Origin of the sequence: Streptomyces sp. NPDC012888 (assembly GCF_042900645.1) — a bacterium.
Classification (GTDB): Bacteria; Actinomycetota; Actinomycetes; order Streptomycetales; family Streptomycetaceae; genus Streptomyces.
Genome location: NZ_JBIBBM010000003.1, coordinates 485,522 through 567,119, shown reverse-complemented (window position 1 = coordinate 567,119; position 81,598 = coordinate 485,522). Strand labels below are relative to the sequence as shown.

The following is an 81,598-nucleotide window of genomic DNA, read 5'->3' as shown; positions in this document are numbered from 1 at the left end:
TGGGGCCTGAACTACATGAACGAGCGCTACGGCTCCCCGGTCGAGGCCTGGAACTTCTGGCAGGCCAACCACTGGTACTAAACCAGCGGACCCAGCGCAGCACGCGGACAGCACCACGCGCACGCGCACGCGGACACACGAAGGCCCCGGCGGCCGGCCTCCCCAGGTCCGGCCACCGGGGCCTCTCGCATCCCATCCCACAGGGCTTGCGACCAGCGGCGCGACGGCTACAGCCGCTGGATGATCGTGGCTGTCGCCAGCGCCCCGCCCGCGCACATGGTGATCAGCGCGAACTCCCGGTCCCGGCGTTCCAGCTCGTGCAGCGCGGTGGTGATCAGCCGGGCGCCGGTGGCGCCGACCGGGTGGCCCAGCGCGATGGCGCCACCGTTGACGTTGACCTTCTCCAGGTCCTGGTCGAACACCTTGGCCCAGCTCAGCACCACCGAGGCGAAGGCCTCGTTGATCTCCACCAGGTCGATGTCCTTGAGCGACATCCCGGACTTCCCCAGCACCGCCCGCGTCGCGTCGATCGGCCCGTCCAGGTGGTAGTGCGGATCGGCGCCGACCAGGGCCTGGGCGACGATGCGGGCCCGCGGCCTGAGCTTCAGCGCGCGGGCCATCTTGCGCGAGGCCCACATCACCGCCGCCGCGCCGTCGGATATCTGGGAGGAGTTCCCGGCGGTGTGCACGGCGGTCGGCATGACCGGCTTGATCCGGGCCAGGCCCTCCATGGTGGTGTCGCGCAGGCCCTCGTCCCGGTCGACCAGCCGCCACATGCCCTGCCCGGCACGCTGCTCCTCCTCGGTGGTGGGCACCTGCACGGCGAAGGTCTCGCGCTTGAAGCGCTCCTCCGACCAGGCCGCGGCGGCCCGCTGCTGTGAGAGGAGCCCCAGCCGGTCGACGTCCTCGCGGGTCAGGCCCCGGTTCCGGGCGATCCGCTCGGCGGCCTCGAACTGGTTGGGCAGGTCGACGTTCCACTCGTCCGGGAACGGCTTGCCCGGACCGTGCTTGGAACCGGAACCGAGCGGGACGCGGCTCATGGCCTCCACCCCGCAGGCGATCCCGATGTCGATGACCCCGCCAGAGACCATGTTGGCGACCATGTGGTTGGCCTGCTGGCTGGAGCCGCACTGGCAGTCCACCGTGGTCGCGGCCGTCTCGTAGGGCAGCCCCATGGCGAGCCAGGCGTTCCGGGCGGGGTTCATGGACTGCTCGCCGGCGTGGGTGACGGTGCCGCCGACGATCTGCTCCACGCAGTCGGGCTGGATTCCCGTACGGGCGAGCAGCTCGCGGTAGGTCTCGCCCAGCAGGTAGGCGGGGTGGAGGTTGGCGAGCGCGCCGCCGCGCTTGCCGATGGGCGTGCGTACGGCTTCGACGATGACGGGTTCCGCGGCCATGAGCTCGTCCTCTCCAGCACATCTGCGTAAGCCACAGCGGCGGGCCGTCCCGGCGCCCCGCCCCGAACCGAACCAGCACGCATTACTAGTACGCGTTCTAGTTCTTACCGAAGTCTTAGTCGCCCGCGGGCCCGGCACGCAAGGGGCGTGCACGCGACTTGCACGGATTCCACACGCCCCGTCACGGAACAGGTCCCGCACCGACCCTTGTCACCTGTAGAACTCGTTACTACCTTTCAGGTCAACTTCTGATGGACCGTCAGACCTGGAGTCGCCCGATGACCTGTCCCGCGCTGCCCGACGGTTTCGACGCCACGGATCCCGATCTGCTCCAGGACCGCGTCCCCTTCCCCGAGTTCGCCGCGCTGCGGCAGACCGCCCCGGTGTGGTGGTGCGCGCAGCCCCGCGGGATCACCGGTTTCGACGACGAGGGCTACTGGGCCGTCACCCGGCACGCGGACGTCAAGTACGTGTCCACGCATCCGGAGTTGTTCTCCTCCACCCTCAACACCGCCATCATCCGCTTCAACCAGCACATCCAGCGCGAGCAGATAGATGCCCAGCGCCTGATCATGCTGAACATGGATCCGCCGGAACACACCCGCGTCCGCCAGATCGTGCAGCGCGGCTTCACGCCGCGGGCCATCCGGGGCCTGGAGGGCGCGCTGCGCGACCGGGCCCGCAGGATCGTCGAGGAGGCCAGGGAGGCGGCCGCGGGCGACGGCTCGTTCGACTTCGTCACGCAGATCGCCTGCGAATTGCCCCTCCAGGCCATCGCCGAACTGATCGGCGTACCGCAGAAGGACCGCGCGAAGATCTTCGACTGGTCGAACAAGATGATCGCGTACGACGACCCGGAGTACGCGATCACCGAGGAGGTCGGCTCCGAGGCCGCCATGGAGCTCATCGGCTATGCCATGAACATGTCGGCGGACCGCAAGCAGTGCCCCGCCAAGGACATCGTCACCCAGTTGGTGGCCGCCGAGGGCCAGGGCAACCTCAGCTCCGACGAGTTCGGCTTCTTCGTGCTGCTGCTCGCGGTGGCGGGCAACGAGACCACCCGCAACGCGATCAGCCACGGCATGCACGCCTTCCTCACCCACCCCGAGCAGTGGGAGCTCTACAAGGCGACCCGGCCGGCCACGGCCGCCGACGAGATCGTGCGCTGGGCCACCCCCGTGGTGTCCTTCCAGCGGACCGCCACCCAGGACACCGAACTCGGCGGCCAGAAGATCAAGAAGGGTGACCGGGTGGGGATGTTCTACTCCTCCGCCAACCACGACCCGGAGGTCTTCACCGACCCCGGCGCCTTCGACGTCACCCGCGACCCCAACCCGCACCTGGGCTTCGGCGGCGGCGGGCCGCACTTCTGCCTCGGCAAGTCCCTGGCCGTCCTGGAGATCGACCTGATCTTCAACGCCCTGGCGGACACGCTCCCGGACCTCCGCCTGACCGGGGACGCGCCGCGGCGGCTGCGCGCGGCCTGGCTCAACGGCATCAAGGAACTCCGGGTCAGCCACGGCAGCCCGGCCGGGCCGGCCTGACCACCGAGGGCCGGGTGGTCGCCGAGGGCCGGTTGGTCGCGCCGGGCGCCCGCATGGTGCTCACGGCCGTGCTGGTCGCCGGGACGCCGGAGGAGGAGCGGCTCGCCGAGACCGAGGTGATCGCGACGGAGTGAGCCGGGCCGCTCACCCGAGTGGCGGAGCGGCCGCGCCCGGCGGATCATGCAAGCAGCGGCGATCCAGCCGAAGGGGCGCCGGGGCCATCGTGCCCCGGCGCCCCTTCGGCCCCTCCCCCCCTCCCCCTCCCGCCCGGCGGCGAGCCGAAAGCGTTACGCACCCTCGTCGTCCCCGTGTCCTGGGCCGGTTAGGTTTCCCCGAGCAACCAAGCCCACCCTGACCAAGGGGACACCACATGCGCCGCACCCGCGCGCTCGCCCTCGGGGCGCTGGCCGCCGCCGTCACCGCGCTGGCCGCCTGCGCACCCCAGTCCGCCACGCCCGGCGCGGCCCCGGCCGCAGGGACCACCCCGGCCGGTTCCGGCGGGCCGGCCGCGTCCGCGCCGCCGGCGCCCTCGCAGTCCGCCGCGTCCGGCCCGTCCGGCACCGCCGCGGCCGGCGCGACCGCCGCCACGCCCGCCGCGAGTCCCGCCGCTGCCCGTACCGGCGGAGCCCCGGCGGCACCGTCGAAGGCCGCGAGCAGGCCGCCCGTACCGACCCGGCTGTCGATGTCCGTCAGCACCCGGGACGGTCGGCTCGCCCTGCGACCCGGCGGTCCGGCCCAGGAGTTCTCCGTCACCGTGCGCAACGGCAACAGCCGCGACTACCGGCACCTGTTGCTCGCCTTCCAGATGGAGGCCATGCCCGGCGGCTCCCTCCCCGGCTACGTGCTGGAGCGCCGCGACCAGGCGACCGGCTCGTGGCGGCCCGCCGCCCTGCGCATCGCCAACGACGTGATGCCGCACGCGGTCCTCACCGGCGGCAGCCCCCTGGCCCGCGACACGACCGTCACCCACCGCTACCGCCTGCGCGCCCTCGCCGACGCCCCGGCCGGCTACAACCCGCTGATGGTGGCGCTGGTCGACACGGACGCCGACACCGGTCCCGCCGCCACCTCACTGCCGCAGACCACGCTCGCCCGGTAGCCCGCGGCCACGGCTGCCGGACGGGGCCCGACCCCCGGTGGCAGACTGGAACCATGCCCATGCCGATGGCCAGGGCCGTGACCGGCCCCTCGCCGTTCCGGGGGCCACTGGTCCGCCCCGGGGACGATGCTTACGAGGCGTCCCGGCGGGTGTGGAACGGGTCGGTCGACCGCTCCCCCGAGCTGATCGCCTACTGCACCGGCACCGCCGACGTCATGGCGGCGGTACGCTACGCCACGACCGGGCCGGGCGCCGGCCGGCCGCTCGCAGTCCGTTCCGGCGGCCACAGCTTCCCCGGGCTGTCCGTCTGCGACGGCGGCACCGTCATCGACCTGTCCCTGATGAAGGGCGTACGCGTCGACCCGCTGGCCCGGACGGTGCGCGCCCAGGCGGGCGTCCTGCTCGGCGCGCTGGACCACGAGACGCAGGCCTTCGGACTGGCCGTGCCCGCCGGGATCGTCACGCACACCGGGCTGGCCGGTCTGACACTGGGCGGCGGCATCGGGTGGCTGATGCGCAAGTACGGGCTCACCGTGGACCAACTGCTGTCGGCGGACGTGGTGACCGCCGACGGGAGCCTGGTCACCGCGAGCGCGGACGGGAACCCGGACCTGTTCTGGGCGCTGCGGGGCGGCGGCGGGAACTTCGGCGTGGTCACCGGGTTCGAGTTCCGGCTCAACCCGGTCGGGCCGGTCGTCCTCGCCGGTCCGGTGGTGTGGCGGACGGCCGACTCGGCGCGGCTGCTGCGCTTCTACCGGGAGTGGATCACCGACGTCCCGGACGGGCTGACCACCGCCGTGGTGCACCGGCGGGCGCCGGCCCTGCCGTACGTGCCGGAGGAGTTGCGGGGCGAGCACGTGGTGATGGTGGTGTGCTGCTACGCCGGGCCGGTGGAGGAGGGCGAGCGGGTGGTACGGCCGCTGCGGGAGTGGGGGCCGCCGCCGGTGCTGGACCTGTGCGCGCCGAAGCCGTTCACCGAGCACCAGTCGATGTTCGACCCGTCCTTCCCGCACGGCCGCTGGTACTACTTCAGGTCCCTGGACGTGGAGCGGCTCACGGACGAGGTCATCGACACCACGGCGGAGCACGCGGCGCGGATCGTCTCGCCGTACACCGCGTTCCCGGTCTTCCAGCTGGGCGGGGCGGTGAGCCGGGTCGGCGCGGAGGAGACGGCGTTCGGCGGGCGTTCCGCCGGCCACACCTTCAACATCAACGCCACCTGCGCGGACGCGGCCGGCTTCGCGGAGGAGCGGGCCTGGGCGCGCGGCCTGTGGTCGGCGCTGACCCCGCACCAGACCGGGGTGTACGCCAACTTCCTGATGGAGGAGGGGCAGGAGCGGGTCCGGCAGGCGTACGGGCCCCGGACGTACGCGCGGCTTCGTGAGGTCAAGCGGCACTACGACCCGGCCAACGTCTTCCGCCTCAACCAGAACGTCCCGCCGGGGTAGGGGCCGGGCGGGTGAGACGGGGCCGGGCGGGGTCAGGCAGGGCCGGGCGGGTCAGGCAGGGCCGGGCGGGTCAGGCAGGGTCGGGCGGGGGTCAGGCGGGTCCGAGGTGCTCGACGACGAGGTCGGCGAGGACCCGGCCGGGGGCGACCAGCCGGGCGTTGGCCTCGTCCGACCGGGCCACCCAGGCGGTGGCGTGCGCGGGCTCCTTGCCGTGGGCGATGTGCCGGTCGACCAGGCGGCGGACGCGGAGGGCGTCGTCGGGCGCCAGGAACCAGACCTCGTCCAGCAGCGGGCGGACGGCCGCCCACTCCCCCGCCCCGTGCAGCAGGTAGTTGCCCTCGGTGATCACCAGCGGAACGCCGGGTTCCACCGGGATGCTGCCCGCCACCGGCTCCTCCAGCGTCCGGTCGAACGCCGGCGCGTAGACGGGGCCGGCGGGGCCGTCGGGGGCGGGATCGCGCAGCCGCCGCAACAGCGCGGCGTACCCGGCGGCGTCGAAGGTGTCGGGGGCGCCCTTGCGGTCGGCCCGGCCGAGCCGCCGGAGTTCGGCCTGGGCGAGGTGGAAGCCGTCCATGGGCACCACGGCGGCCGTTTCCGGCCCCAGCGCGGAGGCGAGGCGGGCGGCCAGGGTGGACTTGCCGGCCCCCGGCGGGCCGGCGATGCCGAGCACACGGCGGCGGGCCGGCCCGGCGGCGCCCCGGCCCCGGGCGGCGGCCGCGAGGGCGCGGGCCCGCCGCTCCAGTTCGGTGAACTCCATGCCCGTATGGTGCCGGACAGGGCGGATGCCGGCCTAGGACCGGACCCGCGCCGACGCAGGAGCGGGTACGCCGGGCGTTTCACCGGGGCCGGCGGCCGCTTCACCGGGGCCGGCGGTGCGCTGGCCGGGGACCTGCGCGTGCAGCCGGCGCGGCCCGGACAGCACGTGGACCAGGGCGAACCCCGCCCCGACGACGACCGCGCCGCCCGCCGCGTCCAGCACCCAGTGGTTGGCGGTGGCCACGATCGCGCAGACCGTGATCAGCGGGTGGAGCGCGCCGAGCAGCTTCTGCCAGCCCTTCGGCGCCAGCAGCACGACCACCACCCCGCACCACAGCGACCAGCCGAAGTGCAGCGAGGGCATCGCCGCGTACTGGTTGGAGATCGCGGTCATCGCCCCGTACTGCGGGTTGGCGAGGTCCTGCGGGCCGTGGACGGTGTCGATGAAACCGAGGCCGGGCATCAGCCGCGGCGGCGCCAGCGGGTACAGCCAGAACCCTGTGAGGGCGAGGACCGTGGCCAGGCCGAGCGAGGCCCTGGCCCAGCGGTAGTCGGCGGGCCGGCGCCAGTACAGGACCCCGAGGATGCCCAGCGGGACGACGAAGTGGAAGGAGGTGTAGTAGAAGTCGAAGAATCCCTCCACCCAAGGGGTGCCGGCCACCGCCTGGTTGACGGCGTGTTCGATGTCGATGCCGAGGACCCGCTCGATGGCGAGGATCTGGCTGCCGTGCTCCTCGGCGAGGGAGCGGGTGCCCGTCGCGGCGGCCCGGATGTGCGAGTAGAGCGAGTAGCCGACGCGGATCAGCAGCAGTTCCAGCAGCAGGTTGGGGCGGCTGAGGACGCGCCGCCAGAACGGCAGCAGCGGGATCCACTGCCGGCGGGACGCGGCGGGCCGGCCGTACGAGGTCGGCACCGGCTCGCGCCAGTACGGGGAACTGCGCGGCAGGAACGGGACGGCGCAGGCCGCGGCGAGGGCGGCCAGCAGCAGCACGTTGTCCCGGACGGGCTCCAGCAGGGCCAGGTTGGGCAGCAGCACGGTGCTCGGCAGGGTCGTCACCAGCACCACGGCCACCGGCCAGACGGGCCGGTCGGCGGCCCGGCGGCCGACCCGGCCGGCGACGGCGAGCACCACCCACAGCAGCTGGTGCCGCCAGCCGGACGGTGACACGGCGACGGCGACGCAGCCCGTGACGGCCACGGCGAGGAGCAACTGCCCGTCCCGGGCGTAGCGGACGGCGCGCCGCATGCCCAGGCAGCCGAGGACGGCGGCCAGCAGGAGGTACGGCACGACCTCGGCGGGGCCGGACAGGCCGAGGCGCAACAGGGCCCCGTGCACGGACTGGTTGGCGGGGGCGGCAGGGTCGCCGCCGAGGCCGGTGCCGGCCGGCTGCTCGACCCAGTACGTCCACGAGTCGCGCGGCAGCGCGGCGAAGGCGAGGACGGTGGCGGCGCCGAAGGTGACGGCGGCCGAACGGGCGGCGGTGCGGCGGCCGGTGGACCACAGCAGCGGGGCGAACAGCAGGAGCGCGGGCTGCAGCGCGGCGGCGAGACCGGCCAGGAACCCGGCGGGTCTGTCCCCGGGCACGCGGAACACGGCGAGCAGCACCAGCAGGACGGGCAGTACGGCGGTCTGGCCGGGGAAGGCGGCTTCCCCGACCGGCAGCGACACCGTCATCAGGGCGACCAGGCCGGGCGCGGCCAGCAGGGCGGCGCGGCGCGGGACGGGGTCCGGCAGGCCGCGCGCGGCGACGAGCCCGACGGCCGCCACCAGCAGCAGCGTCACCAGGGTCCAGGCGACCTCCAGCGACTGGTCGGCGAGGCCGGCCAGCGGACGCAGGACCGTGCCGGCGAAGGGCGTGCCGGTGAACTGGCCGGAGTCGTACAGCGATCCGGCCGGGGCGGGCACGACGACGTCGCCGAGCCACTCACCTGCGGGGAACCGCAGCGCGGTGGCCGCCTGGCGGGCGGCGAGGACGGCGGCGAGCCCCCAGAGCAGCAGCCGGGCCGCGCCGAGCTTCCCACCTATGACTCCGGCATGTCCGGTCGCGCTCGCGCCCCTGTGCTCCGCCGCATCCGCCACGCCCCGCCGGCCTCCCGCCCGTTGTCCGCAACCCCGACTTCGCCTGGCTGCCGCGCTGAATTACCGGGGACGACGATATCCCCCGTGGGATCCCGGCCCCTCCCTCCCTAGGATGACGACATGAGCATCGTGAAGATCAACGCACTGACCGTCCCCGCGGAGCAGCGTGAGGTGCTGGAGCAGCGCTTCGCCTCGCGGGCGGGCGCGGTGGAGAACTCGGACGGGTTCGAGTGGTTCGAGCTGCTGCGGCCGCTGGAGGGCACGGACCAGTACCTCGTGTACACGCGGTGGCGGGACGAGGCGGCGTTCCAGGCGTGGATGGAGGGCCCGATGAAGGCGGCCCACCAGGGCGGCACCGAGTCCGACCGCCCCAAGCCGGCCGCCTCCGGCTCCACCCTCTGGTCCTTCGAGGTGATCCAGCAGGCCAAGCCGAAAACCCCCTGACCGCCTCCCCCGCCCGCAACCCCAGCCGCCGGCGCTGACACACGGGAGCGAGGCCACCCCCCACAAGCCCACCCCCACCCGCCCTCACGCGCCCCCACCTCCCCGCCGACGCCAAAGGCACGGGGGCGGGGGCGGGGCGCTGGGCGCGGGCGTGGGCGCTAGTGCGGGGCACGGGCACGGGCGCGGGGCGCCGGCACGGGCGTGGGTGCTAAGCGCGGGGCACGGGCATTGACGCGGGCACGGGGCGCTGGTGTGGCGCTAAGCCCGGGGCCCCGCCCGCGCTGGCCGCGGGCTTCCTCGCCGGGAGCCGGCCGGGCCGCGCCCGCGGGGCACGGGGCCTGGGGGCGGGGCGGGCGCGGGCGCTAAGCGCGGGGGGCGCTGGCGTGGGCGCTAAGCGCGGGGCCCGGGCGCGGGCGTGTGGGGCGCCGGCACGGGGAGCTGGCGCTGGGCACGGGGCGGGCGCTGGCGCTGGCATAGAGCGCGGGCGCTGGGCACGGGGTGCTGACGCTGGGCCCGCGACGCGGACGTGGCGCGGGGCATGGGCGCGGGCGCTGGGCACGGGGCACGGGGCGGTGACGCTGGGCCCGGGCACGGAGCGGGCGCTGAGCGCGGGGCGGAGCACACCCGCACATCCCAGTTCCGACCGCCCAATCCAGCCTCGCCGGCGATTGAGGCGCGGGGTGTGGGGCAGCGCCCCACGAGCCCAGCGGAAGCCGCCAAGCACAACCCAGCCCCGCCCGCCCCTCAAACCCCGCCGCCGACCGAGGCGCAGGGCGGGGCACAGGGGCGGGGCACGCCCGCCCGCACAAGTTCTCTCCCGCCCGACTTTTACAGCCTCGCTGGCGATTGGCGCGGGGCAGCGCCCCACAAGCCCGGCGGAAGCCGCCCCGCACCCCCCCCCGTTACCTTCTTCGTGGCTCCGCAATGGGGCCTCCGGCCTTCGGGTCCGGCATGACTTCCCCCCCTTGTTGTTCATGATCCGGGGGGTGGTGTCACCGGGCCCGGAGGCATCGACGGACCGCTGATGAGGGGCTTGAGCACCGGCTTCACCCAAGGCCGGAAGAGCTCTCCGTAACGTGGATGTGGCAGCTCGGTGCCGAGGCAAGGCCGGACGAAAGCGTGATGGAGGGGCCTGCACGTGATCGACACCGGCGACATCGACGTCTTCCTCGGCCTGGACGTCGGCAAGGGCGAACACCACGCCACCGCCGTCACTCCGGCCGGCAAGAAGGCGTTCGACAAACGCTTGCCCAACACCGAACCCAAGCTCCGTGAGCTGTTCGCGAAACTCCAGGCCAAGCACGGAACGGTGCTGGTCGTGGTCGACCAGCCGGCCTCGATCGGCGCCCTGCCACTGGCCGTTGCGCAAGACATGGGCTGCCCGGTCGCCTACCTTCCCGGGCTGACGATGCGGAGGATCGCCGACCTCTACCCGGGCGAGGCCAAGACGGACGCGAAGGACGCGTTCATCATCGCGGACGCGGCCCGCGCGATGCCGCACACGCTGCGCGCGATCGACGGCGAGGACGAGACCATCGCCGAGCTGGAGATGATCGTCGGCTTCGACGACGACCTGGCCAGCGAGGCCACCAGGGTCGCCAACCGGATCCACGGCCTGCTGACCCAGATCCATCCGTCGCTGGAGCGAGTGCTGGGGCCACGGTTACAGCACCCGGCCGTCCTCACGCTGCTGGAACGGTTCGGATCCCCGGCCCAGATACGCAAGGCCGGACGGCGGCGGCTGGTCACCTTGTTACGGCCGAAGGCACCGCGGATGGCCGAGCGACTGGTCGAGGAAATCTTTACCGCCCTGGACGAGCAGACCGTCATCGTCCCTGGCACGGATGCGGCCACGCTGATCGTCCCGAGCCTGGCCGGATCTCTGGCCGCCGTCCTTGACCAGCGGAAACTGCTGGCCACAAGGATCGAGGAACTCCTGGAGGCCCACCCTCTTTCGAAAGTCCTGACGTCCATGCCGGGAATCGGCGTCAGGACCGGAGCCAGGATCCTGATCGAGGTCGGCGACGGCAGCACGTTCCCGACCGCCGGCCACCTCGCCGCCTACGCAGGACTCGCCCCCGCGACCCGCAGCTCAGGGTCCTCGATCCGCGGCGAACAGCCCTCCAGGAGAGGAAACAAGCAGCTCAAACGGGCCTTCTTCCTCTCCGCGTTCGTAGCCCTGGGCGACCCAGCATCCCGCACCTACTACGACAAGAAGATCGCCCAGGGCAAACACCACACCCAGGCCCTGCTCTGCCTCGCCAGACGACGAGCCGACGTCCTCTTCGCGATGCTCCGCGACGGCACCTTCTACGAACCGCAGCCCGCCAAGTCAGGCTGAATCGCCGAGAGCCCGCCGTGCTTCAGCCCACAGCCGCTCGAACTCCTCCGCGGAGATCTCGGCCGCCTGCCGCTGGTCCTTCCAGCCGTCCATGGGACCTTCGGCGAGAACGCCGTACTGCCGTTCATAGCGGAACATCGCCGCGGGATCTGCATGATCACGCAAGTGCAGCACCTCTTCCAAGGAGGCCGCCGTCACCGGACGCGAGTCCTGCCCCCGGACCTCAACCTGTCGCGCTGCCCAGCCCTCGTCATCGGCCTCGAAATACAGCCACAGATCTTCGTCCTCGTAGTAGGTGCGGAACCAGGTCGTCATGCCGCCATCCTGACCCACGACCTTGACCAAAGAGATAGGGGCACCCCCCCGCCCGGCCATGCCGCCCGGGGGTCGAAGCGTGGGGCGTGGGGCGTGGTGCACGGACGGGGGCAGGCGGCAGGGCCCGGGCCCTAGGCACAGCCCACCCACCCGCGCATGCCCGTCGCGCCCGCCCTATCAGCCTCGCCGGCGATTGAGGCGCGGGGCGTGGGGCAACGCCCTACGAGCCCAGCGGGAGCCCCCCGCACAGCCCGCCCCCGCCCGCCCCTCAAACCCCGCCGGCGATTGAGGCGCGGGCCGGGCAGAGCCCGCAAAGCCCCCGCTCACCCCCAGAACGCGTCCTCCTCCTCGATGTCCTCCGTGCACTCGTCGATGTCCGTGATCTTCCCGCCCACGATCGTGAAGAACAGCCCCTGCCGGATCTCGATCCCCCTGTCCCCCCGATCCGCCCGCAGCGTGTGGAACGACATCACGTGCCCGCGCCCGTCCGCGAGCACCGCGTGCAGGTCCAGCTGCATCGTGCCGCCGGTCTCCGTCCCGAGCCTGCGGTACAGGTCGAGCACGGCCTCCCGCCCCTTGTGGTGCCCGGAGAGCGGGCTCGTGCCGGGCACATGGTGGATGACGTCGGCCGTCATCAGCGCCCCCAGCCCGTCCATGTCGCCCTTGGTGAAGGCCTCGTACCCACGACGGACAAGCGCACAGTCCGGATGCTTCGACATGTCGGTTCAGACCCTTCCCGCTCGCAGATTGTCTGCCTTTCCCATCATCCGACCGCCCCTGTGGATATTCCACGCGGCGAATTCCACCGCACCCCAAAATGACGACATGACCAGCAACAACCCCACGACGACAACCCAGCCCACCACCCCCACCCCCACCTGGACGGTCACCCCGGAGCCCTTCACCACCCCGGAGGCCACCATCCTCCTCCGCGCGTACTACGCCGAGGTGGCAGGCCGCTACTGGAAACGCCAGGTCACCGAAGCGGAGATCGACCAGGGCATGCTCGACTTCCCAGCCGACGACCTGGCCCCGCCGACCGGCGAGTTCGTCGTCGGCCGCCTCGACGGCCACCCCTGCGCCTGTGGAGGCATACGGCTGATCGACCCCGAGACCGCGGAGCTCACCCGTATATACGTGGACCCGTCCGCCCGCGGCACCGGCGGCGGCGCTGCCCTGCTCTCCGCTCTGGAGGACGCCGGCCGGGCGCTGGGCGCGCTCCGCGTCCGGCTGGACACGCGCTCCGACCTGGTGGAGGCACGCAACCTCTACGCCCGACACGGCTACGCCGAGATACCCGCGTACAACTCGGGCCCGTACGCCGAGCACTGGTTCGAAAAGCCGCTCACCTAAACCGCACCGGCCCGCCGCCAGATCAAACCAGGCCGCCGCACCCGAACCAGACCACACAAGCCAGCCCATGCGGGGCCGGCCCAAGGCCGGGGCCGGACCAAGGCCGGGACCGGATCAGGCCGGGGCCAGGACCGGACCAGGCCGGGACCCACCGGGACCGGACCAAGGCCGGGGCCGGGCCGGGCCGGACCAGCCCGGGCCTCGCCGAGCCGGGGCCAGCCTGGCCGGGCCCGGCCAGGCCAAGCGGCCCGGCCAGGGCCGAGCCCACCACCCCAGCCGCCCCACTCACCGCGCGGCATGATCCCGCCGCGCCACCGTGTCGTACGGCTCCTCCGCATCCGACCCGCACAACTCCGCGTTGATCTCCTCGACAAGCCGGCTCAGGTCCGTCGGCCGGTCGGGGCTCCACCAGTCCCCCAGCAGCTCGGCGAGCGACTCCCGGCGGGCGGCGGCCAGCCGCTCCGCGGCCTGGCGTCCCTTGTCGGTCAGGACCAGCGGCAGCCCGTCCCTGGTCGCCAGCCCCCGTTCCTCCACCTGCCGGGCGGCCTCCGTGATGACCCGCAGCGGCACCACGGTGCGCTCGGCGAGCAGGGCCGGCTCCGCGGAGCCGTACTTGTTGATCCGCAGCAGCAGCCAGCTGGCCGCGGGCAGCAGGTCGTACCCCGCCTTCTGCGTGATCTTCTCGTACACGTGCTTCTTGCCCTGGAGCGTGCCCAGCACCGACAGCGCCCGCGCCACCTCCTCCCGCGAGGTGCGCTCCACGGGGTTGGAGGCGAGCGTCTCGCTCACGTCCGGGGCCGTCACCGAACCCCGGAGCTTGTCCTCCCTGAGGAACCACGCGACCACGAACGCGAGGAGCACCACGGGCACCGCGTACAGGAAGACGTCCGTGATCGAGCTGGCGTAGGCGTCCAGAACGGTGGGCCGCAGCGCGGCGGGGAGTTCGGCGACGGCCCGCGGGTCCGCTTCCAGCCGGGCGACGTCCACGCCGGGCGGAAGCGGTGTCCTGGCCAGCGAGGCGGCGAGCAGGTCGTCCAGGCGGTTGGTGAAGACGGTGCCGAAGACGGCCACGCCGAACGACGCCCCGATGGAACGGAAGAACGTGGCGCCGGAGGTCGCCACCCCCAGGTCGGCGTAGCTGACCGCGTTCTGCACCACCAGCACCAGCACCTGCATGACCAGGCCCAGCCCCGTGCCGAAGACGAAGAAGTAGAAGCTCATCTCCCAGGTGCCGCTCGTCCGGTGGAGCTGGTGCAGGAGCAGCAGTCCGAGCGCGGTGATGGCCGTCCCGGCGATGGGGAAGACCTTCCACCGGCCGGTACGGCTCACGATCTGCCCGGACGCGGTGGAGGCGATCAGCATGCCGAGGACCATCGGCAGCATGTGGACACCGGACATGGTCGGCGAGACGCCCTGCACCACCTGGAGGAAGGTCGGCAGGTAGACCATCGCGCCGAACATGGCGAAGCCGATGATGAAGCTGATCAGCGAGGAGAGGGTGAAGGTGCGGATCCGGAACAGCTTGAGCGGCAGCACCGGTTCCGCGGCCTTCCGCTCCACGAACAGGAAGGCGACCAGCAGCACGGCGCCGAGGACGGCGAGACCGACGATGCGTGCCGAGCCCCAGCCCCAGGTGCCGCCGAGGGAGGCGACCAGCACCAGGCAGGTGGCGACCGAGGCGATCAGGAAGGTGCCGAGGTAGTCGATGGTGTGCTTCTCGGACCGCACCGGGATGTGCAGGGCGGCAGCGATGACCGCCAGGGCGACGACGCCGATGGGGAGGTTGATGTAGAAGACCCAGCGCCACGACAGGTGGTCGACGAACAGGCCTCCCAGCAGCGGCCCGAGGACGCTGGTCGCGCCGAAGACCGCGCCGAAGAGGCCCTGGTACTTGCCCCGCTCGCGCGGCGGGACGATGTCGCCGACGATCGCCATCGACAGCACCATGAGCCCGCCGCCGCCCAGGCCCTGGAGGGCGCGGAAGCCGATGAGCTGCGGCATGTTCTGGGCGAGGCCGCACAGGGCCGAGCCGATGAGGAAGATGACGATCGCGGCCTGGAACAGCTTCTTGCGGCCGTACTGGTCACCGAGCTTGCCCCACAGGGGAGTGGCGGCCGTGGAGGCGAGCATGTAGGCGGTGACCACCCATGAGAGGTGGTCCATGCCGCCGAGGTCACTGACGATCGTGGGCAGCGCGGTCGAGACGATGGTCTGGTCGAGAGCGGCGATGAGCAAGCCCAGCAACAGGGCCCCGATCGACGCCAGGACCCCGCGCGAGGCGTGCTCGGCAGCGGGGCCGGACTTCGGGCCGGGGCCGGGGCCGACGCCCGGCGTGGTCGTTTCCTGAGCCATGGACGTTCCTCCTGACCGGGTCCATGCCTCCATCCTGAGCGGTGTGTCCTGTTATGGCCTGTCGGATGGCCGGAACAGAGGACCGGGCCGTGCCGGCGGGATGCGCGGGGTCTGCATAATCGCTGGCATCTTCCTGGGAGGGGTTCACGTGAGCGCAGAGCGCTGTCCTGATTGCGGTGCCGCCCGCGCGGCGAACGGCACCGCGGGCACGGCCTGCGCGTGCGCGCGGGGCACCGGCTACGACCCGCTGCGCATACGCCCGTACGTCACCCGCCCGGCGGCCGCTCCGCCGCCCCCGGCGGGCATGCCGTGGCAGGACCCCGCCACCGAGCCCCTGCCCCCGACCCCACCCGGCCAGGTTCCACCCGCGCCCTTCCCGGCCGACCCCTTCCCGGCCGACCCCTTCGCACCCGGCCCCTTCGCCCCCGGCCCGGTCGCGGACGGACAGGTCACGCCCGCCCCCTACTCCCGCCCCTCCGGCCCGGGTCCCGACGCGCCGGGCGCGCACGGCGGGGCGGACACCCCCGCGTACGGCATGCCGATGGCGGTTCGGCTGGGCGCGGCGCCGGACGGCGGGAACCGGAAGTCACGGCGGGCCCGCCCGGCCGGCGGCAACCGGCTGCCGCTGCTCGCCGGTGCGGCCGCCGTGGTCGTCATCGGCGCCACGGCGGCCCTCGTCATCGGCCTGCCGGACGGCGACGGGCGCTCGGACACCGCCCTTCCCGACCCCACCCTCTCCGCCCCCGCGGTGAGCGTCGCACCCGTCGGACCCACCGCGTCCTCGGACGGGACGGACGGCGGGCGGCCTTCGCCCGCGGTCTCCCCGAAAGCTGCCGCTTCCGGGTCCGGGTCCGTTTCCGCCTCCGCTTCCGCGGCGGCGACCCGCGGCGTGTCCGGTCCGGCGGATCCTTCGCCGAGCCGGCCCGGGCGGGACGGCTCGCCCCCGGCGGGCTCCGGCCCGTCGGGCCGGCCCCCGTCCAGCTCCCAGACAGGGGTACTGCGGCGCGGTGACACCGGCCCGGACGTCGAGCAGCTCCAGCGCGACCTCCAGTACCTCGGCCTGCTCTGGAACGGGCGGGTCGACGGGCGGTACGGCAAGCACACCGAGGACGCGGTGGCCAGGTTCCAGGCCGAGGAGGGGATCACCTCCGACGCCCGCGGCGTCTTCGGCCCGGAGACCCGTCGCGCCCTGACGGAGGCCGTTGCGGACGGCGGCTGAGACCGCTCCGGGGACGGCTGGAGACGGCCGCGGGCAGGCGCCGGTGGCGCAGACCGCCCATGTTTTGTATCGTGGAGAAACAAAGTGGTTCCGTCCACACCCCCTGACCGGTGGACGGAACCGCTCTTGTTCTTTCCCCGCCCGTCTGGAGTCCCGCCGATGCCGGCCAGCACCACCCCCGAGCCCGTCGTCCTCACCGCCAGGGCCCTGCTCCTGGACATGGACGGGACGATCGTCAACTCGGACGCCGTGGTGGAGCGCTGCTGGCGGGACTGGGCCGTGGCGCACGGGCTGGATCCGCACGAGGCCATGAAGGTGGTCCACGGCCGCCAGGGCTACGCGACGATGGCGATCCTGCTGCCGGAGCGTCCGATGGAGCTCAACCACGCCGACAACGCCGAGATGCTCGCCCGCGAGACCGCGGACACCGAGGGCGTGGTCCCCGTGGAGGGCGCGCCCGAGTTCATGGCGGCGCTCGACGGCCTGCCGCACGCACTGGTCACCTCGGCCGACGCGGCCCTGGCCGCGGCCCGGATGGCGGCCTCCGCGCTGCCGATGCCCGAGGTGCGGGTGACGGCCGAATGCGTCGGCGCGAGCAAGCCGCACCCCGAGGGCTTCCTGAAGGGCGCCGCCGAGCTGGGCGTGGACCCCGCCGAGTGCATCGTGTTCGAGGACTCGGGCGCGGGCATAGCCGCGGGCCGCGCCGCCGGCATGCGGGTGGTCGGGGTCGGGCCCCGCGCCGGGGCGTACGGACCGACCGTTCACGTGCCGGACCTGCGCTCGGTCCGGGTCGAGCCCGCCGCGGACGGCTCGATCCGACTCACGGTGCACGCGACCCCCGCGACCCCCGCGACCCCCGTGGCCTCCGCGACCGCCTGACCGGCAGGGGCAACGACGGGACTTGTCGGCGGGCCCGTCCGGGTGCTGTGCGAACCCGGACGGGCCCCGCGCCGTTGCCGGACCGGGCCGGGAGCCGCGGCCGCGCCGCTGCCGGACCACGGCCGGGGGGGGCAGGCCGCCGCCCCACCGCGGCGGGGGCTAGCCGGCGATCGCCTCGTACAGCGAGAACACCGCGAGCGCGGCCATGACCGCGGCGGCGATGCGGGTGATCAGCCGCAGCGGCACGTACTTCATCAGGGTCCGGCCGCCCAGGATGCCGATGCCGGCGACCGCCCAGAGGGCGAGCACCGCGCCGAGACCCACCGAGACGGGGTCGTCGTAGCGGGCGGCGAGGTTGGCGGTCATGATCTGCGTGAGGTCACCGAACTCGGCGACCAGGATGAGCATGAAGCCGGCCCCCGAGACCTTCCAGAAGGACTGGTCGGCGGGCGCCTTGATCTCCTCCTCCCCGTCGTCCTTCTTCAGCAGCAGCATCGCGGCTCCGGCGAGGAAGAGGACGCCCACGACCGCCTGGACGAGACGGTGCGGGAGCAGGGTGAGCACGCTGCCCGCGGCGATGGCGAGGGCGACGTGCACGGCGAAGGCTGCGGCGACCCCTGCGAAGACGTAGGAGGCGCGGTAGCGGGTGCCGAGCATCAGTCCGGCGAGTGCCGTCTTGTCGGGGAGCTCGGCGAGGAAGACGACGCCGAACGCGATCGCCATGATGCTGACGCTGATCACGGAATGGAACCTCTATCGGTCGGGCAGGATGCCGCCGCACCGAGAGACCTGGCGTTTCAGGGGTCGCTTCGGCTCGACAGCGCCCTGTGCGTACAAGGACTCTGCGGCCGAAGGTCTCGCTGGCGTCCCGCCGGTCACGGCGGTCCGCCTCCGGGCGCCGGCTGGGATGACCCAGCAGTATGTCGACGGTCCGGCGAAGAGCTACTCCCCTTCTGCTCCGTACAGGGTACGCGACCTCCGGGGCAGCCCGAAATGCGATGCTCGTCACGGTACGTCCGCGCACATCCCGCCGGAATCTCAATTTCCGCTTGAGCAGAGGTCGTTGGGCGCCTTGATTGTGACGTGCGCATGTCGCCAGGCTGTCATCCGGCGCCCATCCTTGTGACACCCAGCGCCGCCAGCATGGCCGGGCCCCTCCGGGGCCGGAAGCCGCACACCCCCCGCACACAGGGAGCTTTCTCATGTCGTTCTCCGCCAGGCTCTACGCGCGTCGCATTGGCATGCTCGCCTCAGTCGGCGCCCTCGTCGTCACCGGGCTCGTCACCGCCCCCGCCGCCCACGCCGCCCCTCCCACCCCGATCAGCGCCGCCTCGGCCCGCGCCTACCTGGCCACCGTCACGCCCCGGGCGGAAGGTTCCTCCAGCGGTTACAGCCGCGACCTGTTCCCCCACTGGAGCACCGTCTCCGGCACCTGCAACACCCGCGAGACCGTCCTCAAGCGGGACGGCGTGAACGTGGTCACCGACTCCTCCTGCGCCTCCGTCAGCGGCAGCTGGTACTCCGAGTACGACGGCGCCACCTGGACCCAGGCCTCAGACCTCGACATCGACCACGTGGTCGCGCTGTCCGAGGCCTGGCGCTCCGGGGCCAACTCGTGGACCACCACCCAGCGCCAGCAGTTCGCCAACGACCTCACCCGCCCCCAGCTGATAGCCGTCACCGACAACGTCAACCAGGCGAAGGGCGACCTCGACCCCTCCGACTGGATGCCCTCCCGCACCGCCTACCGCTGCACGTACGCTCGGATGTGGGTGCACGTCAAGCAGCACTGGGGCCTGAGCATGGACACCGACGAGAAGAACGCACTGGTGAGCACGCTCAACGGCTGCTGACCCGGACTTCCGCGGCCACCCCGCACGGATTCCCCCGTGCGGGGGAGCCGTCTCCCCCGCACGGGGGGAACCGGGCCTCCCCCGCACCACGTACCTTGATTCGAGGATCCGGGGATCCAAGGGGTCGTGAAAGAGGGGGAGTTACATGGCCGGCCTGCGTCTGGGACCGCTGCTGAGGTACGTCGACTGGGACACGGGAGAGACCGCGACCATCTGGGTCGAGGCCGACCGCCCGTGCACCGCGGAAGTGCGCTGCGCGGACGGCGCCGGCGGGACCGCGCGCACCTTCCAGATAGCCGGTCACCACTACGCCCTGGTGCCGGTGACCGGCCTCACCCCGGGCGGCACCACCGCCTACGAGGTGCTGCTCGACGGGACCCGGGTCTGGCCGCTGCCCGACAGCCGGTTCCCCGCGAGCACCATCAGCACGCCCGCGGTCCTCGGACCGGGTCGCGCCGCGCCCGCCCTGCGGGTCGGCTTCGGTTCCTGCCGGCATGCCGCCCCGCCGGCCGGCGAACACGGACCGCACGGCCCGGACGCCCTGGACACCCTCGCCGCGCGGCTGGCCGCCGAACCAGCGGCGGAGCGCCCCGACCTCCTGCTGCTGCTCGGCGACCAGGTGTACGCGGACAAACCGACGGAGCAGACCCGGCAGTGGCTCGCCGCCCGGCGGGACCTGAGCGAGCCGCCGGGCGCCCAGGTCGCGGACTACGAGGAGTACACCCGGCTGTACTACGAGTCCTGGCTCGACCCGGAGATCCGCTGGCTGCTGTCCACCGTGCCCAGCCTCCACATCTTCGACGACCACGACGTCATCGACGACTGGAACACCAGCGCCGCCTGGCTGGCGGAGATGCGGGCCACGCCCTGGTGGCGGGAGCGGGTGCTCAGCGGGCTGATGTCGTACTGGGTGCACCAGCACCTGGGCAACCTGTCCCCCGCCGAACTGGCGGCGGACGCGCTCTACTCGGCGGTCCGCGACACCCCGGACGGCACCGACGCCCTGCGGGCCTTCGCGGCCGCGGCCGACGCCGACCCCGGCTCGGCGCGCTGGAGCTACCGCCGGGACTTCGGCCGGACCCGGCTGCTGATGGTCGACACCCGGGCGGCCCGGGTGCTCGACGAACAGGCGCGGGCCATGCTCGACCCGGCCGAGCAGCAGTGGCTGCGCGACAACGCGCTCGACGGGCACGGGGACTACGACCACCTGCTCATAGGCTCCTCGCTGCCCTGGCTGATGCCGCCCCTGATACACGACGCGGAGGCCTGGAACGCCGCGCTGTGCCGGGGCGAGCGGGGAGAGCGCTGGGCCCGGATCGGTGAGGACCTCCGGCGCCGCAGTGACCTGGAGCACTGGGCGGCCTTCCCGGCCTCGTTCACCGCGCTGACCGATCTGATCGAGGAGGTGGCGACCGGGCCGCGGGCACCGGCCACGGTGTGCGTGCTCTCCGGCGACGTGCACCACGCCTACGTGGCGGAGCCGCTCATACCCACCACGGCCCGGGTGTTCCAGCTGACCTGCTCGCCGGTGCACAACTCGATCCACACGGCGGTCCGGATCGGGTTCCGGTTCGGCTGGTCGGGGGCCGGCCGGCGGCTGGGCCGCCTGCTGGCGCGGCACGGGCGCACGGGCCGGCCGCCCGTCAGCTGGCGGCGCACCGGAGGGCCCTGGTTCGCCAACCAGCTGATGACCCTCGCGCTGTCCGGGCGGAACGCCCGGCTGCGGCTCGACCAGGCGCGGGGGAAGGGGAAGGACACACGCCTGGTGACGGTGCTGGACCGGGACCTGACCGAAGGGGGATGAGCACGGGCCGGCGATCTGACACGCGAGCGCCCCCGAGGGTACGCGTTGCGCACGCCACGCGTACGCTGTGTGGCTGTCAGCCGCCCATGCCGCTCCCCGCGACGTCGCGGCGCTTCACTGCCGAGGCATCGTCAACCGGACTGGGGAGTCCCGCTTTGTTTGAGACTGTGGGGTCGCTGACCACGAGCCCGTGGATCTACGGCCTGGTGGCCCTGTCCGTGGTGCTCGACGTCTTCCTCCCGGTGCTGCCCAGCGGAGTGCTGGTCATCACCGCGGCGGCCGCCGCCGCCGCGGCGGGGGCCGCCGGTTCGCACACCCCCGTACCCGAGCAGGTGCCGGACATCCTGCTGCTGATGGTGATCGCCACCACGGCGTCCGTACTGGGCGACCTGGCGGCCTACCGGCTTGCCCGCCGGGGCGGGGAACGGCTGGACCGGGCCATCGCCCGGTCGCGGCGGCTGACCCGGGCACAGGAACGCCTGGGCACGGCGCTGGCCCGGGGCGGCGGTGCGCTCGTGGTGATCGCCCGGTTCGCACCGGCCGGCCGGTCGGTGGTGTCCCTGGGCGCGGGCAAGACGCACCGCGAGGTCAAGGAGTTCCTGCCCTGGTCGGCCCTGGCAGGCCTGACCTGGGCCGGCTACAGCGTGGCGCTGGGCTACTTCGGCACCCAGTGGCTCGGCGCGACCTGGCTGGGCACCGCCGTGTCGGTGGTCGCGCTGTTCGCCGCCGGCGCCCTGGCCGCGTTCCTGGTGCGCCGCCCGCAGGCCACCCCGGCGACCCCCTAGCTCGGAGCCCGGTCTCCCCCGGCCGGCCCAGCATCCTCACCCGTTCACCCGGCTCCGATCGCCGCCCGGGCTCCCTGCTCCTAGCGTCCACAGCACGCCCCCGGGAGTCAGAGGAGTGCCGCCATGCCCGCCACGCACCGCCGTCACCGCCGCCGCCTGATCGTGGTCACGGCCGCGGCCTTCGCCGTCACCGCGTCCCCCGCCGTCTCCGCCGCACCCACGGCGAGCGTCTCCCCCGGCAGCGTGGCCCCCGGCGGCCGGGTGGCCCTCAACGTCCAGGGCTGCGGCACCAAGACCGGCAGGGCCTTCTCCACCGCCTTCCCGGAGGTCGCGCTCACCCCCGGCAACCTGGAGGCGACCAGCCTGTTCGGCGCGGCCACGGTGCACCGGGACGCACGGACCGGCGTCCATCCGGTCACCTTCGAGTGCGGCGGCCCCGGCGGCCAGCGCGTGACGGTGTCGCTGGAAGTCACCCCCGGCGCGGCCCGCGGCGGCACCGGCGGCAGCATCGGCGGCGTCAGCCCGGGCCAGATCGCCCTGGGCGGCGCACTGGCCGCCGGGGCCCTCGGCGCCGGCATCTGGGTCCTGCGCCGCCGCACGGCGGGCGGCCACTGAGGGTCACACCGCGACGCTGTTGCTCCCCCGTACCTTCAGCCCGTCGAGCAGCACCCGGGTGGCCTCGGCGACCGCGTCCACCGCGGCGTCGAACACCTCCTGGTTGTGCGCGGCGGGCCGGTGGAACCCGGACACCTTCCGCACGTACTGCAACGCGGCGGCGCGGATGTCCTCCTCCGTGGCCTTCTCGGGGAGGGCGGGCGGACGCAGGGTCTTGATGCTCCGGCACATACCCCCACTATGCCTCGGGCAGCGCCGCCCCGGACAGCTTCATGATCAGCCCCGCCTGGAGCCGCGCCCGCAGCACGGGATCGGCGACGTCGTCCAGCAGCTGCACGGCCTGCTGGGTGGTCTCGGCCGCCCGCCGGTCGTCCCGCAGCGCGGCGGTCTGCTCGGTCATGTGCCGCAGCGCGAGATCCGCCCGCCGGTGGAACAGCTGCCCGATCAGCGTCACCACCACCCCCACCGAACTGGTGACGATCCCCAGGTACATGTCCCCGCTGGTCTCGGCCCGCCACACGGCAAGCCCGATCCCCAGCAGCAGGATCCCCGCCCCGAACGCGGCGAAGAGCTGACTCACCACGAAACTGCTCCGCGCCTGCGTCAGCCCGTACGCGTAGTACTCCACCAGCACGGGCGTGAAGTCGTCCCGCCGGTCCCCCAGCCGCCCCACCGCGCCCCGCCGCCCGCCCGCGCTCGTGTCGGCGTACTTCCCCCCGTCCCCGGTCTGCCCGTCCACGGCCCGCACCTGAGCGAGGAGCCTCTCCCGCTCGGCCGCCCGCCTCCGGTCGAACCCCCGCCCGAACCACCCCGCGATCCCCTCACCCATCCCCCGACCATCCCACCCCCACCCCACCCGCACAACGCCCCACCCCAAACCGGCAGATGAGCCCGGGAACGGCCGCTACTCCCGCTCCACCCGCCCACGGCGACCGGCGTGCCGGGCAGTCACCAGATAACCCGTGAACCGAACCGCCGGCCGTGCCTCCGCCCACCCGTCCGCCTCCACGACCGGAACCAACACGGCCGTACCCGGCACCGGGTGGTACACGTTGCCGGCACTGCCCGCCGGCACCTCGTACCGGCAGTGCACTTCAGAGATCTCCAGCACCTGCAACGCGGTGGTCACCCCGTCCTCCGCCTCCAGGTGATGGTCCTCGCGGAAGTCGATCTCCGAGGCCCGCGCCCCACCCACGACATCCGCGTAATCCGCCGGATCGACCGGCATCAGGTTCCACGACACGACCTCGCCCACCGCGAAATTCCCTCCGCAGCACTGCATCTGCCAGTCATCGACCCAAACCGTCACCGCCACGAAGCCCATTGTGCGCCGAGCGCCCCCGCGCCCTCTCGCGCCGCGCAGTCCCGGCAGACGGCGAAGGTGCGCTCCAGTGCCTCGGACACCAGCCGGCCCGTCCGGTCCGCGCCCGCCCTGCACGGTCGCCCAACGGCCAGGCGCCGGTGCGGCGGGAGGTCCCCTTGCGGCCATGGCCTCGGCGCATGGTCAGCCGCGGGTCAGCATCAGGGGCAGGTCTCCTCCGCCTTGGCAACCGTGAAGGCCACAGGCTGGCCGGCGAGCGCCGTCCCGGGCTTGGGGTCCTGGCTGCACACCTTCCAGTTGGATTCCTGGAGCACCATGCGGCTCTGCACCGCGTCCTTCACGGTGATGCTCGCGTTGGCGGGAAGGGCCCCGCGGACGGCCTTCATGCCCTGCCCGACGAAGTTCGGCATGGTGTCGCCTGCGGGCTTCGGGGCGGGAGCGTCGGCGGCGGGACAGGTCTCTTCGAGCTTGACCGCGCCCAAGTCGATAGTGGTACTCGTGGCAACGCTCGCGCCGGCGGCAGGGGTCTGGCTGCACACCTTCCAGTTCCGGTCGAGGGCTTGGAGCCGGTCGCGGCCGAGCCCGTCATGCGACTTGAGAGCATGGAAGCCAGCGGCCTGCGCTTCGTCTTGGGCGACCTGAAGCCCCTTGCCGACGAAGTTGGGGACCGTCGCGGATTCCGCGGCGGGCACGGCACCGGACTTCGAGGACGAGGCGGCCGGGACCGACGCGCTGGGGGCTGCGGGCTTCCCCGTGTCGGCGGTCTGCGGGTTGCAGGCGGTGAGGGCGAGGGCGGCGGCCGCAGTGACGATGGTCGCGGTGTGGTGTGTACGCATCGCGCCATGATTGCTGCCGTATACGCGGCGTGTAGGCGTTGTGACTGGTCTGTGACGTGAGGGATCCCCGCACGACGGCGGGGCCGTGCGTCCAGGCCTGCCGGAGGGCCGAGTGTGCCTCGCACAGAGCGGAGAGCACGACGACGGCGGCTCTCCACTCCCGTCGGCGCTGTGGCAGGACCGCCGGATGCGCGTCACCGAAGGTCGATCCGCTGGCCGGCCTGACCGTCCCCGATGAGGTCGGATGCAGACGACGAAGGCCCCCAACCGTGATCGGTTGGGGGCCTTCGTGCTGGTGGGCGCGGACGGTTTCGAACCGCCGACATCTGCTTTGAAGCTCGATCCAGGCCCGACCGAGGAGCCGCGGCCCACGGGCGCCGCGCCTGATGCGGTTCGCCGGACGCCGCTCCTGTGCGAGGCCGTTGATGTCACCCTTGTATGTCGTCCAAGCAGCCCGGGGTACGAAACTTGACGACTACGCCACCACTACCGCCGCCGTGTGGCTACACCCAATGCCCGGGTAGGGGAACACACTACGAGGCGACCGACCCGTGAACGATCCTGGACGCTATTCGCCATGACCGTGGCACGGATTGCCAGTTGGTAAGAAGCCTATGCTCAGCCCGCACGGGGGAATACCCTAGGCCTCCCGCCGCCCTGTGGAGGCCCCGTGATTCTGCGCGAGTTTCTATACGTTGATACCGACAAGGTCCGCGCCATGCTTGCACAACTAGACGGCGGCGTAGCAGAGGAGGAGCGCGAGACCAGTCGCGAAGAAAGAAAGAATACAGTAGGGCCGAGGAGCGTCGCGCAGCACCTCCAAGTGACGGGGATGGAGCGATATACCCAGAAATCAATGGGGGATGCATTGTTTCCCATGCTTGAAGACGCACTGGAATCAGAGTCCCTGATTCGAGACATCTCCACCGAGGTGTCAGATGCGCCGCAGTGGAACTCTGGGAAAATTCGAGAGATCGCGCCTCCGGGGTCGCTGGTTCGGATCACTGCAATGGGATCCTTGTTTGACACCAGGTATGCCGCCAGCGCCTTCGCTGCCTTCGCCTCTGTTGCCGGAGGCCTGCAAGGAATGGGCGCCCTGCCAGCTTCAAGCGCTGGCAGGCCAGGACCCAAGGGCAAGGCAGGGCAACAGCGACAACAGCGCTCCCAGACTTCCGCACACGCCGCCCCTCAACTAGAGGATGCGATCACGGACTTTCATTCGATGGGCGGGGTCGACAGCGACATACTTCGGTCGATGATCCGCATGGCAAGAGGTCTATTCGCGCCGGGCCTCCACCTCAATCTTTCTCCTGTCGACTCCAGAGACGTACTGATCGGGTCCCGCCTACAGGAGGGGCGGCAATACCTCGACAGTGAGGCAGACGTCCTGTTCGCGCGTTATGGAACAGAGAAGCAGGAGTGGACGCTAGTCGGCAGCGTAGGAAGCTATGGCCCTAAGGACACGGGCTTCCCGGAATTCGACTTCAACAACCCTGACGGAACTGTGAATAGGGCGCGTTTCGCTGATGCACTCAACGGGTTCATGAAGAGCTTGGGCGGGATGGGATTCATTGACCTCCCTCAATACCCTGGCTTCTCCGTGATTCCGTTCGCGGTGTACCGAGCGATCCCACGTGGCAGAGCTCTGACGCGATCCTGACTGGTGCGTATGCAGCAGCGTTCGATGCCGACCGGCATTGCGCGGGCCGAGGGTGTCGCGGGCCAGCCGCTGTCATCCCGTCTGCCGTCGACCCACACGAAGTGATAGCAGGGCAGGCTCCTGGGGCCCAGGTGAGCGCCCTGCTGGACGAACGACCTGGGCCCCAGGAGCCTGGTCTGCTATGGCTTGCCTGGGTCGACGGCAGACGGGATGACAGCTCACCCCACCTTCACCACCCACCGGCCCGCACCCGCACTGCCGGCCCCCGTCATCCCGGAGCCTGAGCGCCCCCGCCGGAGGCATCGTTCTGACCGTTGCCGGGGTGAGTCTGCGGTCCCGTCAAGCTGGTGCAGCCCCGCGTGCGGTCGGGCAGGCCTGGCTGGATGGGGCTCAGACTGGATGGCGGCGGGCGGTGGGCTGGGTTTGCTCGGCTTGGCGGCTCGGGGCCGGGCCGGGGTGCAACCGCGGGGTTGGGCGGATTCAGGCTCCGTGGGGAGTTCCACCATCAGACCCGAGCTGTCAGGCGTGCGGCCGGCGGCCGGGCTGGAGCGGGGCGGAGACAGGAGCGCAGGCCCGGGCGACGGGCCGCGCGCGCCGCGCCGTGCGCGGCGGGTGCCTTGATGAAGTAGGGAAACTCTTACCGCATCGCTTCGGAATCAGAGAGCGATCGGGCGGTAGGACATGGCTCGTTCGACGACCTGCTCGGCGGAAGGATCCTGCCCGGGACCTGGGTAGAAGACGTAGTCACTGATGTGCGGGCATCACAGGCCCAGTTCCAGGGCTTGGACGATCTTGTTCCCTCGGCCTCGCCCGCGGTGCAGCCGTCCATGAGTAGCTGGACCAGGCGGATTGCGTCCTCGCGGGTCATGACGTGATGAGGTGACGGCCGTCGTGGCTGCGGACGTGGGGGCCTGTGTCGCCAGGGCGTCCAGGAGGCGGACCGCGTAGACCTCGGACATCTGCTCGGACACACGATGAACGTCTACGCCCACGTCGTCCAAGACACCCAGCGCGAAGCGATCAAGCACATGGACCGGCTGCTCAGGCGGCGAGCTCCGCTCCCGATCCGCTCCCGTTGATGTCAAAAACGGATGTCAAAGGCCCCCAGCCAAGATCGGCTGGGGGCCTTCGTGCTGGTGGGCGCGGACGGTTTCGAACCGCCGACATCTGCTTTGTAAGAGCAGCGCTCTACCCCTGAGCTACGCACCCGTGGATGAGTGGACAGCCTACATGCAGGGCGCACCCCCGGCGCAAACGCGTGCGGCTGGGGGAGAATGGTGCGAGGCAGGGCGGGCAGGGCGCGGTACGGGAGAGGGATTGTGACGACGGCTTCCCGGCGGTGGTTCGGTGGGCGGGACGAGAGCCGGCGGGCTGAGGCGCAGGCCGCGAAGGACGCCGCGGCCGCCGCGTTCTACGAGCTGGACACTGCGCAGCGGGATCTGCGGATCTCGGTGGAGACGATCGCGGCGGTGGACGGCAGCCCGGCCGGGCGGCAGGCCGTGGACGGGTTCGCGCAGCTGGGGCGGCGGATCGACGAGGTGAGCCACCGGTACATCGAGGCCGTGGACGCGCACGACCTGGACCGCGACGGCCTGGACGGCGGGGTCGCCGCGCGCGCCAAGCAGGAGCTGGAGCGGGCGCGCGAGGAGCTGGTGCGGGTCAAGGGGGAGCTGGAGGCGTTCGCGAGGGGGCTCCAGCCGCTGCTGGACCAGGCGGAGAGCCGGCTCGCGCAGGTGGCTCCGGCGCGGGAACGGGCCAGGGCGGCGCTGCTCGCCGCCAGTGACGCGCTGGACGGGGTGCGCGCGCAGGGCATGCGGGCGGACGACCTGGCGGCGCGGCTGGCGGCGCTGGGCCCGGAGCTGACCAGGCTGACGCAGGGCCCGGGGGTGCACGGCGTCCCGGAGACGCTGAAGCGGGCGGACCGGATCCTGCGGGACGCGGAGGGGATCCGGGCCGAGGCGGAGCGGCTGCCCGAGCGGGCCGCGGAGATGGACCGGCGCCTGGTGAGCCTGCGGACCCGGGCGCAGGCGCTGCGGAACCGGTCGGAGCGGGTCGAACCGGTGCTGAGCGAGTTGCGGCGCAGGTTCTCGGCGGCGTGCTGGCAGGACCTGCAGCCGGTGCCGGAGGAGGCGGCCCGGGACGTGGCGCGGGCGGAGGAGCGGCTCCGGGAGGCGGCCAAGGCCCGCGAGGAGCAGCGCTGGGCGGATGCCACGGCCCTGTTCGGGACGGTACGGGCGTTGCTGGACTCGGTCGACGGGGCGGTGTCCGCGGCGCGGGACCGGCTGGAACGGCTGGAGGCGGTGGAGCGGGACCCGGAGGCGGAGGTCTCGCGGACCCGGTTCGCGATCCGGGACGCGCAGCGGCTGGCGATGGAAGGCCGGAGCGTGCCCGATCCGCGGCACGCGCGGCCGCTGGACGAAGCGGTGGCCCGGGTGGAGCGGGCGGTGGCGGGGCTGGACGGGCGGCACCCCGACTACTGGCGGTTCCTGCGGGAGATGGAGGACGTCCGGGGGGCGGTACAGCGCGTGGTCGGCGAGATGCGGGCGCAGCGCGGCCTGGGCTGATCCGGGAGGTGAGGCGGCCGGGCGGGCAGGCGGGCAGGCGGAGGCGGCGGGGCGACTGACCCGGCCGGGCGACTGACCCAGCCCGGCGACGGAGACGGCCAAGCGACTGACCCGGCCGGGCGACGGAGACGGCCCAGCGACTGAGACGGCCCGGCGGCGGAGGCGGCCGCGGGAGTGCCCGCTTGTCGCCTCCGGTGGGGCGGCGCAGGCTTGAGTCATGGACCTGGACCATCATGTGGAACCGCACCTCCGGGTACCGGTCACCGCCCGGCTGGACGAGCACCTGCCCGTCGACCACAAGCTGAGCAAGGTCTACCGCGTGGGTGCGGGCCTGACCGGGCTGCTGCTGGTCGCCTTCGGGATCCTGGGCCTGACGGACAACGTCGGTTTCTTCGACACCGGCGGCGACCGCGTCCTCGGTCTCAACACCAACGGCGCGCTGAGCGTGCTGTCCATCTGTGTCGGCCTGCTGCTGTTCACCGGCATGGTGATCGGCGGGAACTTCGCGTCGACCCTCAACATCGTCCTGGGCGTGGCGTTCATCGCCAGCGGTTTCGTGAACCTGGCGCTGCTGGAGACGGGGCTGAACTTCCTGGCGTTCCAGATCCAGAACGTGCTGTTCAGCTTCGTGGTCGGCGTGATGCTGATGTGGTTCGGGATGTACGGGCGGGTGGGCAGCGCCCTGCCGCACGACAACCCGTACTGGCGGGCCCGGCACCCCGAGGAGGCCGCCGCCGAGGACCGCCGCCGCGCCCGCGCCGCGGCCCCGCCGACCGGCCGCGAGCTCTACCTCCGCCGGCAGCTCCACTGAGCGCGCTCCCCTTGCTTACAGTGGGGGCATGCCTCGTTACGAGTACCGCTGCCGGACCTGCGACGAATCCTTCGAGCTGAGCCGGCCCATGGCCGAGTCCGGTGCGCCCGCCGACTGCCCCGCCGGGCACTCCGACACCGTCAAGCTGCTGTCCGCCGTCGCCGTCGGCGGGACGAGCAGCGCCCCCGCCCCGTCCGGCGGGGGCTGCTGCGGTGGCGGGGGCTGCTGCTAGATCCGGCGGGACAGGGTCAGGCCGTCCGAGATGGCCAGCAGGACGCTGTCCATCCGCTTGTCCGCGCGGACGTGGTCGTTGAAGGCGCGGACGGCGGCTCCGGAGCCGGTCGCCCCCTCGTCCAGCACGGTGCCGTGGAAGAGGGTGTTGTCGGTGACGATCAGGCCGCCCGGCCGCATCCTGGGGACCAGCTCCTCCCAGTAGAGGATCTGGTTCTCCTTGTCCGCGTCCAGGTAGGCCAGGTCCACGTGCGGTTCCGCCGGGAGGGAGCGCAGCGTGTCCAGGGCCGGGGCGATGCGCAGGTCGATGCGGTCCTCGACGCCCGCCCGCGCCCAGGCCCGGCGGCCGTACGCGGTCCACTCCTCCGAGACGTCGCAGGCGATGATCCGGCCGCCGTCCGGCAGCGCCTGGGCCATGGAGAGGGTGGAGAAGCCGGTGAAGGTGCCGACCTCCACCACCTGGCGGGCGCCGGTGAGGCGGACCAGGAAGGCCAGCAGCGGCCCCTGCTCCTCCGCCGACTGCATGCCGGCGGAGTCGGGGAACTCCTCCCAGGTGGTCGCGATCAGCCCCCGCTGGACCTCGTCCAGCGGGGGGTTCTGCGCGAGCATGTAGGCGTACAACTCGTCGGTGATTTTCGTGCTGTTGCCCTTGGTCATGGGACCAGTGTGGCAACCTCCGCCCCGAACGCGCGGAGGATCTCCTCGCCGGCCAGCACGCCGGCCGTGTCCAGGGCCCTGACCCCGGGCGGGCACCACCCGGCCTCGGCCAGTTCGCCGTGCCCGGGCCGCCAGGCCGTGTCCGCCGCCAGCAGCAGGTCCGCGTCGAGCAGCGAGTCGCCCGCCGCCAGGGCGTGCGTGGCGCCGGTCCGCCGGGCCACCTCGTGCATCGCCGCGCTCTTGGTCAGCGGACGGGGCACCGCGTAGACCTTGCGGCCCTGGACGGAAACCGTCCAGCCGCGGGCCTCCGCCCACTCGGTCAGCGCCTTCACCCACTCGTCGGGCAGCAGGGACCGTTCCACCACCAGGTAGGCGAACAGGTCCTCGGCCACCCGCGCCTTGCGCAGCCACACGGGGTCGGCCACGGCCAGCAGGTGGTCGCGCACCTCCTCCAGCGGGGCGCACTCGGCCGCCAGCCGGCCGGCCACGGTGCGCCGCCAGTCGCGGTCCGCCACCCCGTCGACGAGCAGCTGGCCGCCGTTGGCGCAGATCGCGTACGGCGCCGGGGGGCCGGGGAAGCGGATCCGCTGGTACTGCTTGCGGGTGCGGGTGGTGGTGGGGACGAAGACCACCGCCGGGTCGGCGGCCAGCTCCGACAGCAGCCGGGCCGCCGTCTCCGTCATGTAGGAGAGAGGCCGGCTCTCGTGGACCTCCACGCACAGCAGGCGCGGTGCCTCGGGGTCGGGCATGGTCAGCCCGAGGGCCGCCGCGGAGTAGATGAGGGTGCGGTCGAGATCGCTGGCGAGCAGGACGGTCACTTGGGGGCCACGGCCTTTCCGTCGGCGCCGGTGGCGCCGCGCGTGAAGCGGGGGTGGATGAGTCCGACACAGGTGTAGGGCAGGTCGTCGACCTCCTCGACCGGCACCCCGCGCTGCCCGGCGAGCAGGCGTACGTGGTCCAGGTCGGGGCCGGCGCCGCGGCGGGCGAGGATCTTCCAGGGCACGCGGCGCAGCAGCACCCGGGTGGTCTCGCCGACGCCGGGCTTGACCAGGTTCACGTCGTGGATGCCGTACTCCTCGCTGATCCGCTCCACCGCGGCCCAGCCCTCCCAGGTCGGGGTGCGGTCGGCGGCGAGGAGTTCCTTGACGTCCTCGGCCACGGCTTCGGCGACGTCGCCGAAGCGGGCGGCGACGGTGTCGACGAAGGCGGTGGAGACGTCTGCGCCGGCCAGTTCGCGGTAGAACTTGGCGCCGTGGAAGTCGTCCGGGCCGACTAGGTCGGCGCGCAGCACGGTCCTCGATATCAGCCCGGAGACGGTCGAGTTGAGGCAGGCGGAGGGGATGAGGAAGTCCTCGCGGGTGCCGTAGGTGGCGACGCAGCCGCCGGGATCGGCGAGGACCACGATGTCCGGGTCGAAGCCGGGGAAGTCCGCGAGCGCCTCGCGGAGTTCGCGGGTGATGGCGCCCTTGCCGGTCCATCCGTCGACGAACACCACGTCGCCGGGGTCGTGGTGGGCGGCGAGCCAGCGCAGCGCGTTGGCGTCGATGCCGCGGCCGCGCACGATGGAGACGGCGTAGTGCGGTACGTCGAGGCCGTGCCGGTAGCGCGCCCAGCGTCGCATCAGCACGCCCACCGGGGTGCCGGCCCGGGCCAGCGAGACCAGCACCGGGGACGGGGAGCGTTCGGCGAGGACGGTCTCGGTGACGGTGCCGACCGCCCGGGCGATCCGCGCGGCCGAGGCGTCGAGCGCCGTCCGGTACAGCTCCTGGTACTGCGGGCTGGGCTGGTACTCCACCGGGAGCGACTCGGCGTAGTGCGCGCCGCCCGCCTGGATGGCCTCCTCGCGTTCCTCCGTCGGGGCCTCCAGGGTGACGCCGGAGAGGTCCTGGAGCAGCCAGCCGACGTCTTCGGGGGCGTAGGAGGAGAAGGCGGGGCCGCGGAGCGGCTCGGGCAGCATGGTGTTCGGCTCCTGCCGGTCGGTGGCGTACGGAGGTACGTACGAGGGGATCACGGCGAGCAGCACCCGGCCGGTGTGCGGGGCGAGCCGGGCCAGCAGCCCGTCGGGGCCGTGCAGCGCGGGGGTGTCGCCGGCCGAGTCCACGACGGCGACGACGGCGTCGAAGCCGGCCCCGGCGACGTTGTAGGCGTACCGGTCGCCCGGTCCGTCGGCGGGGTCGTCGTGGGCGGGGAACACCAGGCGGGTGCGGATGGCGTAGCCGGGGTCGTCGACGGCGAGCACCGGGGAGCGGGTGGTGGTGGAGAACCGCACCTCCTCGGCGGCGCCGCTGCTCTCCAGGGCGGCGGCGAGCCGCAGCGGGGCGTACATCAGCTCCTCGTTGCCGAGTACGAGCACCCTGCCCGGCCGGGGCCCGAGAGCGGCGGCGAGCTGCGCGCCGAGCCGGGGCAGGGCGGCGTCGAGCCGGGCCCGGTGCCCGGCGGTGAAGCCGTGGCGGCCGCCGTCGGGTACGCCGGCGGGCCAGTCGAGGGCCACGCGCCGGACGGGACGGGGGCCGGCGGAGGGGCCGGCGGCCGGGGCGGGGTCGGAGGCGGCCGGGCCCGGGGTGTGCCCGGCGGCCCGGGCCTCGTGCTCGGCGACGAGGGCGCGGCCGCGTTCCAGGACGCCGTCGGGCAGGGTGACCGTGCCGGAGGCCAGGGCGATCAGGTCGACGCGGGCGCCTAGCTCCGCCGTGAAGGCGGTGAGCCGGTCGCGGTCCGCCGGGGAGCGCATGTCGACCAGGGCGACGACCACGTAGTGGTCGCGGGGGTGGCGGGCGTGCAGGTCGCGGATGGTGTTGAGGACGGTGTTGCCGGTGGAGAACTCGTCGTCGACCAGGACCAGCGGGCCGGTGCCGGCCAGCAGCTCCGGGTCCTCGGGCAGCAGCAGGTGCGAGGTGGCGTGCGAGTGGGACTCCTCGAAGCCGCCGGCCGTGGCGACCCCGGGCACCGGGCGCCGGGTGGAGTGCAGGTAGGGGGCGACGGCGAGGCCGTCGGCGACGCTGTGCCCGAGGCCGGTGGCGGTCTCCGCGTAGCCGAGGACCACGGCGGACGCGGCGGCTTCGGCGCCGAGCAGGGCGCGCACCCGCACGCCGAGTCCGTGACCGGCCGCGTGGACGACCGACGGGGACTGGGGGACGTGTTTGCCCAGGACGTTGGAGACCAGCAGGTGGGCCCGCTTGGGGTTGCGCCGCAGCGCCAGCCCGAGCAGCCCGCGCAGCCCGGACGGGCCGGACAGGCCGGACAGGCCGGACAGGCCGGACGGGCCGGACGGGCCGACGGCTCCGTCACCGCGGCCCGCACCGCCGTCCCGCCCGTGACCGCCGTCCAGCCCGTCGTCCGGACCGCCGTCCTCCCGCCCGCCGTCCCGCCCGTCGGCCGGTGCCGGCCCGGACAGGGCTATGCCCAGCCGGTCCGCCACCCACGTGCCCGACCACACCTCGTCGATCGTCTCGTCCTTCCTCGTCGTCGCGGCCGTCACCGGATCTGGAGTCCCGCCGTCAGGAGGTCGACGAAGCCGACCTCCTCCCTGGCCACCCCGAAGACCTCGGCGCGGAGCATGGTGCGCTCGGCCCAGGCCCGGTGTGGCTTCACCTCGTTCATCTTGTTCGTGTAGGCGGAGCGCAGCACCCCGCCGCCGTCCCGGTCGGGTCGCAGGATGTCCTCGGCGTCGCTGAACTCCTCGTGGGAGACCACCGAGAGGGCGTGCACCGGGGTGGTGTGCGCGGGGTGGATGCAGGTCTTGCCCAGCAGTCCGTTGGCCCGGTCGAGTTCGATCTCGCGGAGCAGGCCGTCCAGGTCGTGTTCGATGAGCGCGGTGCGCAGCTCCTCGGCCTGGCCGTCCAGGAAGGGGCTGCGGCGCAGCTGGGGCTTGAACTTGCGTTCCTGGTGGCGGAAGTACTCCCAGACCGGGCCGGTGACGGTGAACCCGGTGCCGTCGGCGCGGCTGAGGACGTTGACCACGTCGGCGATCACACCGGCGACGATCTGGACGTCGTACGCCGTCATGTCGGGGGTGCGGCGCAGTCCGTACGCGGAGCAGAAGTCGGTGACGCCCAGGCGCAGGGCGAGGACCCGGTCGCGGTACTTGTCGACCGTGCGGGAGATGCCCGCGAGGGCCTCGGCCCGGGTCTCCAGGTGCAGCAGTTCGGGGGATTCGAGGACCGGCATGGCGTAGAGCTTCCGGCCGGCCGTCCCGTCGGCTTCGCCGAACGCTTCGAGGAAGGCGTTACCACGCGCCTCGGTGAACTTGGGAAGCACGAATCCGGCCAGTCTGCGGGCGGAGGCTCCGAGCCGGGCCGTGAGGTCGGGAATCTGTTCCGGAGTACGGACGCGGACGAACAGCAGCGGGAGTTCCGCGCCGTCCGCCGCGGCTTCGGCGTCGAGCTCGGCGAACTGGCGGACGAGGTTCTCCTCACCGCCCGCGACCTCGGCGTCCCCGATGGAATCCTCCAGGCAGAGCACCATGGACACGACTCCTCGGGCGGCCTGCTTGCGGATGTCGGCGGCGAGCCGGGGCCGCGTGGCGGGGCTGTAGAGGGTGGCGCCGAGGGCGGCCGCGAGGATGCGCGCCGGCGAGTCGACGGTGAATTCGACCGGCTCCCGGTGGAAGAGACCCTCGCGGGCGGCGGGCGATATGTGCCCGAAATGACGCATGTGCTTCCCCCGTACTGCCTCGGCGGCCCAACTGGCGTGGCCGGTAATAGTACGTACGAATGAGATTCCAGAGTTCCGCGAGCACATGAAATCCAGGTAACCCTTTGCACCATGCCGAGGTCGCGCTCCGCGGACAAGCCTTCCGGCACGTCGAGGGGCGTACTACGGGGGGCCGCATTGTCCCGGTCAGCCCCGGGAGGGCAGGATGACCGGCATGACGCACGCGATGCAGAAGGGCTCGAACATCCCGGTGACCGCCTCGGCGGTCCGGGCGGTGCTGCGCTGGACCAACGGGCCCGGTGTTCCGGACGTGGACGCCTCGGCGCTGCTGGTCGGCCCGGACGGGCGGGTGCGTTCCGACGAGGACTTCGTCTTCTACAACCAGCCCCGGCACCCGTCGGGCGCGGTCTGGCGCCTGGGCAAGAAGCAGCTCGGCGAGGCGGTCACGGACGCGGTCCAGGCCGACCTGGGGTCGGTCACCCCGGCGGTGGACCGGATCCTGGTCGTGGCCTCGGCCGAGGACGTGCCCTTCGAGAAGGTCCGGGACCTGCGGATCCTGCTGTACGACGCCACGGGCGCGGGCGGCGGCGAACCGCTCGCGTACTTCGACGTACGGCCCGAGACCGGCGCGGAGACGGCCCTGATCTGCGGTGAGCTCTACCGCCGCGGCGAGGGGTGGAAGTTCCGGGCGCTCGGCGAGGGGTATTCGAACGGCCTGGTGGGGCTGGCCACCGACCACGGGATCTCGGTGGACGAGAGCGCCGAGGAGCCGGCCGGGGCGCCGGGGGCGGCGACGCCCGCGTCGGACGAGGCGACCGCCGCCATGGGGCCGGCCCGCCCGGCGTTCCCGGCCCACCCGCCGGTGCCGCAGGACCCGCCCGCGCCGCAGACCCAGGCCCCGCCGGCCGCGCAGCCCGCGTACGGCTACCCGCAGCCGGTGTCGCCCGGTGCGGCCTCGGACCCGGGTTTCCGGCTGCCGCTGCAGGGGCCGCAGTTCCTGCGCCGCTGAACCCGCCGCCGTACGGAGCGGCCCGCCACGGCCGGGGCACGTCCCCGGCCGTGGCAGGCCCCCGGGCGCGGCTCAGCCCTTGGCGGTCTTGTAGCCGCGGCCCCACTGCATGCCCCAGCCGTACAGCCGGTCCAGCTCGGCCTGGAACCCGTACACGAACCGGACCTCGCGGCGGACGACCAGCTCCCCCTTGACGTTCTCCAGCGAGAGCACGGCACAGCTGCGGGCCTCCGGGGCCCGTTCGTCGAGGGCGATCTCGATCCGTGGGCCGGTGGTCGGGTAGAGGGTGACCACGGCGTGGGTGCGGTCGAAGGCCGGGGTCTGGTCGTAGATGTAGACGAAGACCAGCAGCCGCTTGATCTCGTCGGCGTGGTCGAGGTTGACGTAGAGGGTCTCCCCGGAGGGCGAGCCGAACCGGTCGTCGCCGCTGAGCTTGACGTACGGCGGGTCGTTGAGGTCGCCGAGCAGGTTGCCCAGGGGCTGGACGACGCCGCGGCTGCCGTCGGCGAGCTCGTAGAGGCAGCCCATGTCGAGGTCGACGTTGACCACGCCCTGGGTGTGGGCCTGGACGATCTCCGGCTTGAAGAGCTTGGAGGGGTGCCGGAGCAGCCTGCCGCTCTGGCGGGAGCGTCCGCCGAAGTCGGAGGTGCGCATCCGCCAGGACAGGTTGACCCGCAGGTTGCCGTTGACGGCGCCCTGTTTGCTCAGCGACACCGTCGGATGCCGCTTGGTCAGCTCGATCGCGTTGGACGAGGCACTGCCCGACTGGAACTGTGCCGCGCGCCCGCCCATGAGCCCGTCGAAGAACCCCATTTCCCTCTCCCCCACCACCGGGGCACTCGGGGTGCCCCGCACGAAACACCGACAGGGGCGGCCGGACGGCCACCCCTGTCAATGGTTCCGCATGTGCGCGGGGGTCATGCCTTGGCGCCGGACCCCGCTGTCTCCTCCAGCTCCATCCGCTTGTTGCGGCGGACCGAGGACAGGAAGGAGGCGGCGATCAGGATCACGCCGATGGTGCCGGTGATGAGCTCGCTGATCTCGTGCTCGATGGTGACGAGCAGGATGAGGGCGAGGGCTCCGATGGCGTAGTGGGCGCCGTGCTCCAGGTAGACGTAGTCGTCCAGGGTGCCCTGGCGGACCAGGTAGACCGTGAGCGACCGGACGTACATGGCGCCGATGCCGAGGCCGAGGGCCATCCAGAAGATGTGGTTGGTGATGGCGAAGGCGCCGATCACGCCGTCGAAGGAGAAGGAGGCGTCGAGGACCTCCAGGTAGAGGAAGAGGAAGAACGCGGCCTTGCCGGCCAGGCCCACGGCGGAGACCGGCTTGCCGGCCGCCTTGGCCTTCTCCTCCTCCTCGTGCTCGCGCTCCTCTTCCTCTTCGAGCTTGTTCTCGAAGTAGGAGGAGAGGCCGCCGACGATCAGGTAGGTGATCAGACCCGCGACGCCGGCCAGCAGCACGGTGGCGGACTTGTCCGCGTGGCCGGTGCTGGTGTGGGCGTTGGTCGCGAAGGTCATCGCGGAGACCAGCAGCGCGATCAGCGCGACGCAGACCGAGAGCATGTCGACCTTGCCGAGCTTGGCCAGCGGCCGCTCCAGCCACGCCAGCCACTTGTGCTCGCGCTCCTCGAAGACGAAGTCGAGGAAGATCATCAACAGGAACATGCCACCGAAGGCGGCGATCGCCGGGTGGGCGTCCGTGACCAGCGCCTCGTACCGCTCGGGCTCGTCCAGAGCGAGCTGGACCGCCTCGATCGGGCCGACGCTCGCGCTGATCGCGACGATGGCCACGGGGAACACCAGCCGCATGCCGAAGACCGCGACCAGGATGCCGATGGTGAGGAAGATCTTCTGCCAGAAGGCATTCATCTTCTTCAGGATTCCGGCGTTGACGACCGCGTTGTCGAAGGACAGCGAAATTTCGAGGATCGACAGGATCAGTACGACCCCGAACGCCTCCCACCCCCACTGCCAGGCGGCGAAGGCGAGGCCGAGCGCCGTGATGGCGAACGACCAGCCGAAGGTTTTCAGAACCACTGGCACCCCATGCTCTTGTACGGCTTTACGAAACGTTGACCCCGAAGTCTAGAGCGATGCCCCGAAGCCCCGACGCGTACCCCTGTCCGACCGCGCGGAACTTCCATTCGCCGCCGTACCGGTAGACCTCGCCGAAGATCATCGCCGTTTCGGTGGAGGCGTCCTCCGACAGGTCGTAGCGGGCGAGTTCCTGACCGTCGGCCTGGTTGACCACGCGGATGAACGCATTGGTGACCTGGCCGAAGGTCTGCCGGCGGGCGTCCGCGTCGTGGATGGAGACCGGGAAGACGATCCGGTCGACCTCGGCGGGGACCTGCGTCAGGTCGACGATGATCGACTCGTCGTCGCCGTCGCCCTCACCGGTCAGGTTGTCGCCGGTGTGCTCCACGGAGCCCTCGGGGCTCTTGAGGTTGTTGTAGAAGACGAAGTACTGGTCTCCGAGCACCCGGCCGGCGTTGCACAGCAGCGCGCTGGCGTCGAGGTCGAAGTCCGCCCCCGTGGTGGAGCGCGCGTCCCAGCCGAGACCGACCAGGATCCGGGTCAGGTTCGGTGCGGCCTTGGAGAGGGAGACGTTGCCCCCCTTGGCGAGTGTGACGCCCATGTGTCGTGGTCCTCCCCGGACGACGTGAGGTGGTGGCGAAGCGCGTCCGGCGCCGTACACGGTCAGTGCACGGCGCCGGACGAGGGGACTGCTGGCGGACTCAGACGTTGACGCCGAAGTCCTGGGCGATCCCGCGCAGGCCGGAGGCGTACCCCTGGCCGATGGCGCGGAACTTCCACTCCGCGCCGTTGCGGTACAGCTCGCCGAAGACCATGGCGGTCTCGGTCGAGGCGTCCTCGGACAGGTCGTACCGGGCGAGCTCGGTGTTGTCCGCCTGGTTGACGACGCGGATGAACGCGTTGCGGACCTGGCCGAAGCTCTGCTGGCGGGACTCGGCGTCGTAGATCGACACCGGGAAGACGATGCGGTGCACCTCGGCCGGGACGCCGGCCAGGTTCACCTTGATCTGCTCGTCGTCACCCTCGCCCTCACCGGTGAGGTTGTCGCCGGTGTGCTCGACGGAGCCGTCCGGGCTCTTGAGGTTGTTGAAGAACACGAAGTTGCCGTCGATGGCGACCTTGCCCTGGTCGTTGGTGAGCAGGGCACTGGCGTCGAGGTCGAACTCGGTGCCGGTGGTGGTGCGAGCGTCCCAGCCCAGACCGACGATGACCGCCGTCAGGTTGGGGGCGGCCTTGGTCAGCGAGACGTTGCCGCCCTTGCTGAGGCTGACTCCCACGGGTCCTCCATAGGGTTCTGTGTGGGGCGGTGCCCCGTCGTGCGGTTGCTACCGGATCAACGGTTGGATCCTAGTGACGGGTTCCCGTCCCGTACGGGACATTTGAACGGTCCGGCTCAGAGGCTGTCGAGGGCCTTGACGTACTCGTTCAGGTCACGGGCGTCGGCCAGGCCGTTGACGACGGTCCAGCGGACGACGCCGTCCTTGTCGATGACGAACGTGCCGCGCACCGCGCAGCCCTTCTCCTCGTCGAACACGCCGTAGGCGCGGGAGGTCTCGCCGTGCGGCCAGAAGTCCGACAGCAGGGGGTAGTCCAGGCCCTCCTGGTCGGCGAAGACGCGCAGGGTGGGCACCGAGTCGTTGGACACGGCCAGCAGCTGGACGTCGTCGTTCTGGAAGCGCGGCAGCTGGTCGCGGAGCGCGCAGAGCTCGCCGGTGCACACGCCGGTGAAGGCGAACGGGTAGAAGAGCAGGACGACGGCCTTCTCGCCGCGGAAGTCGGACAGCCGCACGGTCGCGCCGTGGTTGTCCTTGAGTTCGAAGTCCGGGGCCTTGTCGCCGACCTCGATCGCCATCTCTCGCATCCCTTCATCGGTCCGTTCGGGCGGGCAGCAGACCCAACCCTATCCGGGCCGGAACGCGGACGGGCCCCCGCCGACGGTGGTCGGCGGGGGCCCGTCCGCTCGGCTGCGGGACGGCTCAGCGCTTGGACTTCGCGGCCTTCGGCGTCATCAGGCGGCTGGCGAGCCATTCCTTGCCGACGCTGACGCTCTTGGTCTGCGACAGGCCGGCGGTCTGGGCGGCCTCGCTGATGTCGCTGGCCTCGACGTAGCCGGGGCGACCGGTCTTCGGCGTCAGCAGCAGGATCAGGGCGTTGTCCTCGACCAGCTCGGTGGCGTCGACCAGCGCATCCGTCAGATCGCCGTCGTCCTCGCGGAACCACAGCACCACGGCGTCGGCCACATCGTCGAACTCCTCGTCCTCGAGGTCGTTGCCGGTGTGGTTCTCAATGGCCTCGCGGAATTCCTGATCGACGTCGTCGTCGTAGCCGATCTCCTGGACCACCTGGTCGGACTGGAAACCCAGCCGGGCGGCCAGGCTGGTCTCCGCGTGGTCCGCGGTCGCGCTCACGGGTTGCCTCCTGCTCATGTTCGGGAAAAGTACTTCGGGCCGCGCGCGTACGCGCAGCATTGGGCGTAGTCCACACGGGCTCGGCGGATCGCGCAAGTACCCGGCCGCCGAGACCGTCGAAACGGTGACGATTGCGGCCGTCTCGCCGCAGTCTCGACGTACTGTCGTGACCCATCCCACACCATTGGACCGCATTCGGCACTGCATGGGGATTTTCGCACCTGTTCGAGGGACGAACGTCCTTGCGGACGCACTGATCGACATGGGCGTAAGGTGGCGATTTGGTCCACCGCGCCCCCGGTACCCGACACAATCCCCGGAACTTCCGGTGGTTACCTAGCGGTAAAGGTGACGATCTGGGCCTGGCGGTACACGATGGGAGCGGTGTGCCTGACGGGCACGACTCCCCCGACAGCGAAGGAACAGCGTGGCTTCCGCATCCGATCGCAACCCGATCATCATTGGCGGCCTGCCGAGCCAGGTCCCGGACTTCGATCCGGAGGAGACCCGGGAGTGGCTCGACTCCCTGGACGCCGCCGTCGACGAGCGGGGACGCGAGCGTGCCCGCTACCTGATGCTGCGGCTGATCGAGCGGGCCCGCGAGAAGCGCGTGGCCGTGCCGGAGATGCGCAGCACGGACTACGTCAACACCATCGCCACCAAGGACGAGCCCTTCTTCCCCGGCAACGAGGAGATCGAGCGGAAGGTCCTCAACGCCACCCGATGGAACGCGGCCGTGATGGTCTCCCGGGCCCAGCGCCCGGGCATCGGCGTGGGCGGCCACATCGCCACCTTCGCCTCCTCCGCCTCCCTCTACGACGTGGGCTTCAACCACTTCTTCCGGGGCAAGGACGAGGGCGACGGCGGCGACCAGATCTTCTTCCAGGGCCACGCCTCCCCCGGCGTGTACGCCCGCGCCTACCTGCTCGACCGGCTCTCCGAGCAGCAGCTCGACGCCTTCCGCCAGGAGAAGTCGAAGGCCCCCTACGGCCTGTCCAGCTACCCCCACCCGCGGCTGATGCCGGACTTCTGGGAGTTCCCGACCGTCTCCATGGGCCTGGGCCCGATCGGCGCGATCTACCAGGCGCGGATGAACCGCTACATGGAGGCGCGCGGGATCGCGGACACCTCCAAGTCACACGTCTGGGCGTACCTCGGCGACGGCGAGATGGACGAACCCGAGTCCCTCGGGCAGCTCACCCTGGCCGCCCGCGAGGGCCTGGACAACCTGACCTTCGTGGTCAACTGCAACCTGCAGCGGCTCGACGGCCCGGTGCGCGGCAACGGCAAGATCATCCAGGAGCTGGAGTCGGTCTTCCGGGGTGCCGGCTGGAACGTCATCAAGCTGATCTGGGACCGGTCCTGGGACCCGCTGCTGGCGCAGGACCGCGACGGCATCCTCGTCAACAAGATGAACTCCACGCCCGACGGCCAGTTCCAGACGTACGCGACGGAGACCGGCGGCTACATCCGGCAGCACTTCTTCGGCGACGACCACCGGTTGCGCGCGATGGTCGAGAACATGTCCGACCAGCAGCTGCTCCACCTGGGCCGCGGCGGCCACGACCACAAGAAGATCTACGCGGCCTACGCCGCGGCCAAGGCCCACAAGGGCCAGCCGACGGTGATCCTGGCGCACACCATCAAGGGCTGGACCCTGGGCCCGAACTTCGAGGGCCGCAACGCGACCCACCAGATGAAGAAGCTGACGGTCGACGACCTCAAGGGCTTCCGCGACCGGCTGCACATCCCGATCACCGACGCGCAGCTGGAGAGCGGCCTCCCGCCGTACTACCACCCCGGCCGGGACTCCGAGGAGATCCAGTACATGCACGACCGGCGCAGCGCGCTGGGCGGGTACGTGCCGACCCGGGTGGTGCGCGCCAAGCCGCTGCAGCTGCCGGACGACAAGACCTACGCGGCCGCCAGGAAGGGGTCCGGGCACCAGTCGATCGCCACGACGATGGCCTTCGTCCGCATCCTGAAGGACCTCATGCGGGACAAGGAGATCGGCAAGCGGTTCGTGCTGATCGCGCCGGACGAGTACCGCACCTTCGGCATGGACGCGTTCTTCCCGAGCGCCAAGATCTACAACCCGCTGGGCCAGCAGTACGAGGCGGTCGACCGGGAGCTGCTGCTCGCCTACAAGGAGTCGCCGAGCGGCCAGATGCTGCACGACGGCATCTCCGAGGCGGGCTGCACGGCCTCGCTGATCGCGGCGGGTTCGGCGTACGCGACGCACGGCGAGCCGCTGATCCCGGTCTACGTCTTCTACTCGATGTTCGGTTTCCAGCGCACGGGTGACCAGTTCTGGCAGATGGCCGACCAGCTGGCCCGCGGCTTCGTGCTCGGCGCGACGGCCGGCCGGACCACCCTGACGGGTGAGGGCCTCCAGCACGCGGACGGCCACTCCCAGCTGCTGGCCTCGACCAACCCGGGCTGCGTCGCGTACGACCCGGCCTACGGCTACGAGATCGCGCACATCGTCAAGGACGGTCTGCGCCGGATGTACGGGCCGGAGGCGGAGGACGTCTTCTACTACCTGACCGTCTACAACGAGCCGATCCAGCACCCGGCCGAGCCGGCCGACGTGGACGTGGACGGCATCCTCAAGGGCATCCACCGGATCGCCCCGGGGTCGGACGGCTCCGTCCCGGCGCAGATCCTGGCCTCGGGCGTGGCGGTGCCGTGGGCGCTGGAGGCCCAGCGGATCCTGGCGGCCGAGTGGAACGTCAGGGCGGACGTGTGGTCGGCGACCTCCTGGAACGAGCTGCGCCGTGAGGCCGTGGAGGTCGAGGAGTTCAACCTGCTGCACCCGGAGGAGGAGCAGCGCGTCCCGTACCTGACGCGGAAGCTGTCCGGTGCCGAGGGCCCGTTCGTGGCGGTCTCCGACTGGATGCGGAGCGTCCCGGACCAGATCTCGCGCTGGGTGCCGGGTGCCTACACCTCGCTGGGCGCGGACGGCTTCGGCTTCGCGGACACCCGGGGCGCGGCCCGCCGGTTCTTCCACATCGACGCGCAGTCGGTGGTGCTGGCGGTGCTGACGGAGCTGGCGAAGGCCGGGAAGGTGGACCGGTCGGTGCTGAAGCAGGCCGTCGACCGCTACCAGCTGCTGGACGTGGCCGCGGCCGACCCGGGTCCGGCGGGCGGCGACGCGTAGCCGGTACCCCGTCGGGGTGCGGGGGCGCCGGGACCTCGGTCCGGGCGCCCCTTACGCGTTCCTTACGATGCTCGGCATGAAGGAACAGTCCGCGCAGGTCCGCTGGGAGCGGCGCACGCAGAACCCGTTGCTGGCCCTGGCGGTGCTCTTCGCCGTGGCGTACGCGGTGCCGATCGTGGCCCCGGACGCGGCGGCCTGGGTGCACGGCGCCTGTCTGTGGACCGAGTGGCTGGTGTGGGGCGCCTTCGCCGTGGACTACCTGGTGCGGCTGGCGCTGACGCGGGACCGGCGGCTGTTCGTCCGGACGCACTGGCTGGACCTGGCGGCGGTGCTGCTGCCGCTGGTGCAGCCGCTGCGGCTGCTGCGGCTGGTGGCCACGCTGCTGCTGGTGGGCCGGCGGGCCCGGATGGCGCCGCAGATCAGGCTGACCACCTATGTGGCGGGGGCGGTGGTCGGGCTGCTGATGTTCGGCTCGCTGGCCGTGCTGAGCGTGGAACGGGATGCTCCGGACGGCAACATCAAGACCCTGGGCGACGCGGTGTGGTGGTCGTTCACCACCATGACCACGGTGGGGTACGGCGACCACTCGCCGACCACCGGCCTCGGCCGGGCCCTGGCGGTGGGGCTGATGCTGTCCGGAATCGCCCTTCTGGGTGTGGTCACGGCCAACATCGCGGCGTGGTTCATCTCCCGCTTCGAGCGGGACGACCGGGTGGAGCGGGAGCAGCTGGCGGCGATCCGGGAGCTCCGGGACGAGGTGCGGGTGCTCCGCGCGGAGGTGGCCCGCCTGGGCGGCGGCCCGGAGGCGGTGGACCGGATACCCGGGCCGCCGGCCCCCGCCGCCCCGCTGGTCCCCGCCCCGGCCCCCGCCGCCCCGGCCGCCTGTCCCGGCTCTACGTCTCCCACACCTTGAACGCCCGCACCTGGTACGGCGACTGGGGCAGCCAGACGCCGTCGCCGGGGTAGGTCTGGAACTCTCCGGTCTCGGCGCACTCCGCCGACTGGTAGGTGGTCACCGGCCGGCCGGTGCGGTTGGCGAGGGCCTGCGCGGTCCGGCCCGCCGGGAGCGGGACGCAGCTGTCGACGTCGAGTCCGCTGAGCTCGTGCAACTGCCGGCCGCCCGTGAAGCCGGGCTTGGCCCACAGGCACAGCTGGCCGGCCGCGCAGTTCCCGAGCGAGGCGGGCGCCGCGTGCGCGGCCGGGCCGGCCGACGGGATGAGGGCGGTGGCGGCCAGTACCGCGGCTGCGAGGACCGTGGAATTCGTGCGCATTGCGATCAACTCCCCTGGCGGCGAACCGCCCGTACGGGTGGCCTGGGCGGCCGACGGGCCCGTACGGATCGCCGCACCCCCACGCTGACCTGCGGCGACGGCCGGGCGGAAGACCGCGCGGGCAGGACCGCCCGGATAGGTGACAGCCCCGCCGGAGTTCGCCGGCGGGGCTGTCGCGCGTACGGAGTTGACCGCCGGAGCGGTCGTCCCGGCGCGGGGGCGACGGGGACGGTCAGACGTGTGCGGCGCCCGCCCCGGCCGCCGCGTTCTCGCCGCGCTTGGTGAAGCAGGCGACCACCGCGGCGAGCACGGCGACGGCTCCGGCCACGGTGAACGCGGTGCTCATGCCCGAGACGAAGGTGTCGTGGGCGACGGCGGAGATGGTCTGCGCGACCTGCGGCGGCGCCTCCGGCGGCACCGGCGCGATCCCGACCTGGACGCCGCGCTCCGCCGTCTCCAGCTGCTCGGGGGTGAGCGGCGGCAGTCCGGCCCCGGCCCAGTTGTCCCCGAACGAGTGAGTGACCTTGCTCGCCATGACCGCGCCGAGCACCGCGGTGCCGAGGCTGCCGCCGACCTGCATGGCGGCCTGCTGGAGGCCGCCGGCCACGCCGGACAGTTCCAGCGGGGCGTTGCCGACGATGACCTCGGTGGCGCCGACCATGACGGGGGCGAGGCCGAGGCCGAGGAGGGCGAACCACAGCGACATGGTCAGGGTGCCGGTGTCCGGGGTGAGCCGGGCCATGCCGAAGCAGGCGGTGGCGGTGGCGACCATGCCGAGGACGAGCGGGATCCGCGGGCCCGCCTTGGTGATCGCGGCGCCGGCGAGCGGGGAGCCGACGATCATCATTCCGGTGAGCGGCAGCAGGTGCAGGCCGCTGTCGACCGGGCTCATGCCGTGCACGTTCTGCAGGTAGAAGGTGACGAAGAACAGGCCGCCCATGAAGGCGAAGGCCATCAGCACCATCAGCACCGTGCCGGCGGACAGCGGCAGGGAGCGGAACATGCCCAGCGGGATCAGCGGTTCACGGACCCGCGTCTCCCAGAACGCGAACAGCGCGAAGCAGAACAGGGCGGCGCCGAGGAACAGCAGCGTCCGGTTGTCTCCCCAGCCCCATTCGGCGGCCTTGATGAGGGCCCAGACCAGGGAGAACATGCCGCCGGAGAGCAGCAGGACACCGAGCAGGTCGAAGGAGCGGGGGGCGTTCTCGGCACGGTGGTCGAGCAGGATGACCAGCCCGAAGGCCAGGGCGACCACGCCGACCGGGATGTTGATGAAGAACACCGACTGCCAGCTGACGTGCTCGACCAGCAGGCCGCCGACGATCGGGCCGGCGGCGGTGGACGCGCCGATGACCATGCCCCAGATGCCGATGGCCATGTTGAGCTTCTCCGCCGGGAAGGTGGCCCGGAGCAGGCCGAGCGCGGCCGGCATCAGCAGGGCGCCGAACAGGCCCTGGGCGACGCGGAAGCCGATGACCAGCTCGACGCTGCCCGCCAGGCCGATGGCGGCCGAGGAGGCCGCGAAGCCGGCGATGCCGATGAGGAAGGTCTGCCGGTGGCCGAACCGGTCGCCGAGTTTGCCGGCGGTGATCAGGGAGACGGCCAGGGCGAGCAGGTAGCCGTTGGTGATCCACTGGACCTCGGCGAGGGTGGCGCCCAGGTCCTTCTGGATGGCGGGGTTGGCGACGGCGACGATGGTGCCGTCGAGGGTGACCATCATGACGCCGATGGCCACGGCGAACAGGGTGAGCCAGGGATGGCCGCGCAGACCGGTCGCGGCCGGCCCCCGGTCCGGCCCCGGCCCCGGAACCTTCTCGGGCACCCGGTCGCCGACGCTGATCTGACTAGTCATGCGAACAGGCTAGTGACAGCGGCTGACAGTTCTCAAACGGCTTAACGGGCCGGGTCTGTCGTGTGCGTCACAGGTACCCTGACCGACCTGCCCCACCCGACCTGCCCTGCCCCACCCCCATCCGTCCAGGCCCAGAGAGGACCCCGTCCGGTTGATCACCGACCAGCGGCCCGCGCCGGCACCCGCGGCCGGTCTGCGCGAACGGAAGAAGCGGCGCACCCGGGACGCGCTGCTGCGCGCCGCCCTCCTGCTGTTCACCTCGCAGGGCTACGAAGAGACGACCGTCGACGAGATCACGGAGGCCGTGAAGGTCTCCCAGCGCACCTTCTTCCGCTACTTCGCCAACAAGGAGGAGGCCGCGTTCGCCGTACAGGACCTCGTGGAGTCGCACTTCATGGCGGCACTGCGGGCCCGGCCCGCCGGCGAGGGCCCCCTGGAGGCCCTGCGGAACGCGGTGCTGAGCTCCTGGGACACCGTCGGCGAGGCCATCGCCGAGGTGGTTCCGGTCGACCTCTACATGCGGACGTACCGGGTGATCGAGTCCACCCCGGCACTGCTGGCGGTCCATCTGCGCCGCTCCACGGAGCTGGAGGACCTGATCGCCGGGCTGGTCGCGGAGCGCGAGGGCCTCGACGTGGACGCCGACCCGCGGCCGCGGGTGGCGGTGGCCGCGTTCTCCGGGGTGATGCGGCTCACCGGACGGCTGTGGTGCCAGGGCGAGGACTCCAGCGTCGCCGCCATCCGCCGGATGACCGAGGACTACCTCGACCAGATCGGCCCGGCCCTGGCCGACGACTGGCCCTCGCACCGGAACCGGCCGGGCCCCGGCGCGGCCTGACGGGGGCTCGGCTCCGGGCCCCGCACGGGCGGGCGCCGGGCGCGTTCGGGCCGGGTCCGGACCGCCTGGCCGGCCGCCGGTCGCCCGATCGGGTGCCCCTGCCTGCGGCGAACGGCCGTGAACCCGGTCACCCCTGCGGTTCTGGCCGGATCCCGTCTCCTACCCTGTTTCGCAGTGAACACGCCCGGCCGCCCCGCCCTCCCCGCTCTCCCCGCCCTCCCCGGTCAGTCCGCCTCCCCCGCCGCCCTCCGCGCCCTCCTGGCGCTCGCGGTGGTGTTCGTCATGCTGGCGACCACCGGGTGGACCACCGTGCACCGCCCCGACACCGGGGTCAGCCCGCGCGCCGCCGCCCTGGCCGCCTGGGCCGACGCCCGCGTCGACGGCCTCCCGGTGCCGCCCGCGGGCTCCCCCGTGCACACCGTCGCCCGGTTCTTCGCCAACCTGGACGCGGGGCAGCGGGCCCGGCTGGCCGAGGAGTACCCGCTGGTCGTGGGCAACCTCGACGGGGTGCCCGCCCGCGTCCGCTACCGGGCCAACCGGCATTCCCTCGCCGAGGCGCGCGAGGTCGAACGGGCGCGTTCTGCCGACGTCCGCCTCAGCCCCGCCGGCCGCACCGAAGCGGGACGCCGGGCCCACCGGTTCGCCTCGATGCTCGAACCGGGACGGCAGATCCTCGCCTTCGACCCCACGGCCGGCGGCCGGGCCGCGGAGGTCTTCGGGGACCTCGACGAGGCCCGCCGGATCTCCGTGATCGTGCCGGGCGTCGACACCGACCTGCTCACGTTCGAGCGGACCGCCCGCCAGTGGTCCGCCCCCGTGGGCATGGCCGGATCCCTCTACGCCGCCCAGCGCGCCGCCGCACCCGGGCTGCCCAGCGCGGTGATCGCCTGGGCCGACTACACGGCCCCCACCGGGGTCGGCATGGACGCGGCCACCGGCAGGCTCGCCGTCGAGGGCGCCGCCCGGCTGGAATCCCTGGCCTCGGCCCTGCCCGCCGACGCGACCACCGCCCTGTTCTGCCACAGCTACGGCTCCGTGGTCTGCGGGGTGGCCTCGGCCGCACTGCCGCAGCGGGTGACCGACATCGTGGTGGCCGGCAGCCCCGGAATGCGCGCCGCCAACGCCGCCGAACTCGGCACCGCCGCCCGCGTCTGGGCCGTACGGGACCCCGGCGACTGGATCGCCGACGTACCGCACCTGGAGTTCGGCGGACTGGGACACGGCGCGGATCCCATGTCCGACGGGTTCGGCGCGCGGCGGCTGTCGTCGGCCGGCGCCGGCGGCCACACCGGCTATTTCGAGCCAGGGACCGCCTCGCTGGACAACTTCGGGAAAATCGGAACCGGGTCGTTCGGTTCCGTGGCGTGCGCACCGGAAGATCCGGCATGCCTCGACGGGATTACCGGGACATAACCGGTCCGAGGCCGCCTCAGACCACACAAACCCCAGGAATCCGGTCCCCGCAGCAAGGGGGACGTCAGGGCCGACGCCCCTTACGATGAGCCGCATGGGTGACGTACTGGCCGGAAACCACGCCGTCTGGGAGTTCGAATCGGACTCGGTGCTCATCCGCTTCGAACGGGGGATCAGGGCACCACGGCTGTGGAACGCGCTGGGGCAGCGCCGCGTGCCGTACGAGGCACTGGGCGGGCTGACCCTGACCCCTGGCAAGCGGGACACCGTCGTCCTGCGGGCCGCGCCGCGACCGGGCGCCGACCCGCTGATGGAGACTGCCGCGGGACAGCTCAAGGACGCCTGCGATCCGTACCGCCTGGTGCTGCCCGGGGACCGCGGGCCGCTCGCCGCCTCGGTGGCCGAGGCGGTGCGCCCCGCGCTCGGCCCGGCGGACGAGCCCGCCGGCTCCTTCCTCGTGCAGGTGCCGGAACCGCCGCTCCAGCTCAAGGCGTACGACGCCCGGGCCTGCTTCGACGGCTCGGCCGTCTCCTTCCGCTGGTCCCGTACGGGCGCCAGCAGCGCCAAGTGGAAGGCGGGCGACCGGGAGTACCCGCTGACCGCGCTGAGCGGGGTCGAGTGGCGCTCCCCCGAGCACCCCGGCGGCCACCTGCGGCTCCGCCTGCGGGACGGCGCGGACGACGCCGACCCGGCCGTCGAACCGGACCAGGACCCGGCGGCGGTGGTGTTCGCCCTCGGCTACGGGGCGGTGCACGAGTCCCTGCCGTTCGCGGCGGCGGTGCTGGCCGCGCTGCGGGTCCGTACGCCGGTGGCGGCCTCGGCCCGGCCCGCACCCGGGGCGGAAGGCGACCGGATGCGGCACCTGAGCGAGCTGCACGGCGCCGGACTCCTCACGGACGAGGAGTACACGACCCTGAGGGACCGTTTCGCCGGCGACCCGGCCTGATCCCCCGGGCCGGGGCCGGTCCGTCACCGGTCGCAGCTCCTCCCCGCGTACGTACCGATCTTCCTGTCCAGCACGGCGAGCGCGTCGGTCAGCTCCGCGATCCGCGCCCGTACGTCGTCGCGGGTCCGTTCCAGCAGCGCCCGCCGCTCCCCGGAGGTGTGCTCGCCCTCGCGGACGAGTTCGGCGTACCGGACCATGTCGGCCACCGACATCCCGGTGGCCCGCAGCTTGCCCACGAAGGCCAGCCAGTGCAGGTCCCGGTCGCTGAACCGGCGCTGCCCCGAGTGCGACCGGTCGACGTGCGGCATCAGACCGATCCGCTCGTACCAGCGCAGCGTGTGCTGGCTCAGGCCGGTGCTCGCCGCCACCTCGCTGATGGTGTACCGGGTCTCCGTCAGGTTCATGGTGATCACGCTAGGACCTTGGAGTGCACTCCAAGCAAGTAGGCTCGGCCCCATGGAGAGCCTGCAGAGCCTTGAGTCCATCGAGAACTGGCCGGTGCCGACCGCCGCGGCCGCCGTCGTACGTGCGGACGGCGGCCTCGCCGGCAGCCACGGCCCGGTCGACCACCGCTTCCCGCTGGCCTCCGTGACCAAGCCGCTCGCCGCGTACGCCGCCCTGGTCGCCTACGAGGAGGGCGCGATCGAGCTCGACGAGCCGGCCGGCCCGGAGGGTTCCACGGTCCGCCACCTGCTCGCCCACACCAGTGGCCTGGCCTTCGACGAGCACCGCGCGATGGCGGCGGCGGGCGACCGGCGGCTCTACTCCAACGCGGGTTTCGAGGTGCTGGGCGACCACATCGCCAAGGCCACCGGGATCCCCTTCGCCGAGTACCTGCACCAGGCCGTGTTCGAGCCGCTCGGCATGAAGTCGACCACCCTGGAGGGCTCGCCCGCCAAGGACGGCGTGTCCACCGTCGCCGACCTGGTGCGGTTCGCCGCCGAGCTGCAGGCGCCGCGACTTCTCGACCCGCGCACGGTCGCCGAGGCCGTCTCCGTGGTGCACCCCGGGCGCAAGGGCGTCCTGCCCGGCTACGGCCACCAGTCCCCCAACGACTGGGGGCTGGGCTTCGAGATCCGCGACGGCAAGTCCCCGCACTGGACGGGTTCGGCGTCCTCGCCGCGGACCTTCGGCCACTTCGGGCAGTCGGGCACGTTCCTCTGGGTGGACCCGGACGCGCGGGTCGCGTGCGTGGCGCTGACCGACCGCGCCTTCGGCCCCTGGGCGGTCGAGGCCTGGCCGGCGTTCACGGACGGAGTGCTCGCGGAGCTGACGCGTTCCCGCTGAGCGCGCCGGACGGCTCCCCGCGCGTCCGCCTCAGGAAGCGAACTCCCACACCAGCAGCTCCCCCGGGGAGCCGGGCAGCACCGACAGCCCCTCCTCGCCGGTGATCCGCGCCGAGTCCCCGGGCTCCAGCTCCACCCCGTCCAGCCGGACGTCCCCCCGCACCACGTGCACGTACAGCCGCGGCGCGTCCGGCAGGGCGGCGCGCTGCCCCGCCCCGGGCCGCAGCACGTGCAGCAGCGCCCCCGCGGCCGGGAGCGCGTACGGCGTGCCGTCGGGCAGACCCCGGACGACCTCGTAGGAGGGCTCGCCGCCCGGGTCGTCGGGGGCCAGCCACATCTGCACGAACCGCAGCGGGACCGCGCCGTCGTTGCGCTCCACGTGCCGCACCCCGGCGGCGGAGCTCAGCCGCTGCACGTCTCCGGGGCGGACCACGCCGGTGTGCCCGGCCGTGTCGCTGTGCGTCAACTCGCCCTCCACCACCCAGGTGACGATCTCGGTGTGGCTGTGCGGGTGCTCGTCGAAGCCGGCGCCGGGGGCCAGGCGCTCCTCGTTCACGGCGAGGACCGGCCCGAAGCGCAGGTTGTCCGGGTCGTAGGAGCTCCCGAAGGAGAAGGCGTGCCGGGTGACGATGCCGGCCGCCTCGTCCCCGCCCCGGTATCGGTCGGTGCCACGGCGTACTTCGATCATGACGGCCACGGTAGCGGCCCCCCGGGACTCGGTCCGGTCGCCCGGATAGGGCAGTCTTGTCCCGTGCCCCAACCCGAACGTGAGCATTTCCCCGAGCACCCGCCCGCGCACCTGCCCGCGCAGCCGGCCCATTCGCACGCCGCGACGCTGCGCCGGCTGGAGAGGTCCGCCGGGCGGCTGGCCGCGAACGCCATCGCCCGCATGGACGAGACGCTGCCGTGGTACCGGGCGATGCCGCCGGAGAACCGGTCCTGGATCGGCCTGGTCGCCCAGGCGGGCATCGCCGCGTTCACCGAGTGGTTCCGGCACCCCGAGACCCCCCAGGCGATCTCCACCGACGTCTTCGGCACCGCCCCGCGCGAACTGACCCGGGCCATCACCCTGCGGCAGACGGTCGAGATGGTCCGCACGACCATCGAGGTGATGGAGACCGCCATCGAGGAGGTGGCGGCCCCCGGTGACGAGTCGGTGCTGCGCGAGGCCCTGCTCGTCTACGCCCGGGAGATCGCCTTCGCCACCGCGCAGGTGTACGCGCAGGCCGCCGAGGCCCGTGGCGCCTGGGACGCCCGCCTGGAGTCGCTGGTCGTCAACGCGGTGCTGTCGGGCGAGGCGGACGAGGGCGCGCTGTCCCGGGCCGCGGCGCTCGGCTGGAACTCTCCGGAGCACGTCTGCGTGGTGCTGGGCACGGCACCGGACGGCGACAGCGAGCTGACGGTGGAGGCGATCCGGCGGGCCGCCCGGCACGCCAAGCTCCAGGTGCTGACCGGGGTCCTCGGGGACCGGCTCGTGGTCGTCGCGGGCGGCAGCGACAACCCGCTGCAGGTGGCGAAGTCCCTGATCGGACCGTTCGCGGCGGGCCCGGTGGTGGCCGGCCCGGTGGTGCCGGACCTGATGGCGGCGACCCGCTCCGCGCAGGCGGCGGCCGCCGGCCTGAAGGCGTGCTCGGCCTGGCAGGACGCGCCGCGACCGGTGCTCGCGGACGATCTGCTGCCCGAACGCGCGATCGCCTCCGACCCTTCGGCGCGTGAACAGCTGGTGGAGGAGATCTACAGACCGCTGGAGGAGGCGGGCTCGGCGCTGCTGGAGACGCTGAGCGTGTACCTGGAGCAGGCCAGCAGCCTCGAGGGGGCGGCGCGGATGCTGTTCGTGCACCCGAATACCGTGCGCTACCGGCTCCGACGTGTGACGGACGTCACCGGCTGGTCACCCTCCGATGTTCGGTCGGCGTTCACCCTGCGGATCGCGCTCATCCTCGGGCGTCTGGCCGACGCCGATCAGCAGCCCTAGACTTTTGTCGAACATCAACAATTACCCTGACGGTTCTTCGTCCCAGTCCTCACGGGCGGGGCGGACCGAACACAAGAGAGAGTGTGAGGGTGCTCGTACTCGTCGCTCCCGGCCAAGGCGCTCAGACGCCCGGCTTCCTGACCCCCTGGCTCGAACTGCCCGGCGCCCGTGACCGCGTCGCCGCGTGGTCGGACGCCATCGGGCTCGACCTCGCCCACTACGGCACCCAGGCCGACGCGGACGAGATCCGCGACACCGCGGTGGCGCAGCCGCTGCTGGTGGCCGCCGGCCTGCTGTCGGCTTCCCAGCTGGGCCTCGCCCCGACCGCCTTCGGTGCCGTCGCCGGCCACAGCGTCGGTGAGATCACCGCGGCCGCCTTCGCCGGCGTGCTGGGCGAGACCGACGCGCTGTCCTTCGTCCGCACCCGCGGCAAGGCCATGGCCGAGGCCGCGGCGGTCACGCCGACCGGCATGTCGGCCGTGCTCGGCGGCGAGCCGGACGTGGTCGTCGCCCACCTGGAGAAGCTGGGGCTGACCCCGGCCAACATCAACGGTGCCGGGCAGACCGTCGCCGCCGGCACGATGGAGCAGCTGGCCGCCCTCGCCGAGGACAAGCCCGAAGGCTCCGTCAAGGTCGTCGCCCTCAAGGTCGCGGGCGCCTTCCACACCCACCACATGGCCCCGGCCGTCGACGTGCTGGAGGGGGCCGCCAAGGCCCTCACCGTCGCGGACCCGGTGGTCGCCTACGTCTCCAACAAGGACGGCCGGACCGTCTCCACGGGCGCCGAGGTCGTCGCCCGCCTGGTCGGCCAGGTGGCCAACCCGGTCCGCTGGGACCTGTGCATGGAGACCTTCGCCGAGCTCGGCGTCACCGGAATCATCGAGCTGTGCCCCGGCGGCACCCTGACGAACCTCGCCAAGCGGGCTCTCAAGGGCGTCCCCTCGGTGGCGCTCAAGACGCCGGAGGACCTCGACAAGGCCAAGGCGCTCGCGGCCGAGCACTCGGCCTGAGAGAAGGAGCCCATCAGCATGTCGAAGATCAAGCCTGCCAAGGGCTCGCCGTACGCCCGCATCCTCGGGGTGGGCGGCTACCGTCCGACCCGGGTGGTGCCCAACGAGGTGATCCTGGAGAAGATCGACTCGTCCGACGAGTGGATCCGTTCCCGGTCCGGCATCTCGACCCGCCACTGGGCCTCGCCGCAGGAGACCGTCGCCGCGATGTCCGTGGAGGCCTCGGGCAAGGCGCTGGCCGACGCCGGGGTCTCCCCGGAGCAGATCGGCGCCGTGATCGTGTCGACCGTCTCGCACTTCAAGCAGACGCCGGCCGTCGCGACCGAGATCGCCGACCGCATCGGCGCGGGCAAGCCCGCCGCGTTCGACATCTCGGCCGGCTGCGCCGGCTTCGGTTACGGCCTGACCCTGGCCAAGGGCCTGGTCGTCGAGGGCTCCGCCGAGTACGTGCTGGTCATCGGCGTGGAGCGGCTGTCCGACCTGACCGACCTTGAGGACCGTGCCACGGCCTTCCTGTTCGGTGACGGCGCGGGCGCCGTGGTCGTCGGCCCGTCGTCCGAGCCGGCGATCGGCCCCACCGTGTGGGGTTCCGAGGGCGACAAGTCCGAGACCATCAAGCAGACCGTTCCGTGGGACGAGTACCGCGGCGACGCGTCCGGCGAGAAGTTCCCCGCCATCACGCAGGAGGGCCAGGCGGTGTTCCGCTGGGCCGTCTTCGAGATGGCGAAGGTGGCCCAGCAGGCGCTCGACGCGGCCGGCATCACCGCCGACGACCTGGACGTCTTCATCCCGCACCAGGCCAATATGCGGATCATCGATTCGATGGTGAAGACTTTGAAGCTCCCGGAGCACGTGACGGTCGCCCGTGACGTGGAAACCACCGGAAACACGTCGGCCGCCTCGATCCCGCTCGCCATGGAGCGGCTCCTGGCGACCGGAGCGGCGAAGAGCGGCGACACCGCACTCGTCATCGGCTTCGGGGCGGGGCTCGTCTACGCCGCGACGGTCGTTACCCTCCCCTAGGGCCGGGGATCACTCCCCACCCTGTTCCACCAGTCAGCTAGAGAAGGAGCGCCACAATGGCCGCCACGCAGGAAGAGATCGTCGAGGGCCTCGCCGAGATCGTCAACGAGATCGCGGGCATCCCGGTCGAGGACGTCCAGATCGACAAGTCCTTCACCGACGACCTGGACGTCGACTCCCTGTCCATGGTCGAGGTCGTCGTCGCCGCCGAGGAGCGCTTCGACGTGAAGATCCCCGACGAGGACGTCAAGAACCTCAAGACGGTCGGCGACGCCGCGGACTACATCGCCAAGCACCAGGCCTGAGCCTGACGAGCGTTTGTCGCCACCCGGCGGTGGCGCCGTGACAATTCAGCACCCTCTATTTGTGGAGAAAGAATTCCTGTGAGCCCGACCAATCACACCGTGGTCGTCACCGGTATCGGCGCAACCACTCCGCTGGGTGGCGACAGCGCATCGACCTGGGAAGCGATGCTTGCCGGCCGTTCCGGAGTGAAGCCCCTCGAAGGGGAACGCTTCGCGGAGCTGCCGGTCCAGATCGCCGCACCGGCCGCCGTGGACCCGAGTGAGGTCCTCCCCCGGCCGCTGGCCCGCAAGCTGGACCGCTCGGCGCAGTTCGCGCTGATCGCGGCCAGGGAGGCGTGGGCCGACGCCGGCTACACCGCCCCCGCCGGCGAGGACGCGTCCATCGCCCCGGACCGCCTGGGCACGGTGATCGCCTCCGGCATCGGCGGTGTCACCACGCTGCTCGACCAGTACGACGTACTGAAGGAAAAGGGTGTGCGCCGGGTCTCCCCGCACACCGTCCCCATGCTCATGCCGAACGGCCCCTCCGCCAACGTCGGCCTGGAGGTGAACGCCCAGGCGGGCGTGCACACCCCGGTCAGCGCCTGCGCGTCGGGTGCCGAGGCCATCGGTTACGCCGTCGAGATGATCCGTACCGGCCGTGCCGACGTGGTCGTGGCGGGCGGCACCGAGGCGGCGATCCACCCGCTGCCGATCGCCGCGTTCGCCAACATGATGGCGATGTCGAAGAACAACGAGGAGCCCACCAAGGCCTCCCGCCCGTACGACAAGGGCCGTGACGGCTTCGTGCTCGGCGAGGGCGCCGGCGTGGTGGTGCTGGAGTCCGCGGAGCACGCCGCCGCGCGTGGCGCCCGGGTGTACTGCGAGGTGCTGGGCCAGGGCCTGTCCGCCGACTCGCACCACATCGCGCAGCCCGAGCCGACCGGCCGCGGTGTCGCGACGGCGGTGCAGAACCTGCTGGACAACACCGGCCTGAAGCCGGCCGAGGTGGTCCACCTCAACGCCCACGCGACGTCCACCCCGCAGGGTGACACCGCGGAGATCAAGGCCCTGCGCAAGGTGCTGGGCGACGACCTCGACCACGTGGCGGTGTCCGCCACCAAGTCGATGACGGGTCACCTGCTGGGTGGTGCCGGCGGTATCGAGACCGTGGCGACCGTGCTGGCGCTGTACCACCGCATCGCCCCGCCGACGATCAACATCGACGAGCTGGACGAGGAGATCGACGCGGACATCGTCGTCGGCGAGCCGCGCAAGCTGCCGGCCGACGGCCCGATCGCCGCGATCAACAACTCCTTCGGTTTCGGCGGCCACAACGTCACCCTGGCGTTCCGCAGCGTCTAGGGCGCCGGAACCAGAAAGGCCCGACCCGGTTGCGAAACCGGGTCGGGCTTTTTCGTCCTTTGGGGGAGGCTGCTAGACCACTTGGTGGAGCCAGCGCACCGGGGCGCCCTCGCCCGCGTAGCGGAAGGGTTCCAGTTCGTCGTCCCAGGGCTTGCCCAGCAGCCGGGCGATCTCCGCCTCCAGGTCGGTCTCGCCGCGCTGGGAGCGGGCGAGGGCGGCGCGCAGCCGGTCCTCGGGGACGAGGATGTCGCCGTGCATCCCGGTGACGGCGTGGAAGATGCCCAGCTCGGGGGTGGAGCTGTAGCGCTCGCCCTCGGCGGTGGGGCACGGTTCGGCGGTGACCTCGAAGCGGAGCAGGTGCCAGCCGCGCAGGGCGGAGGCGAGCTTCGAGGCGGTGCCGGGTTCGGCCTGCCAGGAGAACTCGGCTCTCCAGGTGCCGGGGGAGGCGGGCTGCCTGATCCAGTCGAGGTTCACCCGCACCCCGAGAACGCCCGCGACCGCCCATTCCACATGCGGGCAGAGCGCGCGCGGTGCGGAATGGACGTACAGAACTCCACGTGTCGTCACCGGGACCTCCAGTGTGGGACGAGGTCGGGAAGAAACTCCTGAAAACGGACAGTATGTGACGTGATGTAATTTACCGGAAACGATCAGACAGCGCGTCGCGGGCCCCGCGGCCGGAACGCCACGGGAAAAAGCTACCGTGCGCCGGGGGTCCGGGTGTGGCGTACGGTCGGTCCAAGGCCGGGTGAACACAGAGCTTTCACTCGGCGGGACGTCCCCGGAGGAGCCGGGGCGACGGGAGAGGGAGGAACGCGATGCCCACCACCACCGGGCGCGGACGCGCGCGTGCCGCTCTCGCGCGGACCGCGGCGACCGCGGCCGTACTGGTCGGGGCGGTAACGGGTTGTCAGGCCGAGGGCGGCGGCCCCGGCGGGGAGCAGGGCGCGCAGGGTTCCGCGCGCCCCGCGCCGAGGCCGACGCCGAGCTGGAACACCGCGCCGGCCTCGATCGCCGCCGTGGGTGACTCCATCACCCGTGGGTTCGACGCCTGTTCGGTTCTGGCGGACTGCCCGGAGGCGTCCTGGGCCACCGGCGTCGACCCCGAGGTGCAGTCCCTGGCGAGCCGGCTGCTGGGCAGCGACGGGGCGCCGGCGCGGAGCTGGAACTACGCGGCCACCGGCTCCCGGATGGCGGACCTTCCGGCGCAGATGGCGGCGGCCGCGGAGCACCGGCCCGACCTGGTCACGGTGATGGTGGGGGCGAACGACGCCTGCCGCCGGACGGCTTCGGCGATGACGCCGGTGGAGGACTTCCGGGCCGGTTTCGAGGTGGCGCTGGCCGGGCTGCGGAGCACCTCTCCGAAGTCGCAGGTGTACGTGTCCAGCGTGCCGGACCTGCTGCGGCTGTGGGAGACGGGCAAGGACAGCCCGACGGGCCGGGAGATCTGGAAGCTGGGCATCTGCCCGTCGATGCTGGCCGACCCCGCCTCGCTGACGAAGGACGCGGTGGCCCGGCGGGAGCGGGTGCGGGCGCGGGTGGTGGCGTACAACGAGGTGCTGCGCGAGGTGTGTGCGAAGGACCGGTTGTGCCGGTACGACGGGGGCGCGGTGTTCCGGTACCCCTTCACGGCGGAGCAGTTGAGCCGGTGGGACTGGTTCCATCCGGGCAAGGGCGGTCAGGCGCGGCTGGCGGAGCTGGCACATCGTCAGGTGACGGCGGCGGAGCCGCCCGTCTGAGCGGCGGTGGGACCGGGGGCGGCCGTCAGGTGCCGCCCCCGGTCCGGTTCACGGGGTGTTTCCGGCCATCGGGGGGCGCTGCCGTCAGGCGGGCCGGACCTCCAGGGTGGCCCGCAGCCGCGTGTCGGCGTGCGAGTGGCTCGCCCTGACCTCGTAGGTGCCGGGGATCCGGGTCCAGTCGCCGGCGTGCTCGTCCCAGATCTCGAAGGCGCGGGCGGGCAGGGTGATCTCGGCCTCGGCTCCCTCGCCGGGGCCGGCCTCGACGCGGGCGAAGCCGGCCAGCCAGCTCGCCGGGCGCTCGACGGTGTCCGCGCGCGGCGCGAGGTAGATCTGGACGACCTCGCCGCCGGGCCGGGCACCGGTGTTGGCGAGCTGCACGCGGACGGTGGCGCCGCCGGTCCCGGGTGCCTCGGTGACCTCCAGGGACTCGTACGTCCAGTCGGTGTAGCCGAGGCCGTGCCCGAAGGCGTAGGCCGGGGCGATGCCGGCCTTCTCGTACGCCCGGTAGCCGACGAACAGGCCTTCCCGGTACTCCAGGCGGCCCGCCTCGGGCTGCACCTCGGTGACCGGGGCGTCGGCGAGGGTGGCCGGCCAGGTGGTGGGCAGCCGGCCGCCGGGCTCGGTGGCGCCGAGCAGTACGTCGGCCAGGGCGGCCCCGCCCTCCTGGCCGGGGAACCAGCCGAGCAGGACGGCGGCGACCTGCTCGCGCCAGGGGAGTTCCACCGGGGCGCCGGCGTTGACGACGACGACCGTGCGCGGGTTGGCGGCGGCGACGGCGCGCACCAGTTCGTCCTGACGGCCCGGCAGGCGGAGGTCCGCGCGGTCGAAGCCCTCGGATTCGACGCGTTCGGTGGTGGCGACGACCACGACGGCGGTGTCGGCGGCCCGGGCGGCCGCGACGGCCTCGGTGATCAGCTCGTCGGGGTCGCGGCGGGGGCCGAGGTGGAGCAGCGAGAACATGACGGCCTTGAGCGGCATCCCGCTCATGTCGGGGAGCCGGAGGGTGAGCGAGACGTCGACCGGTTCGCCCTCGGCGAGTCGGATGCGGCCGCGTTCGCGGGGTGCGCCGAAGAAGGCCTCGAAGGGGTCGGCCTCGTCGCCCGGTTCCTGGACACCCTCCCAGAGGAGCGTGCCGCCGACGGTGAGGGTGAAGGCGCCCAGGCCGCGGGTGCCGAAGGTGTGTTCGCCCGCCTCGCGGGGGGTGAAGGTGCCGGTGACCTCGATGGAGGCGGTGTTGTCGTAGGTGGCGCCGGCCGGGAGGTCCTCGCCGATCCACTGGACCTGGCCGGAGGGCAGGCCGCCTTCGCCGACGACGGCGCCGGTGGCGTCGCGGCAGACGGCTCGCAGGGTGAACCCCTGGCCGGCCGGGGCGGGTTCGTCGCTGGGGTCGGCGCCGACGGCGTACGTGAGGGTGCCGGCCGGGAGGGCCGCGGTGAGCCCGTCCAGCGGGGAGACGACGCGTTCGGGGAAGACGGTCGCCGAGCCGCCGCCGAGTACCCGGGCGTCCCGGGCGGCGGCGCCGATGAGGGCGACCGTACGGCCCGTGGAGGGGTCCAGGGGCAGGACGCCGCCCTCGTTGCGGACCAGGACGGTGCCGCGGGCGGCGATCTCGCGGGCCAGGGCGCGTCCGTCGACGGGGGCGGGCAGCCGCTCCTCGGGGACGGCGGGCGGTGCGCCTTCGAGGAGGCCGAGCCGGGCGGCGAGCCGGAGGACGTTGCGTGCGGCGGAGTCGACGGCGTCCTGGGGGACCTCGCCGGAGCGCACGGCCTCGGCGAGGGCGGGCCCGTACACGGTCTGCGGTCCGGGCATGGCCACGTCCAGGCCGCCGAGGATGTTCCCGGTGGTGGAGCGGGCGGCCATCCAGTCGGAGACGTTGCAGCCGTCGAAGCCCCATTCGCCGCGCAGGACCTCCTGGACCAGGTGCCGGTGCTCGGTCATGGTCGTGCCGTTGACCTGGTTGTAGGCGGTCATGACGCCCCAGGGGCGGGCGTCGTTGACGATGGCCTCGAAGGGGGCGAGGTAGAGCTCGCGCAGGGGACGGGGGGCGATGGCGTTGTCGACGGTGAAGCGTTCGGTCTCGGCGTCGTTGCCGGCGAAGTGCTTGACGGTGGTGCCGACTCCGCCTTCCTGCACGCCGATGACGTAGCCGGTGCCGGTCTCGGCGGTGAGGTGGGGGTCCTCGGAGTAGCACTCGAAGTGCCGGCCTCCGAGCGGCGAGCGGTGGAGGTTGACGGTGGGGGCGAGGAGGACGTGGACGCCCTTGCGGCGGGCTTCCTGGGCGAGCAGCCGGCCGGCCCGGCGGGCGAGGTCGGGGTCCCAGGCGGCGGCGAGCGCGGTCGGGGAGGGGAGGGCGACGGAGGGGTCGTCGGCGGTCCAGCGGACGCCGCGGACGCCGATCGGGCCGTCGGACATGACCAGGGACCGCAGGCCGATGGCGGGGACCGCGGGCAGGGTCCACATGCCGTCGCCGGCCAGCAGTCGGGTCTTGGTGTCGAGATCGAGCTTGCCGAGTGCGGTGTCCACGGCGTCGCGGCGGGTCTGGGCGGCGTCGGTCACGGCCGGGCCTCCTCGTCGAGTGCGGTGCGGTGCGGGGTCGCCGCCATCCTGGACCCCCTCGCCTGGCGATCGGTAGGCTTCGTTATGTATCCGTGACGAAAGGATGTCGTACGGTCTCGGGGGACACGGACGTACACACGTACGCACGGACGGAAGGGACGGCCGGCGGTGGCCAGGGCAAGGAGCGAGGAACGGCGCGCGGACATCGTCCGCGCCGCCCTCGAAGTGATCGCGGAACGCGGCTACCGGGGCGCGTCGCTGAGCACGGTCGCCGAACGGGTGGGACTGACCCAGCAGGGCCTGCTGCACCACTTCCCGACCAAGGAGGCGCTGCTGGTCGCCGTCCTCCATGAGCGCGACCGGTGGGACACCGGTGGCGGCTCCCGGTCCTCGGCCGACCGGTGGCGGCTGGACCTGCTCGCCTCGCTGGTGGACTACAACGCGATGCGGCCGGGCATCGTGCAGACCTTCTCGGCGCTGCTCGGCGAGAGCGTGACGGAGGACCACCCGGCCCGGGAGTTCTTCACCGGACGCTACGCGCAGGTCCGCGCGGAGATGGCGGAGGTGCTGCGCGCCGAGTTCGGCGACCGGCTGCCCTCGGGCCTGACCCCGGAGGCTGCGGCCCCGCTGCTGACCGCGGTGATGGACGGCCTGCAGTACCAGTGGCTGCTCGACCCCGCGTCGGTGGACATGCCGGCGGCCTTCCGCGCGTTCCTCACCCTCCTCCGGGGAGCCGCGTAGTCCACTCGGCGGCCGCCGCCGTGTCGGTCGCCGCACCCGCGGCGCGGCTGCGGCACGGTGATCCGCATGACCGACCACGGCACCCCCGCACCCACCCGCCGCACGGTCCTGACGGCCGCCGGATCGGCCGCGGTCGCCGCCCTGGCCGCCGCCCTGGCCACAGCCTGCGGCTCCCCGGCGGCGAGCCGCGCGGGCGCGCCGAAGCCCCCCGGGGCCGCCGCGGAGCCCGGCTGCGTCCTGGTCACCACGGCAGGGTCGGGCCCGTACTACTCGGGGCCGGGGAAGCGCCGGTCGGACATCACGGAGGGTCAGGCCGGGGTGCCGCTGCGGCTGGAGCTGACGGTCGTCGGCGTGAAGTCGGGCTGCCGGCCGCTCACCGGGGCCACCGTGGACGTCTGGCAGGCGGACGCCCAGGGCGTGTACTCGCAGAACGGCGCCACGCACCTGCGCGGCAGCCAGGTCACCGACGCGTCCGGCCGCTGCGTGTTCGAGACGATCGTCCCCGGCTGGTACGCGGGCCTCGCCCCCCACGTCCACTTCAAGGTCCGCCCGGCCTCCGGCGGGGAGACCACCTCGGTCTTCTACCTTCCGGAGGACATGCTGCGGCAGGTGTACGCGCGGCAGCCGTACGCGCGCCGCAAGGCCCCGGCGGACCCCAACGGCCGCGACGGCCGCTACCGCAGCTCGGGTGCCGCGATGACGCTGGCCCCCGTCGCCCACGGCGCCGGCTACCGGGCCGCGTACACCGTGGGCATCGCCTGACGCACACCCGGACGGGACGCCGGACGGGCCTGGCATGCTGACGGTATGAAGATCGCAGCCGCCCAGCTCTCCTGCGCCCCCGCCGACGTCCCCGCCAACGTCGGCCGCGTCGCCGCACTGGCCGGTCAGGCCCGCGAGCAGGGCGCCGAGTTGGTGGTCTTCCCCGAACTCGTCCTCACCGGCTACGAACTGGAGGCGATCCGCGCCGACCCCGGCCTGTGGCTGGACGCCGACGACGCGCGGCTCGACCCGGTCCGGGCGGCGGGCGTGGCCACCGTCGTCAACTGCGCGGTACGCACGGACGGCCCGCGCCCGGCCCTCACCACCCTCGTCCACGACGCCTCCGGCGCGCTGGTCACCTCGTACGCGAAGCAGCACCTGTACGAGCAGGAACGGGACGTGTTCGCCGCCGGAGACCGGGACGGCCGGTTCGAACTCGGCGGCGTCCGCTTCTCGCTGGCGACCTGCTTCGACAACCACTTCCCCGAGCTGTGCGCCCGGGGCGCGGCCGACGGCTGCCGGGTGCACCTGGCGAGCTCGCTGTACGGGACCGGCGACGGGATCCGGGAGCGGGCCGCCGTCTACCCGGCCCTCGCCGCCGGCCTCGGCATGTACGTGGTGCTCGCCAACCACGTGGGTCCGGCCGGGCCGTGGACGGGCTGCGGTGGCGCGGCGCTGTGGGGTCCGGACGGGCTTCCGCTGGCGGAGGCGGACGGCACCACCGCTTCGGTGGTGGTCGCGGAGGTCGCCGCCGCCTGACCGGTCAGCCGAAGCAGACCCGTCCGCTCTCGCCCGTGTCGCCGGGCGTCAGGCAGAAGCGGGCGCCGGCCGGCCCGCCGGCCGCCGGTGCCATCGGGGTCGCCACGTACTGGCCGGCGTCCTGGCCGGTCACCCGGCGCACCTGGGGCACCGGGCTGTCCGGCACGGACAGGTCGACGCGGTCGCCCGCACCGAGCCCCGACGCCCTCACCCACACGGCCCGGCAGTACTCGCCGTAGCGGAGCTCCAGTTCGCGTCCGCCCGGGGCCTTGCCGGTGAGCACGGTGGCGACCATGCCCTCGCCGCCGCAGCCCATCCGCAGCGGGTCCTCCCCGGCACAGGCGGCCGCGGCGCAGCCGGGGTTGCGTACCGGCCGCTCCGGTTCCGCGGCCGCCTGGGACCGCGGTCCGGAACCGGGCAGCAGCACCAGCGCGACCGCCGCCGCCAGCCCGCCGGCGCACAGGATCACCGCCGCCGGCGCGGCGCGGCGCCGGCGCGCGGCGGCGCGTACGGGCGGGTCCGGCGGGGCCGGGGCGGTCGCCGCCTCCCGGGCGCCGTCGGCGCCCGCGGGGGCGGGGCGGGCCCGGCCGCTCCAGGCGGCGTCGGCGAGCTCCCACAGGGCGAGCAGCCGGGCGGGGTGTTCCCCCGCCACCGCGCACAGGGCCTCGACGGCGGGCCGGGGCGGCGGCTGCTTGCCGTTGAGGTACCGCTCCCAGGAGGACTTGCTGTACGGGGTGCGGCGGCCGAGCGCGGCGAGGCTCAGCCCGGTCGCCTCCCGCAGCTGGCGCATCTCGGCGGCCAGCTGCCGGCACTCCGTCGCCGTGGCGGTCACTTCCGCAGCTCCGCCCAGGTCTTCGGCCCGACGATGCCGTCCGCGACGAGTCCGCGCGCCTTCTGGAAGCGGGTCGCGGCGTCCTTGGTGGCCGTGCCGTACAGTCCGTCGGTGGAACCGGGCTCGAAGCCGTGTTCGCGCAGCAGGCACTGCACCTCGACGACGTCGAAGCCGGTGCTGTTGGTGTCGAGCAGGATGTCCCGGCTCCTGCTGTGCCCCGCCCGGAGCTCCCCGTCGTGCCGGCGGACCTCGCAGGAGTACGCGATCCCCCGCCGGTAGCCCGACTTGCCGGTGTCCGCTTCCTTCTCCTCGCCGCCGCCCCACGCCACGCCGGTCAGCAGCCCGGCGGTGAAGGCCACGGCGACGGCGGCCGCAATCGCGGCGACGAACCGGCGCGGGGACACCGCCCGGGCGGCGGCCGGCCCGCCGGGCCGCTCTCCCGGCGGGGCGGGTTCCGGCCGGTCCTGCGCGCGCGGTTCGCGCGGCTCCTCCTCGGGCGCCTCCTGCGGTACCGGCCCGTCGGCCGTGCCCGGCGCCCGGTCCGGCCCCTCGGCCCGTTCCGTTCCGGGGGCCTGCGCGGTCCGCCCGGCCGTCCGGGACTGCGTGGCGACCTCGTGCAGCACGGTCAGCCGGGTCGGTTCCACGCCGCACACCCGTGCCAGCTCCTCCACCGCCCCGCGCGGCACGGGCTGCTTCCCGTTCAGGTACCGCTCCCACGAGGAGCGGCTGTAGCCGGTCTTGCCCGCGAGCGCGGCCAGGCTCAGTCCACTGTGGTCCTTCAGCCGCCGCAGCTCCGCGATGAGCCTTCGCTCACGGCCGTCGAGTGCGGCAGGCAGATCTTTCCAACGCGCCACTGGTCGTACCCCCCAAGTCCTCCCCCCAGCATCGGGCCCGCGCGGCCACGTTTCCAGCCTCCGCACGAGGGTTGGCCCGATCCAGGCTCGCCGTCCGCGTCCCACGGAAGCGTCCCTTCCGGGGACGTCCCAGCAGGTCAGGGCATGGGACGTCCCACAGCTGCCCGGGTTCGCCGAGCGGTCTGGACCCCGCCGAGGTTGGCGCGGGAAAGTCGTTCCCGTCAGCCGGCCACGCCACGGCTGACGCCGGGGCCGGCCGCTGCACGGGGCCCCGGTGAACGGGGGAACGCGGCGGCCCGGCCTCCCGCCAGGAGGCCGGGCCACCGCGCTGGAACGCCCGCGCGCGTCAGGGGGTGCGGGGGTCAGGGCGTGAGGTGGGCGAAGGTGCCGTGGCCGCTGCGCACACCAGCGGCGGGCAGCACGACCCGCACCGGTGCTCCGTTGGCGAGACGGCCGCCGCGCGTCCCGACCGACCAGATCTGGGGGCTGGTGTCGTGGTGGACGGGGAAGGTGAGTTCCGCGGTGCCGTCGCCGTCGAGGTCCGTGGTCTTGATGTCGTTCATCGGGAAGGAAACCGGGCCGGCGACGTCGGGGAGACCCGGGGTGTCGGCGGGGTAGTGGCCCGCGCCGGTACCCGTGACGCCGCCCTTTCCGCCCTTCAGGACGTGGATGGCGCCCTGGTCACCGGTGCAGCCACTGCCCGGGAGGCAGTCACGGGTGCCGACCACCAGGTCGGCGTACCCGTCACCGGTGATGTCTCCGGCGGTCAGGTACTTCCCGAAGGTGTCCCACTTGCCGCGCCCGCCCGCCACACCGGGGGTGTCCCTCGTGATCACCTGGACCGGGCGAGCGGGGTCGATACCGGACGCGGAGCCGTACCGGATGCTGACCTGGCCCTTCCAGCCGAGGAAGCTGGTGCGCGAGGAGTTCCACACCTCCTCGACCTCGCCGGTGGCGATGTCACCGAAGCCGTCCTTGTCGAAGTCCGCGATCGCGTGGCCGCCCCGGGCCGGCTGCGGCGACTTCCAGAAGCCCTTCGCCCCGCCGAGCAGGACGTGGCTGCGGAAGTCGGTGCCCCGGCGGGTGGACACGACCAGGTCGTCCGTCGTGCCCCTGTTGATCCGGCCGGCCAGCAGCCCGTAACCGCCGTCGCCCGGATCGATCTTCAGCTGCTCGACGGCGGCGGGTTCGCCGGTCGCGCTGAACGGCCCCTTGAACAGGTCCAGGCGCTTGCTGTGCGCGATGACGAGGTCGGCCTTGCCGTCAGCGTCGAAGTCGCCCGCGACCATGGCCGAGCCGAACTGCTGGTCGGACGGCGCGTTGTCGACCAGGTTGGTTCCGCCCCTCAGCCCCTGGCGGCTCCCCCAGAGCATGGTGACGTGGCCCTGCTGGTCGTTCTCGCCGATCCGGTCGGTCGCCACCGCCAGGTCGGCGTAGCCGTCTCCGTTGAAGTCGGCATTGGCGAGGATCCTGCCGTACTGGTCGGTGGGGCCGCCTCCTCCCCCGGGGAAGCCCGGGGTGAGGCGGGTCAGGGGTCTGGTGCGGGTCCGCTGGACACCGTCCTCGGAGCCGTAGGCCACCGCGACGTATCCCGTCGTGCGCACACCCGCGGCGTCGAGGACGACCGCCTCGGGGTCGCTGTACGCGAGGTCGCGGTAACCGTCGCCGTTGAAGTCGTCGGAATGGCGGGTCGGCGCAGGGCCGGTGCCGGCTGCGGTGGCGGGAACCGCCGGCATCCCTCCCGCGAGGGCGGCCGCCGCGGCCGCCGCGACGACTCCCCTGCGCGTGGTCGTGTTCAAGAGTCCTCCTGTGCGGTGCGCGTTCGGCACCGCCGGGACAGACCAACCGGCCGGGCGGAAGGTTGTAAGCCGGCCGGCCTCAGGCGGCGCCGTCCGGGACGAGGTGCTTCCGGCCCCACTCGCCGAGCGGGACCAGGGCGTCCGCGAGGTCACGGCCGATCGGGGTCAGGGAGTACTCGACCCGGGGCGGGACCTCGTCGTGGGCCTCGCGGAGGACGATCCCGTCTCCCTCCAGCTCGCGCAGGTGGGCGGAGAGGACCTTCTCGGTGACCCCGGGGACCATCCGGCGCAGCTCCCCGAAGCGGCACGAGGGCCGTTCGCCGAGCGCCCACAGGATGATCACCTTCCATTTGCCGGCGATCACTTCCATCGCCGCGTCGATCCCGCAGTGGCTCGCCCCCGGCCGGCTCCCCGCCATCGCCCCGCCCCCTTCCACCTGGACACTCACCCGCGGGTAAGTACCCACTTCGAAGTGCGTACTTGATCGCCCTTACGACCCGATCAAGGCTAATGGGCATGACGAACCGAAACGACGACCCGACCCCCGTCTCCCTGCTGGGCCTCGGTGCCATGGGCACCGCCCTCGCCCGCGCCTGGCTGGCCGCCGGGCACCCCTTGACCGTGTGGAACCGCACGCCCGCCAGGGCCCGGGCGCTGGCGGGCGAGGGCGCGGCCGTCGCCGCCGACCCGGCCGGGGCCGTCGCGGCGAGCGGGCTGGTCGTGCTGTGCCTGATGGACGACGCCTCCGTCGACGAGGTCCTCGCCGGGGTGGACCTGGCCGGCAAGGACCTGGTGAACCTGACCACCGGGACGCCCGCGGAGGGCAGGGCGCGGGCCGCCTGGGCCGAGGAGCGGGGGGCCCGCTTCGTGGACGGCGGGATCATGGCCGTGCCGCCCATGATCGGCGTGCCGGAGGCCGGCGGGTACGTCTTCTACAGCGGGTCCGCGGAGGCCTTCGAGGCGCACCGGGCCGTCCTGGAAGTGCCGGCCGGGGCCCGCTGGGTGGGCACCGACCCCGGGCACGCGGCGCTGTACGACGTGGCGCTGCTGAGCGCGATGAGCGGCCTGTTCGCCGGGATGACGCACGCGTACGCCCTGGTCCGCGACGAGAAGGTGGACGCGGAGCGCTTCGGGGAGCTGCTCACCTCCTGGACGGCGGCGATGGCGCACGCGTTCGTCGCCACCGGTGGGGCGGCCGGCGAGGACTCCAACCTGGAGATGCAGGCGGCCGGCAACCGCACGCTGCTGCGCACGGCGGCCGGGCAGGGGGTGAGCACGGAGCTGCTCGACGGCTACTTCCGGCTGATGGACCGGCAGGTGGCGGAGGGCGAGCCGGACGCGGTGGTGCTGCTGCGCCGCCCCTCCGGGTCCGCCTAGAAGGAGGGCGGGGGCGGGCCGAAGCCCGGGGAGGTCTCCGGGCCCTTGCCGGACGCCGGCCAGGTCTGGGCGGGCGCGGGGTCCTGCGCCGGGGCCTCGGGCCAGGCCGGGGCGGCGGTGTCCCCCGCGGCGGGGCCGGAGTCGGCGGCCGGGCCTTCGCCGGCCGGCTCGGCCGGGACCAGGTCGCGGGCGAGCAGGGTGGCGCCGGCCACCGCGCCGGGCATCAGGAAGACCGCGACCAGCGGTACCAGGAACGCGAGGACCAGCGGTACGCCGAACCCGAGGGCCAGTCCGCGGCGGGCCCGCAGCAGGGCCAGCCGCCGGTTCAGGTCGACGTCGCGGCGCTGGAGGGCGACGGCGGTGAGCTCCAGGGTGAGGAAGAAGCCGGAGACGCAGAAACCGACGACCGGGACCACGGTCTGGCCGATGACCGGGACGAAGCCGGCGGCGAAGAGGAGGACGCCGAAGAGGAGGACGCGGCCGAGGACGCGGAGGCTGTCCGTGAGGGAGATCCACAGTTCCCGGAGCAGGGAGCGGTCGGACTCGGGGACCTCGCCGCCCTCGCTGCGCTCGACCTGCTCGGACAGCGACTCGTAGAACGGCTCGCCGATCAGCAGGGTGACCGCGGTGAAGGTGATCACCGCGAGGAAGAGGCCGAGGCCGAAGAGCAGGGCGGTCAGGAACCCGCGGAACAGGCCGAGCCAGGGCGCGGACCAGTCGCCGGCGAACGGGGTGGCCCAGGCGACGGCGTCGTCGGCGCCGTAGCCGAGTCCGATCAGGGCACCGGCGTAGAGGACGAGTGCCACGAGGCCGGGCAGCAGCCCGAAGCCGAACCAGCGGCCGTGCCGGAACACCCACTTCTGGCCGGCCAGCAGATAGCCGAAACCCCCACCGAAATCGCGCATGCCCGCAGCTTACGGCGAAGGCCGCACCCTCCCGGTGGGGGGTGCGGCCTTCGTCACACGATCATGACGATCGCCGTACGGGCGGGCGTCAGGCGACGGAGAGCTCGACGGTGATGTTGCCGCGGGTGGCCTTGGAGTACGGGCACACCTGGTGGGCCTTCTCCACGAGGTCCTTGGCGCGCTCCTGGTCCACGGCCGGGATGGAGGCGGTGATCTTGACGATGATGCCGAAGCCGTCGTCGTTCTTGCCTATGCCGACCTCGGCGGTCACGGTGGCGCCGGAGATGTCGGCGTTCTCGTTGCGGGCGACGACACCGAGGGCGCCCTGGAAGCAGGCGCTGTAGCCGGCGGCGAACAGCTGCTCCGGGTTGGTGCCGGCGCCGCTGCCGCCCATCTCCTTCGGCGGGTTCACGACGACGTCGAGCTGGCCGTCGTCGGAGGCGACGCGGCCGTCGCGGCCGTTCTCGGCGGTGGCGACAGCGGTGTACAGCACGTCGGACTGCTGGATGGACATGTAAGGAATCCTCCTGGTAGTCGCCCCGACTCGCGCCCACGGTCGTGACGGTGTAGGGGAAGACTAACCGGTGAAAGAAACGATCATCTTTCCGGTGTTCTCGCCGCGGAGCATTCCGAGGAAGGCGTCGACGCCGTTCTCGATGCCCTCGACGACCGTCTCGTCGTAGTGGAGTTCGCCGGAGCGCAGCCATCCGGCCACGTCCTTCACGAACCGCTCCTGCAGTCCGTAGTGGTCCGCGACCAGGATTCCCTGGAGCCGCAGCCGCTTGCCGATCACGGCCACAAGGTTGCGCGGGCCGGGGGCCGGCTCGGTGTCGTTGTACTGGGCGATCGCGCCGCAGAGGGTGGCGCGGCCGTGCACGTTGAGGGAGGAGATGGCGGCCTCGAGGTGGTCGCCGCCGACGTTGTCGAAGTAGACGTCGATGCCGTCGGGGGCGGCGTCGCTGAGCTGCTGGGCCACCGGGCCGTTCTTGTAGTTGAAGGCGGCGTCGAAGCCGTACTTCCCGGTGAGCAGCGCGACCTTCTCGTCGGAGCCGGCCGAGCCGATGACGCGGGACGCGCCCTTGATCTTCGCGAACTGGCCGACGAGGCTGCCGACCGCACCGGCCGCGCCGGAGACGAACACGGCGTCGCCCTCCTTGAAGGAGGCCGTCTCGAAGAGGCCCGCGTAGGCGGTCAGGCCGGGCATGCCGAGCACGCCGAGGTACGCGGAGAGCGGGGCGAGCGAGCCGTCCACCTTGACGGCGTGCTTCGGGTCCAGGTCGGCGTACTCGCGCCAGCCCAGCTGGTGCAGCACGTGGTCGCCGACCTCGAAGCCCTCGGCGGCGGAGGCGACGACCTCGCCGACGGCACCGCCGTCCATGGGGTGGTCCAGCTTGAACGGCGGGATGTAGGACTTCACGTCGTTCATCCGGCCGCGCATGTACGGGTCCACGGACATGTGCAGGTTGCGCACGAGGATCCGGCCGGGGGCGGGCGCGGAGACCGGCACCTCGCGGAGGGCGAAGTCGGCAGCGGTCGGCCAGCCCTCGGGGCGGGCGACCAGGTGCCACTCGCGGCTGACGGTGGGAAGCGCGGAAAGCTCGGACATGAGGGGACTCCCGAAGAGAATTACTTCAGTGACTGAAACAACCATGCGCCTGGATATTTCATGTTGTCAAGCAAATGGGTACGCTGGTGCCATGCCCACGAGCCGGATGGACCCCGTCACCCTCGAAGTCGTCGACCTCATCGGCGCCGTCGTGTCCCGGTACCACGAGGAGTACGAGCACGCCGCCGCGCACCACCAGCTCACCGGCGCCCAGGCCAAGCTGCTGGGCCTGCTGGCCGTGGAACCGCTGCCGATGCGGCGGATCGCCGAGCGGCTCAAGTGCGAGCCCTCCAACGTCACCGGCATCGTGGACCGGCTGGAGAGCCGTGGCCTGGTCGCCCGCCGGCCCGATCCGGCCGACCGCCGGGTCAAGCTGGCCGCGGCCACCGAAGAGGGCCGGGAGACCGCCGAGCGGCTGCGCGAGTCCCTGGACTTCGCCCGGGAGCCGCTGGCCGGGCTGTCCCCGGCGGAGCGGGCCCTGCTGCGGGACCTGCTCAGACGGATGCTGGGCTGAGGGGGGCGGCTCCCGCCCCCACCGTCACCAGCAGATCCACAGGAAGCACTGCTCCGGCTCGGGCTCCGGCTCGGGCTCGGGCTCGGGTGCGGGAGGGGCCCCCACCGGCGGTACGGGCCTGGGCCTGCCCGAGCCCCCCGGCGCCGGCGAGGTCGAAGGGGAGCCCGAGGTCCGCGGCCTGACCGGCTTGCCCGAGGTCCCGCCACTGGGCAGGCGGGAGGTCGGGGCCCCGCCGAGCGGCGGCCCGGACTCCGCCGGCTCCTCGGGCCCCTCCGGCTCGGGAGACTCCTGCGGCAGCGGCGACTCCCCGGCGGAACCGCCCGGAGCGGGCGAGGCACCCCGCGCCGGGCCGGTCGTACCGGCCACCGGCTTCGCCGGGGCCGTCGGCGCCCGCCCCAGCGAGGGCGCCGCGGTCGGCACGCCCGCCGTGTCCTCGGGCGCGCTCCGGTCCGGCTGCCGCATGTCCTCCTGGAGCACCACCGTGGAGGCCCGGTCCCGCTGCTCGCCCTCCACCGTCATCCGGGCCAGCGCCAGCGAGCCGCCGGCCGCGACCAGCAGGCCCAGCCCCACGGTCAGCGCCGTACGGCGCCGCCGGCGGTGGGCCGCCCGGCGGCGCGAGGCACCCCGGCCGCGCCCGCCCTCACCCTGGTAGGGGGCGCCCAGCACGATCGAGAGCTCCTCGGGCCCGGGCGACGGGGCGGGTGGCACCGGCGGCACCGCGGGGTGCGCAGGAGCGGCGGTCAGGTACTCGGCCTGGGTCCCGCACCCGGCGCACGCCAGTGCGCCGTTGAGGTACCTGCGGCAGGCGTGGCAGTAGTCCATGGCGCCCGCAGGCTATGCGAGGTTCCACAACATCCGTATCGCGACGACGTAAGGATCCTGTGTGGAGTTCGGAACACGCGCCTTCCAGCTGGTACTGCTGCGCCGGATGGCCGACTTCCAGCCGGGGCTCGCCGAGGAGGCCCGGCACCGGCTCGGCGCCACGCTCGCCGAGCAGCGCGAGGCCAACCGGACCTGGCAGGCGATGGTCCGGTCGCCGCGCTCGCGAGGGGCCCTCGCCCGCTACCGGTCGGTCCTCGGCCCGCCCGCCGACGTGGCCGCGCGCGCCGTCGGGGACCTGGAGTGCGAGGCCCTGCTGTGGGCGCTGCCGCTCTGGCCCGACCTGCGGTTCGAGGTGCTGGCCGGGCCCGGCGGGGCGGTGTGGAACGAGTGGCTGGTCCGCGCGCCGGGCGCGCCCGGACCCGTACTGGAGGAGCTGGACGACCTGCGGCCCTGGTCGGCGACGGTGGACGAGGTGGCGCGGGCCTTCGCGCCGGTCCGCCCGATGGAGGGGACCGCCCCGACCCGGTGGCGGCTGGCCTTCGAGCGGGCGGGCCGGTCCTGCGTGGCCGAGTTCACCTACGGCCTGCTGCAGCGGGTGGACGTGGCGGGCGGCTAGGAGGCGAGGAAGGCCCGCACGCCGGCCGAGGTGGGGTCGTCGCCGAGCAGGTCGTTGTGCTCGAGGCAGCCGACGCCGGTGTTGAGGGCGCCGGTCAGCGGGACGCTGCCGTCCGGGTTGATCACCTCGTCGCAGCCGGACCAGAAGGTCGCGTACTTGACCGCGCCGGGGGTCTCGTCGCCCGCGGCGAGGTTCTTCTGCACGTAGGAGCCGGGTGTCATGTCCCGGCAGGCCTGGTCCCACAGGGCGCAGGCCCAGGCGGTGGAGGTGCCGTGGTTGGGGCCGGCCAGGGAGACCCAGTGGTCCACGGTCTGCGCGCCGCCGCCGAACTTGACGTACCAGCGGCTGACCAGCGAACCGAAGGAGTGCGCGACCACGTCGACCTTGGCGGCGCCGGTCCGCCTGCGCACCTCGTCCACGTAACCGGCGAGGCGGCCGGCGAGGACCTCGTTGACGGACTGGTGGGTGTCGTAACCCCAGGAGAACAGCTCCGAGTCGGCGTATCCGGCGGCCCTGAGGTCCTCGCGCAGCGATCCCCACACGCCCGGGTCGGCGTTGTAGCCGTGGACGAGGACCACCGGGTTGCGGGCCGCCCCCGGGGCCGGGGCCGCGGCCTGGGCCGGGACCGGCGCGAGGAGTGCCAGGCAGAGCGTCAGAAGTGCCAGGATTCTCTGGCGGGGCGTCAGCATCGGGTCCCCTTTACCTTGTTACGCGCGAGTAGCGCGGACGGTGGGGGCATGCTGCTGCCTGTCGGTGCAGAAAACCACCCCCGTGACCGCACCGGGGACCCCCCGACCGGAGCAGCCCAACGGGCCATACGTCCGGTTAGCCGGGAAAGATACGAGATGCGACCGGCAAACCGCCGGTGTTCTCGCGTCAGCGCTCTCGGGAGGATCTGCCGTGACCGTCAGTCTTGAGCAGCTGCGCCGCTGCCACGTCGCCGTCGACCTGGGGGCGGCCCGGACCCGCGTGTACGTCAAGGGCGCCGGCCTGGTCGTCGACGAGCCCAGCGTGGCAGCGGTCAACACCCGCACCGGTGCGCTCATCGCCGTGGGGACCTTCGCCGAGCGGATGACCGGCCGGACCCCCGACTACATCCGCGTGGTCCGCCCCGTCTCCGGCGGCACCGTCGTCGACATCGAGATGGCCCAGCGCATGCTGCGCCACCTCCTCGGCGAGAAGCTCCGGCGCGCCCTGCGCCGCAAGCCCCGGCTGCGGGCCGCCGCCTGCACCCCGCACGACGCCGACCCGCTGGCCCAGCGCGCCACCGTGGAGACCATGGTCGGCCTCGGTGCCCGCCGGGTCGAGCTGGTCGACACCCTGATCGCGGCCGCCGTGGGATGCGGCCTACCCGTGGAACAGCCCACCGCCACCATGATCATGGTGTGCGGTGCGGCGGCCACCCAGGTCGCCGTCCTCTCCCTCGGGTCGGTGGTCACCGCCCAGCGGGTGCCGGTGGGCGGCGAGGCCATCGACCACGCGGTGGTCCAGCACCTGCGCCACGCGCACGAGCTGATGCTGCCCAGCCAGTCCGTACGCCCCCTCCAGCTGGCCCTGCACGGCACCGGCATCACCGACGAGGGCCCCGCCTCCACCCTCATCCACGGCCTGGACGTGGCCACCGGCCTGGCACGATCGGTGCACGTGGACACCGCCGCGGTCCGCGACGCCATCCACACCCCGCTGACCGCCGTGCTCGACGGCATCGGCCGGGTCCTGCGGGACTGCCCGCCCGACCTGGTCGCCGACCTGACCGACCGCGGGATCATGATGGTGGGCGGCAGCGCCCTGCTGCCCGGCCTGGACCAGATGCTGCGCGACGCCACCGGGATGCCCGTGGCGATCGCCGAGCGGCCCGACGTGTGCGCCGTGCTCGGACTCGGGGCGATGATGGAAGGGAAGATCACCCCGCTGGTCCTCAACCCCCTTGCGGACTGAGCGGACCGAGCGGGCCGAGCGGACGACCCGCCGCACGACCGACACGACCCGGCACACGACCCGACTTGGCCGAGACATGAGCGAAGCCCCGCGCGCACAGCCCGGGCGGCCGCGTCTGCCGGTGCTGCTGGAGGCCGTCCTGAGCGTCGGTTCGGCACTCGAACTGCGCTCCACCCTCCAGCACATCGCCGACGCGGCGGCCGAGCTGTGCGACGCCCGGTACGCCGCGCTCGGCGTCGTCGACCCCGAACGCGTCCGGGTGACCGAGCTCGTCACCTCCGGCCTCACCGACGAGGAGCGGGCCCGCATCCCCCACCTGCCGGACGGCCGCTCCGGCCTGCTCGGCACCCTCATCAGGGACCCCCGCCCGCTGATGGTGGACGAGGTCTCCCGGGACCCGCGCTCGGCGGGCTTCCCGCCCGGGCACCCCGGGATGCGCTCCTTCCTCGGCGTCCCGATCCGGGTCCACACCGAGGTGTTCGGCAACCTCTACCTCGCCGACCGGCGGGACGGCGGACCCTTCACCGACGAGGACGCGGCGCTGCTGCGGGTCCTGGCCTCGCAGGCCGGCATCGCCATCGGCAACGCCCGCCTGTACGACACCGCCCGGCGCCGGGAGCGCTGGATCGAGGGAGCGGCCGCCGTCACCACCACCCTCCTGGCCGGCCGCCCGGCCCAGGACGCGCTGATGTGCGTGGCCGACCGGGCCCGGCGGCTGGCCGACGCGGCGGCGGGGGTGGTGCTCCAGCCGACCCCGGAGGGCGGCATGGAGATCGTGGCCGCCTCCACCCAGGGCGACCCCGGCGACCTCGTCGGCACCACCATCGAGCCCGGCAGTCCCGTGCTGGAGCAGCTCCTGGGCGGCGAGGCGGTGTTCGTGGAGGACTCCGCGACCGACCCCCGGATGACCACGCACGTACGGGAGCGGTTCGGCCCCAGCATGCTGCTGCCCCTGCAGAGCGGCGGCCAGCTGATCGGCACGCTCGCCCTGCCCCGGGCCCGCGGCGGCCCCCCGTACGACGCGGTGGACCGGCTGCTGGCCTCGCAGTTCGCCTCACAGGCCGCGCTGGCGCTGGTACTGGCGGACGCCCAGCACGACCGGGAACAGCTGGCGGTCTACGAGGACCGCGACCGCATCGCGCGGGACCTCCACGACCTGGTCGTCCAGCGGCTGTTCGCCACCGAGATGATGCTGGAGAGCACCCGGCGGCGTTCCTCGGCGGCCCCGGCCGGGGACACCGTGGGCGAGGAACTCGGCCGTGCGGTGGACGAGCTGGACTCCACCATCCAGGAGGTGCGCACGGCCATCTTCGCCCTCCAGCAGCCGCCCGCCGACGCCCCGACCACCGTCCGCGGCCGGGTCCTCCGGGAGACCGGCGGCGCGGGTGTGCTGCTCGGCTTCCAGCCCTCCGTGCGGTTCGCGGGGGCGGTGGACGCGCTGGTGCCGGACGCCGTCGCCGCGGAGCTCGTCGCCGCCCTGCGAGGGGCCCTGGCCGCCGCGCACCGCCGGCAGGAGGTCAGCTCCGTGGACGTGGAGGTGGACGCCGGCCCGGAGCGGGTGCGGCTGACCGTGACGGACGACGGCCGGACCGAGGCGGGCACCCGCGGCACCACACTGAGCTGGGAGTCCGCGCTCCAGCCGGGGTCCGGGCCGCGCTCCGGCGCCTGAGCCGGGTCAGAGACCCCCCGGGGCTCCCGGGCGGTCGGCGGCGCGGAGCGCGATGCGCGTGCTGGACTGGGCGACCCCGGCCTCGGTCTTCAGCCGGCGCAGCAGGCTGTCCAGCGCGGCCGGGTCCGCGGCGCGGGCCCGCACCAGGTAGTCGTAGGCGCCGGTGACGTGGACGGCCTCGGTGATGCCGGGCAGTTTCGCGACGGCCCGCTCGAACTCGTCGTTGCCGGTGTCCTGCCGCAGCGTGATGTCGATGAACACCACCAGGCCGCCCCGGGTGTCCGCGGCCGGATCGACGATGGTGGTGAACCCGCGGATCACGCCGTCCCGGAGCATCCGGCGGACCCGGTCGGCGGCGGCGTTCGCGCTGAGGCCGACCCGCACGCCGAGGTCACGGTACGAGATCCGCGCATCCCCCTGGAGGATGCCGAGGATCTCCCTGTCCAGCCGGTCCATGCCGCGATTCTCGCAGCCGGAGCCGTAATCCGCCCGCGCTTCCCCGGGGCGGCCGCGCAGGCTTCCCGCATGACGAACGAGCTGGGTGCATTCGCACTGATGGGTCCGGGACTGGCCGGCGCCGCCGCGGGACTGGGCGTGGCGGTCCCGATGGGCGCGATGAGCGTGCTGCTGCTGCAGGAGGCGCTGCGGTCCCGGCGGGCGGCGGTGGCCGGCGCCGCCGGGATCGCGCTGGTCGACTTCGCCTACGCGGGGGCGGCGGTCGCGCTGGGCCCGTGGGTGGCCGCCCGGGTGGCGCCGGTCGAGGCGTGGGTGCGGCTCGCCGCCGCGCTGATCCTCCTCGCCATCGCCGCCCGCGGCCTGTGGGGCTCCTGCTCCGCCGCCCGCCCGGAACGGGAGCCGGCGCCGGGCCCGGCACCCGGCCCGTCACCCGGCCCCGGCCCGGAGGCCGGGGGCCCGCCGGCCCGGCTGGTGTTCGCCCGGTACGTCGGGCTGACCGCCGTGAACCCCACCACCGCGCTGTACTTCGCCGCGCTGACCACCGCCCAGGGCGCCCGGCTCGCCGGCGGAGCGGCCGCCGCCGCCTTCCTCGCCGGGGTGCTGCTGGCCTCCCTCGCCTGGCAGCAGCTCCTCGCCGCGGTCGGCTCCTTCGCCGGCGCCCGGATCTCCCCCACCGTCCGGAACTGGAGCTTCCGTCTCGGCTACGGCCTGGTCGCCGCGTACGCCGTCGAAGTCGCCCTCCCGCTGCCCTGAACCTGCCTAGGGTGGCCCCGTGACGACGACCCGCCTCTCCGCCCGCGCCGCCCTGGACTCCGTCGCCGACCCCGGCACCTTCGCCGAACTGCCCGTCCCCCTGGACGAGGACGCGACCGACGGCCCGCTCGCCTGGGCGGGCTACGCCGAGTCCCGCGAACGGGCCGCGGCCCGCACCGGCGAGCGGGAGTCCGTCGTCGTCGGCACGGCCCGGATCGGCGGCCGCGCAGCCGTCCTCGTCTCCTTCGAGTTCGGCTTCCTCGGCGGGTCCCTGGGACGGCGCACCGGCGACCGCCTCGAAGCGGCGTACGCCCACGCCCGCGAGCGGCGGCTGCCCCTCGTCTCCCTCGTCGCCACCGGCGGCTCCCGCATGCAGGAAGGCATGCTCGCCCTCACCCAGCTCCAGCGGGTGGCCCGCCAGTCGGTGCTCACCCGCGCCGCCGGCCTCCCGCAGATCGCCGTACTGCGCGACCCCACCACCGGCGGCGGCTGGGCCACCCTCGGCGCCGGCGCCGACGTGGTGCTGGCCCTGCCCGGCGCCCAGGTCGGCTTCGCCGGGTCCCGCGTGCGACCCGCCGACGCCGACCCGGCCGCGTACACCGCGGAGGGCCAGTACGCCGCCGGGCACGTGGACGCCGTCGTGCCGCCGGCGGAGCTGCGCGGCGTACTCGGCCTCTGGCTGCGGCTGCTGGCCGGCCCGCACCCCGAGCCGGTCCCGGCCGAGCCGCCCGCCGCGCTGGCCGGCGTACCGCTGCCCGCCACGGGCTGGCAGGCCGTAGGGCAGGCCCGGCACCCGGACCGGCCGCGCGCCGCCGCCTACCTGGACGCGTACTTCGAGGCCCGGCTGCCGCTGTCCGGGGACCGGGCCGGGGGCACCGACCCCGGGATGCTCTGCGGCTTCGGCGTCCGCGGCGGCCGCACCCTCGCGTACGCCGCCCAGTGCGGCACCGCCACCCGCCCGGCCGGCTACCGTACGGCGGCCCGGCTGGTGCGGCTCGCGGACCGGCTCGGGATCCCCGTGCTCACCCTGGTGGACACCCCGGGCGCGGCCAACGACGCGGCCGCCGAGCACGCCGGGGCCGGCGCCGCGATCGCCGACACCTTCGCGGCCGTGGCCGGGGCGCGGGTACCCGTCACCACCCTGCTGATCGGGGAGGGCGGCTCGGGCGGGGCGCTGGCGCTGGCCGCGCCCGGCCACACCTGGGTCACCCCGGACAGCTACTTCTCCGTCATCGCGCCGGAACTGGCCGCGGCCATCCTCAAGCGGCCCGCCGAGCAGGCCCCGGCCACCGCCGACCAGCTGCGGCTGCGCCCCCAGGACCTGGTGGACCTGGGCGTGGCGCGGGGCATCGTCGGCGTCGCCGGACGGCCGGGCTGACCGGGCCCGCGCTACGGCCGGGCGGCGGAGACGGGCGTCCACCGATCGACTGGCCTCCCGGGGCGTCCGGACCCACGGGGGCATGAAGCGGGGCTGCCACGGTGATAGCTCGCAGGGTCCGAGGGGGGAGCCGTGCGTTCCCGAAGGAAAGGCCTCCGCGCGCATGTTCATCATCCAGCTCGCCCTGGTGTCCGAGACCACCCGGAACCGGATCACCGCCTCCCAGCTCACGCGCGTCGCGGCCGCCCTGCAGAAACAGGCGACCCGCGACTTCGGGCCGTTCTGGCAGGTCGACGCGACCGTGGACGCGTTCGACCGGCTGGAGGACGTGCCCGTCGGCTACTGGCCGATGATCGTGGTCGACGACGTCCCCGACGCCGCCGGCTTCCACACCGACGACAACGGACAGCCGTTCTCGGTGATCGAGTTCAGCGACAGCTGGTCGCTGACGGCGAGTCACGAGATGCTGGAGATGTGCGCCGACCCGTTCGGGAACCGCCTGGTGCCCGGCCGCTCCCCGCACCCGGAGCAGGGCCTGGTCGAGTTCCTCGTCGAGGTGGCGGACCCCTCCGAGGCCGCGGAGTTCGGGTACACGGTCAACGGCATGCTCGTCTCCGACTTCTTCACCCAGCGGTTCTACGACCCGGTCGCCGTCGACGGCGTCCGCTACAGCTTCGGCGGCCACATCAAGGCACCCCGGCAGGTGCTGCCCGGCGGCTACATCAGCTGGCGCGAACCGGTCACGGACGAGTGGTGGCAGCAGATCTGGTTCGAGGGCGACGCGCCGACGTTCCGCAACCTCGGACGGCTGACCGGCAGCGGAAGCCTGCGCGCGGCCATCGACGCCCGCACGAAGACGGTCAGCCGGCTGGCCGCCGAAGGGCCCCCGTCCGAGCGCTTCAGCAGGGCCAGGGCGCTCACGGCCAGCGCCAAGGAGTCCACGGGCGCCCGGGCGGAGGCCTGGCGCGCCCAGCTCGCCCGCCTCAGGGAGTCGAACCCGGCCGCGGATGCGTGGAACGGGCAGTGAGCGCGAGGATGGGTGGGTACCCCACCCGGCCCGCCCGCCGCGGAGGTTTCCCATGAGTGACGACGACGCACAGGGCCGCGAGGCCCGCGCGGAGGAGCTGCGCCGGAGGATCTTCCGGCGCGGGCCCGCCCCGCCGGGGCGGACCCCCGCGACCCCCGCGACTCCGGCGGCTCCGGCGGCCGGGAAGCCGCCGGAGGAACGCAGCCTGAAGGAACGGATCGCGCGCCGCATGCGCGAGCTCGACCAGGCCGAACGCCGCCGGCGGCCGCCGCGGACCGGCCCGGACGACGCGGACGACGCGGACACCGGGGCCGACACGGACCCGCCGCCCGGCGAGGACCGGGCCGGCGGCGGCTAGGGGCGGGGGTCGCGGGCGTCGTAGCGGGCGAAGCCGCGCCAGCGGGCGGCGAGCAGCGCGACCACCAGCACGCACGCGAGGCCGCCGCCCGTGACGGCCACCGCCGGGGAGGTCAGGTCGGCGACCGCCCCGGAGAGGAACTCGCCGAGCCGCGGTCCGCCCGCGACCACCACGATGAACACGCCCTGGAGCCGCCCCCGCATCTCGTCGGGGGTGGCCGCCTGGAGCATGGTGGTGCGGAACACCATCGAGACGGTGTCCATCCAGCCGGCCAGGGCGAGGAAAAACAGGCCCAGCCACAGGTTCCGGGTCAGTCCGAACACCGCGATGGCCAGACCCCACGCGCCGACGGACAGCAGGATCGCCAGCCCGTGCCGCCGGATCCGGCCCGTCCAGCCGGAGAACAGCCCGCCCAGCAGCGCGCCCACCGCGGTCGCCGCGGCGAGCAGGCCGACGACCTTGGCGTCGCCGCCGTACCAGAGCCCGGCCACGGCCGGGAACAGCGCCTTCGGCTGGGCGAGCACCATGGCGCACAGATCGGAGAAGAAGGTCATCCGGATGTTGGGCCGGGTGGCGAGGAAGCGGAGCCCGTCCAGGACCGAGGCCCGCCCGCGCCGGTCCTCCGCGCCGTCGGGCCGCATCGAGGGCAGGCGCCACATCGCGTAGAGGGCGCCGGAGAAGGCGACGGCGTCGATCAGGTAGGCGGTCTGGAACCCGAACGCGCCGACGATCACCCCGCCCAGCGCCGGCCCGACCACGAACCCGGAGGTGGTGGTCACCGACTGCAGGGCGTTCGCGGCGGGCAGCTGCTCCGGGGGCAGCAGTTTCGGGACCATCGCGGAGCGGGCGGGCGAGTTCAGGGCGCCGCAGACCGCCTGGAGCGCGACGACGGCGTACAGCAGCCAGACCCGGTGGTAGCCGGCCAGGGCGGCGGCGGCGAGCACCACGGAGAGCAGGGCGAGGCCGGTGGCGCTGTACAGGCCGAGCTTGCGGCGGTCGACGGAGTCGGCGACGGCACCGCCGTAGAGCCCGAAGACGACCAGTGGGACGAGCGAGAAGAGGCCGACGAGCCCGACGGAGAAGCTGGAGCCGGTGATCTCGTACACCTGGAGCGAGACCGCGAAGGCGGTCATCGCCGAGCCCATCCACGACACGGTGTTGCCGACCCACAGGCGCCGGTAGTCGGGCGACTCCCGCAGCGGGGTGAGGTCGGCGAGTATCCGGGGTCGCGGACGGGGCGTGGT

Annotated in this window: 79 protein-coding genes, 1 tRNA gene and 1 pseudogene (1 of these 81 only partly in view); 42 read left to right on the top strand and 39 right to left on the bottom strand. The window is 73.1% G+C overall.

From position 1 onward, the window contains the following. Positions 1-81, top strand: a pseudogene (locus tag ACFY61_RS07435) (lytic transglycosylase domain-containing protein); the annotation flags it as partial. Positions 82-227: 146 nt separating this feature from the next. On the opposite strand, the gene ACFY61_RS07430 reads toward ACFY61_RS07435, so the two are convergent. Next, positions 228-1,397, bottom strand: a complete 1,170-nt coding sequence (locus ACFY61_RS07430; protein WP_389468123.1) for a steroid 3-ketoacyl-CoA thiolase — start codon at positions 1,395-1,397, stop codon at positions 228-230. 278 nt (positions 1,398-1,675) lie between these two features. On the opposite strand from ACFY61_RS07430, the gene ACFY61_RS07425 reads away from it, so the two are divergent. The 3 genes from ACFY61_RS07425 to ACFY61_RS07415 all read left to right on the top strand — a co-directional run bounded on the left by ACFY61_RS07425 (position 1,676) and on the right by ACFY61_RS07415 (position 5,488). Then, positions 1,676-2,941 carry a cytochrome P450 gene (locus ACFY61_RS07425; RefSeq protein ID WP_389468120.1) on the top strand — a complete coding sequence of 422 codons (1,266 nt, stop codon included), beginning with the start codon at positions 1,676-1,678 and terminating at the stop codon, positions 2,939-2,941. Positions 2,942-3,311: 370 nt separating this feature from the next. Further along, positions 3,312-4,040: a hypothetical protein gene (locus ACFY61_RS07420; protein ID WP_389468118.1), complete on the top strand. Its 729-nt coding sequence runs from the start codon at positions 3,312-3,314 to the stop codon at positions 4,038-4,040. A gap of 53 nt (positions 4,041-4,093) precedes the next feature. Continuing rightward, entirely contained in the window at positions 4,094-5,488 is a 1,395-nt protein-coding gene (locus tag ACFY61_RS07415; RefSeq protein ID WP_389468115.1) for an FAD-binding oxidoreductase, read from the top strand. Positions 5,489-5,579: 91 nt separating this feature from the next. Here the strand turns inward: ACFY61_RS07415 and ACFY61_RS07410 are convergent, their stop codons facing one another. Then, complete coding sequence (locus ACFY61_RS07410) at positions 5,580-6,245, bottom strand: nucleoside/nucleotide kinase family protein (protein WP_389468112.1); 666 nt, start codon at positions 6,243-6,245, stop codon at positions 5,580-5,582. 33 nt (positions 6,246-6,278) lie between these two features. Beyond that, a complete protein-coding gene (locus ACFY61_RS07405) occupies positions 6,279-8,324 on the bottom strand; it encodes a bifunctional glycosyltransferase 87/phosphatase PAP2 family protein (protein ID WP_389468110.1) in 2,046 nt (681 codons plus the stop codon). 120 nt (positions 8,325-8,444) lie between these two features. Here ACFY61_RS07405 and ACFY61_RS07400 point away from each other — a divergent pair, with 120 nt between their 5' ends. Beyond that, positions 8,445-8,768 carry an antibiotic biosynthesis monooxygenase family protein gene (locus ACFY61_RS07400; RefSeq protein WP_389468107.1) on the top strand — a complete coding sequence of 108 codons (324 nt, stop codon included), beginning with the start codon at positions 8,445-8,447 and terminating at the stop codon, positions 8,766-8,768. Between the two features lie 1,138 nt (positions 8,769-9,906). After that, positions 9,907-11,109, top strand: a complete 1,203-nt coding sequence (locus ACFY61_RS07395; RefSeq protein WP_389468104.1) for an IS110 family transposase — start codon at positions 9,907-9,909, stop codon at positions 11,107-11,109. On the opposite strand, the gene ACFY61_RS07390 is transcribed toward ACFY61_RS07395, so the two are convergent. Continuing rightward, positions 11,101-11,424, bottom strand: a complete 324-nt coding sequence (locus ACFY61_RS07390) for a hypothetical protein (RefSeq protein WP_389468102.1) — start codon at positions 11,422-11,424, stop codon at positions 11,101-11,103. The two genes, ACFY61_RS07395 and ACFY61_RS07390, sit on opposite strands and share 9 nt — an antisense overlap. A gap of 323 nt (positions 11,425-11,747) precedes the next feature. Continuing rightward, positions 11,748-12,143, bottom strand: a complete 396-nt coding sequence (locus tag ACFY61_RS07385) for a nuclear transport factor 2 family protein (protein WP_389468099.1) — start codon at positions 12,141-12,143, stop codon at positions 11,748-11,750. 106 nt (positions 12,144-12,249) lie between these two features. Here ACFY61_RS07385 and ACFY61_RS07380 point away from each other — a divergent pair, with 106 nt between their 5' ends. Beyond that, positions 12,250-12,777 carry a GNAT family N-acetyltransferase gene (locus ACFY61_RS07380; protein ID WP_389468097.1) on the top strand — a complete coding sequence of 176 codons (528 nt, stop codon included), beginning with the start codon at positions 12,250-12,252 and terminating at the stop codon, positions 12,775-12,777. Positions 12,778-13,062: 285 nt separating this feature from the next. Here the strand turns inward: ACFY61_RS07380 and ACFY61_RS07375 are convergent, their stop codons facing one another. Continuing rightward, complete coding sequence (locus ACFY61_RS07375) at positions 13,063-15,129, bottom strand: MDR family MFS transporter (RefSeq protein ID WP_389468095.1); 2,067 nt, start codon at positions 15,127-15,129, stop codon at positions 13,063-13,065. A gap of 148 nt (positions 15,130-15,277) precedes the next feature. Between ACFY61_RS07375 and ACFY61_RS07370 the strand changes: the two genes are divergently transcribed. Both ACFY61_RS07370 and ACFY61_RS07365 read left to right on the top strand, forming a co-directional pair. Further along, positions 15,278-16,348 (top strand): peptidoglycan-binding protein, encoded by a 1,071-nt coding sequence (locus ACFY61_RS07370; protein WP_389468094.1) that lies wholly within the window; start codon positions 15,278-15,280, stop codon positions 16,346-16,348. Positions 16,349-16,507: 159 nt separating this feature from the next. Beyond that, complete coding sequence (locus tag ACFY61_RS07365; RefSeq protein WP_389468092.1) at positions 16,508-17,227, top strand: HAD-IA family hydrolase; 720 nt, start codon at positions 16,508-16,510, stop codon at positions 17,225-17,227. A gap of 159 nt (positions 17,228-17,386) precedes the next feature. Here ACFY61_RS07365 and ACFY61_RS07360 read toward each other — a convergent pair whose 3' ends face one another. Beyond that, positions 17,387-17,968 (bottom strand): TMEM165/GDT1 family protein, encoded by a 582-nt coding sequence (locus ACFY61_RS07360; RefSeq protein ID WP_389468090.1) that lies wholly within the window; start codon positions 17,966-17,968, stop codon positions 17,387-17,389. Positions 17,969-18,429: 461 nt separating this feature from the next. Here ACFY61_RS07360 and ACFY61_RS07355 point away from each other — a divergent pair, with 461 nt between their 5' ends. From ACFY61_RS07355 to ACFY61_RS07340, 4 genes are all read left to right on the top strand, one after another. Next, positions 18,430-19,080 (top strand): HNH endonuclease family protein, encoded by a 651-nt coding sequence (locus ACFY61_RS07355; RefSeq protein WP_389468088.1) that lies wholly within the window; start codon positions 18,430-18,432, stop codon positions 19,078-19,080. A gap of 145 nt (positions 19,081-19,225) precedes the next feature. Beyond that, complete coding sequence (locus ACFY61_RS07350; RefSeq protein ID WP_389468086.1) at positions 19,226-20,884, top strand: alkaline phosphatase D family protein; 1,659 nt, start codon at positions 19,226-19,228, stop codon at positions 20,882-20,884. Positions 20,885-21,039: 155 nt separating this feature from the next. After that, positions 21,040-21,669: a DedA family protein gene (locus ACFY61_RS07345; RefSeq protein WP_389468083.1), complete on the top strand. Its 630-nt coding sequence runs from the start codon at positions 21,040-21,042 to the stop codon at positions 21,667-21,669. Positions 21,670-21,792: 123 nt separating this feature from the next. After that, positions 21,793-22,284 (top strand): hypothetical protein, encoded by a 492-nt coding sequence (locus ACFY61_RS07340; protein ID WP_389468081.1) that lies wholly within the window; start codon positions 21,793-21,795, stop codon positions 22,282-22,284. Between the two features lie 3 nt (positions 22,285-22,287). Here the strand turns inward: ACFY61_RS07340 and ACFY61_RS07335 are convergent, their stop codons facing one another. The 4 genes from ACFY61_RS07335 to ACFY61_RS07320 all read right to left on the bottom strand — a co-directional run bounded on the left by ACFY61_RS07335 (position 22,288) and on the right by ACFY61_RS07320 (position 24,441). Next, complete coding sequence (locus ACFY61_RS07335) at positions 22,288-22,515, bottom strand: DUF2277 domain-containing protein (RefSeq protein WP_389468079.1); 228 nt, start codon at positions 22,513-22,515, stop codon at positions 22,288-22,290. A gap of 7 nt (positions 22,516-22,522) precedes the next feature. Continuing rightward, positions 22,523-23,113 (bottom strand): hypothetical protein, encoded by a 591-nt coding sequence (locus ACFY61_RS07330; RefSeq protein WP_389468076.1) that lies wholly within the window; start codon positions 23,111-23,113, stop codon positions 22,523-22,525. 75 nt (positions 23,114-23,188) lie between these two features. Further along, a complete protein-coding gene (locus ACFY61_RS07325; protein WP_389468074.1) occupies positions 23,189-23,599 on the bottom strand; it encodes a DUF6578 domain-containing protein in 411 nt (136 codons plus the stop codon). A gap of 206 nt (positions 23,600-23,805) precedes the next feature. Then, positions 23,806-24,441 carry a PASTA domain-containing protein gene (locus ACFY61_RS07320; RefSeq protein ID WP_389468071.1) on the bottom strand — a complete coding sequence of 212 codons (636 nt, stop codon included), beginning with the start codon at positions 24,439-24,441 and terminating at the stop codon, positions 23,806-23,808. Between the two features lie 670 nt (positions 24,442-25,111). Here ACFY61_RS07320 and ACFY61_RS07315 point away from each other — a divergent pair. Beyond that, positions 25,112-26,101, top strand: a complete 990-nt coding sequence (locus tag ACFY61_RS07315; protein WP_389468068.1) for a hypothetical protein — start codon at positions 25,112-25,114, stop codon at positions 26,099-26,101. Between the two features lie 1,134 nt (positions 26,102-27,235). On the opposite strand, the gene ACFY61_RS07310 is transcribed toward ACFY61_RS07315, so the two are convergent. Further along, positions 27,236-27,310: transfer RNA gene (locus ACFY61_RS07310), tRNA-Val, on the bottom strand. A 65-nt stretch (positions 27,311-27,375) separates the two neighbouring features. Between ACFY61_RS07310 and ACFY61_RS07305 the strand changes: the two genes are divergently transcribed. The 3 genes from ACFY61_RS07305 to ACFY61_RS07295 all read left to right on the top strand — a co-directional run bounded on the left by ACFY61_RS07305 (position 27,376) and on the right by ACFY61_RS07295 (position 29,708). After that, complete coding sequence (locus ACFY61_RS07305; RefSeq protein WP_389468065.1) at positions 27,376-28,665, top strand: hypothetical protein; 1,290 nt, start codon at positions 27,376-27,378, stop codon at positions 28,663-28,665. A gap of 217 nt (positions 28,666-28,882) precedes the next feature. Further along, the gene (locus tag ACFY61_RS07300) at positions 28,883-29,476 is read left to right on the top strand and encodes a DUF4383 domain-containing protein (RefSeq protein WP_389468062.1); all 594 of its coding nucleotides are present in this window, start codon (positions 28,883-28,885) and stop codon (positions 29,474-29,476) included. Between the two features lie 28 nt (positions 29,477-29,504). Next, the gene (locus ACFY61_RS07295; protein WP_389468059.1) at positions 29,505-29,708 is read left to right on the top strand and encodes a zinc ribbon domain-containing protein; all 204 of its coding nucleotides are present in this window, start codon (positions 29,505-29,507) and stop codon (positions 29,706-29,708) included. Here the strand turns inward: ACFY61_RS07295 and ACFY61_RS07290 are convergent. From ACFY61_RS07290 to ACFY61_RS07275, 4 genes are read right to left on the bottom strand one after another with little or no spacing between them, the layout of a single operon-like run. Then, positions 29,705-30,364 carry an O-methyltransferase gene (locus ACFY61_RS07290; protein WP_389468057.1) on the bottom strand — a complete coding sequence of 220 codons (660 nt, stop codon included), beginning with the start codon at positions 30,362-30,364 and terminating at the stop codon, positions 29,705-29,707. The two genes, ACFY61_RS07295 and ACFY61_RS07290, sit on opposite strands and share 4 nt — an antisense overlap. Then, positions 30,361-31,182: an HAD family hydrolase gene (locus tag ACFY61_RS07285; RefSeq protein WP_389468054.1), complete on the bottom strand. Its 822-nt coding sequence runs from the start codon at positions 31,180-31,182 to the stop codon at positions 30,361-30,363. The genes ACFY61_RS07290 and ACFY61_RS07285 overlap by 4 nt, the downstream gene beginning before the upstream one ends. Next, positions 31,179-33,839 (bottom strand): phosphoribosyltransferase, encoded by a 2,661-nt coding sequence (locus ACFY61_RS07280; RefSeq protein WP_389468052.1) that lies wholly within the window; start codon positions 33,837-33,839, stop codon positions 31,179-31,181. The genes ACFY61_RS07285 and ACFY61_RS07280 overlap by 4 nt, the downstream gene beginning before the upstream one ends. Beyond that, positions 33,836-35,014 (bottom strand): HpcH/HpaI aldolase/citrate lyase family protein, encoded by a 1,179-nt coding sequence (locus tag ACFY61_RS07275; RefSeq protein ID WP_389468049.1) that lies wholly within the window; start codon positions 35,012-35,014, stop codon positions 33,836-33,838. Before ACFY61_RS07275 ends, ACFY61_RS07280 begins: the two co-directional genes overlap by 4 nt. Before the next feature lie 214 nt (positions 35,015-35,228). Between ACFY61_RS07275 and ACFY61_RS07270 the strand changes: the two genes are divergently transcribed. Continuing rightward, positions 35,229-36,023 carry a TerD family protein gene (locus tag ACFY61_RS07270; protein ID WP_389468047.1) on the top strand — a complete coding sequence of 265 codons (795 nt, stop codon included), beginning with the start codon at positions 35,229-35,231 and terminating at the stop codon, positions 36,021-36,023. A 72-nt stretch (positions 36,024-36,095) separates the two neighbouring features. Here the strand turns inward: ACFY61_RS07270 and ACFY61_RS07265 are convergent, their stop codons facing one another. The 6 genes from ACFY61_RS07265 to ACFY61_RS07240 form a co-directional block, all read right to left on the bottom strand. Further along, positions 36,096-36,836: a Tellurium resistance gene (locus ACFY61_RS07265; RefSeq protein ID WP_389468044.1), complete on the bottom strand. Its 741-nt coding sequence runs from the start codon at positions 36,834-36,836 to the stop codon at positions 36,096-36,098. Between the two features lie 104 nt (positions 36,837-36,940). After that, positions 36,941-38,062 carry a DUF475 domain-containing protein gene (locus ACFY61_RS07260; RefSeq protein WP_389468042.1) on the bottom strand — a complete coding sequence of 374 codons (1,122 nt, stop codon included), beginning with the start codon at positions 38,060-38,062 and terminating at the stop codon, positions 36,941-36,943. 25 nt (positions 38,063-38,087) lie between these two features. Continuing rightward, a complete protein-coding gene (locus ACFY61_RS07255; protein WP_389468040.1) occupies positions 38,088-38,663 on the bottom strand; it encodes a TerD family protein in 576 nt (191 codons plus the stop codon). Between the two features lie 100 nt (positions 38,664-38,763). Then, on the bottom strand, positions 38,764-39,339 hold the full coding sequence (locus ACFY61_RS07250) for a TerD family protein (protein WP_389468037.1): 576 nt from the start codon (positions 39,337-39,339) through the stop codon (positions 38,764-38,766). 116 nt (positions 39,340-39,455) lie between these two features. Continuing rightward, positions 39,456-39,914, bottom strand: a complete 459-nt coding sequence (locus ACFY61_RS07245; RefSeq protein WP_389468034.1) for a peroxiredoxin — start codon at positions 39,912-39,914, stop codon at positions 39,456-39,458. A 124-nt stretch (positions 39,915-40,038) separates the two neighbouring features. Then, positions 40,039-40,470 (bottom strand): DUF3052 domain-containing protein, encoded by a 432-nt coding sequence (locus tag ACFY61_RS07240; RefSeq protein WP_389468209.1) that lies wholly within the window; start codon positions 40,468-40,470, stop codon positions 40,039-40,041. Between the two features lie 427 nt (positions 40,471-40,897). Between ACFY61_RS07240 and aceE the strand changes: the two genes are divergently transcribed. Together aceE and ACFY61_RS07230 are read left to right on the top strand one after the other, a co-directional pair. Continuing rightward, a complete protein-coding gene (gene aceE / locus ACFY61_RS07235; protein WP_389468032.1) occupies positions 40,898-43,630 on the top strand; it encodes a pyruvate dehydrogenase (acetyl-transferring), homodimeric type in 2,733 nt (910 codons plus the stop codon). Between the two features lie 76 nt (positions 43,631-43,706). Further along, positions 43,707-44,543 carry a potassium channel family protein gene (locus ACFY61_RS07230; protein ID WP_389468030.1) on the top strand — a complete coding sequence of 279 codons (837 nt, stop codon included), beginning with the start codon at positions 43,707-43,709 and terminating at the stop codon, positions 44,541-44,543. Here ACFY61_RS07230 and ACFY61_RS07225 read toward each other — a convergent pair. Next, positions 44,524-44,901, bottom strand: coding sequence for a peptidase inhibitor family I36 protein (locus tag ACFY61_RS07225; protein WP_389468027.1), 378 nt, complete (start codon positions 44,899-44,901; stop codon positions 44,524-44,526). The genes ACFY61_RS07230 and ACFY61_RS07225 overlap by 20 nt on opposite strands. A gap of 232 nt (positions 44,902-45,133) precedes the next feature. Beyond that, positions 45,134-46,753: an MFS transporter gene (locus tag ACFY61_RS07220; RefSeq protein ID WP_389468025.1), complete on the bottom strand. Its 1,620-nt coding sequence runs from the start codon at positions 46,751-46,753 to the stop codon at positions 45,134-45,136. Positions 46,754-46,907: 154 nt separating this feature from the next. On the opposite strand from ACFY61_RS07220, the gene ACFY61_RS07215 reads away from it, so the two are divergent. From ACFY61_RS07215 to ACFY61_RS07205, 3 genes are all read left to right on the top strand, one after another. Beyond that, positions 46,908-47,591 (top strand): TetR family transcriptional regulator, encoded by a 684-nt coding sequence (locus ACFY61_RS07215; RefSeq protein WP_389468206.1) that lies wholly within the window; start codon positions 46,908-46,910, stop codon positions 47,589-47,591. 282 nt (positions 47,592-47,873) lie between these two features. Continuing rightward, positions 47,874-49,004 carry an alpha/beta hydrolase gene (locus ACFY61_RS07210; protein WP_389468204.1) on the top strand — a complete coding sequence of 377 codons (1,131 nt, stop codon included), beginning with the start codon at positions 47,874-47,876 and terminating at the stop codon, positions 49,002-49,004. A 94-nt stretch (positions 49,005-49,098) separates the two neighbouring features. Then, positions 49,099-49,950: a DUF4429 domain-containing protein gene (locus tag ACFY61_RS07205; protein ID WP_389468022.1), complete on the top strand. Its 852-nt coding sequence runs from the start codon at positions 49,099-49,101 to the stop codon at positions 49,948-49,950. Positions 49,951-49,973: 23 nt separating this feature from the next. Here the strand turns inward: ACFY61_RS07205 and ACFY61_RS07200 are convergent, their stop codons facing one another. Next, a complete protein-coding gene (locus tag ACFY61_RS07200) occupies positions 49,974-50,354 on the bottom strand; it encodes a MerR family transcriptional regulator (RefSeq protein ID WP_389468019.1) in 381 nt (126 codons plus the stop codon). 52 nt (positions 50,355-50,406) lie between these two features. Here ACFY61_RS07200 and ACFY61_RS07195 point away from each other — a divergent pair, with 52 nt between their 5' ends. Beyond that, the gene (locus ACFY61_RS07195; protein WP_389468016.1) at positions 50,407-51,237 is read left to right on the top strand and encodes a serine hydrolase domain-containing protein; all 831 of its coding nucleotides are present in this window, start codon (positions 50,407-50,409) and stop codon (positions 51,235-51,237) included. A gap of 30 nt (positions 51,238-51,267) precedes the next feature. On the opposite strand, the gene ACFY61_RS07190 is transcribed toward ACFY61_RS07195, so the two are convergent. Continuing rightward, positions 51,268-51,924 carry a pirin family protein gene (locus ACFY61_RS07190; protein ID WP_389468013.1) on the bottom strand — a complete coding sequence of 219 codons (657 nt, stop codon included), beginning with the start codon at positions 51,922-51,924 and terminating at the stop codon, positions 51,268-51,270. A gap of 111 nt (positions 51,925-52,035) precedes the next feature. On the opposite strand from ACFY61_RS07190, the gene ACFY61_RS07185 reads away from it, so the two are divergent. The 5 genes from ACFY61_RS07185 to fabF all read left to right on the top strand — a co-directional run bounded on the left by ACFY61_RS07185 (position 52,036) and on the right by fabF (position 56,893). After that, complete coding sequence (locus ACFY61_RS07185) at positions 52,036-53,211, top strand: PucR family transcriptional regulator (protein WP_389468202.1); 1,176 nt, start codon at positions 52,036-52,038, stop codon at positions 53,209-53,211. 89 nt (positions 53,212-53,300) lie between these two features. After that, positions 53,301-54,221: an ACP S-malonyltransferase gene (locus ACFY61_RS07180; protein WP_389468010.1), complete on the top strand. Its 921-nt coding sequence runs from the start codon at positions 53,301-53,303 to the stop codon at positions 54,219-54,221. Positions 54,222-54,239: 18 nt separating this feature from the next. After that, positions 54,240-55,244, top strand: coding sequence for a ketoacyl-ACP synthase III (locus ACFY61_RS07175; RefSeq protein ID WP_389468007.1), 1,005 nt, complete (start codon positions 54,240-54,242; stop codon positions 55,242-55,244). 56 nt (positions 55,245-55,300) lie between these two features. Next, positions 55,301-55,549: an acyl carrier protein gene (locus ACFY61_RS07170; RefSeq protein WP_389468004.1), complete on the top strand. Its 249-nt coding sequence runs from the start codon at positions 55,301-55,303 to the stop codon at positions 55,547-55,549. Positions 55,550-55,627: 78 nt separating this feature from the next. After that, positions 55,628-56,893 carry a beta-ketoacyl-ACP synthase II gene (gene fabF, locus ACFY61_RS07165; protein ID WP_389468002.1) on the top strand — a complete coding sequence of 422 codons (1,266 nt, stop codon included), beginning with the start codon at positions 55,628-55,630 and terminating at the stop codon, positions 56,891-56,893. A gap of 72 nt (positions 56,894-56,965) precedes the next feature. Here the strand turns inward: fabF and ACFY61_RS07160 are convergent, their stop codons facing one another. Next, complete coding sequence (locus ACFY61_RS07160; RefSeq protein ID WP_389467999.1) at positions 56,966-57,460, bottom strand: DUF3145 domain-containing protein; 495 nt, start codon at positions 57,458-57,460, stop codon at positions 56,966-56,968. Between the two features lie 251 nt (positions 57,461-57,711). On the opposite strand from ACFY61_RS07160, the gene ACFY61_RS07155 reads away from it, so the two are divergent. Beyond that, the gene (locus tag ACFY61_RS07155) at positions 57,712-58,632 is read left to right on the top strand and encodes an SGNH/GDSL hydrolase family protein (protein WP_389467996.1); all 921 of its coding nucleotides are present in this window, start codon (positions 57,712-57,714) and stop codon (positions 58,630-58,632) included. A gap of 84 nt (positions 58,633-58,716) precedes the next feature. Here the strand turns inward: ACFY61_RS07155 and ACFY61_RS07150 are convergent, their stop codons facing one another. Beyond that, entirely contained in the window at positions 58,717-61,188 is a 2,472-nt protein-coding gene (locus ACFY61_RS07150) for a beta-glucosidase (protein WP_389467993.1), read from the bottom strand. Between the two features lie 168 nt (positions 61,189-61,356). Between ACFY61_RS07150 and ACFY61_RS07145 the strand changes: the two genes are divergently transcribed. The 3 genes from ACFY61_RS07145 to ACFY61_RS07135 all read left to right on the top strand — a co-directional run bounded on the left by ACFY61_RS07145 (position 61,357) and on the right by ACFY61_RS07135 (position 63,450). Beyond that, a complete protein-coding gene (locus ACFY61_RS07145; RefSeq protein WP_389467991.1) occupies positions 61,357-61,929 on the top strand; it encodes a TetR/AcrR family transcriptional regulator in 573 nt (190 codons plus the stop codon). 66 nt (positions 61,930-61,995) lie between these two features. Next, a complete protein-coding gene (locus ACFY61_RS07140) occupies positions 61,996-62,691 on the top strand; it encodes an intradiol ring-cleavage dioxygenase (protein ID WP_389467988.1) in 696 nt (231 codons plus the stop codon). Positions 62,692-62,736: 45 nt separating this feature from the next. Further along, the gene (locus ACFY61_RS07135; protein WP_389467986.1) at positions 62,737-63,450 is read left to right on the top strand and encodes a carbon-nitrogen hydrolase family protein; all 714 of its coding nucleotides are present in this window, start codon (positions 62,737-62,739) and stop codon (positions 63,448-63,450) included. Positions 63,451-63,454: 4 nt separating this feature from the next. On the opposite strand, the gene ACFY61_RS07130 is transcribed toward ACFY61_RS07135, so the two are convergent. The 4 genes from ACFY61_RS07130 to ACFY61_RS07115 form a co-directional block, all read right to left on the bottom strand. After that, a complete protein-coding gene (locus ACFY61_RS07130) occupies positions 63,455-64,282 on the bottom strand; it encodes a helix-turn-helix domain-containing protein (RefSeq protein ID WP_389467984.1) in 828 nt (275 codons plus the stop codon). Beyond that, positions 64,279-65,136: a helix-turn-helix domain-containing protein gene (locus ACFY61_RS07125; protein WP_389467982.1), complete on the bottom strand. Its 858-nt coding sequence runs from the start codon at positions 65,134-65,136 to the stop codon at positions 64,279-64,281. The genes ACFY61_RS07130 and ACFY61_RS07125 overlap by 4 nt, the downstream gene beginning before the upstream one ends. A 362-nt stretch (positions 65,137-65,498) precedes the next feature. Beyond that, a complete protein-coding gene (locus ACFY61_RS07120) occupies positions 65,499-66,935 on the bottom strand; it encodes an FG-GAP and VCBS repeat-containing protein (RefSeq protein ID WP_389467979.1) in 1,437 nt (478 codons plus the stop codon). 79 nt (positions 66,936-67,014) lie between these two features. Continuing rightward, entirely contained in the window at positions 67,015-67,353 is a 339-nt protein-coding gene (locus ACFY61_RS07115; protein WP_389468201.1) for a winged helix-turn-helix transcriptional regulator, read from the bottom strand. 98 nt (positions 67,354-67,451) lie between these two features. Here ACFY61_RS07115 and ACFY61_RS07110 point away from each other — a divergent pair, with 98 nt between their 5' ends. After that, positions 67,452-68,312 (top strand): NAD(P)-dependent oxidoreductase, encoded by an 861-nt coding sequence (locus ACFY61_RS07110; protein ID WP_389467976.1) that lies wholly within the window; start codon positions 67,452-67,454, stop codon positions 68,310-68,312. Here the strand turns inward: ACFY61_RS07110 and ACFY61_RS07105 are convergent. From ACFY61_RS07105 to ACFY61_RS07095, 3 genes are all read right to left on the bottom strand, one after another. Further along, positions 68,309-69,217: an EI24 domain-containing protein gene (locus ACFY61_RS07105; protein ID WP_389467975.1), complete on the bottom strand. Its 909-nt coding sequence runs from the start codon at positions 69,215-69,217 to the stop codon at positions 68,309-68,311. The two genes, ACFY61_RS07110 and ACFY61_RS07105, sit on opposite strands and share 4 nt — an antisense overlap. An 88-nt stretch (positions 69,218-69,305) precedes the next feature. Next, entirely contained in the window at positions 69,306-69,731 is a 426-nt protein-coding gene (locus ACFY61_RS07100) for an organic hydroperoxide resistance protein (RefSeq protein WP_389467972.1), read from the bottom strand. A gap of 63 nt (positions 69,732-69,794) precedes the next feature. Next, positions 69,795-70,823: an NADP-dependent oxidoreductase gene (locus tag ACFY61_RS07095; RefSeq protein WP_389467970.1), complete on the bottom strand. Its 1,029-nt coding sequence runs from the start codon at positions 70,821-70,823 to the stop codon at positions 69,795-69,797. A 91-nt stretch (positions 70,824-70,914) separates the two neighbouring features. Here ACFY61_RS07095 and ACFY61_RS07090 point away from each other — a divergent pair, with 91 nt between their 5' ends. Continuing rightward, a complete protein-coding gene (locus tag ACFY61_RS07090) occupies positions 70,915-71,337 on the top strand; it encodes a MarR family winged helix-turn-helix transcriptional regulator (RefSeq protein ID WP_389467967.1) in 423 nt (140 codons plus the stop codon). 24 nt (positions 71,338-71,361) lie between these two features. On the opposite strand, the gene ACFY61_RS07085 is transcribed toward ACFY61_RS07090, so the two are convergent. Further along, complete coding sequence (locus ACFY61_RS07085) at positions 71,362-72,159, bottom strand: hypothetical protein (protein WP_389467964.1); 798 nt, start codon at positions 72,157-72,159, stop codon at positions 71,362-71,364. A gap of 106 nt (positions 72,160-72,265) precedes the next feature. Between ACFY61_RS07085 and ACFY61_RS07080 the strand changes: the two genes are divergently transcribed. Beyond that, positions 72,266-72,775 (top strand): hypothetical protein, encoded by a 510-nt coding sequence (locus tag ACFY61_RS07080; RefSeq protein WP_389468198.1) that lies wholly within the window; start codon positions 72,266-72,268, stop codon positions 72,773-72,775. On the opposite strand, the gene ACFY61_RS07075 is transcribed toward ACFY61_RS07080, so the two are convergent. Continuing rightward, the gene (locus tag ACFY61_RS07075; RefSeq protein ID WP_389467962.1) at positions 72,772-73,464 is read right to left on the bottom strand and encodes an esterase/lipase family protein; all 693 of its coding nucleotides are present in this window, start codon (positions 73,462-73,464) and stop codon (positions 72,772-72,774) included. The genes ACFY61_RS07080 and ACFY61_RS07075 overlap by 4 nt on opposite strands. Positions 73,465-73,675: 211 nt before the next feature. Between ACFY61_RS07075 and ACFY61_RS07070 the strand changes: the two genes are divergently transcribed. Next, complete coding sequence (locus ACFY61_RS07070; RefSeq protein WP_389467959.1) at positions 73,676-74,713, top strand: rod shape-determining protein; 1,038 nt, start codon at positions 73,676-73,678, stop codon at positions 74,711-74,713. A gap of 76 nt (positions 74,714-74,789) precedes the next feature. Beyond that, positions 74,790-76,382 (top strand): GAF domain-containing protein, encoded by a 1,593-nt coding sequence (locus ACFY61_RS07065; protein ID WP_389467956.1) that lies wholly within the window; start codon positions 74,790-74,792, stop codon positions 76,380-76,382. A 6-nt stretch (positions 76,383-76,388) separates the two neighbouring features. On the opposite strand, the gene ACFY61_RS07060 is transcribed toward ACFY61_RS07065, so the two are convergent. Continuing rightward, positions 76,389-76,838 carry an Lrp/AsnC family transcriptional regulator gene (locus tag ACFY61_RS07060; protein WP_389467954.1) on the bottom strand — a complete coding sequence of 150 codons (450 nt, stop codon included), beginning with the start codon at positions 76,836-76,838 and terminating at the stop codon, positions 76,389-76,391. 69 nt (positions 76,839-76,907) lie between these two features. On the opposite strand from ACFY61_RS07060, the gene ACFY61_RS07055 reads away from it, so the two are divergent. The 4 genes from ACFY61_RS07055 (at position 76,908) to ACFY61_RS07040 (ending at position 80,354) form a co-directional block, all read left to right on the top strand. Next, positions 76,908-77,591, top strand: coding sequence for a LysE family transporter (locus tag ACFY61_RS07055; RefSeq protein WP_389467951.1), 684 nt, complete (start codon positions 76,908-76,910; stop codon positions 77,589-77,591). A 19-nt stretch (positions 77,592-77,610) separates the two neighbouring features. Further along, on the top strand, positions 77,611-78,969 hold the full coding sequence (locus ACFY61_RS07050) for a carboxyl transferase domain-containing protein (RefSeq protein ID WP_389467948.1): 1,359 nt from the start codon (positions 77,611-77,613) through the stop codon (positions 78,967-78,969). A gap of 163 nt (positions 78,970-79,132) precedes the next feature. After that, entirely contained in the window at positions 79,133-79,996 is an 864-nt protein-coding gene (locus tag ACFY61_RS07045; RefSeq protein ID WP_389467945.1) for a hypothetical protein, read from the top strand. A gap of 52 nt (positions 79,997-80,048) precedes the next feature. Continuing rightward, positions 80,049-80,354 carry a hypothetical protein gene (locus tag ACFY61_RS07040; RefSeq protein WP_389467943.1) on the top strand — a complete coding sequence of 102 codons (306 nt, stop codon included), beginning with the start codon at positions 80,049-80,051 and terminating at the stop codon, positions 80,352-80,354. Here the strand turns inward: ACFY61_RS07040 and ACFY61_RS07035 are convergent. Next, positions 80,351-81,598, bottom strand: the 3' portion of a protein-coding gene (locus ACFY61_RS07035) for an MFS transporter (protein ID WP_389467942.1). The gene runs 27 nt beyond the window's last position; 1,248 of the gene's 1,275 nt are visible here — the last part of the coding sequence; its start codon lies beyond the right edge, outside the window; it ends in the stop codon at positions 80,351-80,353. The genes ACFY61_RS07040 and ACFY61_RS07035 overlap by 4 nt on opposite strands.

Bases quoted from the DNA above. Each gene is read 5' to 3' on its own strand.
- ACFY61_RS07430 (WP_389468123.1), bottom strand. From the start codon at position 1,397: ATGGCCGCGGAACCCGTCATCGTCGAAGCCGTACGCACGCCCATCGGC.
- ACFY61_RS07425 (WP_389468120.1), top strand. From the start codon at position 1,676: ATGACCTGTCCCGCGCTGCCCGACGGTTTCGACGCCACGGATCCCGAT.
- ACFY61_RS07420 (WP_389468118.1), top strand. From the start codon at position 3,312: ATGCGCCGCACCCGCGCGCTCGCCCTCGGGGCGCTGGCCGCCGCCGTC.
- ACFY61_RS07415 (WP_389468115.1), top strand. From the start codon at position 4,094: ATGCCCATGCCGATGGCCAGGGCCGTGACCGGCCCCTCGCCGTTCCGG.
- ACFY61_RS07410 (WP_389468112.1), bottom strand. From the start codon at position 6,245: ATGGAGTTCACCGAACTGGAGCGGCGGGCCCGCGCCCTCGCGGCCGCC.
- ACFY61_RS07400 (WP_389468107.1), top strand. From the start codon at position 8,445: ATGAGCATCGTGAAGATCAACGCACTGACCGTCCCCGCGGAGCAGCGT.
- ACFY61_RS07390 (WP_389468102.1), bottom strand. From the start codon at position 11,424: ATGACGACCTGGTTCCGCACCTACTACGAGGACGAAGATCTGTGGCTG.
- ACFY61_RS07385 (WP_389468099.1), bottom strand. From the start codon at position 12,143: ATGTCGAAGCATCCGGACTGTGCGCTTGTCCGTCGTGGGTACGAGGCC.
- ACFY61_RS07380 (WP_389468097.1), top strand. From the start codon at position 12,250: ATGACCAGCAACAACCCCACGACGACAACCCAGCCCACCACCCCCACC.
- ACFY61_RS07375 (WP_389468095.1), bottom strand. From the start codon at position 15,129: ATGGCTCAGGAAACGACCACGCCGGGCGTCGGCCCCGGCCCCGGCCCG.
- ACFY61_RS07365 (WP_389468092.1), top strand. From the start codon at position 16,508: ATGCCGGCCAGCACCACCCCCGAGCCCGTCGTCCTCACCGCCAGGGCC.
- ACFY61_RS07355 (WP_389468088.1), top strand. From the start codon at position 18,430: ATGTCGTTCTCCGCCAGGCTCTACGCGCGTCGCATTGGCATGCTCGCC.
- ACFY61_RS07350 (WP_389468086.1), top strand. From the start codon at position 19,226: ATGGCCGGCCTGCGTCTGGGACCGCTGCTGAGGTACGTCGACTGGGAC.
- ACFY61_RS07340 (WP_389468081.1), top strand. From the start codon at position 21,793: ATGCCCGCCACGCACCGCCGTCACCGCCGCCGCCTGATCGTGGTCACG.
- ACFY61_RS07335 (WP_389468079.1), bottom strand. From the start codon at position 22,515: ATGTGCCGGAGCATCAAGACCCTGCGTCCGCCCGCCCTCCCCGAGAAG.
- ACFY61_RS07330 (WP_389468076.1), bottom strand. From the start codon at position 23,113: ATGGGTGAGGGGATCGCGGGGTGGTTCGGGCGGGGGTTCGACCGGAGG.
- ACFY61_RS07320 (WP_389468071.1), bottom strand. From the start codon at position 24,441: ATGCGTACACACCACACCGCGACCATCGTCACTGCGGCCGCCGCCCTC.
- ACFY61_RS07305 (WP_389468065.1), top strand. From the start codon at position 27,376: ATGGTGCGAGGCAGGGCGGGCAGGGCGCGGTACGGGAGAGGGATTGTG.
- ACFY61_RS07300 (WP_389468062.1), top strand. From the start codon at position 28,883: ATGGACCTGGACCATCATGTGGAACCGCACCTCCGGGTACCGGTCACC.
- ACFY61_RS07295 (WP_389468059.1), top strand. From the start codon at position 29,505: ATGCCTCGTTACGAGTACCGCTGCCGGACCTGCGACGAATCCTTCGAG.
- ACFY61_RS07290 (WP_389468057.1), bottom strand. From the start codon at position 30,364: ATGACCAAGGGCAACAGCACGAAAATCACCGACGAGTTGTACGCCTAC.
- ACFY61_RS07275 (WP_389468049.1), bottom strand. From the start codon at position 35,014: ATGCGTCATTTCGGGCACATATCGCCCGCCGCCCGCGAGGGTCTCTTC.
- ACFY61_RS07270 (WP_389468047.1), top strand. From the start codon at position 35,229: ATGACGCACGCGATGCAGAAGGGCTCGAACATCCCGGTGACCGCCTCG.
- ACFY61_RS07265 (WP_389468044.1), bottom strand. From the start codon at position 36,836: ATGGGGTTCTTCGACGGGCTCATGGGCGGGCGCGCGGCACAGTTCCAG.
- ACFY61_RS07255 (WP_389468040.1), bottom strand. From the start codon at position 38,663: ATGGGCGTCACACTCGCCAAGGGGGGCAACGTCTCCCTCTCCAAGGCC.
- ACFY61_RS07245 (WP_389468034.1), bottom strand. From the start codon at position 39,914: ATGGCGATCGAGGTCGGCGACAAGGCCCCGGACTTCGAACTCAAGGAC.
- ACFY61_RS07230 (WP_389468030.1), top strand. From the start codon at position 43,707: ATGAAGGAACAGTCCGCGCAGGTCCGCTGGGAGCGGCGCACGCAGAAC.
- ACFY61_RS07225 (WP_389468027.1), bottom strand. From the start codon at position 44,901: ATGCGCACGAATTCCACGGTCCTCGCAGCCGCGGTACTGGCCGCCACC.
- ACFY61_RS07220 (WP_389468025.1), bottom strand. From the start codon at position 46,753: ATGACTAGTCAGATCAGCGTCGGCGACCGGGTGCCCGAGAAGGTTCCG.
- ACFY61_RS07210 (WP_389468204.1), top strand. From the start codon at position 47,874: ATGCTGGCGACCACCGGGTGGACCACCGTGCACCGCCCCGACACCGGG.
- ACFY61_RS07205 (WP_389468022.1), top strand. From the start codon at position 49,099: ATGGGTGACGTACTGGCCGGAAACCACGCCGTCTGGGAGTTCGAATCG.
- ACFY61_RS07200 (WP_389468019.1), bottom strand. From the start codon at position 50,354: ATGAACCTGACGGAGACCCGGTACACCATCAGCGAGGTGGCGGCGAGC.
- ACFY61_RS07195 (WP_389468016.1), top strand. From the start codon at position 50,407: ATGGAGAGCCTGCAGAGCCTTGAGTCCATCGAGAACTGGCCGGTGCCG.
- ACFY61_RS07190 (WP_389468013.1), bottom strand. From the start codon at position 51,924: ATGATCGAAGTACGCCGTGGCACCGACCGATACCGGGGCGGGGACGAG.
- ACFY61_RS07175 (WP_389468007.1), top strand. From the start codon at position 54,240: ATGTCGAAGATCAAGCCTGCCAAGGGCTCGCCGTACGCCCGCATCCTC.
- ACFY61_RS07170 (WP_389468004.1), top strand. From the start codon at position 55,301: ATGGCCGCCACGCAGGAAGAGATCGTCGAGGGCCTCGCCGAGATCGTC.
- ACFY61_RS07155 (WP_389467996.1), top strand. From the start codon at position 57,712: ATGCCCACCACCACCGGGCGCGGACGCGCGCGTGCCGCTCTCGCGCGG.
- ACFY61_RS07140 (WP_389467988.1), top strand. From the start codon at position 61,996: ATGACCGACCACGGCACCCCCGCACCCACCCGCCGCACGGTCCTGACG.
- ACFY61_RS07135 (WP_389467986.1), top strand. From the start codon at position 62,737: ATGAAGATCGCAGCCGCCCAGCTCTCCTGCGCCCCCGCCGACGTCCCC.
- ACFY61_RS07115 (WP_389468201.1), bottom strand. From the start codon at position 67,353: ATGGCGGGGAGCCGGCCGGGGGCGAGCCACTGCGGGATCGACGCGGCG.
- ACFY61_RS07110 (WP_389467976.1), top strand. From the start codon at position 67,452: ATGACGAACCGAAACGACGACCCGACCCCCGTCTCCCTGCTGGGCCTC.
- ACFY61_RS07105 (WP_389467975.1), bottom strand. From the start codon at position 69,217: ATGCGCGATTTCGGTGGGGGTTTCGGCTATCTGCTGGCCGGCCAGAAG.
- ACFY61_RS07100 (WP_389467972.1), bottom strand. From the start codon at position 69,731: ATGTCCATCCAGCAGTCCGACGTGCTGTACACCGCTGTCGCCACCGCC.
- ACFY61_RS07095 (WP_389467970.1), bottom strand. From the start codon at position 70,823: ATGTCCGAGCTTTCCGCGCTTCCCACCGTCAGCCGCGAGTGGCACCTG.
- ACFY61_RS07090 (WP_389467967.1), top strand. From the start codon at position 70,915: ATGCCCACGAGCCGGATGGACCCCGTCACCCTCGAAGTCGTCGACCTC.
- ACFY61_RS07085 (WP_389467964.1), bottom strand. From the start codon at position 72,159: ATGGACTACTGCCACGCCTGCCGCAGGTACCTCAACGGCGCACTGGCG.
- ACFY61_RS07080 (WP_389468198.1), top strand. From the start codon at position 72,266: ATGGCCGACTTCCAGCCGGGGCTCGCCGAGGAGGCCCGGCACCGGCTC.
- ACFY61_RS07075 (WP_389467962.1), bottom strand. From the start codon at position 73,464: ATGCTGACGCCCCGCCAGAGAATCCTGGCACTTCTGACGCTCTGCCTG.
- ACFY61_RS07065 (WP_389467956.1), top strand. From the start codon at position 74,790: ATGAGCGAAGCCCCGCGCGCACAGCCCGGGCGGCCGCGTCTGCCGGTG.
- ACFY61_RS07060 (WP_389467954.1), bottom strand. From the start codon at position 76,838: ATGGACCGGCTGGACAGGGAGATCCTCGGCATCCTCCAGGGGGATGCG.
- ACFY61_RS07055 (WP_389467951.1), top strand. From the start codon at position 76,908: ATGACGAACGAGCTGGGTGCATTCGCACTGATGGGTCCGGGACTGGCC.
- ACFY61_RS07045 (WP_389467945.1), top strand. From the start codon at position 79,133: ATGTTCATCATCCAGCTCGCCCTGGTGTCCGAGACCACCCGGAACCGG.
- ACFY61_RS07040 (WP_389467943.1), top strand. From the start codon at position 80,049: ATGAGTGACGACGACGCACAGGGCCGCGAGGCCCGCGCGGAGGAGCTG.